General features: G+C 64.0%; 90 protein-coding genes, 1 tRNA gene and 1 riboswitch. Of the genes, 49 read left to right on the top strand and 42 right to left on the bottom strand.

What is annotated here, in order from left to right:
* Positions 1-264: 264 nt before the first annotated feature.
* The 7 genes from MB818_RS17110 to MB818_RS17080 form a co-directional block, all read right to left on the bottom strand.
* Complete coding sequence (locus tag MB818_RS17110; RefSeq protein WP_234168155.1) at positions 265-1,695, bottom strand: C69 family dipeptidase; 1,431 nt, start codon at positions 1,693-1,695, stop codon at positions 265-267.
* A complete protein-coding gene (locus MB818_RS17105; RefSeq protein ID WP_234140203.1) occupies positions 1,692-3,308 on the bottom strand; it encodes an amidohydrolase in 1,617 nt (538 codons plus the stop codon). Before MB818_RS17105 ends, MB818_RS17110 begins: the two co-directional genes overlap by 4 nt.
* Positions 3,305-4,291: an ABC transporter ATP-binding protein gene (locus MB818_RS17100; RefSeq protein ID WP_234140204.1), complete on the bottom strand. Its 987-nt coding sequence runs from the start codon at positions 4,289-4,291 to the stop codon at positions 3,305-3,307. The genes MB818_RS17105 and MB818_RS17100 overlap by 4 nt, the downstream gene beginning before the upstream one ends.
* A complete protein-coding gene (locus MB818_RS17095) occupies positions 4,288-5,259 on the bottom strand; it encodes an ABC transporter ATP-binding protein (RefSeq protein WP_234140205.1) in 972 nt (323 codons plus the stop codon). Before MB818_RS17095 ends, MB818_RS17100 begins: the two co-directional genes overlap by 4 nt.
* Entirely contained in the window at positions 5,259-6,137 is an 879-nt protein-coding gene (locus MB818_RS17090; protein ID WP_234140206.1) for an ABC transporter permease, read from the bottom strand. The genes MB818_RS17095 and MB818_RS17090 overlap by 1 nt, the downstream gene beginning before the upstream one ends.
* A 10-nt stretch (positions 6,138-6,147) precedes the next feature.
* Positions 6,148-7,092 (bottom strand): ABC transporter permease, encoded by a 945-nt coding sequence (locus MB818_RS17085; protein WP_234140207.1) that lies wholly within the window; start codon positions 7,090-7,092, stop codon positions 6,148-6,150.
* 73 nt (positions 7,093-7,165) lie between these two features.
* Complete coding sequence (locus MB818_RS17080) at positions 7,166-8,734, bottom strand: ABC transporter substrate-binding protein (protein WP_234140208.1); 1,569 nt, start codon at positions 8,732-8,734, stop codon at positions 7,166-7,168.
* Positions 8,735-8,910: 176 nt separating this feature from the next.
* Here MB818_RS17080 and MB818_RS17075 point away from each other — a divergent pair, with 176 nt between their 5' ends.
* On the top strand, positions 8,911-9,699 hold the full coding sequence (locus MB818_RS17075) for a helix-turn-helix domain-containing protein (protein ID WP_234140209.1): 789 nt from the start codon (positions 8,911-8,913) through the stop codon (positions 9,697-9,699).
* An 838-nt stretch (positions 9,700-10,537) separates the two neighbouring features.
* Here MB818_RS17075 and MB818_RS17070 read toward each other — a convergent pair.
* Positions 10,538-10,612: transfer RNA gene (locus MB818_RS17070), tRNA-Thr, on the bottom strand.
* Positions 10,613-10,875: 263 nt separating this feature from the next.
* Here MB818_RS17070 and MB818_RS17065 point away from each other — a divergent pair.
* The 5 genes from MB818_RS17065 (at position 10,876) to hisD (ending at position 14,721) form a co-directional block, all read left to right on the top strand.
* Positions 10,876-11,031, top strand: coding sequence for a hypothetical protein (locus MB818_RS17065; RefSeq protein ID WP_234140210.1), 156 nt, complete (start codon positions 10,876-10,878; stop codon positions 11,029-11,031).
* A gap of 6 nt (positions 11,032-11,037) precedes the next feature.
* Complete coding sequence (gene murA, locus MB818_RS17060) at positions 11,038-12,303, top strand: UDP-N-acetylglucosamine 1-carboxyvinyltransferase (RefSeq protein WP_238905840.1); 1,266 nt, start codon at positions 11,038-11,040, stop codon at positions 12,301-12,303.
* Positions 12,303-12,779 (top strand): DUF2948 family protein, encoded by a 477-nt coding sequence (locus tag MB818_RS17055; protein ID WP_234140212.1) that lies wholly within the window; start codon positions 12,303-12,305, stop codon positions 12,777-12,779. Before murA ends, MB818_RS17055 begins: the two co-directional genes overlap by 1 nt.
* Positions 12,779-13,318 (top strand): GNAT family N-acetyltransferase, encoded by a 540-nt coding sequence (locus MB818_RS17050; RefSeq protein ID WP_234140213.1) that lies wholly within the window; start codon positions 12,779-12,781, stop codon positions 13,316-13,318. Before MB818_RS17055 ends, MB818_RS17050 begins: the two co-directional genes overlap by 1 nt.
* A gap of 101 nt (positions 13,319-13,419) precedes the next feature.
* Positions 13,420-14,721 (top strand): histidinol dehydrogenase, encoded by a 1,302-nt coding sequence (hisD, locus tag MB818_RS17045; protein WP_234176884.1) that lies wholly within the window; start codon positions 13,420-13,422, stop codon positions 14,719-14,721.
* Positions 14,722-14,822: 101 nt separating this feature from the next.
* On the opposite strand, the gene nqrM is transcribed toward hisD, so the two are convergent.
* The 3 genes from nqrM to MB818_RS17030 all read right to left on the bottom strand — a co-directional run bounded on the left by nqrM (position 14,823) and on the right by MB818_RS17030 (position 16,366).
* Positions 14,823-15,065 carry a (Na+)-NQR maturation NqrM gene (nqrM, locus tag MB818_RS17040; protein WP_234163592.1) on the bottom strand — a complete coding sequence of 81 codons (243 nt, stop codon included), beginning with the start codon at positions 15,063-15,065 and terminating at the stop codon, positions 14,823-14,825.
* A 20-nt stretch (positions 15,066-15,085) separates the two neighbouring features.
* A complete protein-coding gene (locus MB818_RS17035; RefSeq protein WP_234168145.1) occupies positions 15,086-16,114 on the bottom strand; it encodes an FAD:protein FMN transferase in 1,029 nt (342 codons plus the stop codon).
* 63 nt (positions 16,115-16,177) lie between these two features.
* Positions 16,178-16,366, bottom strand: a complete 189-nt coding sequence (locus MB818_RS17030) for a hypothetical protein (RefSeq protein ID WP_234143713.1) — start codon at positions 16,364-16,366, stop codon at positions 16,178-16,180.
* Positions 16,367-16,472: 106 nt separating this feature from the next.
* Between MB818_RS17030 and MB818_RS17025 the strand changes: the two genes are divergently transcribed.
* Positions 16,473-16,997 (top strand): CBS domain-containing protein, encoded by a 525-nt coding sequence (locus MB818_RS17025; protein WP_234140222.1) that lies wholly within the window; start codon positions 16,473-16,475, stop codon positions 16,995-16,997.
* A gap of 107 nt (positions 16,998-17,104) precedes the next feature.
* On the opposite strand, the gene nqrF is transcribed toward MB818_RS17025, so the two are convergent.
* From nqrF to MB818_RS16995, 6 genes are read right to left on the bottom strand one after another with little or no spacing between them, the layout of a single operon-like run.
* Entirely contained in the window at positions 17,105-18,325 is a 1,221-nt protein-coding gene (gene nqrF / locus MB818_RS17020) for an NADH:ubiquinone reductase (Na(+)-transporting) subunit F (RefSeq protein ID WP_234163595.1), read from the bottom strand.
* A gap of 12 nt (positions 18,326-18,337) precedes the next feature.
* Positions 18,338-18,946, bottom strand: a complete 609-nt coding sequence (nqrE, locus tag MB818_RS17015; protein ID WP_011241816.1) for an NADH:ubiquinone reductase (Na(+)-transporting) subunit E — start codon at positions 18,944-18,946, stop codon at positions 18,338-18,340.
* Positions 18,946-19,599, bottom strand: a complete 654-nt coding sequence (locus tag MB818_RS17010; RefSeq protein ID WP_234140225.1) for an NADH:ubiquinone reductase (Na(+)-transporting) subunit D — start codon at positions 19,597-19,599, stop codon at positions 18,946-18,948. The genes nqrE and MB818_RS17010 overlap by 1 nt, the downstream gene beginning before the upstream one ends.
* Positions 19,599-20,402, bottom strand: coding sequence for a Na(+)-translocating NADH-quinone reductase subunit C (locus MB818_RS17005; protein ID WP_234140226.1), 804 nt, complete (start codon positions 20,400-20,402; stop codon positions 19,599-19,601). The genes MB818_RS17010 and MB818_RS17005 overlap by 1 nt, the downstream gene beginning before the upstream one ends.
* Positions 20,395-21,603 (bottom strand): NADH:ubiquinone reductase (Na(+)-transporting) subunit B, encoded by a 1,209-nt coding sequence (locus MB818_RS17000; RefSeq protein WP_234163597.1) that lies wholly within the window; start codon positions 21,601-21,603, stop codon positions 20,395-20,397. The genes MB818_RS17005 and MB818_RS17000 overlap by 8 nt, the downstream gene beginning before the upstream one ends.
* Positions 21,604-21,607: 4 nt before the next feature.
* Positions 21,608-22,951, bottom strand: coding sequence for a Na(+)-translocating NADH-quinone reductase subunit A (locus MB818_RS16995; protein WP_234217319.1), 1,344 nt, complete (start codon positions 22,949-22,951; stop codon positions 21,608-21,610).
* 373 nt (positions 22,952-23,324) lie between these two features.
* Here MB818_RS16995 and hpaE point away from each other — a divergent pair, with 373 nt between their 5' ends.
* The 10 genes from hpaE to MB818_RS16945 all read left to right on the top strand — a co-directional run bounded on the left by hpaE (position 23,325) and on the right by MB818_RS16945 (position 32,907).
* Positions 23,325-24,833: a 5-carboxymethyl-2-hydroxymuconate semialdehyde dehydrogenase gene (hpaE, locus tag MB818_RS16990; RefSeq protein ID WP_238905838.1), complete on the top strand. Its 1,509-nt coding sequence runs from the start codon at positions 23,325-23,327 to the stop codon at positions 24,831-24,833.
* Positions 24,834-24,878: 45 nt separating this feature from the next.
* A complete protein-coding gene (gene hpaD, locus MB818_RS16985) occupies positions 24,879-25,730 on the top strand; it encodes a 3,4-dihydroxyphenylacetate 2,3-dioxygenase (protein ID WP_238905835.1) in 852 nt (283 codons plus the stop codon).
* A gap of 26 nt (positions 25,731-25,756) precedes the next feature.
* Positions 25,757-26,608 carry a fumarylacetoacetate hydrolase family protein gene (locus tag MB818_RS16980; RefSeq protein WP_238905833.1) on the top strand — a complete coding sequence of 284 codons (852 nt, stop codon included), beginning with the start codon at positions 25,757-25,759 and terminating at the stop codon, positions 26,606-26,608.
* On the top strand, positions 26,605-27,405 hold the full coding sequence (gene hpaH, locus MB818_RS16975; RefSeq protein WP_238905831.1) for a 2-oxo-hept-4-ene-1,7-dioate hydratase: 801 nt from the start codon (positions 26,605-26,607) through the stop codon (positions 27,403-27,405). The genes MB818_RS16980 and hpaH overlap by 4 nt, the downstream gene beginning before the upstream one ends.
* A gap of 87 nt (positions 27,406-27,492) precedes the next feature.
* Positions 27,493-28,149 (top strand): TetR/AcrR family transcriptional regulator, encoded by a 657-nt coding sequence (locus MB818_RS16970; RefSeq protein WP_234184884.1) that lies wholly within the window; start codon positions 27,493-27,495, stop codon positions 28,147-28,149.
* Complete coding sequence (locus tag MB818_RS16965) at positions 28,149-28,526, top strand: c-type cytochrome (RefSeq protein WP_238905829.1); 378 nt, start codon at positions 28,149-28,151, stop codon at positions 28,524-28,526. The genes MB818_RS16970 and MB818_RS16965 overlap by 1 nt, the downstream gene beginning before the upstream one ends.
* Complete coding sequence (locus MB818_RS16960) at positions 28,523-29,956, top strand: D-arabinono-1,4-lactone oxidase (protein WP_238905827.1); 1,434 nt, start codon at positions 28,523-28,525, stop codon at positions 29,954-29,956. The genes MB818_RS16965 and MB818_RS16960 overlap by 4 nt, the downstream gene beginning before the upstream one ends.
* The gene (locus tag MB818_RS16955) at positions 29,949-31,121 is read left to right on the top strand and encodes a DSD1 family PLP-dependent enzyme (RefSeq protein ID WP_238905825.1); all 1,173 of its coding nucleotides are present in this window, start codon (positions 29,949-29,951) and stop codon (positions 31,119-31,121) included. The genes MB818_RS16960 and MB818_RS16955 overlap by 8 nt, the downstream gene beginning before the upstream one ends.
* A gap of 9 nt (positions 31,122-31,130) precedes the next feature.
* Positions 31,131-32,276 carry a DUF819 family protein gene (locus MB818_RS16950; RefSeq protein ID WP_238905823.1) on the top strand — a complete coding sequence of 382 codons (1,146 nt, stop codon included), beginning with the start codon at positions 31,131-31,133 and terminating at the stop codon, positions 32,274-32,276.
* Positions 32,277-32,427: 151 nt separating this feature from the next.
* Positions 32,428-32,907 (top strand): YHS domain-containing (seleno)protein, encoded by a 480-nt coding sequence (locus tag MB818_RS16945; protein ID WP_234140247.1) that lies wholly within the window; start codon positions 32,428-32,430, stop codon positions 32,905-32,907.
* A 51-nt stretch (positions 32,908-32,958) separates the two neighbouring features.
* Here MB818_RS16945 and MB818_RS16940 read toward each other — a convergent pair whose 3' ends face one another.
* The 12 genes from MB818_RS16940 to miaB form a co-directional block, all read right to left on the bottom strand.
* Positions 32,959-33,576 carry a (d)CMP kinase gene (locus MB818_RS16940; RefSeq protein ID WP_238905821.1) on the bottom strand — a complete coding sequence of 206 codons (618 nt, stop codon included), beginning with the start codon at positions 33,574-33,576 and terminating at the stop codon, positions 32,959-32,961.
* Positions 33,573-34,919: a 3-phosphoshikimate 1-carboxyvinyltransferase gene (aroA, locus tag MB818_RS16935; RefSeq protein WP_234176903.1), complete on the bottom strand. Its 1,347-nt coding sequence runs from the start codon at positions 34,917-34,919 to the stop codon at positions 33,573-33,575. Before aroA ends, MB818_RS16940 begins: the two co-directional genes overlap by 4 nt.
* A gap of 146 nt (positions 34,920-35,065) precedes the next feature.
* Positions 35,066-35,779 (bottom strand): tRNA (guanine(46)-N(7))-methyltransferase TrmB, encoded by a 714-nt coding sequence (trmB, locus tag MB818_RS16930; RefSeq protein WP_234140253.1) that lies wholly within the window; start codon positions 35,777-35,779, stop codon positions 35,066-35,068.
* Between the two features lie 60 nt (positions 35,780-35,839).
* A complete protein-coding gene (locus tag MB818_RS16925) occupies positions 35,840-36,505 on the bottom strand; it encodes a COG3904 family protein (RefSeq protein WP_234168115.1) in 666 nt (221 codons plus the stop codon).
* Between the two features lie 125 nt (positions 36,506-36,630).
* Positions 36,631-37,812, bottom strand: coding sequence for a methionine adenosyltransferase (metK, locus tag MB818_RS16920; RefSeq protein WP_234168113.1), 1,182 nt, complete (start codon positions 37,810-37,812; stop codon positions 36,631-36,633).
* A gap of 6 nt (positions 37,813-37,818) precedes the next feature.
* A riboswitch (SAM-SAH riboswitch) is annotated at positions 37,819-37,869 on the bottom strand.
* Between the two features lie 31 nt (positions 37,870-37,900).
* Positions 37,901-39,418 carry an apolipoprotein N-acyltransferase gene (lnt, locus tag MB818_RS16915; protein ID WP_238905819.1) on the bottom strand — a complete coding sequence of 506 codons (1,518 nt, stop codon included), beginning with the start codon at positions 39,416-39,418 and terminating at the stop codon, positions 37,901-37,903.
* Positions 39,415-40,302, bottom strand: a complete 888-nt coding sequence (locus MB818_RS16910; RefSeq protein WP_238905817.1) for a hemolysin family protein — start codon at positions 40,300-40,302, stop codon at positions 39,415-39,417. The genes lnt and MB818_RS16910 overlap by 4 nt, the downstream gene beginning before the upstream one ends.
* Before the next feature lie 33 nt (positions 40,303-40,335).
* Complete coding sequence (gene ybeY, locus MB818_RS16905) at positions 40,336-40,833, bottom strand: rRNA maturation RNase YbeY (protein WP_234168108.1); 498 nt, start codon at positions 40,831-40,833, stop codon at positions 40,336-40,338.
* A gap of 58 nt (positions 40,834-40,891) precedes the next feature.
* The gene (locus tag MB818_RS16900; RefSeq protein WP_238905815.1) at positions 40,892-41,902 is read right to left on the bottom strand and encodes a PhoH family protein; all 1,011 of its coding nucleotides are present in this window, start codon (positions 41,900-41,902) and stop codon (positions 40,892-40,894) included.
* 138 nt (positions 41,903-42,040) lie between these two features.
* The gene (locus MB818_RS16895; protein ID WP_234163612.1) at positions 42,041-42,334 is read right to left on the bottom strand and encodes a hypothetical protein; all 294 of its coding nucleotides are present in this window, start codon (positions 42,332-42,334) and stop codon (positions 42,041-42,043) included.
* Positions 42,335-42,344: 10 nt separating this feature from the next.
* Positions 42,345-42,881, bottom strand: a complete 537-nt coding sequence (locus MB818_RS16890; RefSeq protein ID WP_439653296.1) for an OmpA family protein — start codon at positions 42,879-42,881, stop codon at positions 42,345-42,347.
* A 436-nt stretch (positions 42,882-43,317) separates the two neighbouring features.
* On the bottom strand, positions 43,318-44,637 hold the full coding sequence (gene miaB, locus MB818_RS16885) for a tRNA (N6-isopentenyl adenosine(37)-C2)-methylthiotransferase MiaB (RefSeq protein WP_234237849.1): 1,320 nt from the start codon (positions 44,635-44,637) through the stop codon (positions 43,318-43,320).
* A gap of 95 nt (positions 44,638-44,732) precedes the next feature.
* Here miaB and MB818_RS16880 point away from each other — a divergent pair, with 95 nt between their 5' ends.
* Positions 44,733-45,638 (top strand): hypothetical protein, encoded by a 906-nt coding sequence (locus tag MB818_RS16880; RefSeq protein ID WP_439653295.1) that lies wholly within the window; start codon positions 44,733-44,735, stop codon positions 45,636-45,638.
* Between the two features lie 71 nt (positions 45,639-45,709).
* On the opposite strand, the gene MB818_RS16875 is transcribed toward MB818_RS16880, so the two are convergent.
* Entirely contained in the window at positions 45,710-46,507 is a 798-nt protein-coding gene (locus tag MB818_RS16875; protein ID WP_238905843.1) for a phytanoyl-CoA dioxygenase family protein, read from the bottom strand.
* Between the two features lie 91 nt (positions 46,508-46,598).
* Between MB818_RS16875 and MB818_RS16870 the strand changes: the two genes are divergently transcribed.
* Complete coding sequence (locus tag MB818_RS16870) at positions 46,599-47,495, top strand: LysR family transcriptional regulator (RefSeq protein WP_238905813.1); 897 nt, start codon at positions 46,599-46,601, stop codon at positions 47,493-47,495.
* Here MB818_RS16870 and irrA read toward each other — a convergent pair whose 3' ends face one another.
* Positions 47,496-47,915: an iron response transcriptional regulator IrrA gene (irrA, locus tag MB818_RS16865; RefSeq protein WP_234140267.1), complete on the bottom strand. Its 420-nt coding sequence runs from the start codon at positions 47,913-47,915 to the stop codon at positions 47,496-47,498. It lies immediately after the preceding gene.
* Between the two features lie 189 nt (positions 47,916-48,104).
* Here irrA and fabA point away from each other — a divergent pair, with 189 nt between their 5' ends.
* The 4 genes from fabA to MB818_RS16845 all read left to right on the top strand — a co-directional run bounded on the left by fabA (position 48,105) and on the right by MB818_RS16845 (position 51,708).
* On the top strand, positions 48,105-48,614 hold the full coding sequence (gene fabA / locus MB818_RS16860) for a bifunctional 3-hydroxydecanoyl-ACP dehydratase/trans-2-decenoyl-ACP isomerase (protein ID WP_234140269.1): 510 nt from the start codon (positions 48,105-48,107) through the stop codon (positions 48,612-48,614).
* 183 nt (positions 48,615-48,797) lie between these two features.
* Positions 48,798-49,604, top strand: a complete 807-nt coding sequence (locus MB818_RS16855) for a hypothetical protein (protein WP_234176911.1) — start codon at positions 48,798-48,800, stop codon at positions 49,602-49,604.
* Positions 49,605-49,680: 76 nt separating this feature from the next.
* Complete coding sequence (gene fabB / locus MB818_RS16850) at positions 49,681-50,910, top strand: beta-ketoacyl-ACP synthase I (protein ID WP_234140274.1); 1,230 nt, start codon at positions 49,681-49,683, stop codon at positions 50,908-50,910.
* Positions 50,911-50,916: 6 nt separating this feature from the next.
* A complete protein-coding gene (locus tag MB818_RS16845) occupies positions 50,917-51,708 on the top strand; it encodes an enoyl-ACP reductase FabI (protein WP_234140276.1) in 792 nt (263 codons plus the stop codon).
* Positions 51,709-51,798: 90 nt separating this feature from the next.
* Here the strand turns inward: MB818_RS16845 and MB818_RS16840 are convergent, their stop codons facing one another.
* Positions 51,799-52,227: an FKBP-type peptidyl-prolyl cis-trans isomerase gene (locus MB818_RS16840; RefSeq protein ID WP_234140279.1), complete on the bottom strand. Its 429-nt coding sequence runs from the start codon at positions 52,225-52,227 to the stop codon at positions 51,799-51,801.
* Between the two features lie 121 nt (positions 52,228-52,348).
* Here MB818_RS16840 and MB818_RS16835 point away from each other — a divergent pair, with 121 nt between their 5' ends.
* The 10 genes from MB818_RS16835 to MB818_RS16790 all read left to right on the top strand — a co-directional run bounded on the left by MB818_RS16835 (position 52,349) and on the right by MB818_RS16790 (position 61,940).
* Positions 52,349-53,035 (top strand): haloacid dehalogenase type II, encoded by a 687-nt coding sequence (locus tag MB818_RS16835; protein ID WP_238905811.1) that lies wholly within the window; start codon positions 52,349-52,351, stop codon positions 53,033-53,035.
* Positions 53,036-53,863: an alpha/beta fold hydrolase gene (locus MB818_RS16830; protein ID WP_238905810.1), complete on the top strand. Its 828-nt coding sequence runs from the start codon at positions 53,036-53,038 to the stop codon at positions 53,861-53,863.
* A complete protein-coding gene (locus MB818_RS16825; protein ID WP_238905809.1) occupies positions 53,860-54,834 on the top strand; it encodes a threonine ammonia-lyase in 975 nt (324 codons plus the stop codon). The genes MB818_RS16830 and MB818_RS16825 overlap by 4 nt, the downstream gene beginning before the upstream one ends.
* Positions 54,835-54,941: 107 nt before the next feature.
* Positions 54,942-55,730, top strand: a complete 789-nt coding sequence (pcaD, locus tag MB818_RS16820; protein WP_238905808.1) for a 3-oxoadipate enol-lactonase — start codon at positions 54,942-54,944, stop codon at positions 55,728-55,730.
* Between the two features lie 12 nt (positions 55,731-55,742).
* The gene (locus MB818_RS16815) at positions 55,743-56,456 is read left to right on the top strand and encodes an alpha/beta fold hydrolase (RefSeq protein ID WP_238905806.1); all 714 of its coding nucleotides are present in this window, start codon (positions 55,743-55,745) and stop codon (positions 56,454-56,456) included.
* Complete coding sequence (locus MB818_RS16810; RefSeq protein ID WP_238905804.1) at positions 56,456-57,793, top strand: class-II fumarase/aspartase family protein; 1,338 nt, start codon at positions 56,456-56,458, stop codon at positions 57,791-57,793. Before MB818_RS16815 ends, MB818_RS16810 begins: the two co-directional genes overlap by 1 nt.
* Before the next feature lie 60 nt (positions 57,794-57,853).
* Entirely contained in the window at positions 57,854-59,053 is a 1,200-nt protein-coding gene (locus tag MB818_RS16805) for a TCR/Tet family MFS transporter (RefSeq protein WP_234168092.1), read from the top strand.
* An 86-nt stretch (positions 59,054-59,139) separates the two neighbouring features.
* Positions 59,140-60,231: a Zn-dependent alcohol dehydrogenase gene (locus MB818_RS16800; RefSeq protein WP_238905802.1), complete on the top strand. Its 1,092-nt coding sequence runs from the start codon at positions 59,140-59,142 to the stop codon at positions 60,229-60,231.
* 88 nt (positions 60,232-60,319) lie between these two features.
* Positions 60,320-61,546: a mandelate racemase/muconate lactonizing enzyme family protein gene (locus tag MB818_RS16795; RefSeq protein WP_238905800.1), complete on the top strand. Its 1,227-nt coding sequence runs from the start codon at positions 60,320-60,322 to the stop codon at positions 61,544-61,546.
* Positions 61,547-61,655: 109 nt separating this feature from the next.
* On the top strand, positions 61,656-61,940 hold the full coding sequence (locus MB818_RS16790) for an ArsR/SmtB family transcription factor (protein WP_234140296.1): 285 nt from the start codon (positions 61,656-61,658) through the stop codon (positions 61,938-61,940).
* A gap of 12 nt (positions 61,941-61,952) precedes the next feature.
* On the opposite strand, the gene MB818_RS16785 is transcribed toward MB818_RS16790, so the two are convergent.
* Positions 61,953-62,948: an AraC family transcriptional regulator gene (locus MB818_RS16785; RefSeq protein WP_238905799.1), complete on the bottom strand. Its 996-nt coding sequence runs from the start codon at positions 62,946-62,948 to the stop codon at positions 61,953-61,955.
* Positions 62,949-63,045: 97 nt separating this feature from the next.
* On the opposite strand from MB818_RS16785, the gene MB818_RS16780 reads away from it, so the two are divergent.
* Complete coding sequence (locus MB818_RS16780) at positions 63,046-64,254, top strand: acetyl-CoA C-acetyltransferase (RefSeq protein WP_234143638.1); 1,209 nt, start codon at positions 63,046-63,048, stop codon at positions 64,252-64,254.
* Between the two features lie 12 nt (positions 64,255-64,266).
* Positions 64,267-66,411: a 3-hydroxyacyl-CoA dehydrogenase NAD-binding domain-containing protein gene (locus MB818_RS16775; RefSeq protein WP_238905797.1), complete on the top strand. Its 2,145-nt coding sequence runs from the start codon at positions 64,267-64,269 to the stop codon at positions 66,409-66,411.
* A 27-nt stretch (positions 66,412-66,438) separates the two neighbouring features.
* Here MB818_RS16775 and MB818_RS16770 read toward each other — a convergent pair whose 3' ends face one another.
* Positions 66,439-67,005: a TetR/AcrR family transcriptional regulator gene (locus tag MB818_RS16770; protein ID WP_238905795.1), complete on the bottom strand. Its 567-nt coding sequence runs from the start codon at positions 67,003-67,005 to the stop codon at positions 66,439-66,441.
* Between the two features lie 303 nt (positions 67,006-67,308).
* Between MB818_RS16770 and MB818_RS16765 the strand changes: the two genes are divergently transcribed.
* The 4 genes from MB818_RS16765 to MB818_RS16750 all read left to right on the top strand — a co-directional run bounded on the left by MB818_RS16765 (position 67,309) and on the right by MB818_RS16750 (position 70,342).
* A complete protein-coding gene (locus tag MB818_RS16765) occupies positions 67,309-67,773 on the top strand; it encodes a nuclear transport factor 2 family protein (RefSeq protein ID WP_234140303.1) in 465 nt (154 codons plus the stop codon).
* A gap of 14 nt (positions 67,774-67,787) precedes the next feature.
* A complete protein-coding gene (locus MB818_RS16760; RefSeq protein WP_011242198.1) occupies positions 67,788-68,408 on the top strand; it encodes a pyridoxamine 5'-phosphate oxidase family protein in 621 nt (206 codons plus the stop codon).
* A 73-nt stretch (positions 68,409-68,481) separates the two neighbouring features.
* Positions 68,482-69,456, top strand: a complete 975-nt coding sequence (locus tag MB818_RS16755; protein WP_238905793.1) for an alpha/beta fold hydrolase — start codon at positions 68,482-68,484, stop codon at positions 69,454-69,456.
* A 49-nt stretch (positions 69,457-69,505) separates the two neighbouring features.
* A complete protein-coding gene (locus tag MB818_RS16750; protein WP_238905791.1) occupies positions 69,506-70,342 on the top strand; it encodes a PhzF family phenazine biosynthesis protein in 837 nt (278 codons plus the stop codon).
* A gap of 95 nt (positions 70,343-70,437) precedes the next feature.
* Here the strand turns inward: MB818_RS16750 and MB818_RS16745 are convergent, their stop codons facing one another.
* Positions 70,438-72,129, bottom strand: a complete 1,692-nt coding sequence (locus MB818_RS16745) for a thiamine pyrophosphate-binding protein (protein WP_238905789.1) — start codon at positions 72,127-72,129, stop codon at positions 70,438-70,440.
* 107 nt (positions 72,130-72,236) lie between these two features.
* Here MB818_RS16745 and MB818_RS16740 point away from each other — a divergent pair, with 107 nt between their 5' ends.
* Together MB818_RS16740 and MB818_RS16735 are read left to right on the top strand one after the other, a co-directional pair.
* Positions 72,237-72,926 carry a GntR family transcriptional regulator gene (locus MB818_RS16740; RefSeq protein WP_234140310.1) on the top strand — a complete coding sequence of 230 codons (690 nt, stop codon included), beginning with the start codon at positions 72,237-72,239 and terminating at the stop codon, positions 72,924-72,926.
* Between the two features lie 7 nt (positions 72,927-72,933).
* The gene (locus MB818_RS16735; protein ID WP_238905787.1) at positions 72,934-73,674 is read left to right on the top strand and encodes an aspartate/glutamate racemase family protein; all 741 of its coding nucleotides are present in this window, start codon (positions 72,934-72,936) and stop codon (positions 73,672-73,674) included.
* Positions 73,675-73,879: 205 nt separating this feature from the next.
* Here the strand turns inward: MB818_RS16735 and MB818_RS16730 are convergent, their stop codons facing one another.
* The 6 genes from MB818_RS16730 to MB818_RS16705 all read right to left on the bottom strand — a co-directional run bounded on the left by MB818_RS16730 (position 73,880) and on the right by MB818_RS16705 (position 79,539).
* A complete protein-coding gene (locus tag MB818_RS16730; RefSeq protein WP_234140314.1) occupies positions 73,880-74,125 on the bottom strand; it encodes a MoaD/ThiS family protein in 246 nt (81 codons plus the stop codon).
* Entirely contained in the window at positions 74,118-76,379 is a 2,262-nt protein-coding gene (locus tag MB818_RS16725; protein ID WP_234140317.1) for a xanthine dehydrogenase family protein molybdopterin-binding subunit, read from the bottom strand. Before MB818_RS16725 ends, MB818_RS16730 begins: the two co-directional genes overlap by 8 nt.
* Positions 76,379-76,858 (bottom strand): (2Fe-2S)-binding protein, encoded by a 480-nt coding sequence (locus tag MB818_RS16720; RefSeq protein ID WP_011242190.1) that lies wholly within the window; start codon positions 76,856-76,858, stop codon positions 76,379-76,381. The genes MB818_RS16725 and MB818_RS16720 overlap by 1 nt, the downstream gene beginning before the upstream one ends.
* Positions 76,855-77,736 (bottom strand): FAD binding domain-containing protein, encoded by an 882-nt coding sequence (locus MB818_RS16715; RefSeq protein WP_234140318.1) that lies wholly within the window; start codon positions 77,734-77,736, stop codon positions 76,855-76,857. The genes MB818_RS16720 and MB818_RS16715 overlap by 4 nt, the downstream gene beginning before the upstream one ends.
* Positions 77,737-77,921: 185 nt before the next feature.
* The gene (locus MB818_RS16710; protein WP_234163633.1) at positions 77,922-78,758 is read right to left on the bottom strand and encodes a tryptophan 2,3-dioxygenase; all 837 of its coding nucleotides are present in this window, start codon (positions 78,756-78,758) and stop codon (positions 77,922-77,924) included.
* 4 nt (positions 78,759-78,762) lie between these two features.
* Positions 78,763-79,539, bottom strand: coding sequence for a hormone-sensitive lipase (locus tag MB818_RS16705; RefSeq protein WP_234140320.1), 777 nt, complete (start codon positions 79,537-79,539; stop codon positions 78,763-78,765).
* Positions 79,540-79,672: 133 nt separating this feature from the next.
* Here MB818_RS16705 and MB818_RS16700 point away from each other — a divergent pair, with 133 nt between their 5' ends.
* The 8 genes from MB818_RS16700 (at position 79,673) to MB818_RS16665 (ending at position 88,839) form a co-directional block, all read left to right on the top strand.
* Positions 79,673-81,967 (top strand): bifunctional salicylyl-CoA 5-hydroxylase/oxidoreductase, encoded by a 2,295-nt coding sequence (locus MB818_RS16700; RefSeq protein ID WP_234140321.1) that lies wholly within the window; start codon positions 79,673-79,675, stop codon positions 81,965-81,967.
* Entirely contained in the window at positions 81,964-82,722 is a 759-nt protein-coding gene (locus MB818_RS16695; protein ID WP_238905785.1) for an SDR family NAD(P)-dependent oxidoreductase, read from the top strand. The genes MB818_RS16700 and MB818_RS16695 overlap by 4 nt, the downstream gene beginning before the upstream one ends.
* Positions 82,719-83,186, top strand: a complete 468-nt coding sequence (locus MB818_RS16690; protein ID WP_234143651.1) for a MarR family winged helix-turn-helix transcriptional regulator — start codon at positions 82,719-82,721, stop codon at positions 83,184-83,186. The genes MB818_RS16695 and MB818_RS16690 overlap by 4 nt, the downstream gene beginning before the upstream one ends.
* The gene (locus tag MB818_RS16685) at positions 83,183-83,986 is read left to right on the top strand and encodes an enoyl-CoA hydratase family protein (protein WP_238905783.1); all 804 of its coding nucleotides are present in this window, start codon (positions 83,183-83,185) and stop codon (positions 83,984-83,986) included. Before MB818_RS16690 ends, MB818_RS16685 begins: the two co-directional genes overlap by 4 nt.
* A gap of 52 nt (positions 83,987-84,038) precedes the next feature.
* Positions 84,039-85,193: an acyl-CoA dehydrogenase family protein gene (locus tag MB818_RS16680; RefSeq protein WP_238905781.1), complete on the top strand. Its 1,155-nt coding sequence runs from the start codon at positions 84,039-84,041 to the stop codon at positions 85,191-85,193.
* Between the two features lie 3 nt (positions 85,194-85,196).
* Positions 85,197-86,819, top strand: a complete 1,623-nt coding sequence (locus tag MB818_RS16675) for an AMP-binding protein (protein ID WP_234140328.1) — start codon at positions 85,197-85,199, stop codon at positions 86,817-86,819.
* A gap of 13 nt (positions 86,820-86,832) precedes the next feature.
* Positions 86,833-87,228, top strand: coding sequence for a RidA family protein (locus tag MB818_RS16670; RefSeq protein ID WP_234140329.1), 396 nt, complete (start codon positions 86,833-86,835; stop codon positions 87,226-87,228).
* Between the two features lie 81 nt (positions 87,229-87,309).
* A complete protein-coding gene (locus MB818_RS16665; RefSeq protein WP_234140330.1) occupies positions 87,310-88,839 on the top strand; it encodes an alkaline phosphatase family protein in 1,530 nt (509 codons plus the stop codon).
* Here MB818_RS16665 and MB818_RS16660 read toward each other — a convergent pair.
* Positions 88,830-89,267: a MerR family transcriptional regulator gene (locus MB818_RS16660; protein ID WP_234140331.1), complete on the bottom strand. Its 438-nt coding sequence runs from the start codon at positions 89,265-89,267 to the stop codon at positions 88,830-88,832. The genes MB818_RS16665 and MB818_RS16660 overlap by 10 nt on opposite strands.
* Positions 89,268-89,470 lie beyond the last annotated feature (203 nt).

Raw genomic sequence — 89,470 nt, 5'->3', positions numbered from 1 at the left:
TGCGGCAGCGGCGTAACCCAGGCGGAAAAACACCTACAGAACGCCCGAAACCTGTTCAAACAAACCGAACCACCTCTCTCGCTCGCCTTGCTCATTGGTCATCCATTTGGATCGCTCGACGTGATGATCTTAGCCTTTGAGTGACGCCGAATGAACCATTCTTTCGCTCGCTCAGACCTGCCACGAGTTTTTCACGTCGAGATATTACGAGATCACGTTTGGCGCTGCGTGTAGGAGGCCCAACCACGACGCAACAGTTGTGGGCTACCAGATTTGGTTGAACCCTATGGGAGAGCCCTGCGCATCTGACGGCGTTGCAACCGTCGCCTGAACCGAAAGACCCGTGGCAAGGTTGCGCGTCAGGGACAGCGCGGACATCAGTTCACTGTTGGAAAATGCCGACAGAACCGCAATCGCCTCCGCGTATAGCCCCGCGCGAATGGCCTCCTCCGCTACATGCAGATGAGCCTGCAACAGATCTGACACGCGCGCTTCATGCCTACCGAAAGCTTCGTGCACGGGCGCAAGAGTGGCATCTCCAAGGAGTTGCATCAGATACATCAGGCGCTTGCTGTCCTGGAAGGCCCCGACGGAGGTCTCGTGCAACTGCGGCACCAGTGAAATCGTATCAATCCCACCACTCACCGCCTTGCGAATATCCTGAAACCGATGGGATTCGCCGGTCGTCAGGTAACGGTGAGCACTGTATTCCGGCGGGATCACCTCCTGCCCCAGAAAGACCGGCGAAAACGGCGCGGCCAGCGCACCGCATGCCGCGTGCCACATCACGGCCAGAGCTGGATCGGCGGAAGAGGTCAAGGGAACCACCTGGCCATAACCGGCGGTGTCCCCGGTCAGCTTCTCGGTACGGATGGCCCAGATCATGTCCTCGAGCCCGATCTTCTCTGGCCGCGCTGCGCGGGTCTGCATCTCGGCCTCGATCCAGGCGATGCCGTCCCAGCGTCCCTTATCATCGCCGTAAATGGCATTGACGTTGAACGGGCCACCATCATACCAGCCTTGCGCACGAGCAAAGCTGACAAGGTTGGGTGACCACAGGAAGTCCGGATGCGCAGGGTCGTCGACCGGCACCTCCATCACATAGCCGGGGCGGGAGGCACGGATGCTGTCTGGACCAAGGCGCTCGGCCACCCATAGCCCCTGCCCACCCGCGAACTGGATCATCACCCAGGCTTCGTCTGCATCCGCGAAAATGTGAGAATTGCCGCCATAAGTTGCTTCACCGTGCTCTGCGATCAGATCGGCACACAGCTCAACCGCGCCACGTGCACTGGTCGCGCGTTCAAGAACCACGCGGGCCAGATCGCTATAGTTGAGCCCTTGCTGGTCCTTCGGCGTCATCTCTATGAGGTCGCGGCGCGAAGTTGACCAGACATCCCGCACAGCGACGCCTGCCTCGTTCAAACCGCCGTTTGTGATCGGCGCTGGCACACCGAGGTAGTAGGAATAGCTGACCCGCATGTGACGCAGCGTATGCGCGGCCTGCGGCACGGAAATCCGGCGCCCAGGCATATGCGCCTCGGGCCCGACGCCGACCTCGATCATGCTGCCCAGAGCATGATCGGTCGCGGGCACGATCTCGAGCCAGTGCGACGAGGGTTCGTCACCGTATCCGCCGAGCCAAGCATGACCTGTGCGGCTATGGTTCCTCCCGACATATAGGGCGTAGCTCATGCGGGTTCACCTACTTTCGTTGCATTGCGTTGATAGACCCGTGCGCCACGCCGCCATGTCTCGCTGACCTTGATCGACGCGATCGCCTCCGGGCACGACAGCGGATTTGCGTCCAGGATCACCAGATCTGCCAGCTTCCCCAGCTCCAGCGAGCCGCGCTCCTCTTCGTAGAACACTTGCCATGCGGCATCAATTGTGTGGGCGCGCAATGCAGCAAGCGGCGACAGACGTTGTTCCGGGCCAAGCACACGCCCGCTCTGTGTGCGGCGACTGACCGTCGTGTGGATCAGTTCCAGCGGGCGCGTCGGTGTGACGGATGCGTCATTATGTATGGTGAACCGCACGCCTTCGGCCTCGGCCCAGCCGGTGGGCGAGATGTGCGGTGCACGCGCGTGGCCAAGAATCTCGTCGTGATGCTGATCCCCCCAGTACCAGATATGGGCCGGGAAGAAGCTGACGGTAACGCCCAGACCCGCGCAGCGCACGATCTGGTCCCGCCGCATGACCTGTCCGTGGATGATCGTGTGCCGGTGATCGGCGCGCGGATCATTGGACTGCGCCTCTTCGACCGCATCGAGGAACATGTCGGACGCCGCGTCTCCGTTGCAGTGGCAATGGATCTGAAACCCCAGACGATGCAGCTTCTCAACTTCGTAAAACAGTAGCGAACGGTCCATATAGGCCAGCCCGGTATCACCCGTATCAAGATACGGCATGGTCAGGAAGGCCGTGTGCATGAGGAACGATCCGTCCGTCAGAAGCTTGCGTGGCCCTAGCGCGATCGGCCCTTGCGGCCAGTTGCTGCCGCTCCCTGTGCGCGAGAACTCCGGTTCGATTTCCGCCACGGGCAAAAGGATCAGGTCGATCCCCGGATCGCCCCGTTCCGCCATGCCCCTGAATAGATGCAGCAAAGGCGCCGCCGCCCAGGAGTTCTGGGCCAATGTCACTCCTTGTGCGAGGTATTCCTCGCGCGCCGCCGCAAAGCATCGTTGGAAAGAGGTGTCATCAAGAAGAAAATGCGTGTCGCCCATCTCTCCCATGGCCGACAGGTCCTCGATCCTCCCAGTCAAGCGGCCCGCGCTGTTGCGCAAAAAACGCCCCCCGTCCGGGTCGGCGCTGTCTTCGGCAATGCCCTGTCGCGCCAGTGCCAGCGAATTCGCAACCCCGCAATGCCCCGAGGCGTGGATCACCCAGATCGGATGGTCAGTCGAAACCGCGTCCAGCTCGTCCCGTGTGGGCATGCGCCGCTCGCTCAGCTGACACTCGTCCAGCGCCGCGCCCATCACCCAGTCTCCGGACGGTGTTTGCGCAGCCTTTCTTGCAAGGCGGTCGCGGACATCGGCAAGGCTTCGGCAACCGGCGCGGCCTGACAGATCGACACGCAGCAGAGAGACGATGGCGCTGTCGGGAAAATGGCCATGCGAGTCGATGAAGGCCGGGATCAGAACGCGACCCGCAAGGTCACAGAAAGCGGCATTCGGCAGGAAATTACGGACATGCGAAAGCGCGCCGACAGATACGATCCTGTCGGCAAGGATACCGATGGCTTCTGGGCGGGTGTCGTCCGCATCCATGCTCAGGATCGCCCCACCTGCAAAGATCGTTCCCGTCATAGCTTCTCCATCCGGTTTTCCTCCCACGCGGACGGGAAGTGACAGCGATGCGCCGCCGCGCCCTTGACCTGCCAGTCAGGGACCTCTGCTGCGCACCGGGCCTGAGCAAACGGACACCGAGTGTGGAATTCGCACCCTTTTGGGCGGCGGAGAATGCTCGGCGGCTCGCCCTGAAGTTCGATCCGCATCAGTTGCGCATCCGGGTCCGGCTCCGGGTTGGCTGCCAGCAGGGCTAGTGTGTAAGGATGCTGCGGGCTGGCGAAAACGGTGTCCGTATCGCCCTCCTCAACCAGTTTGCCCAGATACATGATACCGACGCGGTCGGTGATGTGGCGTACGACGTTGAGGTTGTGCGTGATGATCATGATGGCCAGCCCCAGCTCATCCTGAAGCCGCGCCAGAAGATTGAGCATCTCTCCCTGAATGGATACATCGAGACCAGCCGTCGGTTCGTCCGCAATCAAAAGCTTCGGGTCCAGCGCCAACGCTCGCGCGACGCCAACACGCCGCGCCTGACCGCCGGAAATCTGGTAAGGGTAGCGCGCGGCGAACTCGGGCGGCAGGCCGACCATCTGCAAGAGCCGCCGTGCTTCGGCATCGAGATCGCGGTCGGTCATGCCCTGTATGCGGAAAGGTTCCGTGATCAGCGACTTGATCGACAGGCGCGGGGACAGCGAACCGATGGGGTCCTGGAACATCATCACGATCTCGCGCCGCAACTTGCGGAATTGCGTCTCGGGCAGGTTGCGCAGTTCCTTCCCGCGATAGAGGATCGAGCCTTCAGAGGCGTGATGCAGCCCCGCCACCGCCCGCGCAAGCGTGGTCTTGCCCGATCCACTTTCGCCCACGATGCCGTAGGTCTGCCCCTCTTCGATCTTCAGGCTCACGCCCGAGACTGCGTCAATGGTGCCTGCGCTGCGGAAGACCCCGCCGCGCACGCCAAACCGCACCACCACATCGCTGATGTCGAGAAGCGTGTTCATGCCGTCATCTCCATGCCAATCAGATGACAGGCCGTCCCGTGTCCGGCCGAGGCCTCCGCCATCGCGGGGCGCGCCGTGCAGGCATCAAACCGTCGCGGACACCGCGCCGCAAAAATGCAGCCCGAGGGCAGGTTCACAAGATCGGGGATATTGCCGGGGATCGTCGGCAGGTTGCGGGTCTTTTCCTTAATGTGGCCGGGATCGCATTCCAGAAGGGCGCGCGTATAGGGATGCGCCGGGCTATGGAACACGTCGCGGACCGACCCGGCCTCGACGACCTCGCCCGCATACATGACGACGACCTCATCGCAAAGCTCGGCGATGACCCCCAGATGATGCGAGATGAACAGGATCGAACACCCGATCTCATCCTGCAATTCACGCAACCGCTTGATGATCTGCACCTCCAGCGTCGCATCAAGCGCGGTCGTCGGCTCGTCGGCGATCAGAAGCGCGGGCCTTGCCATCAGCGCCATGGCGATCGCGATCCGCTGACGCATCCCGCCGGAGAATTCGAAAGGATACTGATTCAGCCGCGCCTCGGGGTCCGGGATGCCGACCAGCGCCAGCATGTCCACCGCGCGCTTGCGTTTTTCGGCCTTGGACAGGGCGTCGCGGTACTGGATGTCGATCATCTGTCGTCCGACGGTCAGCACCGGGTTGTGCGTCTGCATCGGGTCCTGGAACACCATGGAAATCTGGGTGCCGCGCAGGGCGCGAATCTGCGCCTCGCCTTTGGTCAGAAGATCCTCTCCCTTGAACGCCACCTGCCCCGAACCGACATGCGCATTGGGCGCCATGAGCCGGATGATCGCGGAGATGAGAGTGGATTTTCCGCAGCCCGACTCTCCGACGATGCCGACGATCTTGCGATCCGGCACGGTTATGGAGACGTCGCGCAGTGCCTTCAGTTCTCCGCGCGGGGTGGCATAGCTGACCGATAGCTTCTGGATATCAAGAACGGCCATCATTTGCCTCCCTTGCCGCGCAGTTTCGGATCGACCACATCCCGCAGCGCCTCGCCCAGAAAGGTGAACCCTATTGTTGTCAGGATCAGTGGAATGCCCCCCGCAATGATCAGCCACGGCGTGTTGCGGATCAGGTTGTAGCCATCGTTCAGAAGCGAGCCCCAGGACGGCGTCGGCGGTTTGACCCCCATGCCAAGGAACGAAAGGCCGGCCTCCAATCCCACGACGGTTGGAATATCCATTGCCGCCAGCACCGCGAGCGGCCCCAGCACGTTGGGCAGGATATGAACCGTCATGATCCGGGGGGTGGACGCGCCAAGCGATTTCTCGGCGGTGATGAACTCGGCCTCTTTCAGCGATTGCGTCAACGTCCGGACGACCCGCCCATAAGTGGGAACCGACGTCACCATGATCACGACGATCACCGTGTTCAGGCTGGGCCCGACCAGCGCCACCACGGCCAGAGCGAACATGACCGTAGGGAAGGATCGGACCGTGTCGAACAGGAGCACGATCAGGTTGTCGATCCATTTCGGTCCGTATCCTGCGATCATTCCCAATAGCAGACCGATGAGGATCGCCCCTCCGATCGTCGGAAGCGCCACCTGAAGCGCCACGCGTCCGCCCCAGATCACCCGTGAAAACGTATCGCGGCCAAGCTGGTCCGTCCCGAGTAGATGCGCAGATCCGGGGCCTTGCAGTCGGTCCGGCACATTGAGCGCGATGGGATCATAGGGTGCGATCCAAGGGGCAAAGAGCGCAGACGCCAATATCAGCAGCACGATCACAAGCCCCGTGAGCCCTAGCGGATCGCGCACAAGGTGGTAGACGATCTCTCCCAGTTCGGAACGGGGCTTTGGCACGGTCAAGTCGGTCATGGTTGGGCCCTCACTTGCCGGCACGGATCCGGGGATCCAGAATGGCGTTGATGATGTCGGCCAGCGTGGTCGAGGCGACGAAGATCAGAGTGGAAAACAGGACCGAACCCATGACCACCGGGTAATTACGGGTGGTGATGCTGTCGATCACCAGCTTGCCCAGACCAGGGCGGGAAAAGACGATCTCGGTGAAGACCGCCGCTGACAGCAGGAAGCCCATGCCGACCCCGATCACAGTCACGGTGGGCAGGATGGCAAGGCGCAGCCCGTAGCCAAAGACAATCCGTCTTTCTGGCAAGCCGAAAGCGCGCGCGGTGCGGATATGCCCCTCGCCCAGCACTTCCAGCATCGAGGCCCGTACGAGCCGTGCAATATAGCCGACCCAGCTGAGACCTATGGCCAGGCTTGGCAGGACGAGGTGATGCAATTGATCGCCCCAGTCGCCAGCGTCGCCCGCCCCGATAGCCGGAAACCATTGAAGCTTCACCGCAAAGATCAGCAGCGAATAGAGCGCGACGACAAAGGCCGGAACCGCAATGACCGAAACGGAGAGGATTCCGGTCAAGCGGTCGCCGAGGGAATTACGGTTCACGGCAGAGTAGCAGCCAAGCGCAATACCCAAAACCGCCGACCAGCTGATGGAAACCAGGATCAGCGTCAACGTATAGGGCACCTGATTCAACACGATATCCGTCACCGGACGGTTGGAAAACACGTCCATGCCCAGATCGCCCCGCAGCATGTTTGCGAAGAAAAGGCCGATTTGAGCGATCAGCGGCTTGTCGAGCCCCATCCGTGCCTCGAGCGCCGCGCGCATTTCCGGGGTCGCGCGGGGCCCCAGCATAGTCGACACCGGATCGCCGGGGATCATGTGCACGATCAGGAACAGCGCGCTTACGGCCAGAACCGTGATGACTGCCGCCAGACCGATCCTTTTGATGACGTATGACAACATTGCCTACCTGTCTCCCTGTCTTGAAAAGGGGGGCGCGGTGTTGAGCCGCGCCCCGTAGGTTCAGGGAGGAACCTCAGGCCGCGCCGAAGTATCGGTAGAGTGGCAGGCCATCCGGGCGCAGCGCCGGAACGATGCTGTTTCGGTAGATCACCGGCGTCGCTTCATGGGTCAGGAACTTGTAGGCACCGCTTTCTTCCATCAGGTCCTGTGCGCGGACATACATCTCAGCCCGCTTGACCGGATCGGCCTCGGATTGTGCGGTCAGGTGCAGAGCGTCGAACTCCTCGTTCTTGAAACGCTCCCAGTTCCAGATGCCGGCCTGTTCGCTGATGAACCAGGACGTCGCGTAGTAGGGGTCCGGCGTCATGGAGTAGCGGTTCAGGACCATTTCGACGTTGGCGTCGCTTCCGAGTTCCCAGAAGGTCGCGCCTTCATGGAGGCTTATCTCCAGCGTGATGCCGATGGCGGCCAGGTTGGCCTGAATGATCTGCGCCGCGGTGACGTTCGCGGATTTGTTCAGGACACTTATGGTCAGCGATACGTTGCCCTCGCCGGACTCCGCCATCAGCGCCTGCGCTTTCTCCAAATTGGCGGCAGCACCCGTCAGCGAGGTCTCGCGATGGCCCGGCAGGCCCGGCGCGATGATCCCTGTCGACGGCTCCGCCGCGCCGAAATAGGCTGCCGCCATGATTGTTGGCACGTCAATGGCATACTGGATCGCCTGCCGCAGCTTCGGATTGGCCATCTTCGGGTTGTCGAGGTTCATGCCGACCCAGACGTAATAGAGCGATGGATACTCGTCGAGGGTTGTGCCTTCGATCGGCGACGACTTCAGACGTTCTACCGAATCCAGACTGACGCGGGTGAAGTCGATCTCGCCTGCTTCAAAGGCGATCTCTGCCGCTTTCTCGTCATCGATGTGGTAGATCTGGATCTCGTCAAAGGCAGCCGGTTCGCCCTGCCAGTCAGGGTTGCGGCGCAAGGTGGTCTTCTGCTTCTGTTCCCATCCAGCGTGCAGATAGGGGCCGGAAGTTGCCACCGGCTGGGTGTCTATCTTGCCGCCGACGCTTTCAAACGCCGCTTTCGACACGATGTTTCCCGCGATATAGGGCAGCGTAATCGACCACAGCGGCTGAAACGCGTTCTTCAGAACGATTGTTCCGGTCCGCTCTCCCGTCACCTCGACATGGTCCAGAGGGCCCCAGTCTGGCTTGTTGGTCGATTCAAGCGTGTCGTCGATGATCCGCTCGAATGAGAATTTCACATCTTCGGCCGTCATCGCGCCAAAGCCATTCGTGAAGCCGATCGTGTCCTTGAGCGCGAAGTTGATGTGCGTGTCGTCGACCTGTTCGATCATGTCCGCCGCGTCCAGCTGCCACCCCCATTGGCGGCCCGGATTATACTGGATCAACTTGTTGTAGATCGCGGCTTGGATTTCCTCATCCACGACGCCCTGGCTGAACGCCGGGTCCATCGACCGGATGTCGGCATAGGTGCGCGTCTTTAGCGTACCCTCTGCCGCATGGGCCGGGCGTGGCAGCATCAGGCCCGTAGCCGCCAGGCCTCCAAGCGCGGTCGCGCCCTTCAGGAAAGACCGACGCGGCAGGCCGATTCTGGTCCATGAGATATTGGGTGTGGTCATTGATTGTCTCCCTGACTGAGTAAGCGCCTACCCGACGCATTTGTTGTCACGGAGTTCATCTGAGGTGCTGCTTTTCAGCAATTTAGCAAGCTTTAGCATGTGTATGCGATTTTATGCTATTCTGACTTCATGTCGCAAACTAATCTGGATCGGAATACGCGTGGACGGGCGTGCCGATGGAAGATGATTTTGCGACAAACTTGAAGCTCTTGTGCTCGACCGAATCCTCGGTCTCGGCCATCTGCCGACAGATCGGCGTCAACCGGCAACAGTTCAGCAAGTATCTCAGCGGCGCAGCACGTCCCTCACCGGCCAACTTGCGCAAGATCGCCACACATTTCGGCGTGCGTCCGGCCGAGTTTCACCTGCCGATCGACGAATTCGAATGCCACCCCTCGGTTGCGGGTAAACTGGCGGGTCCGCAACGGGGCAGTCAACAAAGAGGCGGGTTCGACGCGGCCTTCCGCGGTCAGACTATCCCGCTTCGTCGTTATCTGGGCTATTATTTGAGCTACTTTCTTACTGAAACATGGGAGAACTCGATCATCTGCGCGATTGTTCGCTTGGATGAATTCGATGGCATGGTGCGCTCCCGATCTTTCGAACGCTCGGTCGACCCTGACGACGGCAGTCTCTATCTGTCAAAATATGAGGGTCGGGTTGCGATGCTGGGGAATAGGATCTTTGTTTTGGAGTACCAGTCACTGGCCCGGGACGCTTTGGTCGAGACAGTCCTTTACCCGGTCGGTCGCGGTCAACTGCAGTACCTGCGCGGCACCACCTTCGGCATCACAAGCCGCCAGCGCACCCCCTTCACCTCGCCCATCGTATGGCGCTATCTAGACGAATTTGACTCATTGAGAGATGTGATGCGTAAGGTCGGTCGCTACGACATCAATTCGGCGAAACTGGACCCAAGAGCCAGGTCGATCTTGTTGGGCAGCCATACCAAAGCGTCAGACTGAGCTTGCAGCCGGGTATCCGCCCCGGGACTTCGAGATCATTGGGCGTCTAACGGTCGCTGCATTCGTATCCAATCGCTTCACGATAACACGCGTATCCTTTTGGCCTTTCACCGGACCATCCTCAATTTGTGTGGCGACACTAACCTGATATTTGAAAAATCGTAAGGGATAGTCATGATTTCGAAGAGGCACAGGTTGCCCGGAGGCGATGTTTCGGTTCAAAGCGTTGCGCAAAGCGAATCTAGCGGGTGGATTGTAGCGGGCAGTTTCGCACCAAACGGCATCTGCCCAGACTATGGATAGCATTCACAACACCGTCACGGCTGGCAGCGTCGGTGTCTCAAAGATTATTCCGCGCATGGAGACAAGGTAATGGTTGATCTTGTGGTTTGCCGTTGCGACGTTTTCCGCCCGTTTGCCCGCGCCGGGCTTTCTCTAACCAGATCGCCTCGATTGCACGCCCCTATCCGCGGCGCACCTCACGTGTCGGGGGGATTGTCGGCCATCTTGGGCATGCGACCGGCGGGCGGTCTGCTGCGCGGCTCTTGCACCGTTTGGGCCTTGGGATCGGCGATGACACGGTGCTCAGGCAATCGAAGAAGTGTGCTCGGCGTCCAGGAGGCGCGCGATGCAAACCCTTTCGTCCAGCACGGTGGCGGCAACATTTGCGAACGCGGTGATTAGTCCGAAGAGAGAAAAATCGCCGTAGGTCTGCGCCCCCAGACAAGCAGACACGGGACCAAATCAGGAACACCCATCCAGCACTTATCCAGCATTGCTGGATGGGTAGACAAATCCGTTTAAGAGAGTGGATTTTTCGTTTGTTTTCAGGAGTTTCTGGTGCTGCTGGACAGGATTGAACTGTCGACCTCTCCCTTACCAAGGGAGTGCTCTACCACTGAGCTACAGCAGCACACCTTTCTTCAGATTGCTATCCCCGGCGTTACACCGTTTCAAGCGGGCTCTGAATGAACCCTCTATTTCAACACCTTCACAACTTTGAGCCTGCCCATGACTAGGGAATGTCATTCCCCTGAGCCAAGGTAACTCACTGTGCCGACGCGGCCATCTCCATATCCGGGCTCGCAGCGTCGCGGTGAGCGGGTGATTAGACTCAAACGAAACGCGGCGCAAGGGCATCTGGACGGTTTTTTTCGCCTCCTGTAGAGAAAGGTCATGGCAGAGCAAAAAAACCCTTCGAAAAGCAAATCCGCACCCGCTGGCCGCGAGGACAGGCTCAAGGCCGCGCTCAAGGCCAATCTGGCCCGGCGCAAGGCGCAGGCCAAGGCACGAACCGCCCAGGTCGGTGCGGACCAAAACAAAAAAGGTTAAGAGCAGATGGATTCGATTCTCGTTACCGGCAATGGGCCGCTGAATGGCCAGATTCCGATTGCAGGGGCCAAGAATGCCTGCCTCGCATTGATGCCCGCTACGCTGCTCAGCGACGAACCGCTGACGCTGACCAACGCGCCGCGCCTCTCGGATATCAAGACGATGACGCTGCTGTTGCAGTCGCTGGGGGCCGAGGTGTCGTCGCTGCAGGACGGCAAGGTGCTGGCGATGTCGAGCCACGACCTGACCAGTCACACCGCCGATTACGATATCGTGCGCAAGATGCGCGCTTCGAATCTGGTGCTGGGGCCGATGCTTGCGCGGCTGGGCCAGGCCGTGGTTTCGCTGCCGGGTGGCTGTGCCATCGGCGCCCGGCCGATGGATCTGCATATCGAGGCGCTCGCGGCGCTGGGGGCCGAGATCGAGTTGCGCGACGGCTATCTGCACGCCAAGGCGCCCGGCGGGCTGAAAGGAGCGGTACACGAGATGCGCTTTGCCTCGGTCGGCGCGACCGAGAACATGGTGATGGCCGCCACGCTGGCCAAGGGCACCACTGTACTCAAGAACGCCGCGCGCGAACCCGAAATCGTGGACCTGGTGCACTGCCTGCGCGCGATGGGCGCGCAGATCGCGGGTGAGGGCACCTCGACCATCGAAATCCAGGGCGTCGACCGGCTGCATGGGGCCACTCACCAGGTGGTGACCGACCGGATCGAACTGGGCACCTATATGCTGGCCCCCGCCATTTGCGGCGGAGAAGTCGAGCTGTTGGGGGGCAGGCTCGACCTGATCGGTGCCTTTGTAGAAAAGCTGGACGCCGCCGGTATCGACGTTGCAGAGACCGACAAGGGCCTCAAGGTCAGCCGCCGCAATGGCCGCGTCTCGGCCGTCGATGTCACCACCGAGCCTTTCCCAGGGTTTCCCACCGACTTGCAGGCCCAGATGATGGCGCTCTTGTGTACGGCCGAAGGCACCAGCGTGCTGGAGGAGAAGATCTTTGAGAACCGGTTCATGCATGCGCCCGAACTGACCCGCATGGGCGCCCGGATCGAGGTACATGGCGGGACAGCTACCGTGCGCGGGGTTGAACGGCTGAAGGGGGCGCCGGTGATGGCCACCGACCTGCGCGCCAGCGTGTCGCTGATCCTGGCGGGGCTGGCCGCCGAAGGGGAAACCCTGGTCAGCCGGGTCTATCATCTAGACCGCGGATATGAGCATGTGGTGCAAAAGCTCGAAGCGGTGGGCGCCAAAATCGAACGGATCAAAGGCTGATGTCGGACGCAACATTCAAGGACGGGCGCGAGGCGCCGCTGAACCTGGGCGCCGAGGATGGCGAGGACCTCAAGATCATCTCGACGCTGGTACAGGACGCGGTGTTTCCGATCACCGAAATGTCCTGGCGCCCCGGCTCGCGCCGGTTTGCCCTGCTGCTGAACCGGTTCCGGTGGGAGGATCGCGCCGCCGCCGACAAGCGTGGGCGCGGGTACGAGCGGGTGCAGTCGCTGCTGGTGATCGACAGCGTGCTGGGCGTTGCCAGTCAGGGTATCGACCGGTCCGACACCGATACCGTTCTGTCGCTGCTGTCCGTGACATTCGAGCCGGACACTGATGGCGCCGGGCAGCTCCTCCTGACGCTGGCGGGCGATGGCGCCATCCGGCTGATGGTCGAGGCGGTGGATGTCACGCTCAAGGACGTGACCCGGCCCTATCTGGCCCCCTCGCGCCGGGCCCCGCATCACTCGGACTGATGCAGAACAAGCGGGGGATATCGCAGGCCTTTTCCCCCGCCGGCACCGGGGGCGAGCTGTTGCGCCGGGCCACCCCCTTTGACCTTTTCGACATGTCGCGGGTGCTGACCCGTTCGATCAGCCAGCTATGCACTGCCGATCATGGCGGCAATGCCGAGGCGATTGCGCGCTGGTGCGCCAACAAGACGCCGCAGGCGCTGCGCGCGCAGATGATGGCAGAGGGTTGGGAGTTCTGGCTGCTCATCCGCGCTGGTCAGATTGCGGCCGTAGGCGCATTGGCCGAGATCGACCGGGGCGCTGGTACCGGGCGCATCACGCTCAACTATGTCGATCCCGCCTGTCGCGGTCAGGGGGCCAGTGCGGCCCTGCTGGCCGGGATGGAGGCGCGGTTGAGAGATCAGGGCATCACGCGCGGGGTTTTGACCAGCACGGCCACTGCGCGCGATTTCTACCTGTCGCGTGGCTGGCAGGCCGATGGCCCAGCCCGGCAAGGCCGCTGGATACTGGGTCATCCGATGACCAAGACACTCGCCTGCTGAACGCTCTCGGCGACTGAACCCACCGCGCGCTGCCGCGCCGCAGCGTGTGACGCTTGAGGCGGACGGACAGTCCGGTTATGTCAGCGCCAAAGGAGAGCCCGATGCCCCAGTTCCTCGACAGCCGTCAGCCCGATTTCGAGACCGCCTTTGCCGCCCTCCTGGGTGCCAAGCGCGAGGACAGCCCGGATGTCGATGCGGTGGTGGCGGACATCATTGCCGATGTGCGGACCCGTGGCGACGCGGCGGTGATCGAGCTGACCGAGCGGTTCGACCGTATCACGCTGACACCACAGACGCTGCGGTTCTCTGCCGAAGAGATCGCACAGGCTCTCGAAGAGGTGCCTGCCCCCGAACGCGCCGCGCTGGAACTGGCCGCCGCGCGCATCCGGGCCTATCACGAACGGCAGATGCCACAGGACGCGGACTGGACCGACGACACTGGCGCGCGGCTTGGTTGGCGCTGGTCGGCGGTCTCGGCGGCAGGGCTTTACGTGCCGGGTGGTTTGGCCTCCTACCCTTCGTCGGTGCTGATGAATGCGATCCCGGCCAAGGTGGCGGGCGTGGGCCGTTTGGCCATCGCCGTGCCCACGCCGGATGGCCAGGTCAACCCGCTGGTCCTGCTGGCCGCACAGATCTCGGGCGTTGACGAGGTCTATCGCATCGGCGGCGCGCAGGCGATTGCCGCGCTCGCCTATGGCACCGATACCATCGCGCCTGTCGACAAGATCACCGGCCCCGGCAACGCCTTTGTTGCAGCGGCCAAGCGGCGGGTGTTCGGCAAGGTGGGCATAGACATGATCGCCGGCCCTTCCGAGATTCTGGTAATTGCAGACCGCGATAACGACCCCGACTGGATCGCGCTCGATCTCCTCTCTCAGGCGGAACATGACGAGAGCGCCCAGTCGATCCTTATCACCGATGACGCCGGTTTTGGCCGGGCGGTGGCCGATGCGGTGGACAAGCGGCTGGAGACACTGGAACGCCGCGCCATCGCCGGGGTCAGCTGGCGCGATTTCGGCGCCGTCATCACTGTTTCGGACTTGGACGAGGCGGCGGCGCTGTCGAACCGGATCGCACCGGAACATCTGGAGCTGTGCGTCGCCGATCCCGAGGCGCTGGCGGCCAAAACCGTGCATGCCGGCGCCATCTTCCTGGGCCAGTATACGCCCGAGGCGATCGGCGATTACGTGGGTGGCCCGAACCACGTGCTGCCCACCGCGCGCTCGGCCCGGTTCTCTTCCGGCTTGAGCGTGATGGACTTCCTCAAGCGCACCACCCTGTCGCGCATGACCCCCGAGGCACTGCGCGCCATCGGCCCGGCGGCGGCGCAGTTGGCGCGTTCGGAAAGCCTCGAGGCGCACGGCCTTTCGGTTCAGGCTCGGCTTGACCGGTTGAACGGATAAAACAGCGCGAGACGGAACAGCACCAGCGCAAGGGCTCTCGCTGGTATAAACCCGTCTATGACCGTATACCTTGAACAGCCAAAAGCAGGATTAGATGAGGATTAGCTGCCCTTTTGCGCTTCTAGCTGCTCTGCCATCTTGCGGGCGCGCGGGCATTGAAGCCGCTCACGCAGCGGGCTGTCGGGATCGATCTCCTTGGAGCAGACGACGCAGCGGTCCGCCCCCGAGATCGCGTTGAGCCCACCGCAACTGCCCTTGATCCGCTTGCCCATAAGCATCACGCCCAGAGACATTCCCAGCACGACAATCATCAGCAGAAAGAAGGCCAGCAGGAAGGTCGTCATGGCGAAACCCTTTCGCGGTGTCAGTCGGCGGCGTTGAGCAGATCGGCGAATGCGCTGCTCTGCGCCGTCATATAAGCCTCGGCGCCGCCCTGCGCATCCCTTTCGATGAAGAACACGGCAAGTTTATGCGCCTCTGCGACCTTCAGCCCCTGGTCCAGCCCCAGAACCAGCATCGCGGTGGCCCAGGCATCGGCCATCATGGCGCTGTCGGCAATCACGGTGACCGAGGTGGTGCGATGGGTGACCGGGCGCCCGGTTACCGGATCGAGAATGTGGGAATAGCGCTGGCCCTCATGCTCGAAATAGTTGCGATAATCGCCCGAGGTGGCCATGCCGTAATCACTGACAGGTACCACCAGTTGCACGCTCTGCGCGCCATGGTCGGGCCGCTCGATGCCGATGCGCCAGGCCTCGCCCTTGTCGTTCTTGCCGCGTGTCACCAGATCGCCGCCGATCTCGACCATGTAGTCGTCGATCTCGAACCCGCGCAACGTCTCGGCCACCGCATCGACACCGTATCCCTTGGCGATTGCGCTCAGGTTGATACCTGTCTCGGGCCGCGCCTTGGCCAGCGTGCTGGTGGCTTGGTCCAGCGTCAGCAGCCTTGCCTGTCCAACGCCCTCAAGCGCAGCGGTAATCTCGGAATCCGAAGGGATCGGATCCTCGGGCTTGCGCGGGCCAAAACCCCAAAGCTCGATCAGCGGGCCCAGCGTGATGTCGAACTTGCCCCCCGATTTTTCATGAACCTCGTTTGCGGCCCCGATCACTGTGACGAATTCCGGCGAGACCTGCATCGGCGCCGTGTCCGCGCGGGCCGAGAAGGTCGAAACTTCGGATTTCGGATCCCAGTTCGACATCTTGGCATTGACGTCGGCCAATGTCGCCTCGACCGCGGCCCCCAGCGCTTCGGGGTCCAGGTCTTCGCCGATGGCCGTGATATGATAGGTCGTTCCCATCGTGTCGCCAGAGAGTTTCACCACCTCCGGCTCGGCATCGAAAAGACAGCCGGACAGCATGAGGGCAACGGGCAGTGCAAGCCAACGGGACATGGGCCAACCTCGGATATTTCGCTGCTGCGGCATAGGCCAGCGGCGCGGTGGAGTCAAACCGGCTCAGCCCTTGAGCGGCAGGAAGGCCAGCGTCAGAAGGCCGATTGCCGCCGGCACCCCATAGGCCCAGAGATGCCAGCGCGGAACGGGCGGCTCGGCCTTCCAGCTCTTGCGGTAGCCATGGCCACAGACCACCACCACAAAGAAGATCAGCGCCGCGCTGGCCGGGGTCAGGTACAGGGTGTCGAACATGGGCTGGCTGCGGTTTTGTCCTGGCTGCGGCCGATTGGCCCTTTGCGGATCGGGATGCCGGGGTAAGATGGGCTGACCCGCAACAAGAAAGCAGGAGACCCAGCCCATGGCCCCATCCTCATATCAGGCCCCGACCCGTGGCGACAAGGCCGACAAGACGACCTATAGCCAGTCGGCCAGTTCGAACCTGGCACAGTCGCAATCGACCGTTGCCGATCTGCTCGGCGGCAAGGGCGACGCGGTGTTCTCGGTTCGGCCGGGCGACACGATCGGGCAGGTCGTCAACGTGTTGAAGGACAAGCGGATCGGGGCGGTGCTGGTGACCGACCAGAACGGCGCCCTGGTGGGTATCCTGTCCGAACGCGATATCGTGCGCCGCATGGCGGACACGCCGGGCCAGACGCTGCCGCAACAGGTCGAGGGGTTGATGACACGCGAGGTCCAGACCTGTGCGCCGGACGAAACGCTGAACGCAGTGCTGAAACGGATGACCGAAGGCCGGTTCCGTCACCTGCCGGTGCTGCGCGACGGCAAGCTCTGCGGCATGGTGACCATAGGCGATGTGGTGAATTTCCGCCTGCGCGAGCTTGAATACGAGGCGCTGAAAATGAAACAGATGATCGTCGGCTAGGGCGGCGCCCAAGAAAATTCTACGAATTTTCTCCCAAGATTATTCGTCGAATAATCTTGGTGATGGAAACGAAGACACCGGTACCTGTCGGCACCGGTGTATCTTGTTCATCCCCCGAAATCGTCGAGCATGATGTCTTCGCGATCCACGCCCAGATCCAGCAGCATGTTGATCACCGACTGGTTCATGATCGGCGGTCCGCACATGTAGAACTCGCAATCCTCGGGCGCGGGGTGGTTCTTGAGATACTCTTCGAACAGCACGTTGTGGATGAAGCCGGTATACCCTTTCCAGTCATCCTCGGGCTGCGCATCCGACAGGGCCACATGCCATTCGAAATTCGGGTTCTCGGCGGCCAGCATGTCGAAATCTTCGACAAAGAACATCTCTTTCTTGGACCGTGCGCCGTACCAGAACGAGATCTTGCGCTTGCTCTTCAGCCGCTTCAGCTGGTCGAAGATATGGCTGCGCATCGGCGCCATGCCGGCGCCACCGCCGATGAACACCATTTCCTTGTCGGTATCGCGGGCAAAGAACTCGCCGAAGGGGCCCGAGATGGTGACCTCATCCCCCGGTTTCAGGTTGAAGATGTAGGACGACATCTTGCCCGCCGGAATGTCGCTGCTGCCCGGTGGCGGCGAGGCGACCCGGACGTTGAGCATGATGATGCCCTTCTCCTCGGGGTAGTTCGCCATCGAATAAGCGCGCTCGACCGGCTCGTCGACGACGGATTTGTACTGCCACAGATTGAAGCGGTCCCAGTCCTCGCGATACTCGTCCTGAACATCGAAATCGGTATAGGATAGCTGGTGCGCGGGGGCCTCGATCTGGATATAGCCGCCGGCGCGGAAATTGACGTTCTCGCCCTCGGGCAGTTCCAGCACCAGCGCCTTGATAAAGGTGGCGACGTTGTCGTTCGAGCGCACCTTGCAGCGCCATTTCTTGACGCCGAACACTTCCTCCGGCACCTCGATATCCATGTCCTGCTTGACCGCGACCTGACAGGACAGGCGGTCACCACAGGCGGCCTCGCGCTTGGTGATATGGCTTTCCTCGGTCGGCAGGATCGAGCCGCCGCCGGAATGCACTTTGACCCGGCATTGCGCGCAGGTGCCGCCGCCGCCGCAGGCCGAGGGCACAAACAGCTTTTCAGCCGCCAGCGTCTGCAACAGCTTGCCACCGGCGGGGACCGAGATGGTTTTCTCGCCGTTGATGGTGATGTTGACATTGCCGGTCGAGACCAGCCGCGAGCGGGCCATCAGGATCACGGTAACCAGCGCGATCACGATCAGGGTAAAGAGGACGACGCCCAGCGAAAAGGTTTCCATCTGTCCGCCCCCTTACAGTTTGACGCCCGAGAAGGACATGAAGGCCATCGCCATCAGCCCCGCGGTGATGAAGGTGATGCCCAGACCCTGAAGCCCGTCCGGCACGTCGGAATATTTCAGCTTCTCGCGCACACCCGCCATCGCGGTGATGGCCAGCGCCCAACCAAAGCCCGAGGACAGGCCATAGGTCGTTGCCTCGGCAAAGTTGTAATCCCGCTCCACCATGAACAGCGAACCACCCAGGATGGCGCAGTTCACCGTGATCAGCGGCAGGAAGATGCCAAGCGCGTTGTAGAGCGGCGGGAAGTACTTATCGAGGATCATCTCGAGGATCTGCACCATCGCGGCGATCACCCCGATATACGAGATCAGACCGAGAAAGGTCAGGTCCACATCCGGAAAGCCCGCCCAGGCCAGCGCGCCGGGTTTCAAGAGCGTATTCAGCAGCAGGTTGTTGGCCGGCACTGTGATCGCCTGCACCACCATGACCGAGATACCCAGGCCCAGTGCGGTCGAGATCTTCTTGGACACCGCGATGAAGGTACACATGCCGAGAAAGAAGCTGAGCGCCAGGTTCTCGACGAATACGGCCTTGACCGCGAGGGAAATCAGCCCTTCCATCAATGCGCCTCCACCGACTGGATCTTGAACTCACGTTCCTCGACCTGCTTGGGCTTCCAGGTACGGAAGGCCCAGATCAACAGGCCGATCACGAAAAACGCCGAGGGCGGCAGCAGCAGCAGCCCGTTGGGCACATACCAGCCGCCATTGTTGACGGTTTGCAGGATGGTCACGCCAAACAGGCTGCCCGAGCCGAACAGCTCGCGGATCACGCCCACCAGCATCAGGATCAGGCCATATCCCAGCCCGTTGCCGACACCGTCGATGAACGAGGCGACCGGCGGGTTTTTCATCGCAAACGCCTCGGCCCGGCCCATCACGATGCAGTTGGTGATGATGAGGCCCACAAAGACCGACAGGGTTTTCGAGATTTCAAAGGCATAGGCCTTGAGGATCTGGTCGACCAGGATCACGAGGCTGGCGATGATCACCATCTGCACGATGATCCGGATCGAGCTGGGGATCTGGTTGCGCAGGATCGAGATGAAGAAGGAGGAAAACGCCGTCACGAAGGTCACCGCCAGCGCCATGACAAAGGCAACCTGCAGCGACGAGGTGACCGCCAGCGCCGAGCAGATGCCCAGCACCTGAAGCGTGATCGGGTTGTTGTCGACCAGCGGATCGACCAGCAGTTCTTTCTTGGTCTGGCTCATCAGATCTCTCCCGCTTTCAGGGCCTCGAGGAAGGGCGCATAGCCTTGCTCGCCCATCCAGAACCGCACCAGGTTATCCACCCCGACCGAGGTCAGCGTGGCGCCAGCCAGCGCGTCGACATAGAAATCGGCACCGGCGGCGGGCTGCGATTTGGCGACGGTGATCTGCAGTTCACCCGCATCGTCGCGCAGCTTCTTGCCGTTCCACATCGCCTTCCAGCGCGGGTTGTCCACCTCGGCGCCCAGGCCCGGCGTTTCGCCATGCTGATAGAATTGCAGGCCAAAGATGTCGTTGCCGTTCTCTTCGACCGCGATGAAACCATAAAGCGTCGACCACAGGCCATAGCCGTGGATCGGCAGGATCACCTTGTCGATACCACCGGCCTCGTCCCGCAGCAGATAGACGGTGCGGTAAAGCGCCTGACGGCCGATCCCGGCGGGATCGTCGGTCAACGCACGGCTCAGCTCGGCATCGTTGGCAGCGGCCTTGTCATCGAATGTGGCCGCGTCGAACTGGTCGGTAAACTGGCCGGTGGCCAGTTCCAGCACCTGCGGTTCGAACGCCTTGAAGGCCTCGGCCACGTTCTGACCGGGCTCGAACAGCCCCGCGACCTGCAGAATGTTCATCTGCTTGTCCTTGAGCTTGTTGACCTCCTGCACCGGGCGCAGGGCGACGGCGGCCGAGGACACGATCATCGAGGCGACAAGACAGACGGCCACGGCGACAAAGATGGTCTTGCCCACCGAATCCGGCGGCGCGGCGAGGAAACGGGCGATCACGCCCTTGCTCTCGGTCTCAGACATGGCGGCGCGCCCTCCGTTTGATATTGGCCTGCACGACGAAATAGTCGATCAGCGGCGCAAAGACGTTGCCGAACAGGATGGCCAGCATCATCCCCTCGGGGAAGGCTGGGTTGATCACGCGGATCAGCACCACCATCACCCCGATCAGCGCTCCATAGATCACGCGGCCGGTATTGGTGTGGCTGGCCGAAACCGGCTCGGTCACCATGAAGGCGAGGCCAAAGGCATAGCCGCCCAGCACCAGGTGCCAATACCAGGGCATGGCGAACATCGGGTTGCTGTCCGAGCCAATGACATTGAGCAGCAGCGAAAAGCCGATCATGCCCGCCATGCAGCCCACGATCAGGCGCCAGTTGGCGATTTTCGTCATCAGCAGGAAGGCAAGCCCGATCAGGCAGGCGAGCGTCGAGGTTTCCCCAAAACTGCCCTGAATGGTGCCATAGAACGCATCCATCCAGGTGATGCCATTGGCCGCCAGCTGTTGATAGCCATCCGCCGCCGACACCGCCAGCGCGGTGGCGCCGGAAAACCCGTCGACCGGGGTCCAGACGCTGTCGCCCGACATGTTGGCGGGATAGGCGAAGTACAGGAACGCACGCCCGACCAGCGCGGGGTTGAGAAAGTTCTTGCCGGTGCCGCCGAACACTTCCTTGCCGATCACCACCCCGAACGAGATGCCAAGCGCCACCTGCCACAGGGGCGCGCTGGCCGGCATGATCAGGGTATAAAGCATCGAGGTGACCAGAAAGCCCTCGTTCACCTCATGCCCGCGCACGGTGGCGAAAACCACCTCCCAGATGCCGCCGACGATCAGCGTGGTCAGGTAGATCGGCAGGAAATACAGGAACCCGTGCGCCACATTGGCCAGCGGATTGGCCGCATCCAGCGAGATGCCAAGCGCCTGGAGGATGGCAATGCGCCAGCCGGTCGCCGCATCGGCCCCCAGCATGGCGATGGCCGAATTGGCCTGATAGCCGGTGTTCCACATCCCCCACAGGATGCAGGGGATGGTGGCGATCACGACATAGGTCATGATCCGCTTCATATCGACATAAGACCGGGCATGCGGCGCCGCCGTTGTCACCGTCTTGGGCGTGTAGATAAAGCTTTCGACCATCTCGTAGATGGGGAACAGCTTTTCGTACTTGCCACCCTTGGTGAAATTCGGCTCGATCCGGTCAAAGAAGTTGCGCAACCCCATGGGCTCAGCCCTCCTTTTCGATCTTGGAGAGGCTGTCGCGCAGCGCCAGCCCGTATTCGTATTTCGCCGGACAGGCAAAGCCGACAAGGCCCAGATCCTCTTCGTCCAGCTCCAGCGCGCCCAGTGCCTGCGCGGTGTCGGTATCCATCACCAGAAGCGCGCGCAAGAGCTGCGTCGGCAGATAATCCTGCGGCATCAACTCTTCGAACGTGCCGGTGGGCACCATGGCGCGGCGGCCCCCGTTCAGGTTCGAGGTCAAGCTGTAAAGCTTGCGCGAAAAGGCAGAGCCCAGCACCGGCTGCACCGCGAATTTCGACGGCATCGGCAGGATCCACCCCATCGTGTGCTGCTTGCGGTCTTCCTCGATCAGGGTCACCTGCCGGGCGAACCGACCTAGATAGCCAAACGGCCCCTCGGCCTGCCGTCCGCTCAGGATCGAGCCCGAGATGACACGCACCGGCGCGTCAAGCGAGATCTCGGCGGTGGTCAGATCGCCGGTCGAGGCGCCCATGATGGTGCGGATCAGGCGCGGCTCGCGCGCGGCGGGTCCCGAAAGGGCAATCACCATCGACGGGTCGAGATGGCCGGTTTCCACCAGCCGACCAATGGCGATCACGTCCTGATACCCGATGGTCCAGACAGATTTTTCCGACGAGAGCGGCGCCAGGAAATGGATATGGGTGCCCGCCAGGCCCGCCGGGTGCGGCCCGTCGAAGGTGGCCACCGATACGCCTGCCACATCGCCGCCCGGGATCGCATCGCCCGGCTTGTGACACAGCCAGGTCGGCCCGTCGCTCAGCAGCGCCACCGCCGCCAGACCGCTGGCAAAGGCGCTGCCCGCGTCGGCGATGATGGTGGCGGCATCCGCGGCCAGCGGTTCACTGTCCATCGCGGTGACAAAGATCGCGTCGGGCGTATCGCCCGGCACCGGCATCTTGGAATAGGGCCGGGTGCGGAACGCGGTCCACAGACCGGCGGCACAGAGCTTCTCGATCAGCCCCTCACGCGTCTTGCCATTGCCGGTGGTGGCAAAGTCAAGGCCGGGATCGGCGGCATCGCTCACCTCGATCACAACGCTTTGCAGAACCCGGCGGGCGCCCCGGTTGATCGCAGCGACACGGCCCGTCACCGGTGCCACCATCATCGCCTCGGGCGCATCCTTATGACAAAAGAGCGGAGTGCCCCGGCGAACCTCGTCGCCTTCCTGAACCAGCATCCGGGGTTTCAGCCCCAGATAATCGGCGCCCAGAACGGCCACCGAGCCGATTGCCGGGCCGGGATGAATGGTCTGAACCGGTGCGCCTTTCACCGGCAGGTCCAATCCCTTTTTCAATCTGAAATTCTGCATGTGATCGCTACGTCTTCTCGTGTCCGAATCCCGTCGCGGGCCCTACCTATTTCATGGGACGGCCCGGGCAAATACCCGGAAACCCTGAGAGCTTCGCATGATGCCGAGGCATCTGATTTGAATAATGTCCCGCTTGGCGCGCAGCTTTACGGGAGGGGGGCGGCGAAATCAAACACACTTGGCAGATTTGTGTCGGATTTTCCCGGTTGTTTGGTCGCTAACAGGCATTTTTCCAATCCAGATTTGCAAATTTGCCGAAACAGGTCGGGCGAAAATGCCGCAGCGCAGCAGTGTCACGCCTGCCGCCGGGTTGACTCGCGCCGTTATTTTCATTAACATGTGAATAATAAGCTCACCGCAGGAGACATTCCCGATGCCCGACCTGACCACACGGCTGGCCGACCTTGACCGACATCTGGAGCGATTCCGCCGCGACGGGGTGATGAACCGGATCGGCGGTCAGGACATGCCCGGCGGCGCGGGCCGGTTCGACAGCACGTCTCCGGTCGACAAGTCGGTGATCTGTTCGGTGGCGCGGGCCGATGCCGCCGATGTGGATACGGCGGCACGGGCCGCGCATGCGGCCTTTCCCGCCTGGCGCGACATGCCCGCGACCGAGCGGCGCGCGATCCTGATCCGCATCGCCGAAGGGATCGAGGCGCGGGCCGAGGAGATTGCGCTGTGTGAATGCTGGGACACCGGACAGGCCTGGCGCTTCATGTCCAAGGCGGCGCTGCGCGGGGCCGAGAATTTCCGCTATTTCGCCGATCAGGTGGTACAGGCGCGCGACGGCCAGCATCTGAAGTCACCGACGCTGATGAACATCACCACCCGCGTGCCGATAGGCCCGGTGGGGGTGATCACGCCGTGGAACACGCCGTTCATGCTGTCCACGTGGAAGATTGCCCCTGCGCTGGCCGCCGGTTGCACCGTGGTGCACAAGCCCGCCGAACTCAGCCCGCTGAGCGCGCGGCTGTTGATCGAGATCGCCGAAGAGGCGGGCCTGCCCCCCGGAGTGCTGAACCTGGTCAACGGGTTTGGCGAGGATGCGGGCAAGGCGTTGACCGAACATCCGCTGATCAAGGCCGTGGCCTTTGTCGGCGAAAGCCGCACCGGCAGCATGATCGTGAAACAGGGGGCCGACACGCTGAAGCGTGTGCACCTGGAACTGGGCGGCAAGAACCCGGTGATCGTGTTCGACGATGCCGATATCGAGCGGGCGCTGGATGCGGTGATCTTCATGATCTACTCGATCAACGGCGAGCGCTGCACGTCGTCCTCGCGCTTGCTTGTGCAGGACACGATCCGCGAGGAATTCGAGGCGCGGCTGGTCGAGCGGGTGAACAACATCAAGGTGGGCCATCCGCTGGATCCGGCGACCGAGATCGGGCCGCTGATCGGCGAGGAGCATTTTGCCAAGGTCACCAGCTATTTCGACATTGCCCGTCAGGACGGCGCCACCGTTGCGGCGGGTGGCGAGGTGGTCGGTGATCAAGGCTATTTCGTGCGCCCCACCCTGTTCACCGGCGCGTATAACGACATGCGCATCGCGCGCGAAGAGATATTCGGCCCGGTGCTGACCTCGATCCCGTTCTCGACGGAAGAAGAGGCACTGCAAATCGCCAATGACACGCCCTATGGGCTGACCGGCTATCTCTGGACCAACGACCTGACCCGCGCGCTGCGCTTTACCGACAAGCTGGAGGCCGGGATGATCTGGGTGAACTCGGAAAACGTGCGCCACCTGCCCACCCCCTTTGGCGGGGTCAAGGCCAGCGGCATCGGCCGCGACGGCGGCGACTGGTCGTTTGAATTCTACATGGAGCAAAAGCATATCGGCTTTGCCACCGGCCAGCACAAGATCCAGCGCCTCGGCGCCTGAACCACTCACCGGGAAGCGCGCGACCATCCCGTGACGGAGGAGAGAATGGGAGAAATCGTACTCGCCGCCAAATGCACCCATGTGCCGACCATGCTGATGTCGGAGCAGGAGGGGCCAGTGAAGGGCAAGCGGCAGGCGGCCATCGACGGGCATCTGGAGATCGCCCGCCGCGCCCGCGCGCTTGGCGCCGACACCGTGGTGATCTGCGACACCCATTGGGTGATCAATGCAGGGTTCCACATCAACGCAAACAGCCGGTTTCAGGGGCTGTTCACCTCGAACGAGTTTCCTCAGTTCATCCAGAACATGCCCTATGACTACGAGGGCAATCCGGGTCTGGGCGATGCCATCGCCAAAGAGGCCAGCGCGCGCGGTGCCTATACGCTGGCGCATCATCTGGACAGTCTGGAACTGGAATACGGCACGCTGGTGCCGATGCGGTTCATGAGCCGGGAACACCAGATGAAGGTGGTGTCGGTCGCGGCCTGGTGCACCGTGCATGACCACGACGAAAGCCGCATCGTGGGCGAGGCGATCCGCGCCGCGGTCGAGGCCTCCGACAGCAAGGTGTTGCTGGTGGCCTCGGGCTCCTTGTCGCACAAGATCTGGCCCAACAAGGACTATGCCGCCAATAATGGCACCTTTACCATCAGTTCCGAATTCAACCGGCAGATGGACCTGCATGTGCTCGAGATGTGGAAGCGCGGCGATCATGCGACCTTCCTCAAGATGCTGGGCGATTATGCGCGCTTTTGCTGCGGCGAGGGGGCGATGCACGATACCGCCATGCTCTACGGTGCGCTTGGCTGGGACAGCTATGACAAGCCCTGCGAGGTGGTGACCGAGTATTTCCCCTCCTCCGGCACCGGTCAGACCAACGTGATTTTCCCGGTTTGATTTCCGGGCCAGACGAGAGGAACAGCATGAAGTTCGCCACCATTGCCGCCGACGGGCAGGAGCTTTACGGCATCATCCGCGACGAGGGGTTCGTGGCGCTGTCGCCCGATTTCCCGCACTGGCCCGACCTGCGCGCGGTGATCGCGGCGGGCGGTCTGCGTGACCTTGCCCATGCGGCGATGGGTCGGGCGGTGACGCATAGCGATTTCACCTACCTGCCGCCCATCCCCAACCCCGGCAAGATCATCTGTGTTGGCGTCAATTTTCCCGACCGCAATGCGGAATACAAGGATGGCAGCGCCGCGCCGAAATACATGTCGCTGTTTCCGCGTTTCGCGTCGAGCTTTGTCGGACATGGCGAGCCGCTGATCCGCCCGCCCGAAAACCACACGCTGGATTACGAGGGCGAAATGGCGGTGGTCATCGGCAAGGGGGGCCGGCGCATCCGGGCCGAGGATGCCTATGACCATATCGCCGGGCTGAGCGTCTGCAACGAGGGCACCATTCGCGACTGGGTGCGGCACGCCAAGTTCAACGTGACACAAGGCAAGAACTGGGACCGATCGGGGGCGATCGGGCCGTGGATCGTGCCCTTCACCCATCGCGCCCAGATCGACGCGGCGCGGATCACCACCCGGGTCAACGGCGAGGTGCGGCAGGACGATGCGCTGGCCAACATGATCTTTTCCGTGCGTGACGAGATCGCCTATATCTCGACCTTTACCACCCTGAACCCCGGCGACATCATCGTCACCGGCACCCCCACCGGCGCGGGCGCGCGGTTCGATCCGCCGCGCTACCTGAAACCCGGCGACGTGGTCGAAGTCGAGGTCACGGGGGTCGGCACGCTGGTCAACGGGGTGGAGGACGAGGCATGACGCCCGAACAGCACGCCGATGCCGCCGCGCGGCTGATCGAGGCCGAGGAAACCGGCCGCCAGATCGGGCTGTTGTCGCTGGCCTATCCGGGCATGGACATGGACGATGCCTATGCCATCCAACAGGCGTTGGCGGCGCATAAGCAGACCGCCGGGCGCCACGTGATCGGGTGGAAGATCGGGCTGACCTCGAAAGCGATGCAATATGCGCTCAACATCGACATTCCCGACAGCGGCATCCTGTTTGACGACATGGCGTTTGACGATGGGGCCATGGTGCCCAAGGGGCGGTTCATCCAGCCCCGGGTCGAGGCCGAGATCGCCTTTGTGATGAAGGCGCCGCTAGGCGGGGCAGAGGTGACGCGCGACGATGTGCTGGCGGCCACCGACTATGTCGCCCCGTCGCTGGAAATCCTCGACACCCGCATCCTGCGGGTCGATCCCGACACGGGACGCGCGCGCAATGTCTGCGACACGATCAGCGACAATGCGGCCAATGCGGGCGTGGTGCTGGGGGCGCAGCGCCATGCGCCAGACGCGTTCGATTTGCGCTGGGTCGGCGCGCTGACCTTTCGCAATGGCGAGATCGAGGAGACCGGGCTGGGCGCCGGCGTGCTGAACGATCCGGTCGAAAGCGTGGTCTGGCTGGCCCGCCGCATGGCGCAATACGGGCAAAGCATCGAACCGGGGCATATCGTGTTGTCGGGCAGCTTCATCCGCCCGGTCGAATGCCCGCCCGGCGCCCGGATCGAGGCAGATTTCGGCCCCTTTGGCGCGGTCTCGGTCAATTTCGCCTGACGCGCACCTGCCGCCACGTCAGGCGCGAAAGAAGTTGAAAATTTTTCGGAAAAAGTTTCCGCTTTCTGACGAGAGGAGAGCGGAGCCATGGGTTCATCCGAAACCGACACCCCGATGCATACCCGCGCGACGCCGAAACAGGCCCGCGCGCGCCAGCGGGTTGCCGATATCCTGGACGCCGCCGCCGCGCTGTTGGCCGAGCGGCCGCCGGGCGATCTGAACACCTCGCTGATTGCCGAGCGGGCCGGCGTGCCCGTCAGCTCGATCTATCGCTACTTTCCCACCCTGCGCGATCTGCTGGACGAGCTGTCGGCCCGCGCCGCGGGCGACCTGCGCCAACATTTCATGGAGACGATTGCCGCCACCGAGAGCGAGCCGGATCTGGTGCTGCGCATCCGCCGCACGCTGGAGGGGATCCGCGTGTTCATGGCCGAACATCCCTATTATCGGGGCCTCCTGTTGTTGCTGGCCTCGCTGCGCGGGGTGCAGAGCGTCGAGGATGACGACAATGCGGAACTGGTGGGCTTTCTGGCCGACCGCTGGGCGCGCGGGCTCGACGGATTTACCGGCGGCGACCCGCAGGTGGTGGCGACCACCGCCGTGCAGATCGCCCTGACGCTGGAAGACCGGATGGCGCGACAGGCCACGCCCGCGCTGGAGGCACAGTATCACGACGAGATGGTCCGCGCGCTGGATGCCTATCTGTCGCTCTACCTGCGGCGCTCTCCTGCGGAGGAGACCTGATGCGCGCGTTGATCCTCTTGGTCTCGGCACTGGTTCTGGCGGCGCTCTGGTGGTGGCTTTCCGGTGACGGGGCACCTCCGGAACCGGAGGCGAGCGATATAGCCCGGGCCGAGACCCTGCGCCCGACCGAGCCGGAACTGGCAGCGATCTATGAGCGGTCCTGCATGGCCTGTCACGCATTGGTCGAAGCGCAGGCGCCTTTGACAGGCTTTGCCCCTGCCTGGGCGGCGCGGGAAAAGGAACGCGGAGCACATGGCCTGTTGTTATCGGCGCGCAACGGGTTCGGCAACATGCCTGCGATGGGTCTGTGCCTCGATTGTTCGGACGATCAACTGGCCGCGCTGATCGCCTTCATGTCCGGGGAGGGGCAACAATGACACTGACACGGCGCAAACTGCTGGGCTATGGCGCGCTGGCCGGGCTGGCGGTGCCCGCAGCGATGCAGGCCCATTGGCTGAGCCGCGATTTCACCCGGCCCGGTTACAGCCCCGAGATCCCCCCTGCCCCACCGGGCCGCCAGCTTTGGCGCAACTGGTCGGGATATCAGGTGGCCACACCGGAGCAGATTTACTCCGCCGGTTCGGAGGAGGAACTGGCCACCCGCATCTCCGCATGGCCGGGTCGCATTCGCCCGGTGGGATCGGGCCATTCCTTTTCCGCGCTGGTGCCCTGCGAGGACATGATCCTCGATACCGGGCGGCTCTCGGGGTTGATCTCGGTCGATGCGGCGGCGGGGATGGCGACCTTTGGCGCCGGGACCCGGCTGCGGCAGGCGGCAATGCTGGCCGCTGAACACGGTCTGGGCTTTGCCAACCTGCCCGATATCGACGTGCAGACCCTGGCCGGGTCGTTCAGCACCGCCACCCATGGCACCGGGCGCGGATTGCAGGCCTTGCATGGCTGTATCACAGGGTTCCGCCTGATCACCGCCGATGGCACCATCCGCGACGTGACCCGCAACAGCGACCCGGATCTCTTCGACGCGGGCCGGGTGTCGCTGGGCACGCTGGGGGTGATCACCCGCTATACGCTGAAACTGGTTCCCAGCTATGCGCTGAACCGCAAGCTCTTCATCCTGCCCACCAATGAGGCGATCGCGCGCATGCACGATCTGGCCGCCGCCCATCGCAATTTCGAATTCTACGTGCTGCCCAATCTGGGCTATGCGGCGGTGATCACCCATGACCTGTATCAGGGAGAGATCGCCGGGCGGGTGCCCAGCGAGGACGAGGACTGGATCGCCACGCTCATGGATCTGCGCGATATCCTGGGCTGGTGGCCATGGCTGCGGCGCCGCGCGTTTGGCGCCTATGTGGCACTGGAGGTGCCCGCCGACGGGGTGCTGGAGGATACGACCGACGAATACTGGAAACTGCTCTCAACCGCCCGTGCCACCCGGATGAACGAGATGGAATACCACCTGCCCGAGCAAGGCGCGCAAGAGGCGGTGCGCGCGGTGGTGGCGGCACTGGAATCTCGCAAGGAGAGCTTTTTCCCGATGGAGGTGCGGTTCACCGGGCAGGACGACGCGTGGCTGTCGCCCTTCAACGACGGCACGCGGGTCTCGGTCGCGGTGCACAAGCTGGCCTCGGAACCGCTGGACATGCTGTTTGACACGATTGAACCGATCCTGCGCGCATATGGCGGGCGGCCCCATTGGGGCAAGCTGCATGCACTGACCGCCCTCGATCTGGCTGCGCTCTATCCCGATTTCGACCGGTTCGCCGCGCTGCGGGCGCGGCTTGATCCGCAGGGCAAGTTCCTTAATCCTCATACCGCCTCGCTGTTTGGGGCCGGGGATGTCTGAGGCCTATTTTCAGAAGTTGCAGGCGGCACTGGTCGCGGCGGGGCGGTACCTGCCGACGCTGGTGGTGGATAGCGAACGGCTGGCCGCCAATATGGCGGCGGTGCGTCGGTTGACGGCGCCCGGTCTGGCGCTGCGCGTGGTCGAAAAATCGCTGCCCGCGCCGGACCTGTTGCGGCTGGTGATGGACGGGCTGGAGACCAACAGGCTGATGAGCTTTCACCTGCCCTTTGTCCAGCAGACGGCGGCGGCGTTTCCAGAGGCCGATATCCTGCTCGGCAAGCCGATGCCGGTGGGTGCCGTGGCAGGCATATCGCCCGCTCTGGACGCCCAAGTGCATTGGCTGATCGACAGCCCGGAACGACTGACGGAATATGCCGCGCTTGCGGCACAGTCGGGCCGCCGCCTGCGCATCTATCTGGAGGTCGATATCGGGTTGCATCGGGGCGGATTCTCGCTGGACCGTGCCGGGGAGTTCACCGCCGCCCTGACCCACCTGCGCGACGATCCGAACCTGCACCTGACCGGGCTGATGGGGTACGAGCCGCATATCGCCCGCCTGCCCCGCCTGATCGCCAGCCCTGGCCGCGCCTTGGGTGCGGCGCGGGCGGCCTATGCCCGGTTTCATGCGATGGCGGTCCAGACGCTGGGGCCAGAGGCCGCCGCCAAGCTGATCATTAACACCGGTGGCAGCACGACCTTCATGCTCTATGACGGGAGCGGGCCGGAAACCGAGGTGGCGCTGGCCTCGGCCCTGGTCAAACCGACCGATTTCGACCTGCCCGCGCTGGAGGCGCTGCAACCGGCCGCCTTTATCGCCACGCCGGTGCTGAAAACCGTGGAACGGCCCGATATCCCGATGGCGCCGGGGCTGAGCCGGGTGTTGCGCCTCATGGGTCGGTCACCGCAAAAGGCCTGTTTCATCTATGGCGGCAACTGGCTGGCCGATCCCTGTCACCCGGCAGGCGCACGGCGATCACCCCTGTTCGGGCATTCCAGCAATCAGGAAATGTATGATCTGCCTGCAAGCAGCACCCTGAAACCCGGTGATTTCCTGTTTTTCCGCCCGCGCCAGAGCGAGGCGCTGTTCCTGCAATTCGGCGATATCGCGGTGTTCGACGGCACCGCGATCACCGAATGGTGGCCGGTCTGGCACGAGACACATTAGGAGACGCCGATGCTGTTTGCCCTGATCCTGCTGATACTCCCTGCGCTGATCATCTGGCTGGCGGCGCGGATACCGGCGCTGGACCGGATCGGCGTGGTGCCGCTGACCTTTGCCACCGGTTTTGCCCTGGCGCTGAGCCTCGACCTGAGCGCCTTTGCCGACATGCAGACCATGCTGCAAGAGGTGAGCGTGGCGCTGGCCCTGCCGCTCATCCTGTTTGCCGCCAACCTGCGCCGCGCCCTTAGCGAGGCGCGCGGTGCAGGGCTGGCCATGGCGCTGTCGCTGGTCTCGGTCTGTATTGCCAGCCTGCTGGGGGTGCTACTGTTTCAGGGCCGGGTCGCGGACCTGCCGCAGGTCGCGGGCATGGCGGTGGGCGCCTATACCGGCAGCGGCGTCAACATGGGCGCGATCAAATCCGCGACCGGGGCCAGCGATGCGCTGTTCCTGACCATGGTGACCTATGACATCGTGTTTTCCATCGGCTACATGCTGGTCATCGTACTTGTGGGCCAGCGGCTGGCCGGGTTGATCCTGCCGCCCTTTGTGCCCCGCTCCCAAGGCGCTCATGCGGCCAACACCTCCCATATCACCGATGACAGCGCGCGCGGATATGCACGGCTGATCGAGCGGTCGGGGCTGGCAGGCTCTGCCCTGGCCCTTGGCGTGGCGGGGCTGTGCGTCGGGGTGGCCGTGGCGCTCGCCGGCCTGCTGCCACAGGCGTGGTCCGGCACCGCGACCATCCTCCTGATCACCACATTCGGCCTGCTGGGCGCCTTTGTTCCCCGGTTGCATGCCAGCCCGACCAGCTTTCACCTTGGCATGTACCTGATCCTGATTTTCTGCCTCAGCTCGGCCACCCTCCTGGATCTGTCGGTGCTGACCGGGATGAACTGGGCCCTTGGCGGTTACTTCGCCTTTATCCTGCTGGGGGCGATGGCGCTGCACGCGCTGCTCTGCCGCCTGTTCGGGATCGACCGCGACACCTATCTGGTGGCCTCGGGCGCCGCGATCATGTCGGTGCCCTTCATCCCAGTGATCTGCGGCGCGCTGCGCAACCGGGCGCTGCTTGTGCCTGGCATCGCCATTGCGATCCTGGGCTATGCGGTGGGCAACTATCTGGGCGTTGCCGTGGCAAGCCTGGCGGCGGCTATGTAAACCCACCCTCGCACCATACCGATCATTCTAATCTCTGTACGATCTGCAAATCTTTCGGGACCATCTGCCATAACAGGTTCACGTTGCGGCCTCTATCTGTTGGTCACCGGGCCGATCCGCCCGGTTGAAACCACACTGGAAGGATCTCAACATGAAGACTTTCGCACTCACTGCCCTGATTGCTGCGCTGCCGATGCTGGCCGCACCCGCCTTTGCCGCGGACGAAGTCAACGTCTCGAACGGCATCTCGGCTGGCGGCGCGCCGCTGGCCGTGCATGGCGTCGACCTGGTGACCCTGGTGCGCGACGGCAACCCGGTCGAGGGCTTTGCCAACTACTCGGCAACCATCGACGGGGCATCCTACTATTTCACCTCCGAAGAGAACCTCAAGGAATTCCAATCGGAACCGGCCCGCTACCTGCCCCAGCACGGCGGTTTCTGCTCGTACGGCGTGGCCGTGGGCAAGAAGTTCGACGGCGACCCGGACAAGTACGTTCTGGCGGATGGCAAACTGTTCCTGTTCCTGAACACCGCGACCCGCGACAAGTTCCTTGAGGACGTGACCGGCACCACCGCCACCGCCGATGGCAACTGGGCCAAGATCAAGCATGTCGCGGTGGGCGACCTCTGATCCCGGCCTCAGGGGCGCGCTTCCCGGCGCCCCGACCCGCCCGCGAAGGAATTAACCCTTCGCGGGCAACTTTCGCTCGATCTCGGCAATCGCGGCGGACAGCGCGGTGGGAATGTCCATCGTGCTGGTATCCAACAACACCGCATCCTTGGCCGGTTTCATCGGCGCGGTTGCGCGATCCGCATCGCGGGCGTCACGTTCGCGCACATCAGCCAGAACCGCCTCGCGCGTGGTGTCGTGGCCCTTGCCAACCAGTTCCAGATAGCGGCGTTCGGCGCGTATCTCGGCGCTGGCGGTAACGAACAGCTTCACCTCGGCCTCGGGGCAGATCACCGTTCCGATATCGCGCCCGTCCAGCACCGCGCCGCCTGCACGGCGGGCAAAGGCACGCTGGAAATCGACCAGCGCCGCGCGCACCTCGGGGACCACCGCCACCTTGCTGGCGGCCTGCGCCACCTCGGCCGTACGCAGGTCATCACGCTCCAGATCCTCGGGCCGCAGGTCGCGCGCGGCGGCCTCGGCCGCCTCACCCTTCAACGTGCGGCGACCCACCGCGCGATAGAGCAGGCCGGTGTCGAGATGGGCGAACCCGAAATGCGCTGCGACAGCTTTCGAAATCGTGCCCTTGCCCGCTGCGGCGGGTCCGTCGATTGCAACCGTAAACGTCATGTCCGCTCCAGCTTGGCGCCCAGACCGCCCATCAGCGGCTCAAAGATCGGGAAAGAGGTGGCGATCGGGCTGCCATCGTCAACCGAAACCGGCGCCATGGCCCCCATGCCCATCACCATGAAAGACATGGCGATCCGGTGATCCAGAAAGCTCTCGCAGGTGCCGCCACCCGGCACCTTGCCGATGCCCAGACCATGCACCGCCCACCAGTCGGCGCCCTCTTCGACCGTCACGCCATTGGCCCGCAGCCCGCGCGCCATCGCGTCGATGCGGTCGCTTTCCTTGACGCGCAGCTCCTTGACGCCACCCATCATAGTCACGCCCTGGGCATTGGCGGCCACCACCGACAGAACCGGGTATTCGTCGATCATGCTGGCCGCGCGTTCGGGCGGCACGGTGATGCCCTTCATGTCGGGCGAATAGCGCGCGCGCAGGTCGGCTACCGGCTCGCCGCCCTCGGTACGCTCGTTCTCATAGGTCAGATCGGCGCCCATCTCGCGCAGCGTGGTAAACAGGCCCGCGCGCGTCGGATTGAGCCCGATGCCCGGCACCAGCACGTCCGAGCCCGGCGTGATAAGCGCGGCGCAGACCGGGAATGCCGCGCTGGACGGGTCGCGCGGCACCGCGATCACCTGCGGTTTCAGCTCGGGCCGCCCGGTCAGGGTGATGACCCGGCCTTCGTCGGTATCCTCGACCGTGACCTCGGCGCCAAACCCCGCCAGCATCCGCTCGGAATGGTCGCGGGTGGCCTCCTTCTCGATCACCACGGTCTGACCCGGTGCGTTGAGCCCGGCCAGCAACACGGCCGATTTCACCTGGGCCGACGGCACCGGCACCTCGTAACGCACCGGTACCGGATCGGCGGCGCCCACGATGGTCATCGGCAGCCGGCCACCCTCGCGACCCACCGCCTGTGCGCCAAACAACGCCAGCGGATCGGTGACCCGCGCCATCGGCCGCTTGTTCAGGCTGGCATCGCCGGTAAAGGTCGCCGTGATGGGCGAGGTCGCCATCGCCCCCATTATCAGCCTCACACCGGTGCCGGAATTGCCGCAATCGATCACCTGATCCGGCTCGGCAAAGCCACCCACGCCGACCCCGTGCACCGACCACGATCCGTCCGCGTGCCGGGTCACTTCGGCGCCAAAGGCCCGCATCGCCTTGGCGGTGTCCAGCACATCCTCGCCTTCAAGCAGGCCGGTGATACGGGTCTCGCCCACCGCCATCGCGCCAAGGATCAGCGCCCGGTGCGAGATCGACTTGTCGCCCGGCACCTCGGCCACGCCGCTCAGCGGGCCACAGGGATGCGAGGTCATCGGGATGGGGGTGCCGTGTCCGGACATGCGCGCTCCTTCGCAAAAACTCCCCCCGCGATTACCCAATTGCCCCGTCAGGGTCCAGCGGGAACCGGCGCGCGACCGCCCTCTTCATTCCGCGGGAAATACTCCGGGGGACGCGCCGCAGGCGCGGGGGGCAGCGCCCCCTTGCCTCAGCCCTCCAACCGGCGAAAGGTCAGGTAGTGCGGCACCCGGCCTTCGCGCAGCGCCTTCTGCTCATACCGGGTCGAGATCCAGTCGCCCCAGGGCTGGCGCCAGTCGGCGGGCGCCTCGGCCAGCCATTCGAACCCGGCGCGCGGCACTTCTTCCAGCGTCTGGCGGACATAGTCGGGGATGTCGGTGGCCACGCGAAAGATGGCACCCGGTTTCAGCACCCGCGCCAGCGGTTCCAGATGCTCGGGCGTCACGAAACGGCGGCGATGATGCCGCTTCTTGGGCCAGGGATCGGGATAGAGCAGGAAAGCGCGTGCGATGCTCTGCGCCGGCAGCACGTCGAACAGGTCGCGCACATCGCCCGGATGCACCCGCACATTGTCAGCGCCTGCCGCCCGGATCTTGCCCAACAGCATCGCAACACCGTTGATATAGGGTTCGGCGCCGATGATGCCGATGCCGGGATTCGAGGCCGCCTGATGCACCAGGTGCTCACCACCGCCGAACCCGATCTCCAGCCAGGTCTCGCGCCCGCCGAACAGCGCATCCAGATCCAGCGGCTGGCGGCTGGGATTGTCCTGCCAGCTCACCGGACCCGGCGACAGGGGCGTCAGGTCCTCGTCCAGATAGGTCCGCTGGTTCGGTTTCAGGGTCTTGCCCTTGATGCGGCCATAGAAGTTGCGGCGCGGGCGGTCGGGTGTCGTCTTGCTCATGGCCGCGGGGTTACTGCGCCCGCGCGCCCGGTGCAAGGGTCTGCCGCGCGGCCCTGTGCCTCATTCGGCGGCGCGGGCGCGTTCACGCAGCACCCCGGCGCGGGTCAGTTCCAGCCGCGAAGGGTACCAGCTGTCATCCGCGCGCACGCCCTTGGTTCGCACCGCAAACCCCGCATCCACACCCCGGTCGATCATATAGACCAGATCGTCATGTACCTCGCTCTGGGTATCCTCATAGACCCACGAGACGAAATCGAACGGCGTCTCCCAGCCATCGGCCTCGCGATTTGCGGTGTAATACTCCTCGACCGAACGGGGTGACCAGGTGGTCTGATGAAAGCCGATCTTGGCGCCCAGCAGCATCCGCCGCCCGGCACCGGCCAGAAAGATACGCACGCAAGAGCTGAAACATTCGCCCGAAACCAGGGTATCGAGGTCGAAATCCAGCACGATCCGCGCCATCTCGCGCCCGGCATACAGGCTGCCACCGGTGCTGTTGAGGTCCAGCACCCGGATCTCGGGGTTCTGCCGCAGCAACGCCAGCAACCGGTCGATATGAGACACCTCTATATCGTCGGTGCCGCCCGACTCGTCACCGCGCGTGGTGTCATAGACCAAGGTCTCGCCCTCGACACGGAACACCGGGTCGTCTTCTTCGGCATGTGCCCCCTGCGCAGAGCTTAGTGTCAGCGCGGCGATAAGCGTCAGCCTGGCAAGAGGGTGCATGCAAAGTCTCCCGGTAAGTCCGGGCAAGGGTGAAAAACCACGCCGTGCGGGTCAAGCGGAAACACCCTGATCCACGAAAAAGGGCGGCCCACTGGCCGCCCTCTTGTCGATCACGATGCGTCGGTTCAGACCGCCTTTTTCAGCGCCTCGGCCAGATCGGTGCGCTCCCAGCTGAAGCCGCCATCGGCCTCGGGCTCGCGACCGAAATGACCATAGGCGGCGGTGCGCTCGTAAATCGGCTTGTTCAGACCCAGATGGGTGCGGATGCCGCGCGGGGTCAGGTTCATGACCTTGGGGATTGCCGCCTCGATCTCGGCATCGGCGACCGTGCCGGTGCCATGGGTATCGGCATAGATCGACAGCGGCGCCGACACGCCGATGGCATAGCTCAGCTGGATGGTGCATTTCTCGGCCATGCCGGCGGCGACCACGTTCTTGGCCAGATAGCGCGCGGCATAGGCGGCCGAGCGGTCCACCTTGGTCGGATCCTTTCCCGAGAAGGCGCCGCCGCCATGTGGCGCGGCACCGCCATAGGTGTCGACGATGATCTTGCGCCCGGTCAAGCCGGCATCGCCATCGGGTCCGCCGATCACGAACTTGCCGGTCGGATTGACGTGCCAGACGGTATCGGCGCCGATCCACCCCTCAGGCAGGACCTCGCGAATATAGGGCTCGACGATGGCGCGGATGTCGGCGCTGGTCAGTGCCTCATCCAGATGCTGGGTCGACAGCACGATCGAGGATACACCCACCGGCTTGCCGTTACGGTAGATCACCGACAGCTGCGATTTAGCGTCCGGGCCAAGCGCGGGCTCGGTGCCGTTCTTGCGCACCTCGGCCAGACGGCGCAGGATGGCATGGCTGTACTGGATCGGGGCCGGCATCAGTGCGGGCGTCTCGGTGGTGGCATAGCCGAACATGATGCCCTGATCGCCGGCGCCCTCATCCTTGTTGCCCGAGGCATCGACGCCCTGGGCGATATGGGCCGACTGTTCGTGCAGCAGGTTGGTGATCTCCACCGTCTCGTGGTGGAACTTGTCCTGCTCGTAGCCGATATCCTTGATGCAGTCCCGGGCGATCTGGTCGATCCGACCCATGTATTCGCGCAGCTTGGCCTGATCGGACAGGCCGACTTCGCCGCCGATCACGACGCGATTGGTGGTGGCAAAGGTTTCACAGGCGACGCGCGCCTCGGGCTCCTCGGTCAAAAAGGCGTCGAGCACCGCATCGGAAATGCGGTCGCACACCTTGTCCGGGTGCCCTTCGGAGACGGATTCCGAAGTGAAGATGTAGTTCTGTCGGGACATGAAAAGTGCTCCATTAAAGGTTTCCCTCGCCACGCCAGGAAGCCGTTGTGGCAGGTCCAAGCCGGGATACGCGGGGCCAATGGCAAGGTCAATCGCTATTTGGCGACATGCATCGGCCTTGTATCCGCGCGGCACCAGCGAGCAGAACCAGCATCGCCAGCAGCAACGGCACATCGCCGGTCCGGCCGTAAACCGTTTGCGGCAGCGTTTGCGGCAATTCGACGTCCAGGTATCCGTCATGTCCCAAAGGCAACGCGGCTGTGATGCGCCCATGCGGGTCGATCATTGCCGAAATGCCGGTATTGGCCACCCGAACCATTGGCAATCCTTGTTCGATGGCCCGCATCCGCGCCTGTGCCAGATGCTGATAAGGACCAGCCCAGGTTCCGAACCAGGCGTCGTTGGTGACCTGCACCAGCAGACGCGGCCGCCCGGCGGGGCTGCGGGCATATCGCGGAAACACCGCCTCGTAGCAGATCAGTGGCAGCGCAGCACCGATGCCCGGGATCGGCAAGACCTCTGGGCCCGGCCCTGCGCTGAAGCCCCCCCCGCTGCGAGCGGCGAACCCCGAGATACCGAACCGCTCCAGCACATCACCCATAGGCACATATTCACCGAACGGGACCAGATGATGCTTGTCATAGGTGGCCTCGACCTGCCCGCCCGCGCCAATCATTGCAAGTGAGTTGTAGACACGGGGGCCATCGGCCCGGTTCGCGCCCAAGAGCACCGGCGCGCCACGCGCGGCGGCGGCGATACGTTCCAGCACCGGTCGGGCCTCGTCGAGCCAATAGGGCAGCGCCGATTCCGGCCAAACCACCAAATCCGGCGGCGTTCCGGCTGCAGTCGAGCGGATCTGTCGCTCCTGAAAAACCGGATACCAGTCTGGATCCCATTTCTGATGCTGCGGCGCGTTGGGTTGCACCAAGCGCACCACCTTGCCCGAGCTTTCGACCGAGTGACGCGCCGCGTCTGCGGCCAGCGCCGCCAGCCCCAGCGCCAGCGGCGGGAGACAGCGCAAGAGCAACGCGCGTCCACCGAGCCCCCGCGCCAGCCCGACACCGGGGATCAAGGCCGCAGCGAGGGTCGCGAAGCCGAGTCCATTAGGACCTGTCCAGGCCAACAGCAGCGCAACATCGGTATCGACCCAGATTTGAGCCAGACCGGCCCAGGGAAAGCCGGTGAACACATACCCACGCGCCATTTCCGCCAGGCCCAGCGTCAGCACGAGCAGTAGCACGCGCCGCTCAGGCCCACGCCAAGGCATCGCCGCAAGAGCAAAGGCAGCCGCCCAGAACAAGGCCAAACCGCCTGACATCAGCAGCAAGGCAAAGGGGGCCATCCATCCGTGGCGCGCAGCGTCCACCATAAACGGCTCGACGATCCAGGTCAGCGCATGGCCGAAATAGCCGGTGGCAAAGGCCCACCCGGTCCAGGCCGCCTCGCGCCGGCCCGAAGCGGCGAGCAACAAGGCAGGCACCGCCATCAGGCCGCCGATCGTGGCAACCCATAACGACATCGGCGCCAGGCCAAGCGCGGCCACAGCCCCCAGCGCCGCGGCCAGCATCATGCGCTGCCACAGTTGCCAGCCTGAAAGAATGCTCATTCGGCGGCGTCGGGAATCATCACCCGGAGCCGCTTGATCCGGCGCGGGTCAGCATCCATGACTTCGAACTCGACCCCGTCGGGATGCGGCACGACTTCGCCGCGCGCGGGCACCCGGCCCGACAGCATGAAGACAAGCCCGCCCAGGGTGTCGATTTCTTCCTCGTCAACATCCTCGTGACTGGTCAGCGAGCGGCCGATCTCGGTCTCGAACTCGTCAAGCGGCGTGCGCGCCTGCGCGATATAGCAGCCTGCCCGTTCCTTGACCCAGGTCTGCGCCTCGTCGGTATCGTGCTCGTCCTCGATCTCGCCGACCACTTGTTCGATCAGATCCTCGATGGTCAGCAATCCATCGACCCCGCCATATTCGTCGATCACCAGCGCCATATGACGCCGTTCGGTCTGCATCTTGGTCAGCAGCACCCCGATCGGCATCGAGGGGGGCACAAAAAGCAAGGGGCGCAGCATCGAGCGCAGGTCGAACTGTGTCGAGTTGCCGTTGAAACCATGGGTCAGCGCGAAATCCTTGAGATGTACGAAGCCCAGCGGCGTATCGAGCGTATTCTCATAGACGGGTATCCGGGTCATGCCGCTGTCGCGGAAGATCTGGACCAGCTCCTCCTTGGAGATCGACAATGGCACCGACACGATCTCGGCCGTGGGGATCGCCACATCCTCGACCCGCATCCGACGAAGGTTTAGAATTCCCGGCACCGGCGTGGGTGCCGTCGTGGCCCCGTTCGGGGCCTGTTCCTGATGGCTTTCACCGGATGAAAATGCATCCATGATACGGGTGAAAAACCCTGTCTTGTCTGCGTTCGTTTCGCCGGCTTCTTCCGGCTGCGCGCTCTGCGCTGCGCTAGAACTGCCTTCTATGTCGCCCATCAATCCTGTTCCAAATCGAGGCCCCTTGGCCCCTCACTCCATAGTATATGGGTCATCAAGCCCCAGGTTGCCAAGTATCTGACTTTCCAATCCCTCCATCAGCGTGGCGTCTTCGTCACGGATGTGATCATAGCCCAGCAGATGTAACAGGCCGTGAACAATCAGATGAGTCACATGGTCATCCATAGGTTTGCCCGCGGCCACGGCCTCACGCTGGCAGGTGTCAAAGGCAATGGCTATGTCGCCCAGCGGAATGGCGCCGGTGAAGTCGGCCTCGGGCGCGAAGGGTTCTCCGCCCGGTTCTTCGGCAGCCAGATCCTCGGCGGGCCAGCTCAGGACATTGGTGGGGGCGGGCTTGTCTCGGAATTCGGCATTCAGCGCTGCGATGCGATCGTCGTCGCAGCCAAGCAAGCTGATTTCGCAAATTTCTGGGTCCAGCCCCATCTGCGCCAGCGTCGCCGAAATCGCCCGGTCAGCCAGTGGCGGCAGGATGGTCCAGCGCGAATCCTCCAGCGTCAGATCCAGCGTCATGCTTCCGCGCTCCGCGCCGCCAAATACCCAGCGATCCTACTCACAAACCCAACTCCGTTCAGCCCGTGTCAGCCTCATACGCCTCGATGATGGCGGCGACAAGCGGGTGTCGCACCACATCCTTGGAGGTGAAATAATTGAAGCTGATGCCCGGCACCGGCTTCAACAGCCGTTCGGCATCGGCCAGACCCGAGGTCACCCCGCGAGGCAGATCGACCTGGCTGCGGTCGCCGGTGATCACCATGCGGCTGCCCTCGCCCAGACGGGTCAGGAACATCTTCATCTGCATGGTGGTGGCGTTCTGCGCCTCGTCCAGCACCACAAAGGCATTGGCCAACGTGCGCCCCCGCATGAAGGCCAGCGGCGCAATCTCGATCTTCTTTTCCTCGATCAGCTTGGCCACCTGCTTGCCCGGCAGGAAATCGTTCAGCGCGTCATAAAGCGGCTGCATGTAGGGGTCGACCTTGTCCTTCATGTCGCCCGGCAGATAGCCCAGCTTCTCCCCCGCCTCGACCGCGGGCCGGCTGAGGATGATACGGTCGACCAGACCGTTGATGAACATCGACACACCCACCGCGACCGCAAGATAGGTCTTGCCGGTGCCCGCCGGACCAATGCCAAAGGCCAGTTCGTTCTCGAACAGTGATTTGACATAGGCCTTTTGCGCGTCGGTGCGCGGTTCGACCGGCTTCTTGCGGGTCTTGATCTCGATCCGGCCGCCCAGAAACATCTCCAGCTGGTCCTCCGCCGGAGTATCCCTAGCCTCTTCGCCGCGTCCCATGCGCAATTCGCGGTCCACATCGGCGCCCTCGACCGGGCGGCCCGATTGCAGGCGCTCGTACAGCGCCTCCAGCACCTCGGCGGCGCGGTCGCGCGCGCCGACCTCGCCAAGAACCGACAGCAGATTGCCACGCCGCACGATCTGCACTCCCAGCACCTGCTCTATCAGCACCAGGTGGCGGTCATGCTCGCCGCACAAATCTATCAACAGCCGGTTGTCGGGGAATTCCAGTTGCAGCTCCTCGGGGGCGCTGCTGTCTTGCGGTGGTGTGAGGGCACTGATGGCCATCCGCTCTCCTGTAGTCGCAGTCCTGGGACAAGCGTAGCCAAGATATTGCGGTCGGTGCAAGCGGGACCGCAAAGTTTTCACCTGTTTGAAACAAAAAAAGGCCGCCCCATGGGGCGGCCCTGATGTCATGTCAGGCACTCAGATCGCGTCGACGATGTTCGAGCCTTCCTTGAACGGGCCGGTGGCCACACCCTTGGGTAGCGAGTCGTCGCAGACCGGCTTGCCGTTACGATCCATCCGCTGAGACAGATAGCCTTCGAGACCGTCGTCGATAATCCAATGCTGGCAACCGGTCGGATCAACCCAGATGCCTGCCTTGAGCTGCGATAGATCCTTTGCGTCGATGCCTCGGTCGCGGGTCTTGTCGGTCGCTTCACAGGCGGCAAGCCCGCCCAGAGCCGCGAGAAGGGCGATTCCCTTGAACAGTTTCATGTCGCTCTCCTCAGTTCACACAGATGATTTCGACGCGGCGGTTCTGCGCCATGTTGGCGGCGCTGGTATTGGGTACGCGCGGATCGCGTTCGCCGTAACCACGTACATCAACAATGCGGGCACCCGAGGCGCGTCCCACCCGCGCGACCGAATTGGCCCGGTTGACCGAAAGCCGCAAGTTATAGGCGTCCGAAGCCCGGCTGTCGGTATGGCCGGTGATGATATAGCCGTTGGCGCCGGTTTCCTGAAAGAACTGGCGCAGCCGGGCTTGCCCTTCAGATGATATGCGATAGCTGTCGGTCGCAAAAAACTGATCCGTCGGCATCGTGCCGCACAGCGCACCCCGGCGACAGACCGGGGTTCCGTCGCGGCGGACATGTGGTGTCATGAAGCCCTCGGCGCCGTCATCCATCACCCAGTGCTCGCAGCCATCCGGATCAACCCAGATGGTCGGCACATAGCGTTCACCGATCACGGTCCGACTGGTGCCCTCGCTGCTGGATTGGGCAAGCGCCGGAGCGGTTACCGCCCCAGTCAGTGCAAGCACGGTTGCAAGCGCGGCAGCCACGCTTCTGTATTTGAAATCTGTCACCGAAAATTCCTCACCTGGTTCCCCCACTACCAACAGCCAGCTGTATCGACTTAGACCGCCGGACGCGAAACTGCTGCAAGGTTAAGAATATTCGAGATTTTTGTGAAGAGAAATCCACGAGCCATTGAATCCATTTTGCTTACAGTCTCTATCGCACCAAGTCGATTGGACCAAAATCGTTAACTCTGGACTGGCAAGTTCTCTGCGTTTGTTTACTCATGCCTCGCAGATTCACATTGGTGTGCTCGGCACATTCCACAAAGCTGATCTCCAAAATTTGTTTCCAAATTCAAAACAGATCAAGGCTTGCGCTGCTATCGTCATCAATTCAGCAGCAATCAACAGATGGCTGCAGCGAGACAGGGTCGCGCGAGCTACCCTTTACACGCGCTTATACGCGCTCGCCCGCCAGTGAGTTGGCACCCGACGCAACGATCCGAACGCGGGTGATCTGCCCGGCTTCAAGCCCGGAATCCTGCACGTGAACCGCGTGCAGGTATTCGCTCTTGCCGACCATCTGGCCGGGCAGGCGACCGGGTTTTTCGAACAGGACACTGACCTCGCGCCCGACCATGCTGTCCTGGATCTCGCGCTGGTGGCGGGTGATCACCGCTTGCAGCCGGTGCAGCCGGTCGTCGGCCTCGGCCGGGTCGACCTGCGCGCGCTCGGCCGCCGGGGTGCCGGGGCGGGTCGAATACTTGAAGGAATAGGCATAGCCGTACCGCACCTCTTCCACCAGATCGAGCGTGGCCTGGAAATCGGCCTCGGTTTCTTCGGGGAAACCCACGATAAAATCGCCCGACATCAGGATGTCGGGACGCGCCGCCCGGATGCGCTCGATCAGCCGCAGATAGCTTTCGGCGGTATGGCTGCGGTTCATCCGCTTCAGGATCTTGTCCGACCCCGCCTGCACCGGCAGGTGCAGATAGGGCATCAGCTTGGCGCAGGTGCCATGCGCCTCGATCAAGTCGTCGCTCATGTCATTGGGGTGGCTGGTGGTAAAGCGGATGCGCTCCAGCCCGTCGATCTTGTCCAGTTCCCAGATCAGCCCGGCCAGTGTCATGTCGCCGTTCGGCCCCGCGCCGTGATAGGCGTTGACGTTCTGACCCAGCAGCGTGATCTCGCGCACCCCGCGTTCGACCAGTTCGTTGGCCTCGCGCAGGATGCGGTCGGCGGGGCGGCTGACTTCGGCCCCGCGGGTATAGGGCACCACGCAGAAGGCACAGAACTTGTCGCAGCCCTCCTGCACCGTCAGGAACGCGGTCGGGCCACGTTTCGCCTTGGGGCGGCTCTTGAGCTTCTCGAACTTGTCTTCCTCGGGGAAATCGGTGTCCAGCGCCTTTTCCCCTGCGCGCGCCTTGGCTTCCAGTTCCGGCAGGCGGTGATAGCTTTGCGGCCCGACCACCAGATCGACCAACGGCTGGCGGCGCATGATCTCCTCGCCCTCGGCCTGGGCGACGCAGCCCGCAACCCCGATCTTTAGATCGGGCTTCGCGGCCTTCAGCCCCTTGAACCGGCCCAGTTCGGAATAGACCTTTTCCGCCGCCTTTTCCCGGATATGGCAGGTATTGAGCAGGATCATGTCGGCGTCTTCGACGCTTTGCGTCTCGACATAGCCCTGCCCGCCAAGCGCCTCGGCCATGCGCTCGCTGTCATAGACGTTCATCTGGCAACCATAGGTCTTGATAAACAGCTTCTTGGGGTCGGACATCGGACGGACCTTTGTTTTCGCGGGATCAGCGGCGGCCTCTACAGGGTTCGGGCGCCGCTTGCAATGCACGCGCAATTAACCGAAGTTGGCCCAGAATGCCAGACAGGCAAAGACGCAAGGCAGGCTGGACAGGCATGGAATACGCCTCACTCGATCATTTCCTGAAAACCGGGGCCGAGGCCCTGGCCAAGGGGCCGGTGGCGATGATCTTCGTCGAGGACGATGTCGAACTGGCCACCACCATGCGCCACCATATCCAATGCGGGTTCAAATCGGTGCTGGCGCTGATGCCCGATGCCTTTACCCTGCCCCCCGACGTGGAAAACCGGGTCCATCGCATCCCCTTCGATTGCGGCCCGCGCCTGGCGGTGACCAATGCGATCAACCGCATCATCGCCGCGGCGCCGGGCATCTGGATGTATTACTGCTTCAACGCCGAATACCTGTTCTATCCGTTCTGCGAGACCCGCAGCATCGGCGAGATGCTGGCCTTTCACGGCGAAGAGCGGCGCGATGCCATGCTGACCTATGTCATCGACCTCTATGCCGACGACCTCAGCGCATTTCCCATCGGGGTCTCACTCGACCGCGCCTTTCTGGACAGATCCGGCTATTACGCCCAGGCCCGCAAGGACCCGGAAACCGGCCATCCGCGCGAACGGCAGCTCGATTTCTTCGGCGGCGTGCGCTGGCGCTACGAGGAACATATCCCCAAGGACAGCCGCAAGATCGACCGCATTTCGTTGTTCAAATCGGCGCCCGGCCTGCATCTGCGTCCCGATCACACTTTCGACGACCAGGAATACAACACCTATGCCTGTCCCTGGCATCACAACCTGACGGCGGCGATCTGTTCCTTCCGCACCGCCAAGGCTCTGAAGAAGAACCCCGGATCAACCTTCGAGATCCACAGCTTCCGCTGGCACAACTCCACCCCCTTCGAATGGCATTCCCGCCAGCTGCTCGATCTGGGGCTGATGGAACCGGGACAGTGGTTCTGATCCCGGCCTGTCCCTTCATTTCGCCATAAATACTTCGGGGGAGGCGCGCCAGCGCCGGGGCAGCGCCCCCTCTAGCGTCGCAGCAGCACCGGGAACCAATCCTCGCGCAGGCGCTGACCGGGCACCATGTCATGCCCCGGATAGGGCGGCGAGGTACGACCGGGACGCTCCACATAGCGCGCGTCATCCCCAACCAGCCGGAGCGAGAAGGCGCGACGCCGCGAATTGCTGGTATTGCCGCGCGCGCCGTGCAGGGTGCGATAGTCAAACGCCACCGCATCGCCCGGCGCCATCTCGAACTCGACGATCCGCATCCCCTCGGCCTCGGGGTCGGGCACCGGCATGTACTGGCCCTCATCGGCAAAGAACCCCTCTTCGGACACCCAGCGGGTCGGCAGAACCTCCTTCTCCCAGCGATGCGATCCGGCCACACAGCGCAGCGTCGCCTCGGTCACCGGGTCCAGCGGCGACCAGAAACTGACGGTCTGCCGCCCCTCGACAAAGTAATAAGGCCCGTCCTGGTGCCAGGGCGTCGCCATCGAGGTGCCCGGCTCCTTGACCAGCACGTGATCGTGGAACATCTGCACGGTTTGCGACCGCATCAGGTCGGCGGCCACCTCGGCGGCGGGCGAGGTCTCGATCACCTCGCGAAACTCTGGGATACGTTCCCAGTTGCAATAATCGTCAAAGAACAGGCCCGTATGCCCCTCCTTGCGGTTTTCCGAGGCATAGGGACCAGGTGCCGCCATGTTGGCGGCAATCCCGGCGCGCAGGGCCTCCACATGATCGGCGAACAGGCCCCGGACCAGCACGACACCGTCGCGCTGAAAGGTCTCGATCATCTCGGGCGTGACAAGCGGGTGCGGCATGGCGTTCTCTCCGGGGCTGATGTCCTGCCTCTTTTTGCGCATGACGGGAACTTCTGTTCAAATCATATCTTTCGAACTAATAAATAGATTGATGTTATATCTGACCCTGCGCCAATACGAATATGTCTGTGCCGTGGGCCGGCATGGCAGCCTGTCGGCCGCCGCCGCCGCGTTGAACGTTTCCCAGCCGGCACTGTCTGCCGCACTGGCCAAGATCGAGACGCATCTGGGCCAGCCCCTCTTCATCCGCAGGCGAGGCTCGGCCATGGCGGTGACCCCGGCAGGGCGCGATTTCATCGTCGCCGCCGAGGCGCTTTTGTCCGACGCGGCCCGGATCGAGGATCCGGCCCATCCCCGCCCGGCCAAACGACAGCTGCATCTGGGCTGTTTCACCGATCTGGCGCCCTTCCTGCTGGCCCCTGCCCTGCACGCGCTGCGCCGGGCGCTGCCGGATGTGACGGTCAGCACCCGCGCCGACGGGTTCGAGGCGCTGATTTCGGCGCTGCTCAAGGGCCAGATCGACCTGGCGCTGACCTATGATCTGGGGCTGGATGCCGGGTTTCACCGCCAACCGCTCTATCGCAGCCACCCGCAGGCCCTGATGTCTCCCGACCATCCGCTGGCCCTGGGCGCCGATCCCAACCTGAAGGCGCTGACCGGGCATCCGCTGATCCTGTCGGACGAAGGCCTTTCGGCGCAGCACATGCTGGGTCTCTTTCGACGGCATGGATTGTCGCCGCTGGTGGCGCACCGGGCCGCCACGCTGGAGCTGTTGCGCAGCCTCGCCGCCCATGGCGAAGGCGTCGGGATCAGCTATGCCGCGCCCTCATACGCCACCAGTTATGACGGCAGGCCACTGCTCAGTCGCCCGATCGTCGGGACGGATTTGACGGAATCCGTGATCCTTGTCCGGCACGGCACCGGCGCGGCGGACGCAACCACCGCGCGGGCGGCACAGGTCTTGACGGATTTGTTCGGCGCGGGTTGATCAGCCCTTGCGGCGCAGCCGGATCACCACATCGACCGAGGCGATCTCGACCCCTTCGGGCGCTTCGGGCAGGCGCTGGATCACCAGCTGATCCGAGGGCGCATCCGACAGCCGCCCCTCGTCCTCCCAGAAGAAATGCGGGTGATCGTGGGTATTGGTGTCGAAATAGCTTTTCGAGCCATCCACCGTGATCTCCTGCAACACACCGGCCTCGCAAAAGGCGCGCAGCGTGTTGTAGACGGTTGCCAGCGACACGGCGGCGCCCTTGGTCCGGGCGGCATCGAACAGGCTTTCGGCGGTCACATGGCGGTGGCGGCCATCGCCCACCAACAGCTCGGCCAGCGCCACGCGTTGACGGGTCGGGCGCAGCCCGGCATCTACCAGCCAGTCGGTGGCGATTTCCTGAGAATTCGGCGTCATCGGTCCCGTTCCGTTGCGGCTAACGGTATATATAAAGTGCGCGCAACGTAAAACTCAAATGAAATTCATTCGCATCTGGCTGTGGACCTGCGACCACAGATCCCTTTGCCGCCCTTGCGGGACAAGCTTTGGCGATGCTAGAGGAGTCCAGCTATGCTAGACAGACCCACAGGCAGGAGAGACAGGCAGATGGCCCAATACCCGAGCAGCTTTGACAAGGACGAACTGCTGAAATGCGCTCGTGGCGAGCTGTTTGGTCCCGGCAATGCACAGCTGCCGGCGCCGCCGATGCTGATGATGGACCGGATCACCGAGGTGTCCGCCGATGGCGGCGCCCATGGCAAAGGTCACATTCGGGCCGAGTTCGACATCACTCCCGACCTGTGGTTCTTTGACTGCCATTTCCCCGGCAACCCGATCATGCCCGGCTGCCTTGGCCTGGACGGACTGTGGCAGCTGACCGGCTTCAACCTTGGCTGGCGCGGCTGGCAGGGGCGCGGCTATGCGCTGGGTGTGGGCGAGGTCAAGCTGACCGGCATGGTGCGGCCCGACCGCAAGATGCTGACCTACAAGGTGGATTTCACCAAGGCGATCCAGACCCGCCGCCTGACCATGGGCGTTGCCGACGGCATCGTCGAGGCCGATGGCGAAGTGATCTATCAGGTCAAGGACATGAAGGTCGCGCTCAGCGAAAGCTGAGAAACCGCATTTCTTTCAGAACCCAATATGCCTACCTGACAAGGCAACCCGAACCCGCGACACAACAAACACGCCTTTCACGGATTGAGTACCCGAAAGGCGCGTTTCTTTTTCGTGTACGGGTACCGACCTCTGCCTCGTGTTGGCGTAGTATCCAGGCTACGACAAACATCGAGGCAAATCATGTCCATACCCAAGAACAGCGCCGCGTTTTGCGAAGCGGCAATCCAAAGGCAGAAAGATTACTGTCTGGAAAAGAACATCTATCCTCGATGGCCGGGGATAGCGGACACGTTGATAGAGCGTCGCCCCGAGTTGCTCGACGCCTATGATGATCTGGCCTGTGCCCTGAAGGGAGACCATCGCGCCGCAGACGTTTTTGTTGACGCCTTGCTTTGCACCGTCTGCGTCTGGGAACCGGCCAGCTCTCAGGAGATGCGCGAAGCAAAAGCGCGGCTGGCTGAGGTGAACCAGAAGATCGCGGATCTAGCCAACGGGCTGAGTAATTTCTTGCAGGAACGTTCTGATCTAGAGAATTCCCATTCCTTTGGCAGCAACACACACCATCACGTTGTAGATGTGATCGTCCGGGCGGCTCGGGACAACTATTCTTTCAAATGGTATGTCGAACCGGAACTGAACGCTCTTACTTCAAGGTTCGATATGAAGTACTGGCCGGACCTTTCCGATATTGCGGCCGAGATCGCGGTCGACGCGCAAAACGCGGAGATCGAGATAGACGACAGCATAACTGCTGCTGCCTTGGCCAGCAGCAGAGGCTCCAAAGCTGATTTCTGTCGCGCTCTTTTCGAGCGCGTCAGAGAGGAGGCGCGTTCAGCATCACCGTTAATGCCGCGCGATTTCCACCTGAAGGATGACACTTGGGCCGCGTTCATAAACTGCCTGCTCGATCTGCCCCCAGAGGACATGGTTGATGGGCCATACATCAAACGGCAACGGCAACGAACGCGCGAGCTTGCCGAGCGCTAAATCTCGCATCATGCCCCATCTTGCACCTCCATCCCTCAAAGCCTACTAAGGCGTAAGCAACGAAGGGAGTACACGTATGCGCCGTGTCGTCGTCACCGGATTGGGCATCGTTTCGTCCATCGGGAACAATGCCGAAGAGGTCACCGCCTCGCTCAGGGCGGGCCGGTCTGGCATCGTCGCCAGCGAGGAAATGGCCGAACACGGGTTCCGCAGCCGCATCGCTGGTACGCTCAAGATCGACGTCGCCGAGCATGTGGACAAGCGCGCGCTGCGCTTCATGGGGCCGGGTGCGGCCTATGCCCATATCGCCATGCAACAGGCCATCGCCGACGCCGGCCTGACCGAGGATCAGATCGTCAACCCGCGCACCGGTCTGGTGGCCGGATCGGGCGGCCCTTCGACCAGTGCCATGCTGAGCGCGCATCAGACCGTGCTCAAGACCGGCGCGACCAAGCGGATCGGGCCCTTCGCGGTGCCCAAATGCATGTGCTCGACCATCTCGGCCAACCTGGCCACCGCGTTCAAGATCAAGGGCCTGAATTATTCCATTACCTCGGCCTGCTCGACCTCGCTGCATTGCATCGGCAATGCCGCCGAGCAGATCATGATGGGCAAGCAGGACGTGATGTTCGCCGGTGGTGGCGAGGAACTGGACTGGACACTCAGCTGCCTGTTCGACGCGATGGGCGCAATGTCGTCGAAATACAACGACACGCCCGAGAAGGCCTCGCGCGCGTTCGACCAAGATCGCGACGGGTTCGTGATCTCGGGCGGTGGCGGCATCGTGGTGCTGGAAGAATTGGAGCATGCCCTGGCGCGGGGTGCCAAGATCTATGCCGAGGTGACCGGGTATGCCGCCACCTCGGACGGGCATGACATGGTGGCACCTTCGGGCGAGGGCGGCGAACGGGCGATGCGGCTGGCGGTGTCCACCCTGCCCGAGGACCGCAAGGTCAGCTATATCAACGCGCATGGCACCTCGACCCCGGTCGGCGACGTGGGCGAGGTCGAGGCAGTGCGCCGCGTGTTCGGCGAGGGTCGCGTGCCTCCGATCAGCTCGACCAAGTCAATGACCGGCCACGCGCAGGGGGCTGCGGGCGCGCTCGAGGCGATCTTCTGCTTGCTGATGCTGAAACATGACTTCATCACGCCCTCGATCAATGTCGAGACCCTGGCCGAAGGCATCCAGCCCGGCGAGGTCGCAACGCAATATGTGGAAAACGCCGGCCTCGATTCGGTGATGACCAATAGCTTCGGCTTTGGCGGCACCAACGGATCGATGGTGCTGAGCAAGTTCAGGGGGTAAGGGCAGATGTCGGGACTTTTGCAGGGCAAACGCGGCCTGATCATGGGGGTCGCGAACGACCGGTCCATCGCTTGGGGCATCGCCAAGGCGATGCACGAAGCGGGGGCGGAACTGGCCTTTACCTACCAGGGCGAGGCCTTTGGCAAGCGGCTGGAACCGCTGGCCGCCAGTGTCGGCAGCGATTTCATGGTCGATGCGGATGTCACCGACGATGCGTCGCTGGATGCCGCCTTCGAACAACTGGCCGCGCGCTGGCCGACCATGGATTTCCTGGTGCATGCGATCGCCTATTCGGACAAGTCCGAACTGACAGGCCGGTTCCTGAACACAACGCGGGCGAATTTCAAACATTCGATGGATATTTCGGCCTATTCCCTGATCGAGGTGGCGCGGCGCGCCTATCCGATGATGAAGGAAAATGGCGGCACCGTGCTGACGCTGACCTATCAGGGTTCGAACCGGGTGGTGCCGAACTACAACGTCATGGGCGTTGCCAAGGCGGCGCTGGAATCGGCGACCCGTTATCTGGCCAATGACCTGGGCCCCGACGGGATCCGCGTGAATGCGATCTCGCCCGGCCCGATGAAGACCCTGGCCGGCGCCGCCATCGGCGGTGCGCGCAAGACCTTCAAGTTCTGCGACCAGAACGCGCCACTGCGCTCGAACGCAACGCTCGAGGCGGTGGGCGGTACTGCGGTCTATCTGGCTTCGGACGCAGGCGCCTGCACCACGGGCGAGATCATCCGCGTCGATGGCGGCTTCCACGTTCTGGGTATGCCTCAACCCGACTCGATGTAGAGCACGCTGGACACGCCAACAGACCCTGGCCTGCGGTGGCACCCGCGCTTTTGAAAACGACCAACCCCGGCAAGGGTTGGTCGTCTTCTTTCAGTTGATCGAAACGATTTCCACCTCGAACACCAGATCTTTGCCCGCCAATGGGTGATTGGCATCCAGCGTCACCATCGTCTCACCGACCTCTACAACCGTGACGTCGACAGCAGGTCCATTGGGTTGCCGCATCTCAAGCTTCAACCCCGGCTCCAGCTCCAGCCCTTCTGGCATCCGATCGCGTGCAACATCGCGGCGCTGGCTTGGATCCATAGGGCCATATGCCTCTTGAAACGGTACCTCGACCCGCTTGGTCTCTCCTACCTTCAAACCCGGAAGGGCGTTGTCGAGACCACCGATGATCTGGCCCGAGCCTACGACGATCTCCAGCGGTTCTCGATTCTGTGAACTGTCAAAGACTGTCCCATCGGTAAAAGTTCCGGTGTAGTGGAACCGCACTTTATCGCCATTCTTAACCTCAGACATATCCTCTCCCAATAAAAATAACCTTCAGTCGCGCAGACTAAGCCTTGTCACAACAAAGTAAACCCCGGCACTTTCTCACAATACGAACATATGAGAACCTGCTCACGGTAAGGAGGACCCGATGCCCATCACCACTTGCGTGTTCGACGCATATGGCACACTTTTCGACGTCTCCGCCGCAGCCCGGCAGGCGGCGGATGAACCCGAAAACACCGCCCTGCGCCCGCATTGGCAGGCGCTGGCTAGCCATTGGCGGCTGAAGCAGCTGCAATACAGCTGGCTGCGCGCGATCACCGGCGCTCATACCGATTTCTGGCAGGTGACCGGTGACGGGCTCGACTGGGCGCTCGAGGTGGTCGGGCTGACCGGTGATCCGGCGCTGCGCCAGCGGTTGCTGGACCTTTACTGGCAATTGCAGGCCTATCCCGAGGTGCCCGCGATGCTGCGCGCACTCAAGGCCGCCGGGCTGGAAACCGCGATCCTGTCCAATGGGTCGCCCGACATGCTGGATGGCGCGGTGCGCTCAGCCGGGTTGGGCGATGTGCTCGACGACGTGCTTTCCGTGGAAAGCGTCGGCATCTTCAAACCTGATCGCCGGGTCTATGACCTGGTGGGCCAGCGGTTCGGCTGCTCGCCCGATGCGGTGCTGTTCGTGTCCTCCAACGGCTGGGATGCGGCGGCGGCGGCCGGTTACGGGTTCCGCACTGCCTGGGTCAACCGCGCGGGCGAGCCGCTGGACCGGCTGCCCTGGACCCCTGACCATATCTTGTCGGATCTGACCGGCATTCCAAAACTGGCGAGGGTCTGAATGGCCAGCTTCACCACCAGCGACGGTCTGCGCCTGTTCTACGAGGACGAGGGGACCGGCCAACCGCTCCTCTGTCTCGCCGGGCTGACCCGGTGCAGCCGCGATTTCGAATTCCTGCGCCCGCATGTGACCGATCTGAGGCTGATCCGCCTCGACTATCGCGGGCGGGGGCAGTCCGACTATGATCCCGATTACCGCAATTACAACGTCCTGCGCGAAGCCCATGACGCCATCGAACTGCTCGACCATCTGGCGCTGGACAGGGTGTCGGTGCTGGGCACCTCGCGCGGGGGCATGATCGCCATGGCACTGGCGGCCAGCCATCCGGACCGGCTGGCGGGGGTGATCCTGAACGATGTCGGCCCGGTGATCGAGCCGGCGGGCATCGCCCGGATCATGGATTACGTGGGCAAGAAACCGGTCTCGAAAACCCATGACCAGGCCGCGCTGGCGCTGAAACAGGCGATGGAGCCTCAGTTTCCCGGCGTGCCGCTCTCGGTCTGGCGCAAACAGGCCGAGATCCAATATGCCGCCACCGACCAGGGGCTGGCGCTGCGCTATGACGACGGGTTGCACAAGGCGCTGCTGGATCAGGCCGCCACCGGGGCGATCCCCGATCTGTGGCTGTTCTTCGACGCGCTGCGCGACATTCCCACCGCCGTGTTGCGGGGGGCGAATTCCGATATTCTGGGCGCGGGCACCGTGGCCGAGATGCATCGCCGCCATCCCGGTCTGATCTCGGCCGAAGTGCCGGACCGGGGCCATGTTCCCTTTCTCGACGAACCGCAATCACTGGACCTGATCCGCCGCATTCTGGAGGCCGCATGAGCACCCTTGAACTGATCGAAGCCGCCGCCACACGGCTGTCGGGCCATGTCCGCCGCACGCCGCTGCTCTCCTCGCCCTTTCTGGACGAGATCGCCGGGCGCCGGGTGCTGGTGAAACCCGAATGCCTGCAACATACCGGCAGCTTCAAGTTTCGCGGCGCCTGGTCGGCCATTTCGGCACTGGACCCCGAGACGCGCGCCCGCGGCGTCATCGCCTATTCCTCGGGCAATCACGCGCAGGGGGTCGCCCATGCGGCGACGTTGCATGGCATCGCCTCGGTGATCGTGATGCCCTCGGATGCGCCCCGACTCAAGATCGACAACACAAGGGCGCTGGGGGCCGAGGTGGTGCTGTATGACCGGGGCCGCGAAAGCCGTGAAGAGATCGGCACCGCGCTGGCCGGTGAACGCGGATTGACGCTGATCCGGCCCTATGACGAACCGCAGGTGATCGCCGGTCAGGCCAGTGTGGGGCTGGAACTGGCCGAACAGGCGGGTGAACTGGGCGTCGACAGCGGAGATGTACTGGTCTGTTGCGGCGGTGGCGGGTTGACCTCGGGCGTGGCACTGGCGCTGGAGGCCCGCGCACCAGGGCTGCGCGCGCGCCCGGTCGAGCCCGAGGGGTTTGACGATGTGAAACGCTCACTCGCCAGCGGAACCGTCAGCCGCAACACTTCGGAAACCGGCAATATCTGCGACGCGATCCTGACGCCGGAACCGGGCAAGATCACCTTTCCGATCCTCAGCCGGCTCTGCGGCCCCGGCCTGGCGGTGAGTGAGGACGATGCCCTGCGGGCCATGGCGCTGGCCTTTCTGCGGCTCAAGATCGTGCTGGAACCGGGCGGTGCGGTCTCGCTTGCAGCGGCCCTGTTTCACGTCGATCAGGTCGAAGGAGATAGCGTGATTGCCGTGGCCTCGGGCGGCAATGTCGACGCGGCGGTGTTTCGCACTGCGTTAGAGCGCTTTGCCTGAACGGGCCATCCACAGGAAAAATGACGCCATGCGGCGTCAGGGAGCTTTACCTTCCCCTGCGTAAGGCCCTAGCCTGGTTCCACACTGGAAAGGGGAGTCGCTGCCACATGCGGATCGCGGATCTGGGGGATATCAGGCTGCATTACCGGGTCGATGGCGACCCCGAAGGCGCACCTGTGCTGTTCATTAACTCGTTGGGAACCGATCTGCGCCTGTGGGATCCGATCCTGCCTCATCTGCCCGCGGGGCTAAGACTGATCCGCTATGACAAGCGCGGCCACGGCCTGAGCGACGCGCCGGACGGGCCCTATGCCATGGGCACGCTTGTCCGCGATGCCGAGCGGCTCCTGGACATGCTTGAGGTTCGTGAGGCGGCTGTGGTGGGCCTGTCGATCGGTGGCATGATCGCACAGGGGCTGGCGGTCAAGCGGCTGGATCAGGTGCGCGCGCTGGTTCTGTCGAACACCGCCGCCAAGATCGGCACCAAGGAGATGTGGCAGGATCGAATCGCCGCCGTCACCGCAGGCGGGATCGAGGCTCTGGCGGATGCCGTGATGGAACGCTGGTTCTCGCGCGGGTTCCGCACCACGCCCGAGCTGACCCTTTGGCGCAACATGCTGGTCCGGCAACCGGCGCAGGGCTATGCCGGGTGCAGCGCCGCCATCGCGGGCACCGATTTCTATACCCCCACAAGCGGCCTCAGGCTGCCGACCCTGGGCATCGCCGGGGACGAGGACGGCTCCACCCCGCCGGATCTGGTGCGTGAAACCGTCGATCTGGTCCCCGGTTCGCAATTCCACCTGATCCGCAAGGCCGGGCATCTGCCTTGTGTCGAACACCCCGCAGCCTATGCCAAACGCCTCGTGCAGTTCCTGCACGACGTGGGCCATATCTGAGAGGGCACGGACATGGCCGATTTTCTTCTGGTTCACGGATCCTGCCACGGGGCGTGGTGCTGGCGCGACCTTATCCCTGCGCTGGAGGAGCGCGGCCACACGGTGCGCGCCATCAACATGCCCAGCCATGGGTCGGACGTGACTCCGATCAACGAGGTTACACTGGACAGCTGTCGCGACGCGGTGCTGGACGCCAGTACAGCCGACACCCTGATCCTGGGCCACAGCTGGGCCGGTTATCCGATCAGCGCCGCTGCTGAACGAAACCCTGACGCGATGCGCGGGTTGATCTATCTCTGCGCCTATGTGCCCCGCTCGGGTCTGTCGATGGTCGAGATGCGCAAACGCGCGCCACGCCAGACCCTGACCGAGGCGGTGGTGAAATCCGAGGACGGGTTGTCCTATACCGTCGATCCCGACAAGGTCGCCGATCTCTTTTATCACGACTGCCGACCCGAGCGGGTGCATTACGCTCAGCCCCGCCTCTGCCCGCAGGCGATTGCCCCGCAAGAGACACCGCTGACCCTGTCCGACCGGTTTGAGGGCGTGCCCAAGGTCTATATACGCTGCGCCGAGGATCGGACGATTCCGCCCGAATACCAGGAGGAGATGACGGCGGACTGGCCATCCGACCGTGTCCATGTCATGAACAGCTCTCATTCGCCGTTCTTTGCCGACCCGCAGGGGCTGGCGCGGCTGCTGACACGGATCGAAGGACATTTCTGATGGCCGCATCAGTGTTTGACAGCGCGCATCTGGCGCGCCTTTTTCCTGCGGGCGATGCTGGTCGGCTGTTCACCGACGGGGCCGAGCTGCGCGCGATGCTGCTGGTCGAGGGGATGCTGGCCAAGGCGCAAGGCGCGCTGGGGCTGATCCCGGCCGAGAGCGCTGGCGCCATTCACCGCGCGGCGATGGAAATCCATCTCGACCCCGGCGCCCTGGCCGAGGCGACGGGTTCAAACGGGGTCAGCGTTCCGGCATTGGTCGCCGCCTTTCGCACCGAGATGCAGGCGCCCGAACATGCGCAATACGTGCATTGGGGCGCCACCTCGCAGGATATCATCGACACCGGCCTGATGCTGCGACTGCGTCAGGCGGTTTCGGTGCTGGAGCGGGATCTGGGTGCGATCTTGGAAATCCTGGCGGGGCTGGCCGAAACCCATGCCGATCTGCCCATGGCAGGCCGCAGCTATGGCCAGCATGCCACCCCCACCAGCTTTGGCGCGGTGGTGGCGGCCTGGGGTGCGCCGCTGCTTGATCTGTTGCGCGAATTGCCCGGTCTCAGGCGCGATTGCCTGCTGGTGTCATTGTCCGGCGCCGCCGGCACCGCCGCCGCTTTGGGCCCCGAGGCGGCGCGGCTGCGCGGTGATCTGGCCCAGCTTCTGAACCTTACCGATCCCGGGCGCAGCTGGCACACCGACCGCACCGCTGTGCTGCGGCTCGCCGACTGGTGCACCCGCATCGCGCTGGCGCTTGGCAAGCTGGGCGAGGATGCCATCGAACTGACCCAGACCGGCATTGCCGAAATCACGCTGGGTGGCGGCGGCGCGTCCTCGACCATGCCGCAGAAACAGAACCCGGTCGGCCCCTCGGCGCTGGTGGCGCTGTCCCGGCAGGTGCCGGGCCTTTTGGCGGTGCTGCATGGCGCGGGCGTACACCGCTATCAGCGCGATGGTGCCGCCTGGTTCACCGAATGGATGTGCCTGCCGCAGATCGTGCTGGGCGCAGCGTCCTCGGTGCAGATCACCCAGCGCCTGCTGCCCGGACTGGCCCCCTGCCCCGACACCATGGCCGCCACGCTCGACATGGGTTTTGGCACCATCCATGCCGAGGCGGTCAGCTTTGCGCTGGCCGCGAACCTGCCTCGCCCCGAGGCGCAGGCCGCCGTAAAGGCGCTCTGCGCCGAGTCGATGGGAAGCCGGGTGCCGCTGCGCGACCTGATCGCGCGCGACTGGCCACAGCTGGACGCCGCCGCGCTGACCAGTCCGGCCCAACAGCTAGGCGCCGCCCCGGACGAGGCCCGTGCCTTTGCCGTGCGGGTCCGGTCGCAAGGGGCCACTTAGCGGCTTTTCAAGCCCGACCGGCGCGGCTAGGGTCTGGCAAACTAAACCGGACGGTTCAGAATGCGCCTGCCCTTTCTCTTCATCCTAGCGACGGTGATGATCGACGCCATGGGAATCGGCCTGATCATGCCGATCATGCCCGACCTGATCGTCGAGGTGAAAGGCGGCACCCTGGCCGACGCGGCGCTGTGGGGCGGCGTGCTCAGCACCGCCTTTGCCGCGATGCAGTTCCTGTTCGGCCCGATCATCGGCAGCCTGTCCGATGCCTTCGGACGGCGCCCCGTTCTGCTGGTCTCGCTCTTTGTCATGGCGTTGGACTATGTGGTGATGGCAGTGGCGGGCAGTATCTGGCTGCTGTTGGCCGGGCGCATCGTGGGCGGCATCACGGCGGCCACCCATGCCACCGCCTCGGCCTATATGGCCGATGTCTCGCGCCCCGAGCAGAAGGCCGCCCGTTTCGGCATGCTGGGCGCGGCCTTTGGTGTCGGCTTTGTGCTGGGGCCGCTGATGGGCGGGGTGCTGGGCGAGTTCGGCACCCGCGCGCCATTCTGGGCGGCGGCGGTTCTGGCCGGGCTGAACTTTGTCCTCGGCCTTTTCGTGATGAACGAAACGGTGACGACGGCCACCCGCCGCGCTTTCTCCTGGGCCAGCGCCAACCCGTTGGGCGCCTTTCGCATGCTGGGCCAGGTGCCCGGGCTCAAGGGGCTGCTCTGGGCCTATTTCCTCTATTCCGTGGCGATCTATGTCTACCCGGCGATCTGGTCCTATTTCTCGCAGGAGCGGTTCGGCTGGTCGCCTAAGATGATCGGCCTGTCGCTGGGTATCTTCGGCTTCCTGATGGCGGTGGTACAGGGTGGGCTGTTACCGCATATCACCCGCCGCATTGGCGAGCGCCGCACGGTGATCTGGGGTCAGCTGTTCGACTTCGTGGGTTTCGGCTTGCTCGCCTTCATCGCCAGCGGCACGCTTGCGCTGATCCTGATCCCGATCACCGCGATGGGTGCGGTGGTCCCGCCCGCCTTGCAGGCGATCATGTCGCGCAGCGTCGCCGATGACCAGCAGGGCGCGCTGCAAGGGGTGATGTCCGCCGTACATGCCCTGTCGATGATCGTTTCGCCCCTGTTGATGGCCAGCGTATTCGCCCGCTTTACCGGACCACAGGCACCGGTCTACCTGCCCGGTGCGCCTTTCCTCGTCGCGCTGGCATTGATGGCGGCAGGGTTGGTAATCTTTTTGCGCACGCGGACTGCCGTGACGTAATAGCGACGTATCTTTGCCGGTTTCCACCTTGCCGCACCGAGCGCCGCGGTCCACCGTAGGGTAAAGAAATGCCGAGGAGAGCCGGGATGCAGAAAATCCGCGCCGCCGTTTGCCATGAGTTCAACGCACCGCTGGTGATCGAAGAGGTGTTGCTTGCCCCGCCCGGTACCGGCGAGGTCGAGGTGACGCTGGACGCGGTCGCGATCTGCCATTCCGACATCTCCTATGCCGATGGCGCCTGGGGCGGGCATCTGCCGGCGGTCTATGGGCACGAGGCGGCAGGCACCGTGTCGGCCGTGGGTCCGGGTGTTGTGGGCTTTGCGCCCGGCGATCCGGTGGTGGTCACTCTGATCCGCGCCTGTGGCAGCTGTGCCAATTGCGCAGGCGGTCAGCCCACCATCTGCGACACACCTTATGACGGGGTGAAACAGGGGCCGCTGCGCACCGCGGACGAAGGACCGCTGCTACAGGCCATGGCCTGTGGCGCCTTTGCCGAGAAAGTGGTGGTCAGCCAGCGCCAGATCGTCAGGATCCCCGATGATATGGGCCGAGACGTGGCCTGTCTGCTCTCCTGCGGGGTGATCACCGGGGTCGGAGCAGCGGTCAACGCCGCCCGGCTGCGCGCCGGTCAGGACGTGGTGGTGATCGGCGCCGGCGGCGTCGGGCTGAACGCCATCCAGGGCGCCCGCATCGCCGGCGCCCGTCGCATCGTCGCGGTAGACATGACCGAAGAGAAGCTGGCAATCGCCCGCGAGTTCGGCGCCACCCATGGCGTGCTCGCCACCAGCCCGAAACCCTGGCGCGCGGCCTACAAGGCGCTTGGCGGGCGCGGCGCCGATGCGGTGCTGGTCACGGTCGGTGCGGTGCGCGCCTATGACGAGGCGCCCAAATACCTGGGCTGGGGCGGCAGGGCAGTGATGATCGGCATGCCACATGCCGGTGCCATGGCGCAATACGAACCGATGAGCGCCTCGTTCCAGGGACACGGGCTGATCGGCTCGAAAATGGGTGACGTGGTGATCCAGCGCGATATCCCGTGGATGATCGACCTCTACCAGCAAGGCCGCTTGAAACTCGACGAGCTGATTTCTGGCCGCTGGTCGCTGGAACAGATCAACGAAGCCATCGCCGACACCCGCACCGGAAGCGCCAAACGCAACGTGATCCTGTTCACCTGATGCCGGAGACTGTCGGCAAATTTTCCCCGAAAATTTGCCTGCAAAAAATTTTCAATTTTTTGCCTCCGCCCCCTTAATGGAGTACGCGATGAAGCTGCAAGATCTCGATATCATCATCACGGCGCCACCTGCTCCCGGCTGGGGCGGACGCTATTGGATCCTGGTCAAGGTGACCACCGATTCCGGTATCACCGGCTGGGGCGAATGTTATGCCTCTTCGGTCGGACCAGAGGCGATGACCCATGTGATCCGAGACGTGTTCGACCGGCACATGGCCGGCGAAAACCCCGAGAATATCGAACTGATGTTCCGCCGCGCCTATTCCAGCGGCTTTAGCCAACGTCCCGACCTGACCGTGATGGGCGCTTTCTCGGGCCTCGAGATCGCCTGCTGGGACATTCTGGGCAAAGATCGCGACCGGCCCGTCCATGCGCTGATCGGCGGACGGATGAACGAGCGTATCCGCGCCTATACCTATCTCTACCCGTTGCCGCATCACGAGATTGGGCCGTTCTGGACCTCGCCCGACCAGGCCGCCGAATGTGCTGCCGAGATGGTCCGGCGGGGCTATACCGCGGTAAAATTCGATCCGGCCGGCCCCTACACGATCCGGGGCGGCCACATGCCGGCGATGACCGACATCTCGCTTTCGGTCGCCTTTTGCAAGGCGATCCGCGAGGCGGTGGGCGACAAGGCGGACCTGCTCTTTGGCACCCACGGCCAGTTCAACACGGCTGGAGCCATCCGGCTGGGACAGGCGCTGGAGCCCTACTCGCCGCTTTGGTTCGAGGAGCCGACCCCGCCCGACAATATCGAGGACATGGCCCGTGTCGCCCGCAACGTGCGCATCCCGGTAGCCACCGGCGAACGCATGACCACCAAAGCCGAGTTTGGCGCGGTTCTGCGCGCGGGCGCGGCCGAGATCCTGCAACCGGCACTGGGGCGCGCGGGCGGCATCTGGGAGATGAAGAAGGTCGCCGCCATCGCCGAGCTGTTCAACGCCCAGATGGCGCCGCATCTCTATGCGGGGCCGATCGAATGGGCGGCCAATATCCAGCTTGCGGCCTCGATCCCGAACATCCTGCTGCTCGAAAGCATCGAAACCCCGTTCCACGATGCGCTGATCAAGGGTTCGATCCGGGTCGATAACGGATTTGTGATCCCGCCCGACGCCCCCGGCCTGGGGATCGAGGTGGACGAGGAACTTGCGCGCGCCCATCCCTTCACCGGGCATGACCTGCATCTGAACATGCAGGAAGCCCCCTGCGACTATGCCAGCGGCAATGCGTTTCAGGGCGGTGCGCCTGCGATCTAGGGGTGACATCCGGCCTGTCCTTGAGGCATATTGACGCCATTTACGAGGACAGGACGCCACAGTGACCGTGCAAGACGCCCCCCCTTTGTCGCCAGATACACCCGATGATATGGCGAGCAACGCCGCCCGCGCGGCGGGCTATCTCAAGACGCTTGCGCATGAGGGGCGCTTGATGATCCTGTGCCATCTGGGGGCGGGTGAAAAATCGGTCGGGCAACTGGAGCACCTCCTTGAGATCCGACAGGCCGCGGTCAGCCAAATGCTGGCCCGGCTGCGCGAAGAGGGGCTGGTCAGCACCCGGCGCGAAGGCAAGACCGTTTTCTATTCTCTGTCCGACAGCAATACGGAACAGGTGATCGGGTTGCTCTATTCCCTGTTCTGCGGCAACGACTGATCACCCGCCACTTTACAATTCCGATTTCCGATAGGCACGCGGGGTCAGGCCCGTCCAGCTTCGAAAGGCGCGGATAAAGGCGCTTGCCTCGGAAAACCCGGTCTGGGCGGCGATGGCTTCGACGCTGTCCCCGGTGGTGGCCAACAGGCGCACCGCCATGTCGCGGCGCACCTGTTTGCGGATATCGGAATAATCCACCCCGTCTGCCTTGAGCCGCCGCCGCAACGTATGCGGCGCCATTTGCAGGGTGGCGGCGACGTGGACCATGTCGGGCAGCCGCCCCTCGACCGACAGGCAGGTTTCCACCGCCACCGCCACCTCAAGCGGCAGACCGGCAGATGCGTCCTGAGGCAGGAATGCGTCAAGCGGCGTGCGCCGGGCATAGGCCGTTGCCTGCTCCTCGTTGCGCAGCACCGGCAGCCGTGTCAGCGCCCGCGGGATTGCCAGCCCCGAAGAGCTTTGGCCGAATTGCATCGGCGCCCGCTGGAACATGGCGCGATAGGCGCTGGCATGTCCAGGCGCGGCATGTTCGAACCAGGCACCGTTCAACGCGCCGCGATTGCCCACCATCCAGGCCAGCATGCGCCCGACCAGAACCAGCACCATTTCAACCGCTGTCGTGTTCAGCACCGTGCGCCCGGGGATGCGCGTCATCTCGAAAAGCAGGCTGGCACCACTCTCACGCAGTGAGAAACGAAAGGAATTGTCCATAAGGTCCATGAACCCGGTCGCCCGGCCATAAGCCGCACCCAGAGTATCCGCATGGCTGACATGGGCAGCCATGATCGCATGCGTCCCCACCCGCTGAGCCCGGTCCTGCAATCCGGCCAGTTCATCATCCAGTGCCAGTGTCACCGCACGCACCAGACGCACGAAATCCGGCGCCTCCAGCGCGCCGACAATCCCCGGCAGCCCCGCCCGCGCGAGAATGGCTGCCGGATCGGCACCACGCGCCACCGCGCCTTCGAGAATGTTGGCAACAATCGTCGCCGGGATCGTGACCGCCATACCTGTCACTTAATGTCTATTTCTCTGCACGGCCAGATCATTGTTTTCGCACCAGCCCCGCCCCTAGGCTGTCGCCAAACCTTCAGGAGGAACGGTCATGGCAACATCCGCCTATATCTATGACGCGCTGCGCACGCCCCGGTCGCGCGGCAAGGCCAGCGGCGCGCTTTACGAAGTGAAGCCGATCCAGCTGGCCGCCGGTCTTTTGCGCGAAATGCAGGCTCGGCACGACATGGACACCGCGCGCGTGGGCGACGTGATCCTGGGCTGCACCGCGCCGGTGGGCGATCAGGGTGCCTGTGTCGCCAAGGCCGCCGTGCAGGCGGCCCATTGGGACGAGGCGGTGCCGGGTGTCCAGCTTGACCGCTTCTGCGCCTCGGGGCTTGAGGCGGTGAACATGGCCGCCGCCAAGGTGGGATCGGATCAGGAGGAGCTGGTGGTCGCGGGCGGCATCGAATCGATGAGCCGCATCCCCATGCTCAGCCAGGGTGGCGCGATGTTCACCGACCCCGATTTCGTGATCGACCAGAACTCGGCCCCGCAAGGGATCGGCGCCGACCTGATCGCCACCATCGACGGCTACAGCCGCGAGGATGTGGACGCCTTCGCCATGGAAAGCCAGCGCCGCGCCGCGCATGCGCGCGACAGCGGCTGGTTCGACCGCTCGGTGGTGCCGGTGAAGGATGAAAACGGCCTGACCATCCTGGAGCGGGACGATTTCATCAAGCCCGACACCGACATGCAGAAGCTGGGCGCGCTCAACCCCTCGTTCGCGGGTATGGGCGCCTTTGGCTATGATGACATGGCGCTGGCCAAGTATCCCCAGGTGGCGCGGATCAACCATGTGCATACGCCGGGCAACAGTTCGGGTATCGTCGATGGGTCGTCCGCCGTGCTGATCGGCTCGGAAAAGGCGGGGCGCGATCTGGGGCTGGAGCCGCGCGCGCGCATCGTTTCGGCCACGGTCATCGCTACCGATCCGGTGATCATGCTCGCGGGACCCGGACCCGCGGCCAAGAAATGCCTCGCCAAGGCGGGGCTGAAGGTTTCGGACATCGACATCTGGGAAATCAACGAGGCCTTTGCCTCGGTCGCGCTGCGCTACATGAAGGACCTGGATATCGACCACGAGATCACCAATGTGAACGGCGGCGCCATCGCCATGGGCCACCCGCTGGGTGCCACGGGCGGCATGCTGGTCTCGACCGTGCTGGACGAGTTGGAGCGCCGGGGCGCCAAGCGAGCGATGATCTCGCTCTGTGTCGGTGGCGGCATGGGCATCTCGACCCTGATCGAACGTCTGTAAGGGAGCGGCAGAATGGGTGATTTTCACTATGCAAAGGATGCCGACGGCATCGTCACCGTGACCATGGACATGGACGGGCCGGTCAATGCGATGAATGCCGAGTTCTGGCCGCTCTTTGCCGCGACCATGGACAGGCTTGAAGCGGAACCGGAGCTGAAAGGCGTGATCTGGACCTCGGCCAAGGACACGTTCTTTGCCGGGGGCGATCTGAAGATGCTGAAAAGCATCGAGCCTGACGGGGTCGAGGCGCTGTTTCAATCGGTCGAGGCGACCAAGGCCGTGATGCGCCGGATGGAGAAACAGCCCGTGCCCCATGTCGCCGCGATCAATGGCGCGGCACTGGGTGGCGGGTTCGAGATCTGCCTGGCCTGCAACCACCGTATCGCCGCCGACAATCCGAAAACCAAGATCGGCCTGCCCGAGGTCACACTGGGCCTGTTGCCCGGCGGCGGTGGCGTCGTGCGTTTGACCTGGATGCTGGGGCTGGAAGGCGCGATGCCCTTCCTGCTCGAAGGGCGGCAGGTCTCGCCCGACAAGGCGCTGAAGGCCGGGCTGATCCATCAGGTGGTGCCTGCCGATCAACTGCTCACCCGCGCAAAGGAATACATCCTGTCGGTGCAGGGCGATGCGGCCGCGGTGACCCAGCCCTGGGACACCAAGGGCTACAAGATCCCCGGCGGCCCCTCGACCGCGCCGCATAACATGACCCGCATCGCGGGCGCCGCCGCGATGCTCTACAAGAAGACGCGCGGGCTGATGCCTGCGCCTGCACGCATTCTCGACATCATGACCGAGGCGGCGGGCAAGGTCGATTTCGACACCGCCACCCGCTATGAAAGCCGCCGTTTCGTCTCGCTGACTCCGTTGGCCAGCACCAAGAACATGATCGAGACGCTGTTCTTCGGCATGAACAAGGTCAACGGCGGCGCCAGTCGGCCCAAGGGCGTGCCGCCCTCCAAGGTGCAGCGCCTCGGCATCCTGGGCGCCGGCATGATGGGACAGGGCATCGCCTTTTCCGCCGCCACGGCGGGGTTGCCCGTGGTGCTCAAGGACCAGACGATGGAGGCCGCTGAGCGCGGCAAGGCCTATACGGCCGGTCTGTTGGACAAACGCGTCAAACAGGGCCGGATGAGCGCCGAGGAGCGCGAGGCGGTGCTGGCCCTGATCACCCCGACCGACAAGGCCGACGACCTGAAAGGTTGCGACCTGATCATCGAGGCGGTGTTCGAAAAGATCGACGTCAAGGATGCGGTGCTGGCCGAGCATGAGGCACTCTTGGCCGAAAACGGCATCTGGGGCTCGAACACCTCGACCCTGCCGATCACCCGGCTGGCCACGGGCGCCGCGCGGCCCGAGAATTTCGTTGGCCTGCACTTCTTTTCACCCGTCGACAAGATGCCCCTGTTGGAGATCATCGCCGGAGAGAAGACCTCGGACGAGACGCTGGCGCGCGCCTTCGACTTTGCCCGCCAGATCCGCAAGACCCCGATCATCGTGGGTGACAGCACCGGGTTCTATACCTCGCGCACCATCGGCACCAAGATCATCGAGGCGGTGGAACTGGTGGCCGAGGGGCATGATCCGGTGCGCGTCGACAACCTGTCGCGCCTCACCGGCATGCCCACCGGCATGTTGTCGTTGCTCGACGAGGTGCAGATCAAGCTGGTCACCGACATCTACAACACCCAGGTGGAAATGGGCCTCTTGGACCCTGACAAGGAACAGAACCCTGCCGCCCGCGCCATGCTGGCCGAGATGATCAGCCAGCACGGCCGCCATGGCCGCGCCACCGGCAAGGGGTTCTATGACTATGACAGTCAGGGCAAGACGATCTGGCCGGGATTGGCCGCCTGGCGCAAGGAGGGGGCCGATATCCCCGACGCCGATATCAAGGATCGCATCCTGTTCCGCGCCGTGCTGGAAAGCCTGCGCTGTCTCGAGGAAGGCGTGCTGCGCACGGTCGAGGATGGCAATATCGGCTCGATCCTGGGGATCGGCGCGCCGGTTCATACCGGCGGTTATATCCAATACGTCAACACCTATGGCCCGGCCCGGTTCCTGGCCCGGTGCGAGGAACTGGCCGGCAAATACGGAAACCGGTTCGCCCCGCCCGAGATCCTCAGGAAACATGTGGCCGAGGGTCGCGCCCTCGCCTGACACCCTGGGGCGCGGCCTGCCCGCGCCCTAACCTTTCAGCGCGTGGTCCAGCAGGATGCGTGCCGTGTCCTTGGCATCGCAGGCCGGTTTGGTCGTGCCCATCAGCGAGGACATGACGATCGCGCCCTCTTTCAGCAGCAGGATCTGGCATCCCAGCGCCTCGGGGTCTCGGGCCCCGGCCTGCCGGGCCAGATCGGTGAAGTAATCCAGCAGAACCTGCTTGTGATGCGCGGCCTCCATCCGGATCGGGTCGTCCTTGCACTGATACTCGGCGCCCGCATTGATGAACATGCAGCCGCGATAGCTGTCTTCCTCGAACCACTCTCCCAGAGCATCAAAAGCGGCCAGGAACTTGTCGGCAGGCGTATCGGCCAGTTCATTCACCCGTGACTCGAACCAGGCCCGAAAATTCTCGTCGCGCAGTTTCAGCACCGCGACGATCAACTCTTCCTTGGTGCGGAAGTGTTTATAGATCGAGGTCTTCGACACCCCGGTCTCGGCCACCAGCTTGTCCATGCCTGTGGCGTGAAACCCGTCCCGGTAGAACACCGTCAACGCCTTTCGCACCAGTTCGTCTTTCTTGTTCGGTCGCATGATTCGTCCTTGGGTTACTGATCGGTACATAAACACGCCGGTCGCGATGTGCAAATCATCGGGGGTAACCATTTGTCACGAAATGAAGTTTTTCCGCCACGCCTCCTGCCACGAAAAAATCTGCACAAAAGGACTTGCAAAAGTTTACCGATCAGTACACCTTGAGGGCAAGTTAACAGATCGGTACACCCAAGGATTAACGCCATGCGACGCCGCTATGCCCTTTTCCCGACAAGACATGTTCCCCTGCTTCTGACGCTGGCAATTCTGGCCGCTTCCATCGCCTGACACGGGATACCCCCAATGACACGCCCCCCACTGCCCCCCTTCACCGCCGAAACCGCCGCTGAAAAAGTGCGCCTGGCCGAAAACGGCTGGAACAGCCGCAGCGCCGACGTGGTGACGCCCGCCTATTCCGACGACAGCCGCTGGCGCAACCGGGCCGAATTCGTCACCGGACATGACGACATCCACGCCTTTCTGACCCGCAAATGGGACAAGGAGCTGGACTATCGCCTGATCAAGGAGCTGTGGGCCTGGTCCGGCAACCGCATCGCGGTGCGCTATGCCTATGAATGGCACGACGACAGCGGCAACTGGTTCCGATCCTACGGAAACGAGAACTGGGAATTCGACGAGGATGGCCGCATGTCGGCCCGCCACACCTCGCTGAACGACCTGCCCATCACCGAGGATGAGCGTCTGTTTCACTGGCCTCTCGGGCCCCGCCCCGACGACCATCCCGGCCTGACCGAACTTGGCCTCTGAACGGAGATAGAACGATGCCCCGCGCCTTTTCCCAGCTGACCTTCACCCCCGCCGTGCGTGCCCATCAGGAACGGCTCGGCTCCGCCCGCAGCTATGCCAAATTCATCGAGGGCGGCCCGCAGCAGGGGCATGAGATCGGGCCTGCCGAACAGGCCTTCATCGAGGCGCGGGACGGGTTCTATCAGGCCACGGTGTCTGAAATCGGCTGGCCCTATGTGCAGTATCGCGGCGGGCCCGCCGGGTTCCTGCGGGTGCTGGGGCCGCGCACGATCGGCTATGCGGACCTGTCCGGCAACCGGCAGTATATCTCGCGCGGCAATCTGGACGGCAACAGCCGGGTGGCGCTGATCCTGATGGATTACGCCAACCAGCGGCGGCTGAAAATCCTCGGCCGGATGAAATTCACCGAAGGGCCCGAGGCCGCCGCCAGCCTGCTGCCCGACGGGCAGACCCACCCGGCTGAACGCGCCGCCATCATCTCGGTCGAGGGGCTGGACTGGAACTGCCCCCAGCACATCACCCCCCGCTATACCGAGGCCGAACTGGCCCCGCATCTGAATGCGCTTGGCGCCGAGCTGGCGCAGCTCAGGGCGGAAAACGAACGGCTGAAACAACAGTTGTCCGAGCAGGATTAGGCCGGACAGACCGGCCCCACCTCTTCAAGTCCCAAGACCAAAACCCAACTCATTGTCAAAGGGAGCTTTCGACATGCTTCGCACATTGCTCAATACCGCCGCCACCATCACCGCGGGATCGCTGTTCTCCGCCGGGGTCATGACGCTGGGGTTCTACATCCTGCCCTCCAGCCTGCTTGCCGCCGAGCCCGTCCAGACGCATTTCCGCGCCGAGACGCTGGAGGGGCTCAAGATCGCGTATCGCGAGGCGGGCGACCCGACCAATCCGACCGTGCTGCTTCTGCATGGTTTTCCGACCTCGTCGCATATGTTCCGCAACCTGATCCCGGAACTGGCCGCCGAGTATCACGTGATCGCGCCCGATTATCCCGGTTTCGGCGCCTCGGAGATGCCGGATGCGGCGGAATATGACTACAGCTTTGCCGGCACCGCCCGGCTGATGACCCAGCTTCTGGATGCCAAGGGCGTGGATGACTATGCCGTCTATCTGATGGATTACGGCGCGCCGGTGGGCTATCGCATGTTCGCCGAAGACCCCGAGCGGGTCACCGGTTTCATCATCCAGAACGGCAATGCCTATGAAGAGGGCCTGCGCGAGTTCTGGGACCCGATGAAAGCCTATTGGGCCGACCCCTCGGTCGCCAATGGCGATGCGCTGCGCGCCTTTCTGACGCTGGATGCCACCAAATGGCAGTTCACCCATGGCACCCAGAACCCCGACGCGATCAGCCCGGACAATTTCTGGCACGTACAATACCTGCTCGACCGTCCGGGCAATCAGGAGGTGCAGTTGGAGATGTTCCTCGATTACGGCACCAACCTCGCCGAATACCCGAAATGGCAGGCGCTGTTTCGCGAACATCAGCCGCCCGCGCTGCTGATGTGGGGCAAGAACGACGTGATCTTTCCCGAGGCGGGCGCGCATCCCTACAAGGACGATCTGACCGATCTGGAGTTCCACATCCTCGATACCGGGCATTTCGCGCTCGAGGAATACGGGACCGAAATCGCCGCCGAGATGAAAGACTTTCTGGCACGTATTAACTAAGGACCAGGGTCCTGCTCTGGCGGGACCCTCTCCCACAGGAGGATTTGATATGACAGCACATGTGGACCGGATCGCCGCCTTTTCCGACGGTGCCCTGGGCGGAAACCCGGCCGGCGTGGTGATCGCCGACCAGATGCCCGCCGAGGAAGAGATGCAGCGCATCGCGGCCGAGGTCGGCTATTCCGAGACCGCCTTTGCCGCGCCAGAGGGTGCGGGCTGGCGGGTGCGCTACTTCGCACCGGTGGGCGAGGTCGCATTCTGCGGCCATGCCACCATCGCATTGGGGGCGACGCTCGCCGGTCGATTCGGCGACGGCACCTATGCCCTGCAGCTCAACGATGCCGGTATCTCGGTCGAGGGGCAGCGCCATGGCGACCGGGTGCAGGCGGCGCTGATCTCGCCCCCCACCCGCAGCGGCGCGGTAGAGGCCGAGGTGCTGGAGGCCGCATTGGCGCTCTTCGGTCTCGATGATAGCGATCTGGAGCCGACCCTGCCCGCTGCCGTGGCCAATGCGGGCAACGATCACCTTGTGCTGGCGCTGCGCGACCGCGCCCGGCTGGCAACGATGGAATACGATCTGAACCGGGGCGCCGCCTATATGCGGCTGAACGGGTTCACCACAATAAATCTGCTCTGGGTCGAAACCCCGCAGCGGTTCCACAGCCGCAACGCCTTTGCCATCGGCGGTGTGCTGGAGGATCCGGCAACCGGTGCCGCCGCCGCCGCGCTGGCGGGGTATCTGCGCGACATCGGCTGGCCGCATGGCGGCGCGATCGACATCGTGCAGGGCGAGGATATGGGCGCCCGCTCGCTGCTCAGGGTCGAGATCGGCGACACCCCCGGCCAAGGCGTCCGCGTTTCGGGCAGCGCCCGCCAGATCGGGTAGAGACCCACACGCACCAGAGCGCGCCGCGTGACCGCCCAAGCGCGCGGCCCGCTCCAGGCGGCCCTCCCGAACCGCCTGCCCTGCCCTCGTCCGCCTTACCCCATCCAGCGGCGGACGGGGGCATTGCTTTCCTCCAGCGGCTGGGTGATCACGTCGACCAGTGTCGGCCCGTCATGGGCAATCGCCTCACCCAGCACCCGCTCCAGATCGGCCGGGTCCTCGACCCGCCAGGATTTCACCCCATAGGCCGCCGCGATGGCCGCGTTGTCGGTGCGGTTGAAATCGACGTTGTAATAGCGCGCGTTCTTGTCGGCGAACTGGCTGGCCTTGATCCAGCCGAATGTCGCATTGGAAAACACCACATAGGTGATCGGCGCCCGCGACCGGCAGACGGTCTCCAACTCGCCCACCGTGAACCCGAACGACCCGTCACCCATCAGCGCCACAGTCTTGGACGCGGGCCGCCCGTACCAGGCGCCCAACGCCGCAGACAGCGAATACCCCAGCGCCCCATGCGCGCGGTTGGTGATGAAATGCCGCCCCGGACGCGGCAATTGGTAATAGGCCGAGAAATAGGGGCAGCTGGTGCCGGGATCGGACACCACGGTCGCATCCTCGGGCAGCGTGTTCATCAGCGCGCGGATCACCCGCTCTGGCCGGATCGGCGCCTGTTCCGACCGCGCCAGCACCTCGAATGCCTCGAACTTGCGGCGTTTCTTTTCGGCAATCGCCGCCGCGCCGCCAAAGGTATCGGCGCCCTGCGCCCGGGCGTCCAGCACCGCGTTCACCTCTGCCAGTGCCAGCCGCAGATCGCCCACCACCGCCACCTCGGTCCGGTAATTGGCGTTCATCACCATCGGGTCATTGTCGAAATGCACGATCCGGGTGCCCGGCTTCGGCGCCTCCCACCGCGCGGTTGTGGTGGACCCCGCCCGGCAGCCCATGAACACCACCAGATCGGCTGCCTCCATCATCTCCCATGTCTCGTCGGTGCCACCGTTCGACCCCACGACGCCCAGACAGTTGGGATGGGTCTCGGCCAGCGATCCCTGCCCCGAGATCGAGGTGGCCACCGGAATGTCGAGCCGGGTGGCAAGCCGGTCCAGCTCCTCCGAGGCTTGCGCGATCACCACACCGCCACCGCAAACGATGAGCGGGTCTTTCGCCGACAGGATCGCCTCAACCGCCGCTTCGGCCGCGCCGGGCGCGGGGGACTGTGGATAGGCGGGATAGCTGGCGGTTGCCGGATCGGCCCAGATATCGGCGGCATCGACCGGGTCGTATTGCACATCATAGGGCAGGCCGATATGCGCCGCGCCCGAGCGCCCGGTGGTCATCGCGCGAAACGCCGCCCGCACCATGCGCGGGATGTGATCGGCGCGGCTGATCACCGTGTTCCACTTGGTCAGGGGCGCCATCAGCGCCTTTTGATCCACCTCGGTCAGCGGGTATTTTCCGTAAGAGGCGACCGAGATATCGGTGGTGATCCCCAACACCGCATAAGAGCTTTCCGAGGCCTCGATCAGCCCTGGCAGGATATAGGTGGCGCCACCGCCCGACGGCCCCTCGGCCACACCGACGCGCCCCGTCACGCGGGAATAGCCATCGGCCATATAGGTGGCACAGCGCTCGTCACGGGTCAGCACATGGGTGATCTGATGATCGAGTCGCAGCATCGCATCATAAAACGGCAAGGTGGTATCGCCGCAGAGACCAAAGATATGCCGCACCCCCTGCGCCTCGAGCATGCGCACCATCGCCTCGGCGCCATTCATCCGGTTGTCCATGCGACTCGTCCTCACAGAATTTGCGTTCAGAATTGTATACAGCTCTGCATCACATCTTGCGCACAAGTCAACCCCGCGATATTGTTCCCCCGAAATCGAGGCGCCGAATGACCAAATCAGAAAGCAATGTTGACCGGCTTTACGAGGCGCTCCGCCGCATGGCGGCGGATTTCGCCTTCAAGCCCGACGCCCGCATCAACGAAAGCGCGCTGGCAACCCAACTCGACGCCTCGCGCACCCCGATCCGCGAGGCGCTGAACCGGCTGGTGGCCGAGGGCTTCCTGACCTTCCGTTCGGGGCGCGGTTTCTTCTGCCGCTCGCTTTCGCCGGAACTGGTGATGGATCTCTACGAGGCCCGCGTCGCGGTCGAGGTCGAGGCAGCGCGGCTCGCCGCCCTGCGCGGCGACGAGCGCGAGATCGCCATCCTGATGCAGGACCTCGAGGATATCGCGCCCGACTATACCGCGCGCGCCGATACCGAAACGCTGCTCAGCATGGATGAGTGGTTTCACACACGGCTCTGCGCGCTGTCGGGCAATGGCGAACTGGCGCGCATGCTCGACAATCTCAACGACCGCATCCGCTATCTGCGCCTGATCGACCTGCGCCGCCTGCAATCGCTGGGGCCGCAGGGCCAGACCATGGTTTCGGCGCATCAGCGCATCCTCGACGCGGTGGCCCGCCATGATGCCGAGGGCGCCATGGCCGAGATGCGCGCCCATATCGAACGCCGCCGCGAAGGGGCGACCCAGGCGGTGCGCGATGCCTATGCCCAACTCTATGTTCCCGAACTCTGAGGCAAACATGTCCCTACAATCCGGCGGCAAGACGGTCTTTGGTGCCACGGTCGGCATCCTGATGCTGGAAACCCGCTTTCCCCGCATTCCCGGCGATATGGGCAATGCGATGACCTGGCCCTTTCCGGTGCATTACAGGGTGGTGCGCGGCGCCTCGCCCGACAAGGTGGTGCGCGGCGATCCCCGCGTACTGCTCGACGCCTTTGTCGAGGCGGGTCGCGATCTGGTGGCCACCGGCGCGGACGGGATCACCACCAATTGCGGCTTTCTCGCGCTGGTTCAGGACGAGTTGCGCGCGGCCCTCGGCGTGCCGGTGGCAACTTCCTCGCTGATGCAGGTGCCGATGGTACAGGCCCTTCTGCCGCCGGGCAGAAAAGCGGTGATCCTGACCATCTCCAAAGCGACCCTGAGCCCCGCCCATCTGTCCGCCGCCGGCGTGCCTGCGGATACGCCGGTCTTCGGCACGGATGGCGGGCGTGCCTTTACCCGCGACATCCTGGGTGACGCACCTCAGATCGACTTCGCCGCCTGTCGTCATGACATGCTGGATGCGGCCGATCAGATCCTGGCGCAGCAACCCGATGCGGGCGCCATCGTTCTCGAATGCACCAATATGGTGCCCTATGCCGCCGATCTGCGCAGGCGCACAGGTCTGCCGGTCTATTCCATCTACTCGATGGTCACATGGTTCCAATCCGGCCTGATGCCGCGCCGGTTCGCCCAGGATATCGACGACCCGCGCGGTTGACCCTTAGCTGGGGGCGCTGCCCCCGTCACCTTCGGTGACTCCCCCGGGATATTTTCAGCAAGAGGAAAGAACAGGCGCCCACTCCTTCATTCCCCCGCAAATACTCCGGAGCGCGAGGCAGCGCCTCGCAAAAGATCCGCCGCGCAGCGGCGCCCGGCCCAACGCCCGCAGGCGTCCCGCAAGGGGCGCCGAGGGGGGCGGGAGCCTACCCGCCCCGCAAGCGCTGCATCAGATAGACCTCGGCCCCGTCCGGGATCGGTTCGGTCAGGCCCGAGGCGATCACCCGCCCGTCGATGGCAACCGAGACGCCCGCGTCGATGGGCGCCTGCAATTCGGGATGCGCGCGCACCAGGGCGCGCAGCATCTCGCCGGTATCGCGGGCCTCGACCGAGACAACCTCGCAGCCCCCGGCCAGCGACCGCAGGCCGGACCAGAGATGGACCTCAACCATCCGCCTTGAGCGCCGCCAGGATACGCGGCGGCGACATCGGCAATTGCCGCATCCGCGCGCCGGCGGCGGCCGAGACCGCGTTGGCAATGGCCGCCAGCGGCGGACAGATCGAGGTTTCGCCGACCCCGCGTACGCCGAACGGATGGCCCGGATTGGGCACCTCGACGATCACCGTGTCGATCATCGGCAGATCGCTGGCCACCGGAATGCGATAGTCGAGGAAGACGCTGTTCTGCAGCCGCCCATCGGCGCCATAGATGTATTCCTCGTTCAGCGCCCAGCCGATGCCCTGCGCCGCACCGCCCTGAAACTGCCCTTCGACATAAGTAGGATGGATCGCCTTGCCGGCATCCTGCACCACCGTATAGCGCACGACCTTGGTCTTGCCGGTCTCGGGGTCCACCTCGGCATCCACGATATGGGTGGCAAAGCTGACGCCCGCGCCTTCGGGTGTCGCCTCGAAATGGCCCGAGATCGGCCCGCCCGTGCGCCCCATATCGGCGGTGATATCGGCCAGCGGCAGCGGGTCGAATTCGCCCGCATTCGGTCCCGAGGGCACCGCGCAGCCGTTTTCCCATTTCACCGCATCCACCGGGATGCCCCATTTCTTCGCCGCCCGCTCACACAGTTTCTCGACCGCGTGGCGCGCCGCCTTGATGGTGGCCAGCCCGCTGGCATAGGTCACCCGGCTGCCATGGCTCACGTCGTTATAGCCCAGCGTGGCGGTGTCTGCGATGGTCACCCGGATGTTCTCGTAGGGGATGCCCAGCACCTCGGCCGCCATCAGCGCCATCGAGGCGCGGCTGCCGCCGATATCCGGCGTGCCCACCATGACCTGGGCCGAGCCATCTTCGCTCAGCGCCAGAGAGACCGAGGTCTCGCCACCATGGTTGAACCAGAACCCGCAGGAAATCCCCCGCCCCTGCCCCGGTTTCAGCGGCGCGGTGTAATGGGGATGCGCCTTGGCCGCCTCCAGCGTTTCGACCAGGCCGATGCGCTGGAACCTGGGCCCATAGCTCGCCTTGGTCCCCTCGCGCGAGGCATTCTTGAGCCGCACCTCGATCGGGTCGAGTCCCAGTTGATTGCACAGCTCGTCGATCACCGATTCCACCGCAAAGGCCGCCATGGGCGAGCCGGGCGCGCGATAGGCCGCCTGTTTGGGCCGGTTGGTCATCACGTCATAGCCCACCTGGCGCACATGTGGCAGGTTATAGGGGGCAAAGGCGCACATGGCGGTGAAGTCCGCCGGACCACCGGGAAAGGCGCCGCCCTGCAGGCGGAACGTGCCTTGGGCCGCGGTCAGCGTGCCGTCCTTCTTCATGCCGATCTTGATATCCATCGAGGCCGAGGCGGTCGGTCCGGTGGCGCGGAACACCTCGGACCGGCTCATCACCAGTTTCACCGGCTTGTTGGCCTTGCGCGACAGTGCCAGCGCCACCGGCTCGATGAACACGGTGGTCTTGCCACCAAAGCCGCCCCCGATTTCCGAGGCGGTCACACGCAGGTTGGCGGTCTCGATCCCCAGAAGCGCGGCACAGGTTTTCTGCACAATCCAGTGACCCTGGGTGCAGCACCACAGCTCGCCCTTGCCATCGGCCCCCAGCGTGGCGAGGCAGGCATGCGGTTCGATATAGCCCTGGTGGGTCGCCTCGGTGGTAAAGTGATCCTCGATCACCAGATCGGCCTCGGCAAAACCCGCCTCGACATCGCCATGACCGCTTTCATGTTTGCGCACAACGTTGGGATGCATCCCCTCGGGCACGGAATAGTCCGCGGCCCCCTGACGGATCACCGGGGCATCCATCAGCATCGCCTTGTCCACATCCGTCACATGGGGCAGGACCTCGTATTCCACCTCGATCAGCTTGAGCGCATCGCGGGCAGCCAGCGCCGAAGTCGCCGCAACCGCGGCCACCGCATGCCCGTCATAGAGCGCCTTGTCGCCTGCCATGACGTTTTCGAGGATGTTCCAGAAATCACCCTCCAACCCCGGCGCAAACTCCACCTTGTCCGAGAAATCGGCACGGGTGACCACGGCCTTCACATCCTTCAGCGCCTCGGCCTTGGACGTGTCGATGCGCAGGATGCGGGCATGGGCGTGCGGGCTGCGCAGGATGGCGCCATGCAGCATGCCGGGGGCCGACGCATCGGCGCCGAACCGGGCGCGGCCGGTGACCTTGTCCAACCCGTCGGGCCGGTTCGGACGGGTGCCGACAAAGGTGAAACCGTCGGATTTACGATCGTCGAGCGCCATTATACCGCCTCCCTCATGTCGCGGGCCGTGTCCATCACGGCGCGGATGATCTTGTCATAGCCGGTGCAGCGGCACAGGTTGCCGGCCAGCCAGAACCGCACCTCTTCCTCGGTCGGGTCGGGGTTCTGCTCCAGCAGCGCCTTGGCCGCGACCAGGATGCCGGGGGTGCAGATGCCGCATTGCAGCGCGGCATAGTCGATGAACTTCTGTTGCAGCGGATGCAGCACATCGCCCTCGGCGATGCCTTCGACCGTGCCGATCTCCTTGCCCTCGGCCTCGACCCCCAGCACCAGGCAGGAGCAGACCAGCCGCCCGTCGAGCGTCACCGAACAGGCGCCGCAATCGCCGGTGCCGCAACCTTCCTTGGCGCCGGTCAGGCTGAGCTTGTCGCGCAGGCAGTCCAGCAGGGTTTCGCGCGGGTCGCACAGATACTCGACCGCATCGCCGTTGACGGTGGTGGATACGTGGATCTTGCTCATCCGTGATGCCCCTTGATGATTTCGCCCTTGGCCCGGGCATATGCGATGCGCGCGACACGCTTGGCCAGCACGCCGGCAACCTCGGTACGGAACGCGATCGTGCCGCGCTTGTCGTCGATCGGCTTGCAGGCGGCCGAGGCGGCGGCCGCCAGACGATCCAGCGCGGCGTCATCCAGCGTGGAGCCAATGATCGCGGCAGCAGCGTCCCCGACCAGCAGAACGGTCGGCGCCACGGCACCCAGCGAGACGCGCGCCTCGGTGATGGTGTCCCCGTCCAGGCGCAGGTTGACGGCACAGCCCACCACGGCGATATCCATCTCGCTGCGCGGGATGAAGCGCAGATAGGCATCGCCCGCGTTTTCGCCGCGTGCCGGGATATGCAGGGCTGAGATCAGTTCGCCCTTGGCCAGAGAGGTGCGGCCCGGACCGGTCGGAATATCCTCGACCGCGACGACACGTTCGCCATCGGGGCCGGTCACGGTCGCGGTCATGGAGGCCGCGACCATGGCGGGTACGGAGTCGGCGGCCGGCGAACCGTTGCACAGATTGCCGGTCAGCGTCGCGCGACCCTGCACCTGGGTGGATCCCACCAGGTTCATCGCCTCGACCACGCCGGGCCAGTCGTCGACCAGCCCCGCGTGCTCGCCCAGCTCGGCGCCGGGAACAGCCGCACCCAGCGTCCAGCTGCCATCCCCGTTGCGGGTGATGTCTTGGGTGCCAGGAATCTTCTTGATGTCGATCAGCGTGTCGGGGGTGACGATATCGGCGCGCAACTGCACCAGAACATCGGTCCCCCCGGCGAGAAACCGGGTGACACCCTCGGCTTCGGCGGCCAGCCTTGCGGCTTGGGCAAAGCTTTCGGGGCTGTGATATTGCATGAACTTACCTCGTGGCTGTTGGTCCGGGCCATTGGGTCCGAGGGGGACGTTAGACCAGCCGCCCCGCCCCGTCCATGACGAGAGCGACCAAATTTTCAGGGGTTGCGTGTCGCGGACAGGCGAGACGCCGGTCGCACCGCGACCGGCGAGAAGAAAATTCGTCGAATTTTCTTCGGGTGCCCGGCCTAAAGGTCGCCGCGCAGATGCCAAAGTTCGGGGAACAGTTCGACCTCGAGCATGCGGCGCAAGTATTGAACACCAGAGGTCCCACCGGTTCCCCGCTTGAACCCGATCACCCGTTCCACCGTGGTGACATGGTTGAACCGCCAACGGCGGAAATAGTCCTCGAGATCGACCAGCTTCTCGCCCAGCTCGTAAAGGTCCCAGTATTTCGCCGGATCCTCGTAGATCTGCCGCCAGGCCGCCTGCACCGCCGCATCGGCGTTGTGCGGGTTGTCCATCCGGTAGACCTCGGGCGCGAAACTGGCCCCCGTCTTCGCCGCCAGCGCCCGCAACGCCACGTGATACAGCGAGGGTTGCTCCAGTTCCGCCGCCAGCATCGCATGAAGCTCGGGGCGATGCTCATGCACCTTCATCATCGCGGTATTGCGATTGCCCAGCATGTATTCGATCAGCCGGTACTGATGCGACTGGAACCCCGAGGAATTGCCAAGCGCATTGCGAAACGTCGTATAATCGCTGGGCGTCATCGTGCGCAGTACGTCCCAGGCGGAATTAAGCTGGTCGAAGATGCGCGCCACCCGCGTCAGCATCTTGAACGCAGGCCGGAAATCTCCGCCCGCCAGCAGCAGATTACGCGCCGCCCTGAGTTCGTGCAGCACCAGCCGCATCCACAATTCGCTCGTCTGGTGCTGGATGATGAACAACATCTCGTCATGGGCATCCGATTGCGGATGATGGGTCGCCAGCAGCGCATCCATATGCAGATAATCGCCATAGCTCATGTCCTTGGCATAGGACATCTTGGCACCTTCCTGGCTGGGGTCATAGGCCTGGGACATCGGGTCAATCCTTGAGAAGCTCGGTCAGCAGGGCCGAGCCGGGCCGGCCCAGTTCGGCAACAACAGAGAAATGGTCATGGCCCGGGTCGAACACGTTTGGCACGTCCCAGGCCTCGGAGAGAAGGCGCGTCTGGCGCACCAGTTCGGGCCGCTCATTGGCGCCCACCCAACAGGTGACCGACAGGCCCGCGCGCCGCGACAGCTGCGCGGGGCTTTCGGCCGCGGCCTCGGCCGCATCCAGGTGCAGAACCTCGTTCATCCGGGTGCCCAGCAGCGGGCGCAGATCGTGGATACCGCTGATGCTGATCACCCGGTCCAGCCGGTCGGGCAACGGCCCGTCGGCGCAGGCCATGCGGGCCACCAGATGGCCCCCGGCGGAATGGCCCGCCAGCCGCACCGGTCCCGCGACGTGACGCGCCGCCTCTTCGATCGACGCGCGCACTTCCTCGACCATCTGGCCCAGACGCGCCTCGGGTGCCAGCGTGTAAGAGGGCACCGCCAGCGCCCAGCCCCGGCTGAGCGGTCCGGCGGCGAAATGCGACCAGAAGCTCTTGTCAAGTTTCTGCCAATAGCCGCCATGCACGAACACCACGAGACCCTTGGCCACGCCCTCGGGGCGGAACAGGTCGAGCCGGTTGCGCGCGCCCGGACCATAAGAGATGTCAAGCGTCCCGCCCCGACTGTCGCGCCACGCCGTCGCTGCCGCGCCCCAGGCGGCGGCCAGCCCGTCCGACCCCGGCACATAGCTGGAATTGTCGAATGCATCGTCCCAGTCGATCATCGTAGATCCTCCTGTCTTGCGGACAGGGTAATCGTCGCTCCGATATATTTCAAGCTTAAAGGTTTAGGCTTGAAATATGTCCGAATCCCCGTATCCTCATCTTCAATCAGCGTATCTTGCGAGGGAGGATGCAATGCGTATCGCATGTCTGGGTGGCGGTCCGGCGGGGCTGTATTTCGCCATTTCGATGAAGCTGCGCGACCCTTCGCATCAGGTCACGGTGATCGAGCGCAACAAGGGCGACGACACGTTCGGCTGGGGCGTGGTGCTGAGCGATGACGCGCTGGAGAACCTGGCCGCCAACGACCCCAAGAGCGCCGAAACGATCCGCTCGAACTTTGCCTATTGGGACGATATCGCGGTGGTGCATGACGGGGTGCGCACCGTCTCGGGCGGGCACGGTTTTGCCGGGATCGGGCGCAAGGCGATGCTGCTCCTGCTTCAGGACCGCGCACGCGAGCTGGGCGTCGATCTGCAATTCCAGACCGAGGCGCGGCCCATCGCCGAATATCAGGCGGAATACGATCTGGTGGTGGCCTGCGACGGGCTGAACTCTCGCGTGCGCAGCGATCTGGCCGCGCATTTCAAACCCGATATCGACACCCGCCAGTGCAAGTTCATCTGGCTCGGCACCCATCAGAAATTCGACGACGCCTTCACCTTCATCTTTGAAAAGACCGAACACGGCTGGATGTGGGTGCATGCCTATCAGTTCGACGAGGACACCGCGACGGTGATCGTGGAATGCAGCCAGGAGACCTGGGACGCCTGGGGATTCGAGCATATGTCCAAGGAAGAGAGCGTCGCCACCTGCGAGCGCATCTTTGCCGCACATCTGGGCGGCCACAAGCTCATGTCGAATGCCAGCCACCTGCGCGGCTCGGCGGTCTGGATCAACTTTCCCCGCGTGCTCTGCGAGAAATGGCACCATGAAAATGTGGTGTTGATGGGCGACGCGGCGGCGACCGCGCATTTTTCGATCGGATCGGGCTCGCGCCTGGCCTTTGACAGCGCCATTTCGCTGGCCACCTATCTGCATTCCGAACCGACGATGGAAAGCGCGTTCGAACGCTATCAGGAAGAACGCCGGCTCGAGGTGCTGCGCCTGCAATCGGCGGCGCGCAACTCGCTGGAATGGTTCGAGCAGGTGGAACGCTATCTGGACATGGACCCGGTGCAGTTCAACTATTCGCTGCTGACCCGCAGCCAGCGGATCAGCCACGAAAACCTGCGCCTGCGCGATGCCGACTGGCTGCGCTCGGCCGAACAGTGGTTCCAGACCCGCGCGGGCGCTGCGGCCGAACCCGTGCGCGCGCCGATGTTCGCCCCCTTCCGCCTGCGCGACATGGAGCTGAAAAACCGCATCGTGGTCTCGCCCATGGCGCAATACAAGGCGGTCGATGGCTGCCCGACCGACTGGCACCTGATCCATTACGGCGAGCGCGCCAAGGGCGGTGCGGGCCTGGTCTATACCGAAATGACCTGTGTCAGCCCCACGGGTCGCATCACCCCCGGTTGCCCCGGCCTCTATGCGCCCGAGCATGAGGCCGCGTGGAAACGCCTGACCGATTTCGTGCATGGCGAGACGAGCGCGAAGATCTGCTGCCAGATCGGCCATTCGGGCCGCAAGGGCTCGACCCAGCTGGGTTGGGAGACGATGGACGCGCCGCTGAAGGCGGAAAACTGGGACCTGATCTCGGCATCACCCATCCCGTGGTCCGCCAACAATGCCACCCCGCGTGAAATGACGCGGGCGGATATGGACGCGGTGCGCGACCAGTTTGTTGCAGCCGCGCAAATGGCCGAGCGGGCGGGTTTCGACATGATCGAGCTGCACGCGGCACACGGCTATCTGATCTCGTCCTTCATCTCGCCGATGTCGAACTCGCGCGGCGACGACTACGGCGGGTCGCTGGAAAACCGCATGCGCTACCCGCTGGAAGTGTTCACCGCGATGCGGGCCGCATGGCCCGAGCACAAGCCGATGTCGGTGCGGATCTCGGCCAATGACTGGGTGGACGAGGCCGGTGTCACGCCCGAGGAGGCAGTCAAGATCGCCGCGATGTTCCACGCGGCGGGCGCCGATATCATCGACGTCTCGGCCGGCCAGACCTCGATCGAGGCCAAGCCGGTCTATGGCCGCATGTTCCAGACCCCGTTCTCGGATCGCATCCGCAACGAGACCGGCATCGCCACCATGGCGGTGGGCAATATCTATGAGGCCGACCATGCCAACTCGATCCTGATGGCGGGCCGGGCCGATCTGATCTGCGTCGGTCGCCCGCATCTGGCCGACCCCTACTGGACCCTGCACGAGGCCGCCCGCATCGGTGATCGTCACGCCGACTGGCCGCTGCCCTATCTGGCGGGCCGGGATCAGGCCTGGCGTCTGGCCGACCGTGACGCCGAGACGGAGATCCGCGCATGATGCTGGAGGGCACCCATGCGGTGGTCACAGGCGGCGGCACCGGCACCGGTGCGGCGATTGCCGAGGCGCTGGCCCATGCCGGTGCCAAGGTCACCGTCTTGGGCCGCCGCGAGGGACCGCTGCGCGAGGTCGCCAAACAGCACAAGTTCATCGGCTGGGTCACCTGCGACGTGACCGATCCGCAGGCGGTGCGCGCCGCCTTTCGGCAGGCGCGCGATCTGAACGGACCGGTGGGTGTGGTGGTCGCCAATGCGGGCGCCGCCGACAGCACGCCGTTCAGGAAGATGACCGCCGAAGGGTTCCAGCAGATGCTGGATGTGAACCTCAAGGGCGTGTTCAACAGCTTTCAGGCCGGACTCTCGGATATGGAAAACGCGGGCGAGGGTCGGCTGATCGCCATCGCCTCGACCGCTGGGCTCAAGGGCTATCCTTATGTGGCGGGCTATTGCGCCGCCAAACACGGGGTCGTTGGCCTGATCCGGGCACTGGCGGTCGAACTGGGCCGTACTGGCGTGACTGCCAACGCCATCTGCCCCGGCTTCATCGAGACCCCGATGCTGGACCGCTCGATTGCCAATATCGTGGACAAGACCGGCCTGAGCGCGGAAGCTGCGGCAAAGTCGCTGCGCAAGGGCAATCCGCAGGACCGGTTCATCCAGGTGGACGAGGTGGCGGGCGCGGTTCTCTGGCTGTGTTCCCAGGCCGCCCGGTCGGTGAACGGCCATGCCCTTGCCCTGTCGGGAGGAGAGATATGAGCGCACCCAACCCCCGCCCCGATGCCGGGCCGGACAGCAAGGCGCGTCTGCGCCTCTGGCTGAAACTGCTGAAAGCGACGCGCACGGTGGAATCGGGCCTGCGCGAGAACCTGCGGACCGAATTCGCCTCGACCCTGCCGCGGTTTGACGTGATGAGCGCGCTGGCCCGCAACGCGGGCGGGCTGAAGATGAGCGAGCTGTCGGGCCTCCTGAAGGTGTCGAACGGCAATGTCACCGGCATCATCGAACGGTTGGTCGAGGACGGCCATGTGCTGCGCGAACCGGTGCCGGGCGACCGCCGCGCCAACCGGGTTCGCCTGACCCGCAAGGGCGAAGAGGAATTTGCCCGCCAGGCCGCCCGCCACGAGGCCTGGGTCGACGACCTGCTGGGCGCGCTCGACGCTGACGAGGCCCGCGCGATCACCGCGACGCTGGACCGCATTCTGACAGAGGGAAAATCATGACCGCCGCCGACACCACCCATTTCCTGTGCACCATCGAAGACGGCATCGCGCGCATTGCGCTGGACCGGCCCGAGCGCAAGAACCCGCTGACCTTCGACAGCTATGCCGAGCTACGCGACTGGTTCCGCGACCTGCATTACAATGACGACATCAAGGCGGTGGTCTTTGCCTCGAACGGCGGCAATTTCAGCTCGGGCGGCGATGTGCATGACATCATCGGGCCGCTGACCGGCATGAACATGAAAGAGCTGCTGCAATTCACCCGCATGACCGGCGATCTGGTCAAGGCGATGATCAATTGCGGCAAGCCGGTGATTGCCGCCATCGACGGCATCTGCGTGGGCGCGGGCGCGATCATCGCCATGGCCTCCGACCTGCGTATCGCCACGCCCGAGGCCAAGGTGGCCTTCCTGTTCTCCCGCGTCGGGCTGGCCGGCTGCGACATGGGCGCCTGCGCCATCCTGCCCCGCATCATCGGCCAGGGCCGCGCGGCGGAACTCCTCTATACCGGCCGCGCGATGAGCGCCGACGAGGGTGCCTCCTGGGGCTTTCACAACCGACTGGTGGCGGCGGACACGCTGGAGGACGAGGCCCGCAAACTGGCCCAGCAGATCGCGGCAGGCCCGAATTTCGGCCATATGATCACCAAGACCATGTTGGCGCAGGAATGGTCGATGTCGATCGAACAGGCGATCGAGGCCGAGGCGCAGGCACAGGCGATCTGCATGCAGACCGGCGATTTCGAACGCGCCTATCGCGCCTTTGTCGCCAAGGAAAAACCCGTCTTTATGGGCGATTGAGGTCGGCGCAATTGAGTATTTGGGGCGGAATGAAGCCCCTAGGAGGAATGAGATGGCGGACCGCAGCTTTCTGACCTGGCCGTTTTTCGACGAGACCCATCGCGCCCGCGCCGAGGCGATGGAGGGCTGGTGCGCGCGCCTGCATGTGGATCACGGCAACATTGACGCGGCCTGCCGCAAGCTGGTGGCGGATCTCGGCTCGGGCGGCTGGTTGCAGGCCACCGGTGCGACGACGGGCGAGCGGTTGGATGTGCGGACCCTCTGCCTGAGCCGCGAGATCCTCGCGCGCCATGACGGGCTGGCCGATTTCGCCTTTGCCATGCAGGGGCTGGGAACGGGTGCGATCTCGCTCTTTGGCACCCCCGCGCAACAGGCCGAATGGCTGCCGCTCACCCGCAGCGGTCAGGCGATCGCGGCCTTTGCGCTGACCGAACCGCAATCGGGTTCGGACGTGGCCAATTCCACCATGACGGCCACCCCCGATGGTGACGATTACGTGCTGAACGGCGAAAAGACCTGGATCTCGAACGGCGGCATCGCCGATGTCTATACGCTCTTTGCCCGCACCGGCGAGGCGCCCGGCGCGCGCGGGCTCAGCGCCTTTGTCCTGCCTGCGGGCCTGCCGGGGTTCGAGGTGGTCGAGCGGCTCGAAGTGATGGCACCGCACCCGCTGGCGCGGCTGCGTTTTACCGATGTGCGGGTGCCGAAATCGGCGCTCTTGGGTGCATCCGGAGAAGGGTTCAAGGTGGCGATGGCGGTGCTCGATGTGTTCCGCTCGACCGTGGCGGCGGCGGCGCTGGGATTTGCCCGCCGCGCGCTGGACGAGGCATTGGCGCGCGTCACCACACGGCAGGTGCAGGGCGCGCCGCTCTTCGATCTCCAAATGGTGCAGGGCCATATCGCCGACATGGCGCTGGATGTGGATGCCAGCGCGCTGCTCACCTATCGCGCCGCCTGGGCCAAGGACATGGGCGCCCCGCGCGTCAGCCGCGAGGCGGCGATGGCCAAGCTCTATTCGACCGACCATGCACAGCAGGTGATCGACAAGGCGGTACAGCTGTTCGGCGGCGACGGGGTGCGGCGCGGCGAAAAGGTCGAGGAGCTGTATCGCGATATCCGCGCCCTGCGCATCTACGAAGGCGCCAGCGACGTGCAGCGGGTGGTGATCGCCAGACAGGCGATGAGCACATTTCAGGGAGGACATTGAGCCATGCTGGGACCAAGCGCACATATCGACACGTTCACCCGGGACAACCTGCCGCCGACGGATCAATGGCCCGATTTCCTGCTCGACGGGTTCGACTATCCCGAGCACCTGAATGTCGGGGTCGAGCTGACCGATGCCATGGTCGACAAGGGGTTTGGCGACCATACCGCGCTGATCGGCAATGGCCGGCGGCGCACCTACAAGGAACTCAGCGACTGGACCAACCGGCTGGCCCATGTGCTGGTCGAGGATCTGGGCGTGAAACCCGGCAACCGGGTGCTGATCCGATCGGCCAACAACCCGGCCATGGTGGCCTGCTGGCTGGCCGCGACCAAGGCGGGCGCGGTGGTGGTCAACACCATGCCGATGCTGCGCGCGGGCGAGCTGGCCAAGATCATCGACAAGGCCGAGATCACCCATGCGCTGTGCGACACGCGGCTGATGGAGGAGCTGGTCACCTGCGCCAAGACCTCGAAACACCTGCGGACGGTGGTGGGTTTTGACGGCACCTCGAACCATGATGCCGAGCTGGACCGGCTGGCGCTGCAAAAACCGGTGCGGTTCCAGGCGGTCGCGACCGGGCGGGACGATGTGGCGCTGTTGGGGTTCACCTCGGGCACCACGGGCGACCCCAAGGCGACGATGCATTTCCATCGCGACCTGCTGATCATCGCCGACGGTTATGCGCGCGAGGTTCTGGGCGTTACGCCGGACGACGTGTTCATCGGCTCGCCGCCGCTGGCCTTTACCTTTGGGCTCGGCGGTCTGGCGGTGTTTCCGCTGCGCTTTGGCGCCGCCGCGACCCTGCTGGAACAGGCAAGCCCGCCCAACATGGTCGAGATCATCCAGCAATACCGCGCTACCGTCTGTTTCACCGCGCCCACCGCCTATCGCTTCATGCTCAAGGCGATGGACGAGGGCGCCGATCTCAGCTCGCTTCGGGCGGCGGTGTCGGCGGGCGAGACCCTGCCCGCCCCGGTTTATGACGAATGGATCGCCAAGACCGGCAAGCCGATGCTCGACGGGATCGGCGCCACCGAGATGCTGCATATCTTCATCTCGAACCGGTTCGACGACCACCGCCCCGCCTGCACCGGCAAGCCTGTGACGGGGTATCAGGTGCGCATCCTTGACGAGGCAGGCAACGAGGCCCCGCGCGGCGAGGTGGGGCGGCTGGCGGTGCGCGGCCCGACCGGCTGCCGCTATCTGGCCGATGACCGGCAGGCGGGCTATGTGCAGAACGGCTGGAACGTGACCGGCGACAGTTTCGTGATGGATGCGGATGGCTATCTGCATTTCGCCGCCCGCAGCGACGACATGATCGTCAGTTCCGGCTACAACATCGCCGGGCCCGAGGTCGAGGCGGCGCTGCTGTCGCATCCGGCGGTGGCCGAATGCGGCGTCATCGGCGCCCCGGACGAGGCGCGCGGCCATATCGTCGAGGCCCATGTGGTGCTGGCGCCGGGCCATACCGGCGACGCGCTTTTGGTCAAGACCTTGCAGGACCACGTCAAGGCGACCATCGCCCCCTATAAATACCCGCGCAGCGTCCGGTTCATCGACGCGCTGCCAAAGACTCAGACCGGCAAGATCCAGCGCTTCCGCTTGCGCACGGACATTCAGTAAACGGAGGCCAGACATGACCCACAAGATCATCCAACCCGAGGGCTGGGCCCCCGCCAAGGGCTATGCCAACGGCATGCTGACCCGCGACGGGCATCTCTATGTCGGCGGTCAGATCGGCTGGAACGCGCAGCAGCAGTTCGAAAGTCATGATTTCATCGGCCAGATGGAACAGGCGCTGCGCAACATCCTCGATGTGGTCGAGGCCGCTGGCGGCCGGGCCGAGCATATCACCCGGCTGACCTGGTACGTGACCGACAAGAAGGAATACATGGCCCGTCAGGCCGAGATCGGCGCCAGCTATCGCAAGGTGATGGGCCGTCATTTCCCGGCCATGGCGATGGTGGTGGTCGCCGGACTGGTCGAGGATGACGCCCTGGTCGAGATCGAGGCCACTGCCGTCATAGACTGATCCGGGGCGCCAGACGCCCCGGCTGGACAGGGAAGAGCCAACTGGCTACCCATTGGCCAACGGAAACCGGCGGGTCACACCATGAGCAGGCAGGGCAACGTTCTTTTCATCATCATCGACCAGTTGCGGGCCGATTGCCTGTGGGGCGCGCTGGCGGGTCACGTCGATCTGCCGCATCTGCGGGCGCTGGCCGAGGACGCGGTCAGCTTTCGCCGTCACTATTCGGTAACCAACCCCTGTGGGCCGTCGCGCGCCTCGATCCTGACCGGGCAATACGCGATGAACCACCGCTCGGTCCGCAACGGCACCCCGCTGCGCCACGACACGCCCAACATCGCCACCGAGATGCGCAAGTCGGGCTACTTGCCGCTGCTCTTTGGCTATACCGACACCTCGCAAGATCCGCGCGCCTATGACGCCAACGACCCGGCGCTCAAGACCTATGAATTCCCGATGAACGGGTTTCACGAGGTCACCGAGATGCGGCTAGAGATGTCCTATCCCTGGCAATCGCATCTGAAGAACCGCGGCTATGCCTTCGACGATTACGCGCAGGTCTATGTGCCCCGCCCGGATGCCGACGGCACCCCGCGCCTGAACGGGCCCGCGATGTACCGGGCCGAGGACAGCGATACCGCCTTTCTGACCGATCAGTTCCTTGCCAACATGCCCGCCTGGGCCGGGCAAAGCTGGTTCGCGCATCTCACCTATATCCGGCCGCATCCGCCTCTGGTGGCGCCCGCGCCCTATAACACGATGTACGATCCCGCCAGGTTGCCGCTGCCCGCGCGGCTGTCGACACGCGACGACGAGGCAGGTGAACATCCCTTCTTTGGTCCCGCCACCCGCTATTCCTGCCCGGCCAGTTTCGTGCTGGGCTTCCCCGATCTGGAGCCCACCGACGAGACCATCCAGATCCTGCGCGCGATCTATCTGGGCCTTGCGACCGAGGTCGACACCCATATCGGTCGGGTGATCGCGCATCTGAAGGACACCGGGCAATATGACAACACCCTGATCGTGGTCACCGCCGATCATGGCGAGATGCTGGGCGACCGCCACAGCTGGGGCAAGATGACGGTCTATGACGCCGCCTATCACACGCCGCTGATCATCCGCGCGCCGGGCTGCGAGGCGGGCCATGTGGTCGACGCCCCGACCGAGTCGATCGACCTGATGCCCACCATCCTCGACTGGGTCGGGCAGGAGGTTCCGAACTCGGTCGATGGCCGCTCGCTCAGGCCCTTCCTGACGGGCGAGGCGCCCTCCGACTGGCGGCGGTATTCCTTTTCCGAGCTGGATATCTCGGACCCACTGACGCCGACGCTCTGGCAGCAGGCGTTCGGTTTTGGCCCCAGCGCGGGCGCGGTGGCGATCCTGCGCGATGCGCGCTTTACCCTTGTCGAATTTGCCGCCGACCTGCCGCCGATGCTGTTCGACCATCAAGGTGAGGGCGAGTTCCGCAACGTGGCGGACGACCCCGCCCATGCGGCGGATCTGGCGCGGCTGTCCCGGCAGATGCTGCGCCACCGGATGCGCAACATGGACCATACGCTGTCGCTCTGCGCGATCACCAGCGAGGGGGCCAGGACCCGGCGCCGCTACGACTGAACCGGGGCTTCCGAGCCGTGATCGGTCAGGCATTCGGCATGGTCGCGCAACACTTCGAGCACGCGGCAATCGCTACCGCGATGGCCGTCGCAGCTGTCGATCATCCGCTGCAATTCGGTCTCCAGCGCGCGCAGCCGGGCCAGCCGCTGTTGCACCTGCGCCAACTGCCGCCGGGCAATAGAGTCAGAGGCCGAGCAGCTTTGCCCCGGCTGGTCGTTCAGCGCCAGAAGCTCGCGGATCGCATCCAGCCCAAAACCCAGCTGCCGCCCGTGGCGGATAAAGGCCAGCCGGTCCAGCGCGGCTTCGTCATAGCGGCGCTGCCCGCCCGCCGTGCGCCCGGCCTCGGGCATCAACCCGATCTGCTCGTAATAGCGGATGGTCTGCACCTTAGTGCCAGTTCTGCGGGCAAGGGTTCCAATCGTGTACATGGCTGAAACCTACATTTTATGTAGGTTGAAGGCCAGTGCCCGGCCTCAGAGCCTTTACCGCGTCAACCTCATCGGCAGTTTCTGCCGGTCAGCGGAGGTTTCGCCATATCCGGGCGATGTCCGCTGTGCGGAGATGCTGTTGAAAAAGTCGATGTGTAAGCGCGGCGAAAATAGCGGCTGAAGTCTTCCTGCTCGGCTCTTCA

Source organism: Ruegeria alba, from assembly GCF_022321465.1.
Taxonomy (GTDB): domain Bacteria; phylum Pseudomonadota; class Alphaproteobacteria; order Rhodobacterales; family Rhodobacteraceae; genus Ruegeria_B; species Ruegeria_B alba.
This window is presented reverse-complemented; position numbering and strand designations above follow the sequence as displayed.

Coding starts and splice junctions, on each gene's coding strand:
- MB818_RS17110 (WP_234168155.1), bottom strand. CDS start 1,695: ATGAGCTACGCCCTATATGTCGGGAGGAACCATAGCCGCACAGGTCAT.
- MB818_RS17105 (WP_234140203.1), bottom strand. CDS start 3,308: ATGACGGGAACGATCTTTGCAGGTGGGGCGATCCTGAGCATGGATGCG.
- MB818_RS17100 (WP_234140204.1), bottom strand. CDS start 4,291: ATGAACACGCTTCTCGACATCAGCGATGTGGTGGTGCGGTTTGGCGTG.
- MB818_RS17095 (WP_234140205.1), bottom strand. CDS start 5,259: ATGGCCGTTCTTGATATCCAGAAGCTATCGGTCAGCTATGCCACCCCG.
- MB818_RS17090 (WP_234140206.1), bottom strand. CDS start 6,137: ATGACCGACTTGACCGTGCCAAAGCCCCGTTCCGAACTGGGAGAGATC.
- MB818_RS17085 (WP_234140207.1), bottom strand. CDS start 7,092: ATGTTGTCATACGTCATCAAAAGGATCGGTCTGGCGGCAGTCATCACG.
- MB818_RS17080 (WP_234140208.1), bottom strand. CDS start 8,734: ATGACCACACCCAATATCTCATGGACCAGAATCGGCCTGCCGCGTCGG.
- MB818_RS17075 (WP_234140209.1), top strand. CDS start 8,911: ATGGAAGATGATTTTGCGACAAACTTGAAGCTCTTGTGCTCGACCGAA.
- MB818_RS17065 (WP_234140210.1), top strand. CDS start 10,876: ATGGCAGAGCAAAAAAACCCTTCGAAAAGCAAATCCGCACCCGCTGGC.
- murA (WP_238905840.1), top strand. CDS start 11,038: ATGGATTCGATTCTCGTTACCGGCAATGGGCCGCTGAATGGCCAGATT.
- MB818_RS17055 (WP_234140212.1), top strand. CDS start 12,303: ATGTCGGACGCAACATTCAAGGACGGGCGCGAGGCGCCGCTGAACCTG.
- MB818_RS17050 (WP_234140213.1), top strand. CDS start 12,779: ATGCAGAACAAGCGGGGGATATCGCAGGCCTTTTCCCCCGCCGGCACC.
- hisD (WP_234176884.1), top strand. CDS start 13,420: ATGCCCCAGTTCCTCGACAGCCGTCAGCCCGATTTCGAGACCGCCTTT.
- nqrM (WP_234163592.1), bottom strand. CDS start 15,065: ATGACGACCTTCCTGCTGGCCTTCTTTCTGCTGATGATTGTCGTGCTG.
- MB818_RS17035 (WP_234168145.1), bottom strand. CDS start 16,114: ATGTCCCGTTGGCTTGCACTGCCCGTTGCCCTCATGCTGTCCGGCTGT.
- MB818_RS17030 (WP_234143713.1), bottom strand. CDS start 16,366: ATGTTCGACACCCTGTACCTGACCCCGGCCAGCGCGGCGCTGATCTTC.
- MB818_RS17025 (WP_234140222.1), top strand. CDS start 16,473: ATGGCCCCATCCTCATATCAGGCCCCGACCCGTGGCGACAAGGCCGAC.
- nqrF (WP_234163595.1), bottom strand. CDS start 18,325: ATGGAAACCTTTTCGCTGGGCGTCGTCCTCTTTACCCTGATCGTGATC.
- nqrE (WP_011241816.1), bottom strand. CDS start 18,946: ATGGAAGGGCTGATTTCCCTCGCGGTCAAGGCCGTATTCGTCGAGAAC.
- MB818_RS17010 (WP_234140225.1), bottom strand. CDS start 19,599: ATGAGCCAGACCAAGAAAGAACTGCTGGTCGATCCGCTGGTCGACAAC.
- MB818_RS17005 (WP_234140226.1), bottom strand. CDS start 20,402: ATGTCTGAGACCGAGAGCAAGGGCGTGATCGCCCGTTTCCTCGCCGCG.
- MB818_RS17000 (WP_234163597.1), bottom strand. CDS start 21,603: ATGGGGTTGCGCAACTTCTTTGACCGGATCGAGCCGAATTTCACCAAG.
- MB818_RS16995 (WP_234217319.1), bottom strand. CDS start 22,951: ATGCAGAATTTCAGATTGAAAAAGGGATTGGACCTGCCGGTGAAAGGC.
- hpaE (WP_238905838.1), top strand. CDS start 23,325: ATGCCCGACCTGACCACACGGCTGGCCGACCTTGACCGACATCTGGAG.
- hpaD (WP_238905835.1), top strand. CDS start 24,879: ATGGGAGAAATCGTACTCGCCGCCAAATGCACCCATGTGCCGACCATG.
- MB818_RS16980 (WP_238905833.1), top strand. CDS start 25,757: ATGAAGTTCGCCACCATTGCCGCCGACGGGCAGGAGCTTTACGGCATC.
- hpaH (WP_238905831.1), top strand. CDS start 26,605: ATGACGCCCGAACAGCACGCCGATGCCGCCGCGCGGCTGATCGAGGCC.
- MB818_RS16970 (WP_234184884.1), top strand. CDS start 27,493: ATGGGTTCATCCGAAACCGACACCCCGATGCATACCCGCGCGACGCCG.
- MB818_RS16965 (WP_238905829.1), top strand. CDS start 28,149: ATGCGCGCGTTGATCCTCTTGGTCTCGGCACTGGTTCTGGCGGCGCTC.
- MB818_RS16960 (WP_238905827.1), top strand. CDS start 28,523: ATGACACTGACACGGCGCAAACTGCTGGGCTATGGCGCGCTGGCCGGG.
- MB818_RS16955 (WP_238905825.1), top strand. CDS start 29,949: ATGTCTGAGGCCTATTTTCAGAAGTTGCAGGCGGCACTGGTCGCGGCG.
- MB818_RS16950 (WP_238905823.1), top strand. CDS start 31,131: ATGCTGTTTGCCCTGATCCTGCTGATACTCCCTGCGCTGATCATCTGG.
- MB818_RS16945 (WP_234140247.1), top strand. CDS start 32,428: ATGAAGACTTTCGCACTCACTGCCCTGATTGCTGCGCTGCCGATGCTG.
- MB818_RS16940 (WP_238905821.1), bottom strand. CDS start 33,576: ATGACGTTTACGGTTGCAATCGACGGACCCGCCGCAGCGGGCAAGGGC.
- aroA (WP_234176903.1), bottom strand. CDS start 34,919: ATGTCCGGACACGGCACCCCCATCCCGATGACCTCGCATCCCTGTGGC.
- trmB (WP_234140253.1), bottom strand. CDS start 35,779: ATGAGCAAGACGACACCCGACCGCCCGCGCCGCAACTTCTATGGCCGC.
- MB818_RS16925 (WP_234168115.1), bottom strand. CDS start 36,505: ATGCACCCTCTTGCCAGGCTGACGCTTATCGCCGCGCTGACACTAAGC.
- metK (WP_234168113.1), bottom strand. CDS start 37,812: ATGTCCCGACAGAACTACATCTTCACTTCGGAATCCGTCTCCGAAGGG.
- lnt (WP_238905819.1), bottom strand. CDS start 39,418: ATGAGCATTCTTTCAGGCTGGCAACTGTGGCAGCGCATGATGCTGGCC.
- MB818_RS16910 (WP_238905817.1), bottom strand. CDS start 40,302: ATGGGCGACATAGAAGGCAGTTCTAGCGCAGCGCAGAGCGCGCAGCCG.
- ybeY (WP_234168108.1), bottom strand. CDS start 40,833: ATGACGCTGGATCTGACGCTGGAGGATTCGCGCTGGACCATCCTGCCG.
- MB818_RS16900 (WP_238905815.1), bottom strand. CDS start 41,902: ATGGCCATCAGTGCCCTCACACCACCGCAAGACAGCAGCGCCCCCGAG.
- MB818_RS16895 (WP_234163612.1), bottom strand. CDS start 42,334: ATGAAACTGTTCAAGGGAATCGCCCTTCTCGCGGCTCTGGGCGGGCTT.
- miaB (WP_234237849.1), bottom strand. CDS start 44,637: ATGTCCGACCCCAAGAAGCTGTTTATCAAGACCTATGGTTGCCAGATG.
- MB818_RS16880 (WP_439653295.1), top strand. CDS start 44,733: ATGCCAGACAGGCAAAGACGCAAGGCAGGCTGGACAGGCATGGAATAC.
- MB818_RS16875 (WP_238905843.1), bottom strand. CDS start 46,507: ATGCCGCACCCGCTTGTCACGCCCGAGATGATCGAGACCTTTCAGCGC.
- MB818_RS16870 (WP_238905813.1), top strand. CDS start 46,599: ATGTTATATCTGACCCTGCGCCAATACGAATATGTCTGTGCCGTGGGC.
- irrA (WP_234140267.1), bottom strand. CDS start 47,915: ATGACGCCGAATTCTCAGGAAATCGCCACCGACTGGCTGGTAGATGCC.
- fabA (WP_234140269.1), top strand. CDS start 48,105: ATGGCCCAATACCCGAGCAGCTTTGACAAGGACGAACTGCTGAAATGC.
- MB818_RS16855 (WP_234176911.1), top strand. CDS start 48,798: ATGTCCATACCCAAGAACAGCGCCGCGTTTTGCGAAGCGGCAATCCAA.
- fabB (WP_234140274.1), top strand. CDS start 49,681: ATGCGCCGTGTCGTCGTCACCGGATTGGGCATCGTTTCGTCCATCGGG.
- MB818_RS16845 (WP_234140276.1), top strand. CDS start 50,917: ATGTCGGGACTTTTGCAGGGCAAACGCGGCCTGATCATGGGGGTCGCG.
- MB818_RS16840 (WP_234140279.1), bottom strand. CDS start 52,227: ATGTCTGAGGTTAAGAATGGCGATAAAGTGCGGTTCCACTACACCGGA.
- MB818_RS16835 (WP_238905811.1), top strand. CDS start 52,349: ATGCCCATCACCACTTGCGTGTTCGACGCATATGGCACACTTTTCGAC.
- MB818_RS16830 (WP_238905810.1), top strand. CDS start 53,036: ATGGCCAGCTTCACCACCAGCGACGGTCTGCGCCTGTTCTACGAGGAC.
- MB818_RS16825 (WP_238905809.1), top strand. CDS start 53,860: ATGAGCACCCTTGAACTGATCGAAGCCGCCGCCACACGGCTGTCGGGC.
- pcaD (WP_238905808.1), top strand. CDS start 54,942: ATGCGGATCGCGGATCTGGGGGATATCAGGCTGCATTACCGGGTCGAT.
- MB818_RS16815 (WP_238905806.1), top strand. CDS start 55,743: ATGGCCGATTTTCTTCTGGTTCACGGATCCTGCCACGGGGCGTGGTGC.
- MB818_RS16810 (WP_238905804.1), top strand. CDS start 56,456: ATGGCCGCATCAGTGTTTGACAGCGCGCATCTGGCGCGCCTTTTTCCT.
- MB818_RS16805 (WP_234168092.1), top strand. CDS start 57,854: ATGCGCCTGCCCTTTCTCTTCATCCTAGCGACGGTGATGATCGACGCC.
- MB818_RS16800 (WP_238905802.1), top strand. CDS start 59,140: ATGCAGAAAATCCGCGCCGCCGTTTGCCATGAGTTCAACGCACCGCTG.
- MB818_RS16795 (WP_238905800.1), top strand. CDS start 60,320: ATGAAGCTGCAAGATCTCGATATCATCATCACGGCGCCACCTGCTCCC.
- MB818_RS16790 (WP_234140296.1), top strand. CDS start 61,656: ATGGCGAGCAACGCCGCCCGCGCGGCGGGCTATCTCAAGACGCTTGCG.
- MB818_RS16785 (WP_238905799.1), bottom strand. CDS start 62,948: ATGGCGGTCACGATCCCGGCGACGATTGTTGCCAACATTCTCGAAGGC.
- MB818_RS16780 (WP_234143638.1), top strand. CDS start 63,046: ATGGCAACATCCGCCTATATCTATGACGCGCTGCGCACGCCCCGGTCG.
- MB818_RS16775 (WP_238905797.1), top strand. CDS start 64,267: ATGGGTGATTTTCACTATGCAAAGGATGCCGACGGCATCGTCACCGTG.
- MB818_RS16770 (WP_238905795.1), bottom strand. CDS start 67,005: ATGCGACCGAACAAGAAAGACGAACTGGTGCGAAAGGCGTTGACGGTG.
- MB818_RS16765 (WP_234140303.1), top strand. CDS start 67,309: ATGACACGCCCCCCACTGCCCCCCTTCACCGCCGAAACCGCCGCTGAA.
- MB818_RS16760 (WP_011242198.1), top strand. CDS start 67,788: ATGCCCCGCGCCTTTTCCCAGCTGACCTTCACCCCCGCCGTGCGTGCC.
- MB818_RS16755 (WP_238905793.1), top strand. CDS start 68,482: ATGCTTCGCACATTGCTCAATACCGCCGCCACCATCACCGCGGGATCG.
- MB818_RS16750 (WP_238905791.1), top strand. CDS start 69,506: ATGACAGCACATGTGGACCGGATCGCCGCCTTTTCCGACGGTGCCCTG.
- MB818_RS16745 (WP_238905789.1), bottom strand. CDS start 72,129: ATGGACAACCGGATGAATGGCGCCGAGGCGATGGTGCGCATGCTCGAG.
- MB818_RS16740 (WP_234140310.1), top strand. CDS start 72,237: ATGACCAAATCAGAAAGCAATGTTGACCGGCTTTACGAGGCGCTCCGC.
- MB818_RS16735 (WP_238905787.1), top strand. CDS start 72,934: ATGTCCCTACAATCCGGCGGCAAGACGGTCTTTGGTGCCACGGTCGGC.
- MB818_RS16730 (WP_234140314.1), bottom strand. CDS start 74,125: ATGGTTGAGGTCCATCTCTGGTCCGGCCTGCGGTCGCTGGCCGGGGGC.
- MB818_RS16725 (WP_234140317.1), bottom strand. CDS start 76,379: ATGGCGCTCGACGATCGTAAATCCGACGGTTTCACCTTTGTCGGCACC.
- MB818_RS16720 (WP_011242190.1), bottom strand. CDS start 76,858: ATGAGCAAGATCCACGTATCCACCACCGTCAACGGCGATGCGGTCGAG.
- MB818_RS16715 (WP_234140318.1), bottom strand. CDS start 77,736: ATGCAATATCACAGCCCCGAAAGCTTTGCCCAAGCCGCAAGGCTGGCC.
- MB818_RS16710 (WP_234163633.1), bottom strand. CDS start 78,758: ATGTCCCAGGCCTATGACCCCAGCCAGGAAGGTGCCAAGATGTCCTAT.
- MB818_RS16705 (WP_234140320.1), bottom strand. CDS start 79,539: ATGATCGACTGGGACGATGCATTCGACAATTCCAGCTATGTGCCGGGG.
- MB818_RS16700 (WP_234140321.1), top strand. CDS start 79,673: ATGCGTATCGCATGTCTGGGTGGCGGTCCGGCGGGGCTGTATTTCGCC.
- MB818_RS16695 (WP_238905785.1), top strand. CDS start 81,964: ATGATGCTGGAGGGCACCCATGCGGTGGTCACAGGCGGCGGCACCGGC.
- MB818_RS16690 (WP_234143651.1), top strand. CDS start 82,719: ATGAGCGCACCCAACCCCCGCCCCGATGCCGGGCCGGACAGCAAGGCG.
- MB818_RS16685 (WP_238905783.1), top strand. CDS start 83,183: ATGACCGCCGCCGACACCACCCATTTCCTGTGCACCATCGAAGACGGC.
- MB818_RS16680 (WP_238905781.1), top strand. CDS start 84,039: ATGGCGGACCGCAGCTTTCTGACCTGGCCGTTTTTCGACGAGACCCAT.
- MB818_RS16675 (WP_234140328.1), top strand. CDS start 85,197: ATGCTGGGACCAAGCGCACATATCGACACGTTCACCCGGGACAACCTG.
- MB818_RS16670 (WP_234140329.1), top strand. CDS start 86,833: ATGACCCACAAGATCATCCAACCCGAGGGCTGGGCCCCCGCCAAGGGC.
- MB818_RS16665 (WP_234140330.1), top strand. CDS start 87,310: ATGAGCAGGCAGGGCAACGTTCTTTTCATCATCATCGACCAGTTGCGG.
- MB818_RS16660 (WP_234140331.1), bottom strand. CDS start 89,267: ATGTACACGATTGGAACCCTTGCCCGCAGAACTGGCACTAAGGTGCAG.